Consider the following 115,343-nt stretch of genomic DNA (forward strand, 5'->3'; position numbering starts at 1 on the left):
CGTCCGCTCCGCCAATAAAAGAAAAGCCCTTTGGTTCTCTGAACCGAAGGGCTTTTCCCATTGTGAGGTAAGACCCTCAACACCGCCAACGTCAACCTCAAAGCTAACTTATCCTGGGGTCTGACCCCGGCTGTTAGAATCAGCGCTCCTCCTGACTCTGCAGCTACTGCCTGATGCGCCTGCCCCGCAGTCTTTCCCCCTACCTCGCCCTGCGCCTGCGCCTGGCCCATCACGCTTTGCTGCAATTTGCCGCCAGCCTGGCCAGTTCCATGGAAATCCTCGTCTTCCTGGCCGGTCCTGTCTTGTTGGGCTTGCTCAGCGTCATCGCCCTGCCCGGCTTTCTCGCCGTGCGCCTGCCCTGGCCTGCCGCTTTGGGTCTGCTGGGCGCGCAAGCTTTGCTGACCTGCCTGCCCGCCTGGCTGCTGCGCAAGCGCCTGCTGCCGGCCCCCATCGCCGCCTGGCTGCGCCAGTTGCCCTTGCCGCCGCGCTTGCGCTGGCAAGCCGACGTGGCCGTGGCCGGCCTGCTGATGCTGCCGCTGGGCCTCGCCTATGCCGTCTCGGCCACCATCTGGCTGCTGCAGTCGCCAACCTGGCTGCGCCCGATTGTCGCGCCCGGCATCGCCACCACCATCGCCGCCTGGCTACTGGCCTGGCTGCTGACGACGCTCATCGTGGCGCAGCGCCTGCGCGCGCCACGCCCCGCACAAAGGGCGCGCCCGCCAACGATGAGTGCGTATGTAGCGCAACGGCCCCGCTGGCGCACCGTGTTCATGTGGCGCCAGCTGTTCTGGCTGCCGTTCTGGCGCAACGAGAATGTGATCGGCCTCCAGCAAAGCGTGCTGCTGGCCACCGCTGGCGCCAGCATGCTGGCCTGGCTGCTGCGCGCGCCACTGCTGCCCGCACCGCTGCTCGGCTTACTGGCCAGCGCCAGCCTGGTCATCGTGACGGACCGGGGCGACAAGGCCGTGCGCGAGCAGCTCGCCGTGCTGGGCCCCACGCTAAACGCCTGGCCCCTGGCCAGCTCGGCCTTGACGCGCCTGGCCTGCGCGGCCAGCCTGCTGCCACCGTTTGCCGTGCTGCTGGCAGGCGCTGTCTTGCTGTACACCATCGATCCCGCCACCTTGCAACAGCGCGTAAGCAAGGTGTACGCCCTCACCGCCAGTGCGGCCCTGCTGGCCATCGTCGGCCTGCCCCGCCTGACGGCGCGCGGGCGTGTCGTCCTCGTCGTCCTATCCATCCTTGCCTTGAGCGCCATCGGAAGCGAATTATGGAATTGAATCCCCCCTCTCCTGCGCTGCACATCGAACACCTGGCTTTTCACTTTCCCACGCACAGCGTGTTCCAAGGCTACAGCCAGCAATTCGGTCCCGGTATCACCTGGCTGCGCGGCGCAAATGGCGCCGGCAAGACGACCTTGCTGAAGCTGGCGGGCGGCGCCCTGCTGCCCGCGCGCGGCACCATCCGCCTCGATGACGTCGACAGTGGCAGCATGCCGCTGGCCTACCGCGCACTCACCTTCTATTGCGGCGGCGACGCCCCCGCCCTGCCCTGGCTGCAAGTGCATGAAATGCTCGACCTGCACCTGGCCCTGTACCCGGGCAGCGACCAGTCCCTGCTGAACGACGAGCTGAGCGCGTTTGCCATGATGTCCACCTTGCAACAAAGCATCACCGCCCTCTCGCTGGGCCAGCATAAAAAGCTGCAACTGGCGCTGGCCCTGGCCTTGCCCGTGCGCCTGCTGCTGATCGACGAACCGTTCAATGGCCTCGATGCGGCCGCCATGGCGCACCTGCGCGCGCGCCTGGCCGAGCCGGCCCGCCTGGCGCGCCAGTGCATCGTGCTGACCAGCCACCTGGCGCCGGACGTGCCGCTGGCGGCAACGGTGGAAATATAGACAGGAAATACAGCTTTGCAGATCGGCCAAGGACAGCTTACGATGCCGTGTTGCAAAAACCGGCGATCCCGGTGCAGCCACGACGACTACACGGCACGCTTATTCAGCGCGCCTGGCTTATTCTTGGAGAAATTATGTTGAACACCCACCGCAGCGCCCTGGCCATCCTGTGCGCCATTTTTGCCACCTGTGCCACCTCGGCCATCGCCGCCGGCCCGACAGGCACGCCCGCCGACTATGGCAGCAGCGCACCACACGCGGCCGCCCAGCGCAGTATCGAGCTGCAAGCCGACACGCGCAACATCAACGTCACGCGCGGCGAAACCGTCACCATCGTACGCGCCGGCCAGCGTTTTACGTGGCATGTGCAAACCTTCAGCAACAAGACTGTCTTCGCCCTGAGCGACATCGCGCCCAAGGACATGGCCGTCGATGGCGTGCAAGTGTATGTGACAGCCAATCCCCTGTACGCAGGCAGCTGACTTCCTGCGCCCATAAAAAAACCGGAACCACCTTGCGGCGTTCCGGTTTTTTTTCGGCGGGACAGCTTAGGCCGTCAATGCTTCTTTCGCGGCGGCTTCATCGACCACTTCCTCGTCATCCGAGCGTATCAGGTGGTCAAAGGCGGACAGGGCTGCCTTGGCACCTTCGCCGGTAGCGATGATGATCTGCTTGTATGGCACCGTGGTGACGTCGCCGGCCGCAAACACGCCCGGTATCGAGGTCTGGCCACGAGCGTCGACTTCGATTTCGCCGTGGCGCGACAACGCGACCGTGCCTTTCAGCCATTCCGTGTTCGGCACCAGGCCGATTTGCACGAAGACGCCTTCCAGTTCGACCTTCTTCGACTCCCCGCTGACCCGGTCCGTGTAGCTGAGGCCGTTGACGATCTTGCCGTCACCGTGGATTTCGGTGGTTTGCGCCGAAGTAATCACGGTCACGTTAGGCAGGCTATGCAGCTTGCGTTGCAGCACCGCATCGGCACGCAGTTCCGCGCCGAACTCGATCAGGGTCACGTGTTTTACCAGGCCGGCCAGGTCGATCGCCGCTTCCACGCCCGAGTTGCCGCCGCCGATCACGGCCACGCGCTTGCCCTTGAACAAAGGACCATCGCAGTGCGGGCAGTAGGCGACACCGTGGTTGCGGTATTCCTTCTCGCCGGGCACATTGATTTCGCGCCAGCGGGCACCGGTGGCCAGGATCACGGTCTTGGCTTTCAAGACGGCGCCATTCGCCGTTTCAATCTCGATCAACTTGCCTGGCGTCAATTTCGCGGCGCGCTGGGTGTTCATGATGTCGACGTCATAGGTCTTGACGTGCTGTTCCAGCGCCATGGCAAACTTCGGACCATCGGTTTCCTTGACGGAAATAAAATTCTCGATGGCCATGGTGTCGAGGGTCTGCCCGCCGAAACGCTCGGCCAGCACGCCCGTGTTGATGCCTTTGCGGGCCGCATAGATGGCCGCTGCCGCACCGGCAGGGCCGCCGCCGACGATCAGCACGTCAAACACGTCCTTCTTGCTCAACGCTGCTGCCTGGCGGGCACCGGCGTTGGTGTCGAGCTTGGCGAGGATTTCCTCGACATTCGTGCGTCCCTGGCCAAAGTGTTCGCCATTCAGGAACATCATCGGCACGGCCATGATCTGGCGCGCTTCCACTTCTTTCGGGAACACGCCGCCATCGATGGTGGTGACCTTGATGCGCGGATTGATCACCGCCATGGCGTTCAAGGCTTGCACCACTTCCGGGCAGTTATGGCAGGAGAGCGAAATAAACGTTTCAAATTCGTAATCGCCGTCGAGGTTGCGGATCTGCTCGATCACGGCCTCGTCGAACTTGATGGTGTGGCCGCCCACTTGCAGCAGCGCCAGCACCAGCGAGGTAAATTCGTGGCCCAGCGGCACGCCGGCGAAACGCACGCCGATGTCGGAGCCTGCACGGTTGATGCTGAACGACGGGGCCCGTACGCCAGCGTCAAGGCGCTCGACCAGCGTGATCTTGTCGCTCAACAGGACTATCTCCTGGAGCAATTCCTTCATCTCGCGGGCTTTTGCGCTGTCATCGAGAGAAGCGACCAGCTCAAGCGGATACACCACTTTTTCCAGGTAGGATTTCAGTTGGGTTTTGAGGGTTGCATCTAACATGATTTTTTCTTCCTTTACAAATATTTAGGCGTATGCCGGGCCGGACGCCCGGTCCGGCATCGCGGTAACTACTTGTTTGCTACGTGCTGCATCGAGACTTAGATCTTGCCAACCAGGTCCAGCGATGGGGTCAGGGTTGCTGCGCCTTCCGTCCATTTGGCTGGGCAAACTTCACCTGGGTGAGCGGCAACGTATTGAGCTGCCTTAACTTTGCGCAACAGTTCCGCTGCGTCACGGCCGATGCCGTTGTCATGCACTTCCAGCACTTTGATGAAGCCGTCCGGATTGATGACGAAGGTACCGCGCAGTGCCATGCCTTCTTCTTCGATCATGACTTCGAAATTGCGCGACAGGGTACCGGTTGGGTCACCGATCAGTGCGTATTGCACTTTCTTGATCGCGTCCGAGGTGTCGTGCCATGCTTTGTGCGCGAAGTGCGAATCGGTCGAGATGCCGTACACATCGACGCCCAGCTTCTGGAACTCGGCGTGGTGATCGGCCAGGTCTTCCAGTTCGGTTGGGCAAACGAAGGTGAAGTCGGCTGGGTAGAACACGAATACCGACCACTTGCCTTTCAGCGACGCTTCCGTCAGGTCGACGAATTTGCCATTGTGGAATGCGGTTGCCTTGAATGGTTTAACTTGGGTATTGATGAGCGACATAGTCATTTCCTCTCGTGTGGTGAATCAGTAAGACTCTAGTGTAAGGGGTTTTAACCCATAAGCAAAATTGATTGTCACAATAGTTTCAATTGATTTTAGCTATCATGACGCTATGGGAACTCCATGATAGGCAGTTCCCCCAGGCTTGGATAGCGGTGACAGTGGATACCCCTGTCGCCGCCAGATGTTTAGTTTTTCAGTTCTTCCGGTACCTTGCCGCCGTTTTCCGCCAGCTTGATCATCACCTGGCGGTGCAGCCAGATATTCATGCTGGCCGAATCATTGGTGTCACCCGTGAAATGCAGCTCTTGCGCCAATTCCTTGCGCGAGGCCAGGCTGCTGTCGAGCTGCAGCAGTTTCATCAGGTCGACGATGGACGTGCGCCAATTGAGTTTTTCCGCGTTTTTGCTGGCCAGGTCGACCAGCACCACTTCGACGTCCACCACTGGCATGGCAGCCGCAGGTGCTGGTGCTGGTGCTGGTGCTGGCGCCGGTGCTGCCGCCGCTGGCGCGTCGGTAGCGGCAGCTGGCGTGGCTGCCGGAGCAGCGTCGGACGAATGGTGGAAGATTTTGTTGTAGATATTGCTGAAAATGCCCATGAGGTCACCTCGAGTTGAGTGAATGGAAGAAAGTTTGCCTGCGCACTAGGTCCAGGACCCATGACAGCAACGCCGGGCGCAGGCGCCAGCCCGCCGAGTATACGCCCGTTCGGGCCGGGAGCCCTGTCCCGCAGAGTCACCTGAAATCTGGTGGCAGGGCACGCCTGTTTCAAGGGTGCCAGGGCTGCTGCGCGCGCAGCAGCGCGTCGAACGCGTCGATGGCTAATGGCGGCGAAAACCAATCACCCTGGGCAAAATCGCAGCCGATCTCCAACAGCCGCGCGCGCTGTTCCGGTGTCTCCACCCCTTCGGCGATGACTTGCAAGCCCAGCTTGTGAGCCATGGTGACGATGGCTTCGCACAGCGCCAGTTCGCTGGCGCCGGGCGCCAGCTTGCGCACCAGCACGCCATCGAGCTTCAAGTAATCGATGCCACATTGCTGCAATTGCGTCAGCGAGGCCTGGCCACTGCCGAAGTCGTCGAGGGCGATCTGCAGGCCCGCTGCGCGCAAGTGTTGCAGGCGTGGCGCCAGGCCAGTGCCGCTGGGGAAAAGTACATCTTCGCGCATGTCGAGCACGATGGCCGAAGGCGGCACATCGAGCGCCATCAGCTGTCGCAGCCAGGTGCCGGGCGCCTCGACTTCGCGCTGCAGCTCCAGCGGCGACTGGTTCAGGCACAGCTGCAGCCCCGGCAAGCCGATGGCCTGGCCCTGCGCGCGCCAGCGCCGCAGTTGCGCGGCCGCCGTGCACAGCACCCAGTCGCCGATCTCCACGATCAGCCCGCTGCTTTCCGCCAGCGCCAGGAAGTCGGGCGGGCACACGATGCCCCGCTGCGGATGCTGCCAGCGCAACAAGGCTTCGGCCTTGGCAAGTTTGCCGCCATGCAACTCGAAGATAGGCTGGTAATACAGCTGCATCTGCTGTTCGCGCAGGGCCGTGCGCAGGTCCGCGCCCAGGCGCATGCGCTTGACGGCAGCTACCTGCATGGCGGGCGTAAAGTAGCTGTAGCGGTTGCGCCCCGCGCCTTTCGAGACATACATGGCCTGGTCCGCATGCTTGAGCAAGTCCTCAATATTGCCCGCGTCGTCAGGATACAGGGTGATGCCGATCGAGGCCGAGACGAACGCCTGTTCCTGTCCCAGCAAGAACGGCGCCAGCAAGCCATCGAGTATCTGCCGCGCGATGCGGTCCACTTGCTGCAGATCATCGAGGTCGGACAGGATCACCGTGAATTCATCACCGCCAAGGCGCGCCACCGTGTCCGTCTCGCGCACGCCCACGCGGATGCGCCGCGCCGCTTCGATCAGCAAGATATCGCCCTGGTGATGTCCCAGGGTGTCGTTGACTTCCTTGAAATGATCGAGGTCGATAAACAGGATGGCCACGCGGCTCGTATCGCGCCGGCCCTGGGCCAGCGCCAGGCGCAAGCGTTCATGGAACATGCGCCGGTTCGGCAATTGCGTCAGGGTATCGAAATTGGCTTGCTGCCAGATCAGCGCTTCCGTTTGCCGCTTGTCCGTCACGTCTTCCAGCATGCACAGGTGGTGCGGGCCGCCATGGCGCGCCGTGGCGATGGCCGTCACCGAGGCATCGACCCACACCACACCGCCATCGGGTCGCACGATGCGCTTGGCGTGGCGAAAGCCCTGCATGCGCCGCGCCAGCAGCTGCGCCACCTGCTCTTTCTCGCCGGCCACATCGTCGGGATGGCTGATCTCCATCCAGCTCGACCGCTTCATGTGTTCCAGGGTGCGCCCGCTGATGGCGAGGTAGCGCGGATTGATGTCGAGAAACTGTCCGCTCACGGTATCGATCAGGGCGATGCCCATGGGCGCCTGTTCGAACATGGTGCGAAAGCGCAATTCTCCCTGGCGTATGGTTTCCTCGCTGCGGCGGCGCTCGCGCGCCAGGTTGTTGAAGTGAAAGGCGGCCGACACGGCCAGCAGGCTGCCCGCCACGCCCAGCGACAGGTACAGCCAGCCCAGGTCGGTACCTGGCACGGGGTGATACAAGAAACCCTGGTAGGCGCGACTATCCGTGGCATTCGGCGGCAGTACGCCCATGGCCGCATACGTGTCGGCGATGTGCTGCCAGCGCTGGGGATTCATGTAGCCGAGCTCCACCAGTATGGGCTGCAGCAGCAATTCCATCTGCTGCGCCTCGTACAGCAGGTGCGCGCGGTCATGGCGCTGGCTGTATTTGGCATGGATCACGCGCGCCATCTCTTCGCGATGCCCCATGGCGTATTGCCAGCCGCGCAGGCTGGCCGCGCGGAATGCTTTGACACGCTCGGGATGACGGCGCAGTTCCTGCTCGCTGGTAAACAGGTTGTCGCCGTAGAAATCGATACCGGCCGAGCGCGGCGTAAACTGGTAATAGGGAAAGCCCGCCCGGTCCAGGTAGTCCGGTTCGTTGGTGGAATACGCGGCAATCGCCTCAACCGTGCCATCGATCAAATCCTTGATCCGGTAGCTGGGCGGCAAGTGGCGCATCTGCTGCGGCGCGACGCCCATTTTCCCCAGGAACAGCGATACTTCATCGGAGGCAAGCGCCACATCGCCGACCGAGCCTATCATCACGGGCGCCCCCACCAGCTTGCGCACGTCAGGCGCGCCGCCCTGCTGGCGCATCAACAGCACGCTGGGCGAATGCTGGAATACCACGGCCAGCACCACCACGGGCTTGCCCGCCAGGCGGCTGAGCAACAAGGTGCTGTTGCCCACGCCATACTCGGCCTGGCCCGCCAGCACAGCCGCCTCGGCAGGCGGCACGCCGCTGCCTTCCACCAGCGTCACCGCCAGCCCCGCCTCGCGGTAATAGCCTTGCTCGATGGCCGCGTAATAGCCGGCAAACTGGAACTGGTGCGTGAAATTGAGTTGCAGGGAGACCGCTTCCAGTGCCCCGGCGGGCGTGGCGCAGCCATACAGCAGAGCCAGCCAGGCCAGCCAGCCGAACACACGCCGGCCTGTGCTCGGCGGCAAGGGGCAGCGGAAAGCGCGAGATGCTTCCATCGGCATGGCGGGACACCACAGGAAACTGCCGAGCTGGCAGGAATACGGCTATTGTAGCCGCCCCTTTTGCCACTGGATAATTATTTCAGTGAGAACAATAGCGTTGATGCTTTTGACAAACACTCTGACGATTCTTTGCGCTAGAACACGACGCCTGCCACCAGAATGACATTGGCATACGGACTGCACTCGCCCGTCCGTACGATGGCGCGCGCGCCCTTCGACAGTTGCTTGAACTCGTCGTGCGTCACCTGGCGCGCATCGGGCAAGGCCAGGGCCGCCACCTGCGCCGCCATGCCAGGATTATGCTGCGGCAATTCGCTGGCCAGCAAGTGATACTCGACCTGCATTTCGCTGAGCACGGTGTTTACGGTATCGATGAAGCCGGGTATGCCACGTGTCAGGGCCAGGTCGATCAGGGGCACGCCCGGCTGCGACGGCAAGCCAGCGTCGCCGATGACGAGCATGTCGCCATGGCCCAGCGACGCGATCATTTGCGACAGCGCAATATTGAGCAGCGGTGATTTTTTCATGGTCTCAGAACAGCTCGTGCAAGTGGGGAATCGAGGTTTGCGCGCCCGGCTTGGTGACGCTCCAGGCGGCCGCGCGCTGGCCTTGGCTGATAGCTTCCGCCTCGTCCATGCCGGACGCCAGGCCGGCGACAAAGCCGCCGATGAAGGTGTCGCCGGCGGCCGTCGTGTCGACCGCCTTGACGGCTTCGGCCGGAAAATCATAATCGCCGCCATACAGGGCCGCATGCACGCCCTTGGCGCCGAGGGTAATGATGACATTGTCGCTGCCCAGCTTTTGCAGGGCAGCCGCCAGCGCCTTGGCATCGGCCCTTTCCGGGCTGACGCCGGCCAGCATGGCAGCTTCGATTTCATTCGGAATCAGGTAATCGACCAGTTCCAGCACGCCGTCCGGCAAGCTGGCCGCCGGGGCCGGGTTCAGCACCACGGTCTTGCCCAGGGAACGGGCCAGCTTGATGGCGTGCACGACGGTGGCCATCGGCGTTTCCAGCTGCAGCACGACGATATCGGCCTGTTCGATCAAGCCTTGCGCCGCGTCAATGTGCGCGGGGCTGAGCAAATCGTTGGCGCCACCGGCGATCACGATGCTGTTCTGGCCATTGTCATCGACCAGGATGGAGGCGATGCCGGACGCGACGCCCGGCAAGGTCGTGATGTGACTGTCGATGATGCCGTCACCCACCAGCGCGGCGCGCAACGTCGCGCCAAAGGCGTCATCGCCCACGCAGCCGATCATGGCCACTTGCTGGGCGCCGGCCACTTTGCCGCTCAGGCGAGCGCAGGCAACGGCCTGGTTGGCGCCCTTGCCGCCAGAAATGGTGCGAAAAGCGCCGCCCGTCAGGGTTTCGCCGGGGAGGGGCATGCGCGGCACGCGCAAGACCAGATCCATATTGATGCTGCCGATAACCACGATCATGATGTCATTCCCATCAGTTCAGTTGCAGGTGAAGAAGTAGGTGCGCAAGAAGTTACAGTAGCGGCCACGCTGGAGCCGCGCACGTGCAGTGCGGGCGCGATGCTGCGCTGCTGGCGCGGCAAGGCCGGGTCGGCGATGCGCGCCAGCAGGCAGGCGGCCGTGATGTGGCCCAGCTCGCGCGTGTTTTGCGCCACGCTGCTCAAAGCCGGATGCACGAAGCTGGCCAGGTCGATATCGTCGAAGCCGACGACGGCCAGTTCACCCGGCACGGCAATGCCGCGCTCGGCGGCGGCGCGCAGGGCGCCAAAGGCCATCAAGTCATTGCAGCAAAACAAGGCGTCGGGGCGCTGCGCCTTGGGCAGCGCCAGCAAGTCCAGCGCGGCCGCATAGCCGCCCGCGCTGGTAAAATCGCTATGGCGGCACAGGGCGTCGGCCAGGACCACGCCCGCGTCCGCCATGGCACGGCGCGCGCCGTCGATGCGCTCGTTGGAAATGCTCACTTCGCGGGGACCGGCGATGCAGGCGAGGCGCCGGCGTCCCAGTCCCAATAAGTGGCGCGCGGCCAGCACGCCACCGGCGCGGTTGTCGACGGCCACGGCATCGATGGACAGGTCGCAGGGCGCGCGGTCGAGCAGCACGGCCGGCACCTTCATCTTGCGCAGCAATTCGCCATCGCTGTCGGCCAGCGCAGACAGAATCAGGCCGTCGCAGCGCTTGGTCAAGAGCACGTTCAGGTACTCGCGCTGCTTGACGGGGTCGTCATCGGAATTGCACAAGATGACGCTGTAGCCGGCCGCGTAGCAACTATCCTCGATGCCGCGCGCCACTTCCGAGAAATACGGATTCGTATTATTCGGAATGATCAGGCCGATAGTACCCGTGCTGCGGCTGCGCAGGGAACGCGCCAGCGCGCTGGGCACGTAATGCAATTGTTCCGCCGCCGCCAGCACGGCGCGGCGCGCCTCGTCGCTGACGGGACGAGTATTGTTGAGGACGTGCGATACGGTGGTATACGACACCCCCGCCGCCTGCGCCACTTGCTTGATGGTTGCCATGGACGGTGCCTTCTGTTGCGATCAGGCGCGTTCGCCGCGGCGGCGGTAAGTGTCGAGCACCACGGCGGCGACGATCACCAGGCCCGTGACGATGCGTTTCACGGGTTCCGACACGCCCACTTGCGCCAGGCCCGCTTCCAGCACGGAAATGATCAATACACCAATGAAGGTGCTGATGACGGAGCCGCGCCCGCCCATCAGGCTCGTGCCACCGATCACGACGGCGGCGATCACCTGCAATTCCATGCCCACGCCGCCGTTCGGATCGGCCGCTTCCAGGCGCGAGACCTGGAATAGCGCGCCCACGCCGGCGAGCAAACCCATCAAGGCAAACACCAGCACCTTCGACGGCTTCGTATTGATGCCGGACAAACGCACGGCTTCTTCATTCGTGCCGATGCCGATCCAGTGGCGTCCCAGCACCGTGCGCGTGAGCACCAGGTGACCGATGACAACGATGACGATCGAGGCGATGAAGGCGGGTGACAGGCCGAAGGCGATTGGCGAGCTGATGCCTTCCACGGCGCTGCCGATATATTCCGTGCGCGAATTCGTCACTTGATACGCCAGGCCCCGCGCCATTTCCAGCACGCCCAGGGAGACGATGAACGAGGGTATGCGCCAGCCGACGGAAATCAGGCCCGTGGTGGCACCGCACATGGCGGCGACGAGCATGCCCAGAAGGGCCGCGCTCCACACGGGCCAGCCCCAGTGCACGACGGCCAGCGACAGCACGGAGGCGGCCAGCGCCATCACGGAACCGACGGACAAATCAATGCCGCCGATGATCAGCACGAAGGTCATGCCGACAGCCATCACCACCAGGGCCGGGATGTTGTTCGACAGCGTACTCAAGGTGGCCAGGGTAAAGAAGTTTTCACTGGCAAACGAAAACAGCACGCACATGGCCAGGAGGGCGCCGATCAGGCCCGCATAGTTTTTCAGGTCGGCCAGGCTGCGCTGCAGATACGTAGGAGAGGAGTGGGTGGTCATGGGAATCTTTCCGGCGGATCAAGCCGCAGCTGGAGTGGAAGTAGAAGTCAAATAGCCGGAGAAGGCGGCCGACAGCAGCGCGTCCTGGCTCCAGGCGCCGCGCTCGAAAGTCTCGACGATGCTACCCGCGCTCATGACGGCGATGCGGTCGCAGATCAGCATCAGTTCGCGCAAATCGCTCGAGACGATGACGAGGCCCTTGCCCTGGCGCGCCTGTTCGGCCAGCACCTGATAAATATCAAACTTGGCGCCGATATCGATGCCGCGCGTGGGCTCGTCGAACAGCATCACGGGGCAGTCGCGGTACAGCCAGCGCGCGATCACCACCTTTTGCTGGTTGCCGCCGGACAGTTCGGCCACCGTTTGCGCGCTGTTGCGCGAACGGATGCCCAGGCGTTGGATATAGTCGTCGGCCACCGACGCTTCGGCTGCGTCGTTGAGCCAGCCCAGACCAGCGTGGCTGACGGTGTCGAGCGAGGCCAGGGTGGTGTTGACGGCGATGGACTGGCGCAACAGCAAACCTTGTCCCTTGCGGTCTTCCGTGATCATGGCGATGCCCGCTTTCACTGCTGCCTGCGGCGACGTCAAGGCGGCGGGCGTTGTGCTGTCACCGAGGAACACTTCACCGGCGTCGGCACGGTCGGCACCGAAGATCAGGCGCAGCAATTCCGTGCGGCCAGAACCGATCAAGCCGGCGATGCCGAGGATTTCACCGGCGCGCAAGTCGAAGGACGTCGGGTGGACCACCTTGCCGCGCGCCAGGCCGCGCACGCGCAGCAGCGGTGCGCCGATGGTGCGCCCGCTCAGGTCGACGGCATCGTCGGCCGAGCGCCCCACCATCAGGCTGACCAGGTCGGCGGCGGAGTGGCCGGCGATAGCGTCGTCGCACACGAGTTGCCCATCGCGCAGCACGGCGATGCGGTCGGCCACGCGCTTGAGTTCTTCCAGGCGGTGGGAAATATAGATGATGCACACGCCTTCGGCTTTCAGGCGCTCGATTTGCAGGAACAGCAATTCCACTTCGCGGTGCGTCAGCATGGCCGTCGGCTCGTCGAGCACCAGCAAACGGCAGGCACCGATCAGATTGCGCGCGATCTCGATCATTTGCTGGTGGCCGATGCCCAGCTCGCCCACGAGGGTCCACGGGTCGAGGCCGCCCAAGCCCACTTTTTCCATTTGCTCGCGCGCGTCGCGTTCGAGACGCGCACGGTCGATGAAGCCGAAGCGCTGCGGCAGGTTTTTCAGGTACAGGTTTTCCGCGATCGACAGCGTGGGAATCAAATTGAGTTCCTGCATCACCATGCGGATACCCAGCGCCTCGGCGGCGCCGCGCGAGGCAGGCTGGTAAGGCTTGCCATCGAGCAACATGGTGCCCGTGCTGGCTTGCTCCAGGCCGCAGATGATCTTCGACAGGGTACTCTTGCCCGCGCCGTTCTCGCCCGTCAGCGCCAGCACCTGGCCAGGGGCGAAGCGCAAGCCCACGCCGCCCAGCACGGGGCCGACATAAGACTTGCCGATGTTATCCAGGGTCAATAGAGGGATGGCGGCTGATGGCGCCGGGGGGATGTCGGTTGGCATGATAAAACTCCGCGGTAGTGGCGGCGGGGCCGGTACCGCCTACTCGTGAGTACGCTGGCACCGGCCCCGGCGGGATCAAACGATCAGGACTTGGCGCCCTTGGCGACCAGTTCGACCTTGGTTTCGATGACGCCACCGAGCTCGGCCTGTTTCTTCTTCTGCGCCAGGGCTTTCAGCACGGTCTCGATGCCGAACACGGCTTGCTGCGAACCGAACTGGTCGGCAGTAGCCAGCACGCGGCCATCGGCCAGCATCGGCTTGATGGCGTTGATGTTGTCGTAACCGACGACCAGCACTTTGCCCGCCTTGCCGGCCGCCTTGATGGCGGAAATGGCGCCGATGGCCATGTTGTCGTTACCGCACAGCAAAGCCTTGATATTCGGATTGGCGTTCAGCATGGCGGCCGCCACCGTGTTGGCGGGGGCGATTTCCCACTGGCCCGACTGCACGCTGACGACTTTCGCACCGGCCGCGTTCATGGCATCCTGGAAACCCAGGGTGCGCTGCTGCGCGTTATAGGTGGTGGACACGCCTTCGATGATGCCAACCTGATCGCCCTTCTTGATCTGCTTGGCCAGGTAATCGCCGACCACCTTGGCGCCCTTGCGGTTGTCCGGACCGACGAAGGGCACGCTGATGCCCTTCTCTTTCAGCGCGCCCTCGTCGAGCTTATTGTCGATATTGACGACGATGATGCCCGCATCGATGGCTTTCTTCAGCACCGGTACCAGCGCCTTCGAGTCGGCCGGGGCGATCACCAGCGCGTTGACGCGCGAGACGATCATCTGCTCGACCAGCTTGATCTGGCTCGACGTATCCGTTTCATCCTTGATGCCATTCGACAGCAAGTCGTACTTGGCGGCATTCGCCTTCTGATGCGCCTTGGCGCCATTTTCCATGGTCAGGAAAAATTCATTGGCAAGCGACTTCATCACCAGCGCCACCTTCGGTTTGGCAGGTGTCTGCGCCATCGCCGGCACGGCGGGCAAGGCACACACCAGGACAGCGGCGGCAATCATTTTCAGGCGAATACGGGATGTCATGAGCGTCTCCAGAGTTATTGGTCAAGCACGTATAGAGCATGCTTTTATGGAATTTCATTACGCGCAAACGTTTGCGCGAAGCGAATAGTGCCTCAATGCCCTAGATCAGTGCAAGCAAAACTGTATGTGCGGTGCAGCAAAAAGGGGGACCGGCGGCTAGGAAGGCAGGCGCAGACGGTTCACCAGCACCAGGGAAACACAGATGAATATGGCCCCCAGACCCTGCCACCACGTCAGCCGCGTATCGAGGATGAAATACGACAAGAGCACCGTGAACAGGGGCGCGAGAAACAGGAAGCTGCTGGTGCGGCTGGCGCCGCCCCGCTTCAGGGCCAGGAACCACAGGCCGAAAGAACCCGTCGAGGCGGGAATGGCCAGCCACAGAAACCAGGCCCACTGACTGGCGCTGGTGTGCGCGGGCCAGCGCTGGCCCAGGCCATAGGCGATGGCCAGCAAGGCCAGCGCGCCCGTCAGCATTTGCGCAAAGCTCAGCGACCAGCTGGCCAGGGGCAGATTCGCCCGCTTGTTGATGATGGTGGCCGCGGCCCAGCAGAAGGCCGACAGCAGGCCGATCGCCTCGCCCTGCCATTGCCCGCCGCCACCGTCAGCATGGCTGTGCCAGCCCACGGACAAGGCCACGCCCGCGATGCCGAGGATCAAGCCCGCGATGCGCGCGCCGTGCAGCTGTTCATTGAGAAAAAGGCGGCCCAGCACAGCCACCCACAGGGGATTGGTGAAGAGCAGGATGGCGGCGGTGGCGGCCGACACCGTGCGCATGGCCAGAAACAGCAGGCCCATCACGGCAGCCGTCTGCATCAGGCCGATCAACATGACGGTGGCCACGCCGCGGACATCGAGGTCGCGCAAGCGCAACACGCCCGGCATGGGTTTTTTTTGCAGCCAGACCAGGGGCAAGGTAGCCAGCGCGGCCAGCAGGAAGCGCCAGCCCACCAGCAACATGGCCGGATAACCGTCGGCCAGCAGGATCTTGCCCGCGATAAAACTCGACCCCATCAAAAAAGTGGCCAGCACAAGGATGGCAAACAGGCCACCCCGTTGCGCGGCAGCCCGGTGGTAGCTGTTCGTCATGCTGCATCCCCCAATTCTGTGGGACATTATTGCCTGAAAAATCAGCGCATGCCCATGCCAGGGCGCGGAAACAACAGATTAGGGCACAGGCTTCGCGCTGGCCCACTGCACCGCCAGCACACTGACCAGCACCAGCAGCAAGCCCAGCATCGACCAGCCCGTCATGGCCTGGCCCAGCAAGGCCCAGCCCAGTATCACGGCCATCAAGGGGCTGAGCAGTCCCAGCGAGGACACGGCCACGGGCGACAGGCGGGCAATGCCGCGAAACCACAAGGCGTACGCCAGCAGGGCGCCGGCCAGGCACAGGTAGGCGTAGGCCAGCACTTGCTGCACGGATAGCGCCGGCAAGGGCGCATCGGCCAGCCAGGCGACGGGCGCCAGCATCAGGCCGCCGAGCAGCAATTGCCAGCCCGTCAGCGCCAGCACGGGCAAGTCCGGCTTCCAGCGCCGCGTCAGATAAGTGCCGGCCGCCATGCAGGCCGTGCCGCCCAGCGCGGCGGCGATGCCGATAGGCTCCCACACCGTGCGCGGCGACAACAAGAGTACGCCCATGCCCGCCACCCCCAGCACGCTGGCCCCCAACGCCAGGCGGGCCGGGCGGCGCCCTTCCACGCCCCAGGCCAGGCCCATCACCAGCAGCGGCTGGATGGCGCCCACCACGGCCGCCAAGCCGCCTGGCAAGCGGTAGGCGGCGACGAACAGCAGCGCCTGGAATACGCCGATATTCAGCGCGGAGAGTATCAACACACGCCCCCAGTCGCGCCGCGCGGGCAGGCGCCGCATCAGGAGCAGCAACAGCAAGCCGGCCGGCAACACGCGGATCAGGGCGGCAGTAAAGGGGCGGTTCGGCGGCAGCAGTTCAGACGTGACGATATACGTGGAACCCCAGATCAGGGGCGCCAGCGCCGTGAGCACGATATCGCCCCAGGCGGGGCGGGCAGCGGAGGCAGACATTAACTATCTCGACGTTAAGATAAAAACCCAGTGTGGGCGCAGACTATCTTGATGTCAAGATAAATTTGCCACTGCGGCGCTGGCCAAGGGACGTAAAAAAGCCCGGCATGCCGGGCTGTTGGGGACTGTGCCACGGCCAGGCGGCACACTGCGCCGCCTGGCCGATGCTTAATGATGCTTAATGATGCTTAATCGCGCATGCGCTGCAGCACCGCGACCGGCATGCCGCCCACGGCGAGCGTGGCCGTATTGTTATCGTTGCTCAGGCTAATCTGCATGGCGATGCCGCCTGCGTCTTCCGGCGTGAGCGTCACGACATTGCCTTCCGTGCTAAACGTGCCCTTGCTTACCTTGTCACCTTCGATGATGCTGTCACGCGTAAATTCCAGCACACCACCCATGGGCGACTTCCACTTGCCCACCAGCGGGTGGCCGCCAAAGCGGAATACGCTTTTCAGCTTGTCCAGCATGCCCGCTCCTTGCGCGCCAGACGCCTGGCGCATGGCACCGGCCATAAGCATGGCGGCCTGCTGCAGTTGCGCGCGGTCGGTAACTTGCCATCGCTTGTCGACCAGGGCCAAGGGCAGTTGCACTTCCAGGTCGCCATGCGGCAAGCGTTGCAGGATCTGCGCGCGGTCCGCCGATGTGGCGAGCCAGGCCGCCTCATCAGTCAACGCCAGCGTGGCAGTGGCCATCGCCACCTGCTGACCGCCCATCTCGCGCACTTGCTCGTAGCCGCTGACCTTGGCCACTTTCACGCCCTTGGCCACGCACAGCTTGTCGCCGCGCAAGGCCGCCTTGCCCGGCGCTGCCAGCGCATAGACAAATTGCGATTGCGCCAGCCAGCCACCGCTGCCTTGCTCGACGGGAGCGTTGTACAGGCCGTTACGCACGAGGATATCGAGCCACTGCCGCGTGGAACTGTCGTACGAGGCCACCCGGATCTCTTCCTTCTGGTACGGCAAGTTGCTGAGGCACAGCAACTTGTCGCGCGCCGCCTCGTCGCTTGTCAGATGGGCGTCGATGGCGCGGCTGAAACTGCTGGCCGAGGCCGCTTCGGGCGCCAGCAACCACGCCAGGGCGCCACCGGCCACGATGACCACCGCCAGCACGCCGCCGGCAATCATGACGTGGCGCCGCTTCACGCCAGCCCCGACCGGACTGGCCGGCGCCGGCGCTGCCGCAGCAGCAGGCAAGGTATTGCCGCATTCATCGCAAAATCGCGCGCCCGGGGCATAGGCCGTGCCGCATTTGGTACAGAAGTGAGCCATGGCGTACCTTACTTGAGTTTATGCGCGCATTCGCCGCAGAACGCATCGTCGGATGCGACCGGTGCCTTGCAGTTCGGGCATTGCAGGCTCTCAGCCGGCGCAGCGGCTGGCGCTGCTGGCGCGGCTGGGCTAGCCGCCTGCTCGGCCAGGGCGCGCGCGCGTTCACGCGCTTCCTCGGCCTTTTTCTTGACCGTGGCCAGGCCGTCGTTGAGGCTCGCTTCCGAGGCGCTGAAATCGACGTTGCGCGTGGCATCCAGGTAAATGATGCACACGCCCTTGGTGAAGATCAAACCAGGCACCACGGCTGCGGCCGCCATCAGCAAGCCGCCGCCAAGGCCGGCAGCGATGATATAGCCGGAACCGCTGCCGCCACCCAGGCCCGAAGCCAGCGCATAGATATTCATCTGGCCACCCAGGCCCAGGATGCCGGCCGACATGCCCGTGGTCAGCGACACGCCCGTACCCAATACACCAAAGATCAGCAGTGCCACGAACGAGGTGATCAGGAACAGCAGCACTTCCAGCAAGATCACGGACACCAGCTTGGTGCGCACGATCTGGTTCAGGCGGGCAATGATCTGGAACACGCTGGCACCCGACCAGGCGGCAGGGCCGGCCAGCGGCAGCATCACGTAGAACAGCGCGAACACCAGCACCCCCAGCACGATGGCCGATAGCGGGAAGACCACCGTGTACAGCACAGGACCGAGCACGGGGATTTTGCAGACGAACAAGATGATGGCGATGGCAATCATGGCCGCCAGCACGATCAAGAATTCCAGGAAGACGACCGCGATCAGGCGGTGGCTCGTGTACAGCGAGACGAGCATGGCATCAACCAGGCTCAAGCCAGGCTGGCCCTGCGCATCGCGCATCAGCAGGATGCCCACGGCGTTGGAGCCGTAAAACATCACGAGGAAAGCCATCAGGCCGCCCAGGAAGGCCAGTACGACACTGCTCATGCTGCCGGCAAGCATCGTCAGTACACCACCGACGAGGACGGCGCCGATGAAGGTCAGGGCCAGCAGGGCAATTGCGCGGAAATTCTTGATGGCGTCGGTCGCTTCGATCAGCGAGCCCACGGCGGAGGAAAAGGGAAGAGGTTTATGTGCTTCTGTGGAAATGGTCATGTCTAGCCTGGAAGGGGAAAATCGGAAGGGGACGGCCTGCCTGGCCGTCCCGTGGTCATGCTATGTCAGTAGGCCAGCGCCAGTTGCAGGTCGGACGCGGGCGATGGGCGCTGGACGATCTGCAGCTTGACGTCCTGGCCACCGACGCGCTTGCTATTCAGGTACAGGGCCGTGCGTACCGGGTAAATCCCCTGCGGCACGCCTTCAGGCATGGGAATCGAGAAGCCGCCCTTGTAGGCGCCACTACCGTTATTGCTGCTGACCACCTTGCGCACGGTTTTGATCAAGTCGCCATTTGGCTTGTACAAGCTCAATTCCTCTTCCACCAGCGGGTTCGGATCGCGCGTGCCGGCCGCTACTTCGATATACGAATTGGTCTGCGCTTTCTGGCCCGGACGCACGGAGGATGGCGTAAAGCCCGTCTCGTACTTCACCAGGGTCGATTGCTCGGGCAACTTGCCCTTGTTGGCCACCTTGTAATCGCTCTGCACCTGTTGCGCCGTCTTGACTTGCTGGCTTTGATAATTCAAGGCCACGCAGGCGAGTGCGCCCAGGCTGGCGCCCAGGGCCGCGCCGCGCACGGTATTGTTGCCACCGCCCAGCAAGCCGCCCACGACGGCGCCGATGCCGGCCAGCATGGCCGTATTGCATTCGCCGCTGGCCGCTTCCGTGCCTGCGGTGGTGGTGCCGGTGGCGCCAGGGCCGCCTGGCGCGGCGCAACCGGCCAGCATCGAGGACACGACCAGCAAGGCCACCATGGGCTTGGCAATTTGTTTCAAGTTTTTCACGTTATTCTCCGGGAAGATCAAAATAGGAAGGGCAGGCGAGCAGCGGCTTACTCGATCTGGATTTGCGACAAGGCCTTGTCTTGCGCTTCTTTCGCCTTGCGCTTGATGTCTAGCGCGTAGCGGTTGCCCGTGTCCATGCGCAGCACGGCATTCGCATTGGCAATGGCACAGTCGTATTTGCGTTGGCTCATGCAATGGCTCGCTTCCGACAAGCTCTCCGTGATCACGCTTTCGAGACCGGAAGGCTTGCTGACAGGCGCAGTTGGCGGTGCCATTTTGGCGGGCTTGGCCGGCTTTTCCACGACCGGGGCTGGCGCCGGCGCCGGCGCGGGAACTGGCGCGGCGACAGGTGCCGGGGACGGCGCGGCTGGCGTCACGGCAGGCTCGGTCGCCGTGGCACCATCGAGCACGGGATCGCTGATGGCCAGCGGCGTTTCGGCGGCAGGTGGCGCTGCGGCGGCAGGCGCAGTTTCCGCCGGCAAGGCCGGAGCGGGTTCCGGCGCCGACGCCGACGCTGGCGGCTTGCTTGAGAGGAAATAATATCCACCCGCAGCACCAAGCAGCACGACCGCCGCGACGGCGGCGGCGATCAGCTTGATGCGCCCGCTACCAGTCGCGCTGTCAGGCACGCAAGCTGGTGCTGGCGCTGCTTCTGGTGCAGGCGCGGGTTCCGGTTCGGCACGGCGCTTTTCCAGCACGGGCGGTGGCACTGGGGCGGCTTCCGGCACGGGTTCAATGACGGACGCAATGACCGGCTCAATGGCAGCTTCAATGACGGGCGCAATGACCGGCTCAGGCTGCGGCGCCGCTGCGGCCAGGGGCGCCACGCCAAAGCTGAACGCACACTTGGGGCAAAACTTGGCATCGGGCTTGCAATCATGGCCGCACTGGCCACAGGATTTTCCCGGCACCGGGGCGGCGGCGGCGGGAGCTACGGCAAACGTCGTGCCGCAAGAGGAACAGAATTTTGCGCCCGATTTATTCTCGGCCTGGCAGGAAAGGCATTTCACTGGCATCTCTTTTCATATCAACGCTGACGCCGCACGCCTGTATCGCTTGCCAGAATGGCAGCTTTGTTGCCGTACGGCTAAATATTCAAGGAGTATATTTTCAAACACCAAGTTGCCACAAGGGAAAATTGCCTTTTGCTCTATTCAATTCTTAAATATTGCTAAAAATCCTGTCGCCCCCACATTTTTCGCCCCATCTTGGTGCGCAGATGACAAAAAACCCGGCAACGCAGTCCGCGTTGCCGGGTTTTCAGTCGCTGTCCGAGAGACGAAGACTGCTTATTTGCGCCCGCCCCGTGCCGGCGCGCCATGGCCGCCCTTGGCCGGCGGCTTGCTGCCACGACCCATCGGCACGGCGGCCGGCTTGGCCTTCGTCTTGATGGTCGACAGGATCGATGGGCGCACTTTCGACTCGGCGGCCGATGCTTTCGGCGCCGCTGCCGTGCCGCCCAGGGCGATACGGCTCTTGCCTGGCGCCACCTTGAACTTGTCCGGCGTGCCCGTGCCATGCGTCTGACGGCTTCGTTCGCCTGCGGCCAGGCCGCCCGATTCCGACGACGTCCAGGCAGGAATCAAGTGCTTGTCGCCATTGCCGATCAAGTCGCCACGGCCCATATTGACCAGCGCTTCGCGCAAAATCGGCCAGTTGGCCGGGTCCTGGTAGCGCAGGAAAGCCTTGTGCGTGCGGCGGATCTTGCCGCTGCGCGCCGTTTCCACCACTTCCGAATCCTCTGTTACCTTGCGCAAGGGATTCTTGCGCGTGTGGTACATCGTCGTGGCCATGGCCATCGGCGTGGGCATGAAGGTTTGTACCTGGTCCAGCTTGAAATTGTTTTTCTTCAGCCACAGGGCCAGGTTGAGCATGTCCAGGTCCGTCGTGCCCGGATGGGCGGCGATGAAATACGGGATCAAATACTGTTTCTTGCCCGCTTCCAGCGAGAAACGGTCGAACATTTCCTTGAACTCGTCATACGCGCCAATGCCGGGCTTCATCATCTTCGACAAGGTGCCCTCTTCTGTGTGCTCGGGCGCGATCTTCAGCAAGCCGCCGACGTGGTGCGTCACCAGTTCCTTCACGTATTCGGGCGAACGCACGGCCAGGTCGTAGCGCAAGCCCGAGCTGATCAGCACTTTCTTGATACCGGGAATGGCGCGCGCCTTGCGGTACAGGGAAATGAGCTTGCTGTGGTCCGTCCCGAGGTTGACGCAGATGGACGGATACACGCAGGACAGGCGGCGGCACGAGACTTCGATCTCTTTTTCCTTGCAAGCGAGGCGGTACATATTCGCCGTGGGGCCACCCATATCGGAAATGGTACCCGTAAAGCCTTTGGTCTTATCGCGGATATGCTCAATTTCGCGCAGGATCGACGGCTCCGAACGGCTCTGGATGATGCGCCCTTCATGTTCCGTGATCGAACAGAAGGTGCAGCCGCCGAAGCAGCCGCGCATGATATTGACGGAAAAGCGGATCATTTCCCAGGCGGGAATATGCGCCTTGCCATAGCTCGGGTGCGGGGCGCGCGCGTAATTCATGTCGTACACGCCATCCATCTCGTCCATGGCCAGCGGCAGCGGCGGCGGATTGAGCCACACGTCTCGTTCGCCGTGCGCCTGCACCATGGCACGCGCATTGCCGGGATTCGACTCCAGGTGGAACACGCGCGACGCGTGCGCGTACATGACGGGGTCATCCTTGACGACATCGTAGGCGGGCAGGCGCACCACCGTCTTGTCGTGCTTTTCCTTGGCCATGGCCAGGCGCTCTTCGCGGCTCATGATGCGGATCGGCTTGATGACTTCGGCCGATTTCGAGGCATTTTCCGTGGCGCAGGCGGTCTTGTCTTCCTGCACCATCTCGTACGGGCTGTAGTGCGGGTCGATCTTGCCGGGCACGTCGACGCGGGTGGAATTGTGCACGCCCCAGTCGTCGCCGGGCAGCCAGCCGGACGGCACCATGAAGGCCGTGCCGCGCAAGTCGCGGATATCCTTGATGTGTTCGCCAGCGGCCAGGCGGTGGGTCAGGTCGACCAGCGCCCGCTCGGCATTACCGAAGATCAACAAATCAGCCTTGGAATCGGGCAAGACGGAACGGCGGACTTTGTCCGACCAGTAATCGTAATGGGCGATGCGGCGCAGGGACGCTTCGATGCTGCCGATCACCACCGGCACGTCGGGATACGCTTCGCGCGCGCGCTGGGCGTATACGGTGACGGCGCGGTCCGGGCGCTTATTCGGTTCCGCATTCGCCGTGTAGGCATCGTCGGAACGGATCTTGCGGTCGGCCGTGTACTGGTTGACCATGGAATCCATGTTGCCGGCCGTAATGCCGTAGTACAAACGCGGCTTGCCGAGAATGCGGAAGGCGTCGGCCGACAGCCAGTCGGGCTGGCTGATGATGCCGACGCGGTAACCCTGGGCTTCGAGCAGGCGGCCGACGAGGGCCATGCCGAAACTCGGATGGTCGATGTAGGCGTCGCCCGTGACGAGGATGACGTCGCACTGGTCCCAGCCCAGCGCGTCCATCTCGGCACGCGACATCGGCAGGAAAGGCGCCACGGCAGCGCGGGCAGACCGCTTGGGAACGGTCGCAAATAAATTGGTAGGGGAGCTCATAGGGTACGGATTGTACCGGAATTGGCCATTTCCAACCTGACGGCCTGCTTTTTACTGTTGGATTTTCGTATAAAAAACGTTTATTTTTCAATCACTTGGGGAAATGTGGCCCTTTCCCGCAGGAACGGGCCCAGCATTTCTCAATACTTGCTTAAATACCCATATTAGCTAAAATCTCACCCAATTCCCGCAGCGCCGGTTCCAGTTTCGGATGCTTGACGGCAAACTTGGCCGACAATTCCTGGCTGCGTTCGGCCAGGCCATAGGTGGTCGACTCTTCATCCTGTGCCTGCGCGGCGCGCTTTTCCATCAGCAGTTTGATGTCGACATCGAGCTTTTGCAGCAAACCCTGCAGTTCTTCATCGACGGGGCCGCTGCTTGCCAGTGTTGAATGCAGCTGTTGCAGCGATTCCTTGAGTTTGCTATCCATGTTTTTTCCTGTCAGTCAGTAAATTGCGTGTCCAGGAACAACTGTTCCACCTTGCTCCTGGCCCACGGGGTCTTGCGCAAAAACTTCAGGCTCGACTTGATGCTGGGATCGCTGATGAAGCAATTGATATCGATGTGCTTGGCCAAACCGTCCCAACCGTAGTGGGCATGCAGGCGCGTCACGATACCTTCCAGGGTAATGCCATTCAAATCTTGCTGACTCATATACTCTTTCAACTGCCTTCTTATTGACATCTTACTCAATTCTACGCCGCCGGCACGGAAAGCTTGCGTGCGCCAGGTCAACGCAACGCAAGCTTCAGTTGAGGACGGCTTACTTGGCGTTCAAGCCACGGCGTTCCAGCAATGGTTCCACGGTGGCGTCGCGGCCACGGAAGTCACGGAACAATTGCAAGGCATCGACACTGCCACCACGCGACAGCAATTTGCTGCGGAACCAGTCGCCATTCTTGCGCGTCAGGCCGCCGTTTTCCTTGAACCAGTTGACCGATTCGGCGTCCAGTTTTTCCGACCACAGGTAGGCGTAATAGGCTGCCGAATAGCCGCCCGAGAAGCTGTGCGAGAAGTATGTCGTGCGGTAGCGCGGCGGCACGGGCGCGTAGTCGACGCCCGCATCGCTCAAGGCCGCTTTTTCAAAGGCCAGCACGTCCGTCGGAATCTGCGCTGGCGCCAGCTGGTGCCAGCGCTGATCCAGCAAGGCGGCCGACAGGTATTCCGTGGTCATGAAACCCTGGTTGAATTTCTTCGCCGCCATGACTTTATCGAGCAATTCCTGCGGCATGGCCGCACCGCTCTGGTAGTGCTTGGCATAGTTTTGCAGTACTTCCGGCCACACGGCCCACATTTCATTGACTTGCGACGGATATTCGACGAAGTCGCTCGGCACGCTGGTGCCGGCAAAGCGCGGGTATTTCACGTTCGAGAACATGCCGTGCAAGGCATGGCCGAATTCGTGGAACATGGTCGTCACTTCATCGAACGTCAGCAGGGTCGGCTGGCCGGCGGGCGGCTTCGGAATGTTCAATTGATTGGCGACGACGGGATGCGTCCCCATCAGCGACGATTGCGACACATATTCATTCATCCACGCGCCGCCATGCTTGTTGCCGCGCGCATAGAAGTCGGCGATGAACAGGGCCAGCGGCTTGCCGTTGGCATCGAGCACGTCGTACACGCGCACGTCCGGGTTGTACACCGGTAGATCCGTGCGCTGCTTGAAGCTGATGCCGTAGAGTTTATTGGCGGCAAAGAAAACACCGTTGTTCAGCACACTGTTCAATTCCAGGTACGGTTTCAGCTCGTTTTCATCAAAGTTAAAGCGTTGCTTGCGCAGCTTGTCGGTATAGATGGCCCAGTCGGCGGCCGCCACCTGAAAGCCGCCCTTTTCCGCATCGACCACTTGCTGCAGGTCGGCCGCTTCGCGGCGCGCATTGGCGACGGCCGGTTTCGCCAGTTCCGACAGCAGGGTGTTGACGGCCGTGGTGGTCTTGGCCGTCTGGTCTTCCAGCGAATACGCGGCGTAGTTGGCGTAACCAAGCAGGGTGGCCCGTTCGGCGCGCAGTTTTGCCAGCTTCAGCACGATGGCGCGGTTGTCGAACTCGCCGCCCTGGCTGCCCCGGTTCAGGGAGGCATCCATCAGGCGCTGGCGCGTGGTGCGATTGCTCAGCACGGCCAATGGCGGCTGGCCGCTGGTATTCACCAGGGCGATGAGGAACTTGCCCGTCAAACCGCGTTCCTTGGCGGCGGCGGCGGCCGTATCGATATCGCTGTCCGTCATGCCGGCCAGCTCGGCACGCGTGTCGACGACGAGACCCTTGGCATTCGTTTCCTTCAGCACGTTTTGCGCGAAGGCCGTTTCCAGGCCTGCCTGCTCGGCGTTGTAGGCTTTCAATTTTTCCTTGTCCGCATCGGACAGCTTGGCACCGGCGCGCACGAAATCGGTGTGATAGCGGGCCAAGAGGCGCAAGGATTCGGCATCGAGGCCCAGCTTGTCGCGCTTGGCGTACAGGGTGTCGATGCGGGCAAACAGTTTCGGGTTCAGGGTGATCGCGTCGGCATGCGCGGCCAGCTTGGGCGATACGTCCACTTCCACCGCTTCGAGCACGCTATTCGTGTTGGTCGAGGTCATGTTGCTGAAGATGCTCTGCACGCGGTGCAGCAACTGCCCCGTGCGCTCGAGGGCCACGATGGTGTTTTCAAACGTGGGCGCCTGGCGATTGTTGGCAATCGCATTGACTTCGGCCAGCTGGCGTTTCATGCCTTCGGCAAACGCCGGCGCGTAGTGAGCATCCTTGATCAGGCCGAACTGCGGCATCTGAAATGGCAGCGGACTGGCTTTGAGCAAAGGATTCTGGGCGCTGATGGCGGCGGCGGGTGCAGCGGCGGCGGCCAGGGCGGAAGGAGCGGCGTGGGCCAGCATGACGCTGGCGGCGATGACGAGCAGTTGTGGACGGATCATGACATCTTTCAGGAAGCGCGGGGAAGAACCGCGATCGCGTCGCGGGCCAGTGGCAGATCATAGCAGCCTGTCACACAGGCGTCATCCGACATGGGCGATCCTGTGGTGCAGCACGCCAAATGTGCGGTTTACCACGGTTTATCATCAACATCGCCAAATAAAAATGGCCGCCAATTGCTTGGCAGCCACTTCACTGACCCGGCCTTGACGCCGGAATCACACGACTTACTTGCCGGCTTATTTCACGCTCAGGCCACGGCGTTCCAGCAGCGGTTCGATCTTCGCATCACGGCCGCGGAAGTTGCGGTAGATGTCGAGCGCATCGGCGCTGCCGCCGCGCGACAGCAGCTTGGCGCGGAACCAGTCGCCGTTCTTGCGCGTCAGGCCGCCGTTTTCCTTGAACCACTCGACCGTGTCGGCGTCGAGTTTTTCCGACCACAGATACGCGTAATAACCGGCCGAATAGCCGCCCGCAAACGCGTGCGAAAAATACGTGGTGCGGTAGCGCGGCGGCGCCGGGGCGAAATCGATGCCCGCGTCCGTCAACGCGGCCTTTTCAAAGGCCAGCACGTCGGTGGGGATTTGCGCCGGAGTCAGCTGATGCCAGCGCTGGTCCAGCAGGGCCGACGCCAGGTATTCCGTGGTTTTATAGCCCTGGTTGAAATTGTCGGCCGCCGTCACTTTCGCCAGCAGTTCGGCCGGGATGGCCGCGCCCGTCTGATAGTGCTTGGCGTAGTTTTGCAGCACTTCCGGCCACAGCGCCCACATTTCATTGACTTGCGACGGGTATTCGACGAAGTCGCGCGGCACGCTGGTGCCGGCGAAGCGCGGGTATTTCACGTTCGAGAACATGCCGTGCAGCGCATGGCCGAATTCGTGGAACATGGTGTTGACTTCGTCAAACGTCATCAGGGTCGGCTGGCCTGCTTCCGGCTTCGGAATGTTGAGGTTATTCGCGATGACGGGCTTGCGGTTCAGCAAGCTCGACTGGCCCACGTAAGCATTCGCCCAGGCGCCGCCGCGTTTGTTGCTGCGCGCGTAAGGGTCGAGCGTGAAGATGGCCAGCTGCGTGCCGTCTTCATTGTAGACGTCGTACACCAGCATGTCGGCCGTATAGACGGGCAAGTCGGTGCGCTGCTTGAAGGTGAGACCGTACAATTTCCCTGCAGCAAAGAAAACGCCCTTGGTCAACACACTGTGCATTTCAAAGTACGGTTTTAATTGGGTCTCATCAAAGTTGTAGCGTTCGGCGCGCACCTTGTCGCTATAGAAGGCCCAGTCGGCGGCGCCCACCTTGAAGCCGCCTTTGCCCGCATCGATGACCTTCTGGATATCGTCCGCCTCACGGCGCGCATTGACGACGGCCGGCTTCGCCAACTCGCCCAGCAGGGCGTTCACGGCGGTGGTGTCGTGCGCCGTCTGGTCTTCCAGCGAATACGCTGCGTAGTTCGGGTAGCCCATCAAGGCGGCACGTTCGGCGCGCAGTTTCGCCAATTCCAGCACTTCCTGGGTGTTGTCGAACTCGCCGCCATGGCTGCCGCGCGCTTGCGAGGCAGCCATGATGCGTTCGCGCAAGGCGCGATTGGTCAGCAGCGACAGCGGCGCCTGGCCCGTCGTGTTGACGAGGGCGATCACATATTTTCCATCCAGGCCGCGCTTCTTGGCCAGGCCCGCAGCCACTTCGATGGCCGCAGGCGACAGACCGTCCAGCTCTTCGCGCGTGTCGACGACGACAGCCGAGGCGTTCAATTCTTTCAGCACATTTTGCGCGAACTTGGTCGACAGGGCCGCCAGCTTGCCGTTGTAGGCGCGCAGCTTTTCTTTGTCGGCCGCCGCCAGCTTGGCGCCGGCGCGCACGAAGTCCGTGTGATAGCGGGCCAAGAGGCGTTTCGATTCGGCATCGAGGCCCAGCTTGTCGCGCTTGGCGTACAGGGTATCGATGCGCTTGAACAATTTGTCGTTGAGCATGATCGCGTCGCTGTGGGCTGCCATCTTCGGCGCCAGCTCACGTTCCAGGCCCTGGATCGTGTCATTCGTGTTGGAGCCGGACATCACGGAAAACACGGTGCGCACGCGGCTCAGCAACTGGCCCGAGCGCTCCATGGCGACGATGGTGTTGTCGAAGGTGGCCGCTTTCGGGTTATTCGCAATCGCATTGATTTCCGCCAGGTTGGCGGCCATCCCTGCCGTAAAGGCGGGCGCGTAGTCGGCGTCCTGCACTTTGTCGAACGGTGGATAGTTGAATGGCAAGCTGCTGGCTTGCGCGAACGGGTTCGAAGCGGGCAAGGCTGCCGAGGTAGCGGCATTGGTTGGCGCGGCGGCAGCGGTGGCGGTGGCGGTGGCGGTGGCGGTGGCGGTGGCGGCAAAAGCGGCGGCGGCAAAAGCGGCGGCGGCTGGCGCCAGCATCAGGCTGGCGGCGATGACGAGCATTGTTGGACGGGTCATGTCTTCTTTCAGGAAACGCAAGAGAGCCGCGATTGTGTCGCGGGCCAGCCTGAAATAATAACAGCCTGACACACTTGCGTCACCAGCAACTACCGATGGTAGCGATACGCCCCTACATGAAAGGTTTTCATGCCTGGCTCTACGGACATGCACACCGATACGGCAGCGCCCGTGACCGGACCAATAGAAAAATATCAATGCTCAGCTGACCTGTATGGCATATAGTATTCATTCGGCAACAATAGACGGAGAATCCATGAGCTTTGAACACCGCAAGGCACGCGCCCTGGAACTGTTGAGCAGCACGGGCATGGCCCGGAGCCACTATGCGCCGCCGCTGATACGCCTGTTGTGGAAGGCCGGCGTGCCAGTACCGCCGCCGCATTTCCAGTCCTTCCTGCGTGCCGCGCTCGGCATGGGGCTCTGGTTCGGCATGTTCTGGGGCCTGATCATGTGGATTTTTTTCTGGTCGCGGCCCGATGCCGCCACCCCCTTATCGCCCCTGGCGGCGCTGGTGGCGGCCTGTGCGGCAGGCAGCCTGTTTGGCATCGCCATGGCCAGCGTCTATGCGCGCGACCGGCGCAAGCACCAGTTGCCGGCATGGACAGCGCTGGACGAGCAGCGGTAGCCAAGCAATTTCCTTGCTTAATAGTGCGGCGGGCGCTCGCTCACCAGTCCGCCATTTGCCTGCTGCGCCCCGTCGCGCACGTGCTCGCCCAGCTTGTGCAGCATCGCTTCCAGCTGGTCGATGCGCTTGCCCTGCTGGTACACCATCTGGTTTAGCGACTCGACCAGGTCTTCCTGCTGCGCCAGCTTGATTTCGATATCGACGAAACGTATTTCCATCTGTTCTGCATTGTCCATGGTGCTCTCGGTGATTCCTGACTAAAAGCGGCATTCTACCGCCGCAGCCGCGTGAGCCAGGACAAACTCCCTCCATTCGTCAGCAGGCGGGCCACGATTTCTGTTTATTCTCCCTGTATGGGCTCAAACCGCTTGACGAATGAGAACAAACGATTACAATGAACCTATCCACTTTGCCTGTCCTGATCGACACCCGCAAGACGGCAGAATTCCGGCGCTGGGAAAATGGCTTGCACGACGTGGCAGCCGCCGCCATCGATGCGCGCATCAAGCATTTGCAGCATGGAAAAAGGGGCGACTGGCGGCCAGTAGGCGAAGGTGTGTGCGAGTTGCGCTTCTTGCAGACGGGGCCCGGCTGGCGCGTGTATTTTCACGAGACCAATCTGGGCACCCTGATCTTGCTGCTGCTGGGCGGCACCAAGTCCAGCCAGCGACGCGACATCAAGCAGGCGCAAGCGATCCTCAGGGACTTGAAAGTCCGGCAGGCTGCCATCAGGCAAGCAGCGGCAAGCCCATCGACAGGAGCACGAAAGAAATGAACCAACACCCAGACACCTTCGACCTCGACGACCTGGAAGCATTAGGCCTGAGCACATTTGACCCAACGCAACACCTGACCAGCAAGGCCGCCGTGGCCGCCTACATGAGCGAAATCATCGCCACCGGCAACGCGGAACTGTTCCAGTCGGCCATGAATGACGTGGTGCGCGCCTACGGCATGGGCAAGGTGGCGGCCAGGGCCGACATCACGCGCGAAGGCGCGTATAAAGCCTTGCGCGAAGGCAGCAAACCGCGCTTCGAAACCATTTTAAAGATGCTCGATGCACTGGGCATGCAGCTGGCCATCGTGCCAAAAACCACGCCGGACGGCGCCGTGGAAGCGTGAACGTTTTTTAATTAAACTTTCGGCGCGGCCAAGAGCGCCTTCATGCGCGCCAGACGTTCTTTCGGCGAAATGATTTCCGACTCCGTCGGCACGGCGTCGCCCACATCGAGTTGCATTTCCTTGATGAACCGTGAGGGGTCGCAATGGACTTGCTCGCCGGCCCGCTTGCGCTTCTTGCACCAGGTGACGTGCAAGGTGCGCTGGGCCCGCGTGATGCCCACATACATCAGCCGTCGCTCTTCCTGGATGCGCGCGGCGATGGTTTCGGCCGGCGCGTCAGGGTCGCCCTTGTGCGGCAAAATCCCCTCTTCCACGCCCACCAGAAACACGTGCGGGAACTCCAGCCCTTTCGACGCGTGCAGGGTGGACATGCGCACGGCGTCCTGTTCTTCGTCCTTGCCTTCTAGCATGGTCATCAGGGCCACCATCTGCGTCAGTTCCAGCACGTTCTTTTCTTCGCCGTCGCGGTCCTTGCCGCCCCGGCCACGTTCCTTCAGCCAGTTGACGAATTCCAGCACGTTCTGCCACTTGCTTTGCGCTTGCCGCTCCTCGAAGGCATCGTACAGATACGATTCGTAGTGGATTTCCTTCATCATGTCGTCCAGCACTTCAGCTGCGTTGTCGCCGCTGCCAGCCGCACCCGGACGGCTGGCGCGCGATTCGAGGTCATTGATGAAGTTGCAAAAGTCGCGCAGCGGCCCCAACTGCCGGTCCGTCAGCTTGGCCTCGATGCCGCCCTTGAACACGGCCTGGAACAGCGAACACTGCCATTGGCCGGAAAACGCGCCCAGCACTTCCAACGTCGATTGCCCCACGCCACGCCGCGGCGTCGTCACGGCGCGGATGAAGGCCGGGTCATCGTCCTCGTTGGCCAGCAAACGCAGGTAGCTGATGATGTCCTTGATTTCGGCCTTGTCAAAGAAGCTCTGGCCGCCCGAAATCGTGTATGGAATGCGTTCCTTGCGCAGACACTGCTCGATGATGCGCGCCTGGTGGTTGCCCCGGTACAGAATGGCGTAATCGGAAAATTTATTCTTGCGCTCGAAATGGTCGGCCGAGATCATGATGGCCACTTGCTCCGCCTCCTGCTCATCCGTTTGCATGCCCAGCACCTTGATCGGTTCGCCCAGGCCGTGCTCGGACCACAGCGACTTTTCAAACAGCTTCGGGTTGTTGCCGATGACGGCATTGGCCGCGTTCAGCACGCGCATGGTGGAACGGTAATTCTGCTCGAGCTTGATCACGCGCAAATCGGGGAAATCCGTTTCCAAGGTCTTCAGGTTTTCCACCGTGGCACCGCGCCAGGCATAAATGGCCTGGTCGTCATCGCCCACGGCCGTAAACATCGGCTTCTTGCCGATACCCGTCACCATCAGTTTCACCAGTTCGTACTGGCAAGTGTTCGTATCCTGGTATTCGTCGACCAGCAGGTAGCGCAGGCGGCGCTGCCACTTGTCGCGCACGGGGCCGTTGTTGCGGAACAGTTCCACGGGCAGGCGGATCAGATCGTCGAAATCGACGGCCTGGTAGGCAGACAGGGTGGCAACATAGCTGCGGTAGATGCGCGCCGCGTTCGCCTCGTCCTCGTCCTTGGCTTGCGCCAGCGCCATGTCCGGGTCGATCAAGCCATTTTTCCAAAGCGACATGGCGCTCTGGATGCCGCGTATCACCTGTTTATCGGTGGTAATGGCAAGGTCTTGCACGAGCGAAAAACAATCGTCGCTATCCATGATGGAAAAGCGGTCCTTCAAGCCCACGCCATTGGCTTCCTGACGCAGGATTTTCACGCCCAGCGAGTGGAAGGTCGACACCGTCAATTGCTTGGCCTGGCGCGGCTGCTTGAGCAGCTTGGCGATACGTTCCTGCATTTCCAGCGCCGCCTTGTTGGTAAAGGTCAGCGCGGCGATGGTGCGCGGGTCATAGCCCCGGTCTTCGATCAGATGGGCGATCTTTTGCGTGATCACGCGCGTCTTGCCCGAGCCGGCGCCCGCCAGCACCAGGCAAGGGCCGTCGAGGTAGGTAACCGCTTCGCTTTGGGGCGCATTCAGACCGAACTGTGGTGCTTTGGACATCAGGGTATTTCCGCAGGGAACAGCAGCCCATTGTAACAGTCTCGCGCCCGCCATTTGCAGGGCAAGACCTGCGTGAAAAACAGGCATTGACATTGATATCTCGCCAATTGCCGCCATCTTGGCCCATGCAATGCGTGCGGCGATGTCAGCGCTGGGGTACCATTCCGCCTATATCGCCCGTGCGCGCCCACTTACCGAATGGCAGTCCCATGAAATTTGAACACTTGATTGAAATCAACGATCCTTTGAACCCCCTGATCGACACCTTGAGCCTGGAACAGGTCTGGCGCGGCCTGGTCTTGCGCGCCGAATCGCCCAGGCTGTTCGTGCCGCACCTCGATGAATGCCAGATCAGCCAGCGCAGCGATGCCGGTTTCGCGCGCAGCCTGCGCTATGGCGAGCTGGTCATCAACGACAGGGTGCTGCTGCTGCCGCAATTGCAGGTGCGCTATGAAGTGCCGGCGCAACAGGATATCAGCGCCTCTTCGCTGGTGATGACCATCGAGATGCCCGACGAGGCCAGCCTGTGGGTGCGCTTCCAATATGACGACGGCCACGACGCGGCCACCGATGCGGCCAACGCCCTGTACGACGACTTCCGCCGCTCCGCCTACAAGGAGTCCGACATCGACACCGTGCGCATCATGCGCGAGCTGGCGCTCGAGGGACGGCTGGATGCGGGCTTGCTGAATTAAGCGCGCGCGCTGCGGCCCCACAACTGGTCAGGGCGAAACTGCAAGCCCGCCTGCTCCGCGCTGAGCACTTCGCGGATGGCGTGCAAGTCCACGCGCGTATCGCGCCGCAACGGCACGTCCAGGCGCGCGCCGCGCGGACCGATCAGCGACTGCACATGCGGCGTGGTGGCATTCAAGCCCTTGCGCGTGACGACGCCGATTTCCCCATTCAACAGTTTGACGAAGGTGCCGACCGGGTAGATGCCCAGCTCACGCACCAGCAGCGAGGCCAGCGGCGCATCCAGGGTGGCCTTGTCGGCCATCAGCATTTCGCGCAGTGCCACGTTCGGCAGCAAGGGCTGGCGGTAGCTGCGTTTCGACACGCGGGCGCAATAGCGGTCGGCCAGCATGATTAGGCGGGCGCCGATGCCGATCGCCTCGCCTTGCGTGCCCAGCGGATAGCCGCTGCCATCGATATTTTCATGGTGCTGCAGCACGGCCTGCAGCCAGACGGCGTCCGTCACGCCCGTCGCGCGCAGCAAATCGACACCCGCTTGCGGATGCGCACGCAAATAGGCGCGCTCATCCGCGTCCAGCGGCCCCGCCTTGTGCTGGAAGTCCGCATGGCGTTCCAGCATGCCCACATTCATGCTCAGCGCGGCCTGCACCACGCTGCGTACGACGCCATCATCGAGTTTCAGGGCGCGCGCCAGCAGGGCCGTAATGACGGCCGTGTCGACGCTGTGGCGCACGGCAAAGTCACCCGCGCCCTGGTTGTGCAGGATGCAGGCCAGCGCCACGTCGGCGTCCAGTGCAACGGCCTCTTCCACCAGTTGCGCCAGCGGCGCCAGCGAGGCTTGGCTGCCCGCCTGCCCGGCGGCAATGGCCGGCAAGACGAGGGCCAGGCCTGCCGTGACGCAATTCAGCATGCGCAGGGCCGAAGGCGCTTCCGTGGCCGTGCGCGGCAGGTCGGCACTGGTATCGGCGATGACGCCGCGTGCCAGCAGCAGTTCGATCTGGTTCTCGCTGCTGATGACATGGCCCAGCCTGGCCAGCAAGCCGCCCGTCTCGCCATGCACGTCCCAGGGCAGGGCCACGCCCAGGGCGAGTTCTCCCGCGTAAATGCGCCGAATTTTCACATCGTCTCCGTCATCGCTAGCCGCCACCCTTTTTACCATCGGGTGATCGTGGGGCATGAATCAATTGAAATGTTTTTTGCTTTTAATCAATGTTTCAATGTGGCAGCGATGATCGCGCAATCATGTGCGCTTGTCTACAAAATTGTTTAAATACAAAAATTGCATCACACGCCAGGCGAGCAATCGGCGCAGCCGGGCGCATGTTCCGGGTCTTTTTCCAGATGCAGCGCCAGTTCGCGCAAGGCCGTGCGCACGCCTTCCTCGATGACGGGGTGGTAAAACGGCATGTCGAGCATGGCCGGCACCGTCAGCTGGGCCTGGCATGCCCAGGCAAGCAGATGACCCAGGTGCTCCGCCCTTGGACCGATCAACTCGGCGCCAAGAAAGCGCTTGCTGCCAAATTCCCCATACACGCGCAGCAAGCCCTGGTTTTGCAGCATCACGCGGCTGCGGCCCTGGTTGCCGAAGGACACGGCGCCGACGGCGAAGCGTCCCGCGTGGCTCACGCAGAGTTGCTGGTAGGTGGCGCCCAGGGTGGCGATCTGCGGCTCCGTGAAGGCGATGCTCAACGGCGTGCGGCGCAAGCCCGGTTTGACGTCAGGAAAGCGCGCCGCGTTGTCGCCCGCGATGCGGCCCTCATCGGCCGCCTCGGGCAACAGCGGCAAGGCATTGTCGGCATCGCCCGCGATGAAGATGGCGCTCTTGCCGCATTGCATGGTGTGCGAGTCATGCAGGGGAATGCCGTGGAGGTCGAGCGCGATTTGCGTCGTCTCCAGGCCGATAGCATGCACGTTCGGCGCGCGGCCGATGGCGGCCAGCACATACTCGAACTGCTCGGTTTTTTCCACGCCCGTGCCATCGCGGCTGGTCAGCGCGACGCCGCTGCCATCCGGGCTTTTCGCCATGTGCGCCACGCTGGTCTGGAAGCGGATATCGAGTTCGCGCGCCAGCACGGCGTCCGCCTCACGCAGCACCAGCGGGTCCGTCAGCTGCGCGACTTTATTGCCGCGCGCAAACAACGTCACGCGCACGCCCAGCCGCGCCAGCGCCTGGCCCAGCTCCAGGCCGATGACGCCGCTGCCGACCACGGCCACGGAGCTTGGCAAATCCGTCCACTCGAACACGGCGTCGCTGGTGATGACCCTGTCGCCGGCCGCCTGCCACTCGGGCGGCACGATGGGCGTGGAACCGGTGGCAATCACCACGCTGGTGGCTTCGACGAGGGTATGCTCATCCACCTGCAGCTTGCCCGGCGCGATGAAGCGCGCATGGCCGCGCAGTTTTTCTTCCTCGGGGATGGCGTTGACTCCGTCGAGCACGAAGCCGACAAAGCGGTCGCGCTCGCTGCGCACCCTGGCCATCACTTGCCGGCCATCGATGCGCACGGGGCCAGGATATACGCCAAAAGCGGGCGCCGCAGCCACCGCATGGGCCGCCTCGGCGGCGGCGATCAAGAGTTTGCTGGGCATGCAGCCCACGCGCGCGCACGTCGTGCCGTAGGGCCCGCTTTCTATCATCAGCACGCGCTTGCCCTGCATGCGCGCCGCCTTGTGCGCCGTCATGCCGGCCGTGCCGCTGCCAATCACGGCCACATCCACTTGTATTGTCTTCATGGTGCTGTCCATCCCACTGAGGTTGCTCATAGCGTTCGATACTACCCGTTTGCCGAAAATAAGGTTTTACTTTGCTGCAATATATGTATTAGTATAACTAATCATTTTTAGAATTTATAAGCTGAGCTAATGGGATCACTCGATTATCGCGCGCTGGCGGTGCTGGACGCCGTGGCCAGCCACGGCAGTTTCGACAAGGCCGCCCTGGCGCTGGGCATCACGCAGTCGGCCGTCTCGCAGCGCATCAAGGCGCTGGAAGACGCCAGCGGGCGCCTGCTGATCATCCGTGGCCAGCCAGCCGTGCCGACGGGCCTGGGCCAGCGCCTGATCGTGCATCACCGCAACGTCAAGCTGATGGAAGCGTCGCTCGACATCGACCTGGGCAACAGCGTCAGCATGCCGGAAATCGCCATCGCCATCGATGCCGACAGCCTGGCCACCTGGTTCCCCGATACCTTGCCTGCCCTGCTGGCGCCGCCGCGCTGCCAGCTCGACGTGCGCCTGGCCGACAGCGACAGCGCCTTGCAGATGGTGCGTGACGGCTCCGTGTTTGGCTGCGTGTCGGCAGAGTCCGGTACAGCGATCGACGCGGCGGCCGCCACCAGCGTCACGCCGCTGGGCACTTTGCGCTATGTCTGCGTGGCCACGCCCGTGTTTGCCGGGCACTGGTTCGGCGATGGTTTTATTGCCGAGGCGGTACAACTGGCACCCGCCGTCGTGGGCCAGCATGGCTTGCTGGCGCGTTTCCTCGCTGAACAATTAAGCATGCGTGAACCGTTTCCGCACCACACCCTGCCCGTGGAGGCGGCGCGCCGCAGCTGCGTGCTCGATGGCCTGGCCTACGGCCTGATGCCGCAACGCCTGGCCGCGCAGGCGCTGGCGACGGATCGCCTCGTCGATTTGATGCCGGGTAACACCCTGGACGTGCCGCTGAGCTGGCATGCGTGGACTCTGGACACGCCGTTTACCAAGTTGCTGTCCGAGCAGATCGTCAAGTCGGCGCGTGATTACCTGAACTAATCAGATATCCAGCGGGTCCACTTCCAGCGACCATTTCACGCGCGTCTTCATGGCGCGCAATGCACCTAACCACTGCTTCAGGAAAGCCTGCAGCGCGGGCCGCGAGGGGGACTCGAGCAGCAGCTGGGCACGGTCCACGTTGTACACGCGCGTCATGCTCATGGGTATCGGATCATTGATGGTCACCTGCGGGTGCGCCATGCATTCCTTGGCCGCCTGCAGGAATTCGATGGCCGTGGCCAGCTCGGGGGCTTCCGCGCGCAGCAGGGCCTGGAACAGATACGGCGGCAGCGCCGCTTGCGCCCGCTCTTCCAGCAAGGTGGTGGCGAAATGGTCGTAATCGTGGTTGACGACGGCATCGTACAGCGGATGGCGCGCATAGCGCGTCTGGATCAGCACCTCACTGACGCTGCCCCCTTCCGTCTGCGCAGCCCGCCCAGCCCGGCCCGCCACCTGCATCAGCTGGGCAAACAGGCGTTCGCTGGCGCGGTAATCCTGGGAAAACAGGGCCGTGTCCGGGTTCAAAATGCCCACTAAAGTCAGCTTTTTGAAATCGTGCCCCTTGGCCACCATCTGCGTGCCGATCAGAATATCCACTTCGCCCCGGTGCACGGTGTCGAACGCTTCCTGCGCGCTGCCCTTCTTGCGCGTGGAGTCGGCATCGATGCGCAAAATGCGCGCCTCGGGAAACAATTGCTGCAAACCCTCTTCCACCCGCTGCGTGCCGCGTCCCAGCGGTTGCAGATCGACGTTGCCGCAGGTGGGGCAATGGCGGGGAATGCGCAATTCCAGGCTGCAATGGTGGCAGCGCAGCCGGTGTTCGGGCTTGTGCAGCACCATGAACGAGGTGCAGCGCGTGCAATTGCTGATCCAGCCGCACGATTCGCAGCAGATCACGGGGGAATAGCCGCGCCGATTCAAGAACAGCAGCGACTGCTCACCGCGCTCCATGCGTAGCTTCAAGGCGGCGACCAGATGCGAAGTCAGTCCATCCTTCGGCTTGTCGCGCTCCATGTCCAAAATCTTGACGCGCGGCAGCACCGCATTCTTGACGGCCCGTTCGCGCAACTCCAGCTTGCGGTAGCGCCCCGTCTGCGCATGGTGCCAGCTTTCCAGCGAGGGCGTGGCCGAACCGAGCACGATGGGAATCTGCAATTGCCAGGCCCGCCACACGGCCAGGTCGCGCGCCGAATAGCGCAAGCCTTCCTGCTGCTTGTAGGACGGATCGTGTTCCTCGTCGATGACGATCAGTTTGAGCTTGGGCAGCGAGGCCAGGATAGCCAGCCGCGTGCCGAGCACGATACGCGCCTGGCCCTGGTGGGCGGCCAGCCAGTGCAGCATGCGCTCGCCTTCGGACAGGCTGCTGTGCAAGGTGGCCAGCATGACGCCGGGAAAGCGCGCGCGGATATTGCCTTCCAGCTGGGGCGTGAGGTTGATTTCCGGCACCAGGATGAGGATTTGCGCATCGTCCTCGCGCGCCAGCACCTGGGCGCAGGCTTGCAGATACACTTCCGTCTTGCCGCTGCCCGTCACGCCGTACAGCAGGGTCGGCTTGAAACCCTGCGCCCCGCCGATGGCCTCGGCCGCTTCCTGCTGGGCGGCATTGAGCGCCGGCATGTTCAGCGGCGTGCCGTCATGCGCGTCAGCCAGCTTGCCCAGCTTCTTGATGGCGCGGTCCAGCGCCACGGTGGTCAGCACACGCAAGTTCTTCGGTAAACCCGGCAGCGCCACCTCGCCCAGCGGGCGCTGGTAGTAATCGGCGGCAAAGGCGGCCAGCGCCAGCCACTGTTCCGACAGGGGCGCCAGTTGGCTGCGCACGGCCAGCACATCCTTCAATTTCGCGGCGGGCACGTCGGTGCTGTCGCTTACGCCGATGATCAAGCCCATCACGTCACGCCGGCCGAACGGCACCAGCGCCAGCTGTCCCACTTGCGGCAACGGCCCCTCATCGCCGTTCCAGCGATAGTCGAACAGGACGTTCAGGGGGGTGTCGAGCGCGATTTTCAGGATGCACTGCGCCATGGGTGGGATTGCCTATCTAAATAATGGTGAAGCCATGCGAGCCGGCCGGCCATGATACTTGGTCTGTTCGGCAAACACCTAACAGCAAGCCGGGAGTTGTCTGAATTATCACCAAAAATAACAGTGTTATGCGCGAGCCAGCGGGGCTGCGGCCCCTGGTACAGATGTCCTGTGCAGGCCAGGCAAAAAGGGGCCGATTGTACCAAGCCGAAAGTGACCTTTGTGTGATGCCTGTCCAGACGGCCGAGACTATAGTGAGCGCTTCGGCAATTTTGTAGCAATAAAAGCAATGCCAGCCTGCCGAAACCGCTCGCGCACGCAGTCCGCCTGCCCTGCGTTTTGGCTGGCAACGACGACCTACCCCACCACCTCAACAAGGGAAACATCATGCAAGCTATCAAAAATTTCATTCGTAACGAAGACGGTGTCACGGCTATTGAATATGCGCTGATCGCCGCGCTGATCGCCACCGCGCTGGTCGTCGGCGTCACCGCTCTCGGCAAGGATATCCAGAAGGCCTTCACCACTATCGGCACCAACCTGACGACGCCGCCGAAGCCTTGATTTCCGTCATTTTCCAAGCCTAGTCATCGCGCTCGATGCCGGCCCGTCCACGGCTGGCATCAACCCGCTGCACTTTCACTGCCGGCACGATGGCCACGCCATCTTGCCATTCTCACTCGGCCCACGTACATCGATGACTGCCTTTCTTTCGATCACCCTCCCCACCTTGCTGCTGTGCGCCCTGCTGGCCTGCGCCGTCTGGCATGACGTGCGCAGCCGCCGCATCCCGAATGGCCTGGTCTTTGGCGGCGCGCTGGCGGCCCTGCTGCTGCATGCCGTGCTGACGCCGGCCGGCGGTGGCCTGGGCGTGCCGGCCGCGCTGGCCGGACTGGCGCTGGGACTGGCCCTGCTGCTGCCCATGTACATGCTGCGCGCGCTGGGCGCCGGCGACGTCAAGCTGATGGCCATGGTGGGTGCCTTCATGGGGCCGCAGCAACTGATGTCGGCCACCTTGCTGACCCTGCTGGCGGGTGGCGTGCTGTCCCTGCTGGTGGCCGCCTGCACGGGCGTGCTGCGCCAGGTCCTCGGAAATAGCTACCGCATGCTGTTCTACAGCCTGCTGCGCGGCGTCAGCGGCGGCAATGCCCGGCTCGATGCGCCCCAGGCCGCCAGCGGCAGGCTGCCGTATGCGATCGCCATTGCCGCCGGCACCCTGCTGTCCTTTTTCTGGAGCTTTTCATGAGACATACCCGCGCCATCGCGCTCATCGTGCTGGCCTTCGTGGTGGCCCTGGCCGCCGTCCTGGTAGCGTTGCGCTGGATCAACGCACAAACGGCGCCCAACAGCAGCAAGGTAGCCGTCGCCAGCGCCGACATCAACCTGGGCGCGCGCCTGGCGCCCGAGATGATCACGCTGGTGGACTGGCCAGCCAGCGCCTTGCCGCCGGGCGCCATCAGCGACGCCAAGCTGCTGGAGGCCAGGGTTGCGCGCAGCAATATCGGCCGCGGCGAACCTGTTTTGGAAAGCAAGCTCGCGCCCGTCGGTACGGTGGGTGGCCTGTCCGCCGCCCTGGGCGACGGCAAGCGCGCCATGACGGTACGCGTCAACGACGTGGTGGGCGTGGCCGGCTTCGCCCTGCCCGGCAACTTTGTCGATGTGCTGGTCAATACCCAGGACGAAGCGGAAAAGAAACGCACGCAAGCCAACGATGCGGCCATTTCCAAGATCGTGCTCGAACGCATACTCGTGCTGGCCATCGCCCAGGAATCGAGCCGCGACGATACCAAGCCCAAGGTGGTCAACGCGGTGACCCTGGAACTGACGCCGGAGCAGGCGGAAAAGCTGGACCTGGCGCGCAGCGTGGGCACCTTGTCGCTGGTACTGCGCAACCAGATCGAAGACCAGCCCGTCAATACGGACGGCGCCACCCGCGCCAGCCTGCTCGACCTCAAAGCGCCCGCCAAGCCAGCCGTGGCCGTCGTCAGGCGCGCCGTCGCGCCGCCGGCGCGCGCGGCCAGCGAGCGCATCGAAGTCATCAAGGGCCTGGAGCGTAGCGCACAGCAATTCTGATGGCCATTCCAAGAACGATTTCAAGCACTGATTGGGGAAGCAATTGACACATCCATTGAAACGCCCGGCCTTGCTGCTGGTCCTGGCGGCCAGCCTGTTGCCGGGCCAGGCGGCTACGGCCGCCAAGGCGGCCAAGACGACGGCCAAGGTACAGCACGCGGCAGCCCCCTCGGCCACGCCCGCGCCGGCCGCCACGCTGCCGCGCCTGATCAACCTGTCGGCCGGCAAATCGCAACTGCTGCACCTGCCATTCGCGGCCAGCCGCCTGGCCGTCGGCGATACCGCCATCGCCGACGTCATCCTGCTCAATGCCAATGAAGTCTACCTGCTGGGCAAGCGTCCCGGCGCCACCAATCTGATCCTGTGGGACCGGGCCAAACAAGCCTCCATCATCGACCTCGGCGTCGCCATCGACACGGGTGCGCTGCGCCAGCAGCTGCAACAATTGTTCCCCGACGAGACGCAGATCGCCATCCACGGCGCGGCCGACACCCTGCTCTTGTCGGGCACCGTGGCCGACACCGTCAAGGCCAGCCAGATCGTGGCGCTGGCGCAATCGTATGCCGAGCGCGCCAGCGGCGGCAGCGCTGCCGCCAGCCCCGTGGCCGGCATCAAGGTGATCAATATGCTAGCCATCGCCGCGCCCCAGCAAGTGATGCTGGAAGTGAAGATCGCCGAAGTGTCGAAGAGCCTGGTCGACCAACTGGGCGCCAGCCTGGGCGTCAATGTGCAAGTCGGCAACTGGACGCACTCCCTGCTGTCGAACCTGCTCAGCGGCAACCGCAGCCTGATCGAGGCGTTCAACAAGAAGAATGGCAACTTCGTCAGCATCGACGCGCAAAAGCGCGACGGCCTCGTGAAGATCCTGGCCGAACCGACCATCATGGCCATCAGCGGCCAGGAAGCCAGTTTCCTGGCCGGCGGCAAGGTCTTCATTCCCGTCAGCCAGAGCAACAATGGCGGCACGCCCACCATCACCCTGGAAGAAAAAGAATATGGCGTGGCCGTCAAATTCACGCCCACCGTGCTAGATGGCGGACGCATCAATCTGAGGGTAGCACCCGAAGTTTCCGAACTGAACAAGGACGGCATCGGCCTGAGCGCGGGCGGCACGAATGCCACCGCCTTGCTGCCCTCGTTCACCACGCGGCGCGCAGCGACCACGGTGCAGTTGTTCGATGGCCAGAGCTTCGCCATCGGCGGCTTGATCAAGAACAATGTAACGACGAATATCAAGGCCCTGCCCATGCTGGGCGAGATCCCCGTGCTGGGCGCGCTGTTCCGCAGCAGCGACTTTCAGAGCGACCGCAGCGAGTTGGTCTTCATCGTCACGCCGCACCTGGTCAAACCGCTGCCGGCCGTACCGCCCCTGCCCACGGATGGCTACGTGGAACCCTCGCGCGCGGAATTTTTCATACGCGGAAAAATGGAAGGAACACCGCCGCCCGCCACGGCAGCAGCGGCAACACAACCGGAGCAGCAACATGATTGATTTTCCCCGCCTTCTTTTCGTGCTGACCGCCATCGCGGCGCTGGGCGGCTGCGTGCAGCAGACACCGCGGCTCGACAGCCAGTTCGGCCATAGCGTGCGGCAGACGCAGGCGCAGCAAGTGCTGCAGCCCGACGCCGCCGCGCGTCAGCAAGCCCGCCTGGCCGCCGGCGGCGGCATCGATGGCCGCGCCGGCGTGGCTGCCTACCAGCACTACCAGGAATCGTTCCAGACCCCACCGGCATCGACGCAGGCCCTGACCATCGGCGTCAGCAAGCGCTAGGGAGGGCTTACCGTGCAAATCACCGTCAACTCAAGAGATGAAAAAAGCCTGGCCGGCATCGTCGCGCTTTTGCGCAGCCGCAATCCCGCGCACCAGGTCGACACCCTGGCCGGCCCCCTGAAAAGATTGCCCGTGGCCAGCTCGCCGGACGTGGTGATCGTCGACCAGCCGAGTATCGAAGCCGGCGACCTCGATAACCTGGAACGGCTGGGCAACCAGCACCCGCGCATCGCCTTCATCCTGCTGTGCCGCCATCACACGCCGGACTTCCTGCTGCAAGCCATGCGCGCCGGCGTGCGCGAGGTGATCGATTATCCGGCCCCGCCAGGCTGCCTGTACCAGGCCATCGAACGCATCGAGGAAAAGCTGCAGCGGCGCAGCGACGCCAACGGCAAGCTGCTGGCCTTTATCTCGTGCAAGGGCGGCAGCGGCGCCACGTTCCTGGCCACTAACCTGGCCTATGCGCTGGCAGCGCAGGGCGACAGCCGCGTGGTGCTGATCGACATGAATCTGCAGTTCGGCGACGCCTCGCTGTTTGTATCCGACCAGAAACCGCTGGCCACCTTGGCCGACGTGGCGCAGCAGATCCACCGCCTCGATCCCTCCTTTTTGGCGTCGAGCATGCTCAACATACTGCCCAACTATGGCGTGCTGGCCGCGCCGGACGACCCCACGCTGGCCAACGACGTGAAACCGGAGCACGTGGAGGCCATCCTCAGGCTGGCGCGCCAGCACTATGACTTCATCGTGCTCGACATCGGCCGCAGCCTGGACGCGATCAGCATCCGCGCGCTGGACCAAGCCGACATGATTTTCCCCGTGCTGCAAACCACCTTGCCGTATATCCGCGACGGCAAGCGCCTGCTCGATGTCTTTCACTCGCTCGACTATCCGATGGAAAAAATTCACCTGCTCGTCAACCGTCACGACAAGGGCAGTGAGATCAGCGTGTACGACCTGGTGACGGCCTACGGCAGCGATGTCTACATGACCGTGCCCAACCACTATGAAGCGGCGGCGGCCTCCGTCAACCAGGGCATCCCCGTGCTGCAGCTGGCCCCCACCAGTCCCATCACGCGGGCACTGCAGGAATTCGCCCGGCGCCTGAGCGGCGCGGCCCCCATCGCCGCGCAGGATGGCTGGCTGGGCCGCCTGCTGCGCCGCGCCTGAGCAAGGACGACACCATGAACGCAGTCACCATCCCGATCCGCGAACGCCTGGGCCAGTTGCACACGCACTTGCGCGCGGGCACCATCGACAACCGCGCCTACCAGTTGCTCAAGCAGCGCATCCACGCCATACTGCTCGACCGGGTCGACCTGGAAAACCTGCAGCGCATCTCGCCCGAGCAGGTGCGCGAACAGCTGCGCCTGCTGGTCGAACGCCTGCTGGAAGAAGAAGCCGTGGTCATCAACGACCTCGAACGCAAGAACCTGACGCGCGACATCCAGCATGAAATGCTGGGCTTCGGCCCGCTGGAATTGCTGCTGGCCGACCCCACTGTGTCCGACATCCTCGTCAACACCCACAAACGCGTGTACGTGGAGCGGCGCGGCAAGCTGGAACTGACGGACGTGTGCTTCAGCGACGACGCGCATTTGATGAAGATCATCGACAAGATCGTCTCGCGCGTGGGCCGCCGCATCGACGAATCGAGCCCCATGGTCGATGCGCGCCTGCCGGATGGCTCGCGCGTGAACGCCATCATCCCGCCGCTGGCCATCGACGGCCCCGTGATGTCGATCCGGCGCTTCTCGGCCGACCCGCTGCGCCTGGCCGACCTGGTGGCCTACGACAGCATGACGGCGGGCATGGCGGAAATCCTGCAAGGCCTGGGCAAGGCGAAGATCAACATCCTGATCTCGGGCGGCACGGGCAGCGGCAAGACCACCATGCTCAACGTCATTTCCGGCTTCATCGGCGCCACCGAGCGCATCGTCACGGTGGAAGACGCGGCCGAACTGCAACTGCAGCAGCCGCACGTGGTGCGCCTGGAAACGCGCCCGCCGAATATCGAGGGCAAGGACGAGGTGACGCAGCGCGCGCTGGTGCGCAACGCGCTGCGCATGCGCCCCGACCGTATCATCCTGGGCGAGGTGCGCGGCGGCGAGGCGCTCGACATGCTCGGTGCCATGAACACGGGCCACGAGGGGTCGATGGCCACCATCCACGCCAATACCCCGCGCGATGCCATCACGCGGCTGGAAAACATGATCAGCATGGCGGCCGCCAGCCTGCCCAGCAAGGCCATGCGCCAGCAGATCAGCTCGGCCGTCAGCGTCGTGGTTCAAGTGTCGCGCCTGACCGACGGCAAGCGCAAGGTCACCTCTATCCAGGAAATCACGGGCATGGAAGGCGACATGATCACCATGCAGGAAATCTTCAGCTTCCGCCAGACGGGCATAGGCGATGGCGGCACCGTGCTCGGCCATTTTTCCTCGACGGGCATACGGCCGCGCTTCCTCGAACGCCTGCATACCTTCGGCATCACGGTGCCGGCCCAGCTGTTCGAACCGACCCGGCAGGGACTTTAAGATGGCTTCCCTGCTCCTTTTCGCCGCCCTGGTCTTCAGCGCCGCGCTGCTGCTGGCCAGCGGCGCCTACCTGATCTGGCACGGCATGCGCAACCGCGCTCCCGGGCGCGTGGCCCAGCGCGTGCGCAATGCCAGCATAGGTAGCGCCGACCACCGTCCCGCCCTGTCGATCAGCAAGCAGCGCCTGCTGGCCCGCCACCCCCTGTTGCAGCGCCTGCTGCAGGCGCTGCCGCCGGCGGCTGTGCTGGACCGCCTGCTATTGCAGGCGGGACGCCAGCAAACGGTGGCCCAGCTGCTGGGCTGGTGCCTGACCGCCCTGCTGGGCGGCCAGCTGCTGGCCGCGCTAATGGGACTGCCCCTGTCCTTGCTGGCGGGCCTGGGGGCGCTGGCAGGCGCGCTGCCCCTGCTGCACTTGCGCCGCGCGCAGCAGCAGCGGCTCAAACGCATCGAACAGCAATTGCCTGACGCGCTGGACCTGATGGGCCGCGCCATGCGCGCCGGCCATGCCTTTCCCACGGCCCTGAAAATGGTTGGCGATGAAATGCCGGCACCGCTGGGCAGCGAATTTCGCGCCGTCTTCGATGAAGTCAATTTTGGCGTGGCCATGAGCGACGCTTTAGGCAACCTGGCCAGCCGCGTGCCCAGCACCGACTTGCGCTACTTTGTCGTGGCCGTGCTGATCCAGCGCGAGACGGGCGGGAACCTGGCCGAGTTGCTGGGCAGCATCAGTGCCATCATCCGCGACCGCCTGAAACTGCTGGGACAAATCCGCGTACTGTCGGCCGAGGGCCGCATGTCAGCCTGGATCCTGGGACTGATGCCGTTTGCCGTGGCGCTGATGATGCAGCTGAGCAGTCCCGATTTCCTCAGCCTGCTGTACCTCGACAGCGCCGGCCGCAAGATGCTGCTCACATCCGGCGTGATGATGGCACTGGGCATTTTGGTGATCCGCAAGGTAACGCACATCCGCATCTGAGTTTTTTCCCGAAAGGTTGCTCATGAGTTTTCTGCAATTACTGTTTCTGGCGCTGACCTTTTGCGCCGCCTTCGGCGCCATGCTGTTGCTGCTGCGCCCATTCGCCTCGTCTACTCTGCAATCGCGCCTGGCCGCGCTGGCCGACCAGCAGGCGCCAGGCCGCAAGGCAGGCGGCAGGCGCTGGCTGGCGCGCCTGCTGCGCCTGGCCGTACCGCTGGGCAAATTGTCCTTGCCCGCCGAGAACTGGGAAGGCTCGCCGCTGCGCAGCCGCTTCATGCATGCGGGCCTGCGCTCGAACGCCGCGCCGCTGCTGTTCTTCGCCGCCAAGACGACCCTGGCGCTAGCCCTGCCGGCCGCGGTTTTCTTCCTGCTGCATCAATCCTTCCCCAGACTCGGCGGCAGCACGCTGGTGCTGTGCCTGCTCATCGCCATGGCCCTCGGCTACTACCTGCCCAACGTGGTGCTGTCACACATGGTCAAGCAGCGCCAGCGCGACATTTTCGAGAACTTTCCCGATGCGCTGGACCTGATGACGGTGTGCGTCGAAGCGGGCCTCGGCATGGATGCGGCACTGGCCCGCGTGGCGGCGGAAATCGTGCTAAAAAGCGCCGTGCTGAGCGAAGAGCTCACCCTCGTCACGCTGGAACTGCGGGCCGGCAGCAACAAGGAAAGAGCCTTGCGCAATCTGGCCTTGCGCACGGGCGTGGAAGACGTCGACGCCTTGGTCACCATGCTGATCCAGGCCGAACGCTTCGGCACTGGCATCGGCGCGGCGCTGCGCGTGCAGTCCGCGCAATTGCGCACCAAGCGGCGCCAGGGGGCGGAAGAACAGGCGGCGAAGATCGCCCTGAAACTGCTGTTTCCCCTGATTTTCTTTATCTTTCCTGCGCTGCTGGTGGTGCTGATGGGTCCAGCCTTCCTGCAAATCTACCGCCTGTTGCTGCCGGCCCTGCGCAATGCCAGCTAAGGCCCGCACACCGGCCCGACAGGAGGGCGTGGCGGCCGTCGAACTGGCCCTGCTGATGCCCGTGCTGTTGCTGATTTTCCTCGGCATCGCGGGCATGAGCCGGCTGTACTACCTGCAGATGGCCCTGGTCAGCGCGGCGCGCGCCGGCGTGCAGTTCGCGCAGGCCAGCCAGACGCAGGACACGGCGCGTATCGCCGCCGCCGCGCACCACGACGCCCTGCACGACGCGCCCGGCATGGCTATGCCCGAAGTGACGATACGCCAGCGCTGCGCCGACGGCAGCCCGTATGCCGGCAACGGCAAGTGTCCCGGCTATGCCAGCGCACCGTGGACCTATGTTGAAGTGCGCACCAGCTACGTGCTGGCCGATGCCGTCTCGCCCCTGCTGCCCGCATTCGCGGCGCCGCTGCGGCTGCAGCAGAGCGCCACGGCGCGCCTGCGCTAGGCGCCCTCCAGAAAGAAACGATCACGCCATGCATCCCATCCGCCAGCGCGGCTCCTTCGCCGTCGAATTTGCCCTCACTCTGTCAATATTGTTGTTGCTCACGTTTGCCATCGTCAACCTGGCGCTGGCGGTATGGAACTACAACACCCTGTCGCAGGCCAGCCGCGAAGGCGCGCGCTATGGCAGCGTGCTGGGCAATACCGATGGCCGCTATAGCCGCGCGCGCGCGCGCGACCTGATACAGCAGCGGGTGGAAGCCTACGCCGTCGGCCTGCGCTTCGACGCCATCGAAGTCAGCTGGGACAACGGCGACAACGCCCCCGGCAGCATCGTCACCGTCAGCGCCAGCTACCGCTTCCATCCCGTCAGCGCCATGGTCGGCTCGCTCAGCATTCCGCTGCGCAGTTCCGCCAGCATGATGATTTCCCAATGACATTCCCCACTCCGCCGAACCGAGGTATTTCATGCGCCTGTCCCCATCCCTGCGTTACCGCCACCGCCAGCGCGGCAGCATTCCTGTCGCCACGGCACTGCTGCTGCCTCTGCTGATCGGCTTTGCCGGCCTGGCCGGCGACAGCGGCAATCTATATCTCGTCAAGCGGCGCATGCAGACGGCGGCCGATGCGGGCGCCATCTCGGCCGCGCTGGAAGTGCAGCGCCAGGCCAGCCTGGCCGACATCGTCGCTGCGGGCAAGCAGGATGCGGCCCTGAACGGCTTCGCTGCCAGCGCCACCAGCGTCCACTTGCCGCCCCTTGCCGGCGCCCATGCGGCGCGCCCCGGCTATGTGGAGGTGCAGCTGGCGCAAGCCGTGCCTACGCATTTCATGGGCTTGTTCGGCTTCCGTACGGTCGAGGTGCAGGCCCGCGCGGTGGCCGGCGCGCGGCCCGACGCCACCTGTTTCCTGGCCCTCAACAGCAAGAACGTCAGCGACGCGATGACAGTCACGGGGGCCGGCGAAATCACCGGCGAACACTGCTCGATTTTCGTCAACGGCAGCGCGGCCAATACTCTGACGGCCAGCGGCGCCATGACCATCCGGGCCGACAGCATCGGCGTGCAGGCGCCCAGCTACCGGCACGATGGCGGCAGCGCCTTCCTGCCCACGCCGCAGGTCGGCCAGGCGGCGCGCCTGGACCCGCTGGCGCGCCTGAAGCCGCCTACGGGCGGCGCCACGCAAGCGAACGGCAAGCTGACGGGCACGGGCACGCACACCTTGCAGCCAGGCCTGTATCCTGGCGGCATCAACCTGTCCGGTGGCATGACCATCAATTTTGCGCCGGGTATCTATGTGCTCAAGGGTGGCTTCACGGTTGACGGCGCCGTCAACCTGCATGGCGACGGCGTGGCCTTCTATACGCAAGGCCCCGTGAACATCCGCGGCAGCGGCGTGCTCAAGCTAGCGGCGCCCGAGACGGGCCCCATGGCTGGCATCCTCTTCTATGGCGACCGCGACAAGGTCACGGGCAAGAACGAGATCACGGGCGGCGTCAGCGGCGAACTGGCCGGCACCCTGTATTTCCCGTCGTCGGCGCTGGACCTGGTGGGTAGCGGCGGCCTCAAGGGCAAGCCCTACCTGATGCTGATCGCCGATACGATGTCGTTTACGGGCGGCATGTTGTCGGAATTTATCAAGCCCGTGTATAACGACGCCTACCAGGGCTCGCGGGTGGCCATCGCGGAGTAGCGGTCACCCCAGTTTGTGGCGCGTGGCATACACATACAGCTCCAGTCGGTTGCTGACGCCCAGCTTGTGATAGATCGAACTGAGGTGGTTGCGCAAGGTGTGTTCGGCGATGAAGGCGCGCTGCGCCAGGTCTTTGTTCAACGCGCCATTGCCGTCGACGACCATACCGACGATCTTGCGCTCCTTGGCCGTCAGGCTGGCGATGCGCGCCTCTTCGGGATTGCTCGGCGGCGGTGCCCTGGGCGCCAGCAACTCGCCGAGCAGGGAGCCGAGCAGGGTCTGCTCGATCCACAGTTCGCCCAGGTGCACCTTGCGGATCACATGCAGCAGCAGCTCGGCCGGCGCTTCCTTGCCCAGTACGCCTCGCGCACCGGCACGCACGGCCTTGCCCAGCAATTCCTGGCTGCGCGTGCCGCTCAGCACCAGCGCCCGCGTGCCGCCACCGGCCAGCAGCTGAGGCAGAATATCGGTGGAACACGAGCCACCCAGATCCAGGTCCAGCACGATCACATGCGGCTGCTGCGAGGCGGCCATCGCCAGCGCCGTCTCGGCATCGCCCGCCGAGCCCACCAGCGACATTTCCGGCGTGCCTTCGATCAGCTTTTCCAGTCCCCACAACATGGTCTTGTGGTCGTCGACCAGCATCACGCGTATCGCCTGCCGCGCGTACGCGGGCACGCTCGCTGCCGGCATCACAGGGGAATCGCAATCTGCAGCGAGGTGCCGCCATCACCGGGGCGCTTGACCAGCAAGCGCCCGCCCAACGCCGTCGTGCGCGTGGCGATCGACGATGGCGTGAAAGTCGGGGCCGGCATGCCGTCGCCCTCGTTTTCAATCAGGATCTGCAGCCAGCCATTGCTGCAATCGACGTCGATCGTGCCATGCCGCGCGCGCGTATGCTTGCGGATATTGCTGATGCCTTCGCTGACGATCTGGAACACTTCGGCCGCCAGGCGGTCGCTCACTTCGATGGCGGGCGAGACGCGCAGGGTGATATCGATGTCGTAAAACTGGCGTACCTGTTCCGCCTGGCGCCGCAAGGCCAACAGCAATTCGGGTTCCTTGCGCAACTGCCCGCTGTTAAGGTTCTTGACGAAGTGGCGCATGTCGCCCACCACTTCGGTGGCCATCGCCAGCAGTTTGTCGAGGTCGTCGATGAGGGGATTGTCGGGCGCGGCCGCCTGGCGCACGGCACTGATGCCGTGGCGCAAGCCGATATAGGGTTGCAAGGTACTGTCATGCAAGTCGCAGGCGATTTTCTGCCTTTCGCGCTGCCCCGCTTCGGATGCCAGCCGGTCCAGCAATTCGATGTTTTCCATCATGGGAAACACTTGCGCCACGATATGCTTGAGAAAGAGCGCATCGGCCTTGCTGAAGCCGTGCCGCGCCGACATCAGGTACACGCGTCCCTGCCCCTTGCGCAAGCGCAAGGAGGCGCTGACGAAGGCGCGCGCTTCGAGCAGCTCCACCAGGCGCTCACCCGCATCGCCGCCGAAACGCCGCCACTTGCGGCAACCGCGTCCCAGCACGCGCGTGCCACCCATCCACAGCCACCACTTCAGGCGCGGGCGCACGTGCAGCACGCTGTGCTCCGGGGCGAAGGCCAGCAGGGCCGGCATGGCGCTCGCGCACAGGCGCACCGGTTCGATCGAGGTACCCGCATTGGCCGCAGTCGCCGTGCGCAGCAGCCATTTTTCGGAGTCGCCATCCTGCAGCACCAGAATACAGCTGCTGGCGCGAAAGAAGACGCGGGTTTTTTCCAGGACGGACGAGAGCGAATGGTTGATGCCGAAACGGGGATTCGAGAGGCGGCTGACGTCGCGCAACAGGGCCAGGCGGCGTTTCTGCTGCAGGCCCATGCCGCCCCAGTAGGCGATCAGGTGGCCCAGCGCCAGCAGGAAGCTGGTACACCACAGCAAATGCCAGCGCTGCTCGGGCGTTTCCGCCAGCATAGCCACCAGCATCAAGGCGGCGGCCGACATCAGGGTCACGCGCGAGCCTTCGCGAAAGCCGAATTGAAACGAGGCGGCCAGGATGGCGAAAAAGAACAGCAGGAACACATAGCCATTGCTGCTGCCGCTGTAGTAGACGATCAGGCCGAACCAGCCCACGTCATACCAGTAGATGGCCTTGCCCGGCATGCTGGACAGGCGAATTTGCATGAGGGCAAATAATGCCGCGCTGTGCAGCGCATATGCGCCACACACCACCGTGCCCACGTCGCTCAGATGCACATTGCCGCCCGGATTGACAGCGCAGATGACGACGGCAAACACGGCCAGCAAGAGGCGGATGCCGCACACCATGGCAGCATCGGCGGTATCGCTCGTCAACTGCACGCTGAATGCGTTTTCGTCCTTCACCGCACCTCCGTACCAAGGGATTTCATCAAGGCAGGGCACAGCGTTACGCTTGCCACTGTGCACAAATATACAAAATTGCTTTCTTTGCAATCAACAAGTGTACGCAGGGAACTAGTGTTTGTCTACCGGAAAATCTGCACTCCTTTACCCAGGCAAAGAAACAGCACCCAGCTTGAGAATGTCTGTGGATAACTTTGTGGACAAAGCAAAATTAACTTTCAGAAAAATCTGGATAGAAAATTTTGATCGCCGTCAAGAGGGCTATGCAATAAAAATTAAGTATTTAAAATCAATGACTTAAAAATTGATGCCCGGGAAGCCGCAAATCTGCGGGGCGTTTCCGCCGCTGTGCATAACTGAAGCATTTGTATTTTTTTTATACAGAAATCAGCACCATTTTGAGGCGCCATATGCGGAAAAACACCAACGACATACAGCCAAGCTGTCAATTACCGGGCAGGCGTTCGCTTTTGCCTGGCGAACGGCGAAACATTGTTCAATGTTCATGCACTGCAACATACACTTCAGGTAAAACCTGAACATTTGCGCTAAGTATCGGTTAACTAATTACTTTTCAATTTTATCCACAGAATCTGTTGATAACTTTGTGGACAATGAAGGAATAAGGCTGGCAAACGGAAGAATAACCTTATCAATTGCAACAAAGTCCGACGAGCGAGGCATTTTTTACTTCTTAATAATCAAGCACTTGCACAACATCCCCGGGCATGGCTTTTCGACTGCCTCTTATTTCCGCAGCAAAAAAAATTGTGCATAAGTCGGTATTTTCTTGCTACGGTGCAGCAAAGAAAAAGGCAGGCTTCCGCTGGAGAGCCTGCCTTTTCTGCCCCTGTGCCAGGGGGATGCGCTTGCTTACTGGCCGCTGCGCATGGCGCGGCTCATGCTGTGCACGGCTTCCACCATGGCTGCCACCGATTCCGGCGGCGTGAACTGGGAAATACCATGGCCCAGGTTGAATACGTGGCCCGTGCCTGCCGACGGCGCGCCGAAAGCATTCAGGACCTTGGCCACTTCGGCGCGGATCTGTTCCGGGCTGGCGAACAGGATGGCAGGGTCGAGATTGCCCTGCAAGCCCACTTTATGTCCTACCAGCTGGCGCGCGCGCGTCAGGTTGACGGTCCAGTCCAGGCCCACGGCATCGGCGCCGATGTCGGCGATCTGCTCGATCCACTGGCCGCCGCCCTTGGTAAACACGATGGCGGGAATCTTGACGCCATCCTTGTCGCGCTTCAGCTGCGCCACCACTTGCTGCATGTAGGCCAGCGAGAATTCCTGGTAGGCGCCATCGGCCAGCGCACCGCCCCAGGAATCAAAAATCATCACGGCTTGCGCGCCGGCATCGATCTGCGCATTCAGGTACTGCGCCACCGAGGTAGCGTTGATGGCCAGAATGTGGTGCATCAGGTCAGGGCGGTTGTACAGCATCTTCTTGATGGTATGGAACTCTTTCGAGCCGCCGCCTTCCACCATGTAACACGCCAGCGTCCACGGGCTGCCGGAAAAACCGATCAGCGGCACACGGCCGTTGAGTTCCGTGCGGATTTGCGTGACAGCCTTGAAGACGTAGTCGAGCGACTCCAGGTCCGGCACTTGCAGTGCCTTGACATCCTGCTCGGTGCGCAGCGGGCGCTCGAACTTCGGGCCTTCGCCATCGGCGAAATACAGGCCCAGGCCCATGGCGTCAGGCACAGTCAGGATGTCGGAAAACAGGATGGCCGCGTCGAGCGGGAAACGCTCCAGAGGCTGCAAGGTCACTTCCGTGGCGTAATCGGGATTCTTTGCCAGGCCGAGGAAAGAGCCGGCCCGCTCGCGCGTGGCGCGGTATTCGGGCAGGTAGCGGCCCGCCTGGCGCATCAGCCAGACGGGCGTGTGCTCGGTCGGCTGGCGCAGCAGGGCGCGCAGGAAAGTATCATTCTGGAGCGGAGCAAATTGTGGCATGGCAGGCAATCGAGCTTGGAGAAGCGGTATTATCGCACCCAATGGCCGCCATTTCATTGATTCAGGTGCCGCTTTGCAGCATTTGCCACGCACAGCGATGACTTTCGTTGTGCCTGCCCTTCCATTATGATGATGCACGTCGCCGCGCGCCCTGACCCTGCCTGGCGGCCCTTGATCCCCTCACTACACGGAGCCCGCATGACCTCGACCGCATCCAGCACCCCTTATGGCATCTGGCCATCGCCGATCAGCGCGGCCGTCGTCGCCGCTGGCGCCTCGCCACTGACGCAGCTGGCCCTGGGCGGTGCGGATGGGAACGATGTGCTCTGGCTGGCCGGGCGCGCCAGCGAAGCGGGCCGCAATACCCTGCTGCGCCAGCGCGGCGCGCGTGTCGATGAACTGACGCCGGCTCCCTTCAATGTGCGCACCCGCGTGCATGAATACGGCGGCGGCGCGTATGCCGTCGCCGGCGATACCGTGTATTTCTCGCATTTCGCCGACAACTGCCTGTACCGCGTGAACGGCGACGGCGTGTCCGAAGCGTTCACCAAGGGCGGCAGCACGCGCCATGCGGACTTCGTCGTCGATGCGGCCCGTTCCCGCCTGATCGCCGTGCGCGAGCAGCATCCGGAAGAAGGTCATGCCCATCCGGAAAACAGCCTGGCCGCCGTCGGCTTCGATGGGCGTGAAACGGTGCTGGCGCGCGGCCACGATTTTTATGCAGCGCCGCGCTTGTCGCCGGACGGCAGCCAGTTGGCCTGGATCAGCTGGGATCACCCACGCCTGCCGTGGCAAGGCACGGAACTGTGGCTGGCCGACGTACAGGCGGACGGTAGCCTCGGTTCGCCGCGCCTGATCGCCGGCGGCGCACGCGAGTCGATTTGCCAGCCGGAATGGTCGCCGGGCGGCTTGCTGCACTTCGTTTCCGACAGCAGCGGCTGGTGGAATCTGTACCGCCTGCACGGCGCCGACGTCGAAGCGCTATGCCCGATGGAAGCGGAATTTGCCACGCCGCACTGGACCTTCGGCGGTAGCATGTACGGTTTTATTTCCGACGATGAGATCGTCTGCACGTATATCCAGGCCGGCATCAGCTACCTGGCGCAATTGAACGTGGCGGCGGCCAAGCTCGAGCCGATTCCGCACCCGTACCAGGAAATCCGCGAACTGCGCGTGGGACCCGGCTTCGTCGCGCTGCTGGGTGGCAGTCCCACGATTGCGCTGGAACTGGCGCGCATCGATTTGTCGAACCATGAGCTGGAAGTGCTGGCGCAGTCGATCGCCCACTTGCCCGCGCTCGACTACCTGTCCGTGCCGCGCAGCTTGCGTTTTCCTAGCAGCAATGGCCGCACGGCGTACGCCTTCTTTTATCCGCCCACCAACGGCGACGTACAGGCGCCGGCAGGAACCCTGCCGCCCGTCATCGTCATCAGCCATGGCGGTCCCACCAGCATGGCCAGCAATACCTTGAAACTGGCGACGCAGTACTGGACCAGCCGCGGCATCGGCGTACTCGACGTCAACTATGGCGGCAGCAGCGGCTTCGGCCGCGAATACCGCGACGCGCTGCGCGGACAGTGGGGCATCGTCGACGTGGAAGACTGCATCGCCGGCGCGCGCTACCTGGCAAGCAATGGCCTGGCCGACCCGGAACGCCTGATCGTTCGCGGCGGCAGCGCCGGCGGCCTGACGACCCTGTGCGCGCTGACCTTCCACGACGTCTTCAAGGCGGGCGCCAGTTACTATGGCGTATCCGACCTGAAGGGCCTGGACAACGATTCGCACAAGTTCGAATCGCGTTACACCGACTACCTGATCGCCTCGCAGCCACAAGCCGAAGCGCTGTACCGTGAACGCTCGCCCATCCATCACACGGACAAATTGTCGCGCCCCATGATTTTCTTCCAGGGCCTGGACGACAAGGTGGTGCCGCCGCAGCAGTCGCAGCTGATGGTCGACGCCCTGCAGGCGCGCGGCGTACCGGTCGCTTACGTGCCGCTCGAGGGCGAAGGACACGGCTTCCGCAAGGCGGAAAACATCGTGCGTACGCTGGACGCGGAACTGTATTTCTACCAGCGCGTATTCGGCCTGCCCGTGGCGCCCGGCGAGCCTGCCGTGCATATCGCCAATTTGCCCGCATGAGTGACACGCATTCCGACCAGCAACTGCTAGACGAATTTGCCGCCCTGGAGCAGCACGACCAGATGATCCTGGCCTTGCTGGCCATCGCGGGTGAACCGGTGGGCAAGCATGCCGTGTATGAACACTTGCAGCGCGCCAATGTCGTCGAGCCGGACGGCACGCCGTTCGCCCTGCTCACCGTCACGGGCATGCTGCAGCATTTGACGCGGCGCGCGCTGGCGTCCGAAGTGGTGGGACGGGGCTACGCCTGCGAAGCCAGGCTGCGCTGGCCCGCCATGCGCGCGGCCATCGAGCACCTGGTGTTTCGCGACCTGTGCCAGGCCATCGAGCTGATCAATCCCGTGCGGCGCAACTGGGATGGCTATGTGGAATTGCGCAGCTACCGGCAAGGCGTGGCACGCTTGCGCATCGCCCTGCTGCGCAATGACGAGGTGCGCCACGTGGCTGCCATCCTGGCCGCTTGCATGGCGTGCTATGAAGCGCAGCAGCTGCATCCGCTGATCGAAATTTTCGGCCGGCCGTTCGCGCCGGAGATGCTGTCTTTCGTCATGCCGCAACTGCAGGACGACATCCTCGCCGTGCTGCTGGGCAACGCGCCGCGCGAGCCGGCCACGGCGCTCGCCATCCGCGCCTACGCGCGCGACCACCACGCGCGCCAGGCGGCGGCCGGCGACCATCTCGGCGCTAACCTGCCGCTGGCCCTGGCCGAAGACGCGCTGCTGTGCGGCGAACTCGACGCGGCCGCGCGCTACCTGGCGGGCCAGCAGGGGCCGCAGGCGCTGTTTGTCGACAGCAGCATCGCCCTGTTGCGCGGCGAACATGCACACGCCGTGGCAGGCTTTGAAACGGCCCTGAAAGGATTGCGCAAGGAAGCGGGCAAGCGCAAGCTGTGCTTCACGGGCATCGGCGGCCACCTGTACGTGCTGGCCCTGCTGCGCGGCAATGACGCCAAGCTGCTGAAAAACGCGGAGAGCTACCTCGATATCGCCCTGCACGCGCAGCCGAACCACGACAGCATCGTCTACCAGCAGCTCAACACCTTGCGCCTGGTGCGCGCCGGCGTGCAGCTGGCCGAAAGCATCCCCACGCGCAGCTGGGAAACGGGACTGCAGGCACAGCTGTTCCAGGCCTTGCTGTACTACTGGCTGGCGCTACCGCAATTGAGCGAACGCAAGGAGCAGCTGCGAGCGCTGGTGCAGCAAGCCGATGCGGCCGGCTACGATCTGATCGCGGCGCAGGCGGCCGGCTTGCTGGGCTTGATGGGCGAGCCGCAGCAGGAGCGCTATGCGACGGCCAAGCGGGCGCAACACGGCTTGACGGACATGGCACCGTGGTTCGAGCGCCAGGAAGCGTGGCAGCGCCAGCTGAGCGCGCTCATCAACCTGCAGCAGGGCGCCCCGGCCGAAGCCTTGGGCAGCGTCTCGCGGCTGGTGTGGCTGGTGGCATTCGACCCGCGCTTTGGCTTGACGGCCGTGGAAGTACGGGAACAGAAGCGCGACGCGCGCGGCGGCTGGAGCAAGGGCCGCGCCATGGGCTTGAAGCGCCTGGCCGAAGAGGCGGGCGACATCGATTTTCTCACGCCGCAAGACGCCCGCGCGGCGGGCAGCATCGCGCCATTCAAACAGTACTATTCGTCGGCACCACGCTATGAAATCGAGCTGGACAAGGCCGCCGTCTTGCTGGTGGGTCACCCGCTGGTGTTCTGGCTCGACCATCCGGACACGCGCGTGGAACTGATCGCCGGCGCGCCGGAACTGCTGATCAAGTCGCACGAGGGGCAGCTGTGGCTGGGCATGCAGCCGCCTCTGCCCGACAACGGCAGCAATGTGGTGGTGCAGCGCGAGACGCCGACGCGCTTGCGCGTGGTGCACATCCTCGACGAGCACCGGCGCATCGGCGCCATCGTGGGCCTGGGTCTGTCCGTGCCCCTGCACGCGGAAAAACAGGTGATGCAGGCAATAGGCGCCATCTCGTCGATGGTCACCGTGCAATCCGACATCGGTGGCGGCACCGGCGACGCCGAAGTGATCACGGCCGACCACCGCCTGCACGTGCATTTGCTACCCTATCAGCAGGGCTTGAAAATGCAGATTTTAGTCCGCCCGCTGCTCGACAACGGTGCCTATTACGCACCGGGCAGCGGCGCCGAAAGCGTGTTTGCCGATGTGGCGGGCCGGGCCGTGCAAGCGCGGCGCGACCTCAACGCAGAACGCGAAGCGCAGCGCCAGCTCATCGGTCGTTGCCTGGTGCTGGAAGAAGCGCAAGAAGAGCATGGCGAGTGGCTGCTGGGCCAGCCTGCCCTGGGCCTGCAACTGCTGGTGGAATTGCAGGCGCTGGCGCCAAACGGCATCGTGCTGGCCTGGCCCGAAGGCGAAACCATGCGCGTGTCGAAACGCATCGACAGCGGCCAGATGCGCTTGAACATCAAGAGTGAAAAGGACTGGTTTGCCGCCAGCGGCGAAGTGCAGATCGATGAAGACAAGGTGATGGATTTGCGCGCCCTGCTCGATTTGATGCAAAACAATAAGAGCCGCTTCGTGGCCCTGGGGGACAATCAGTTCCTGGCCCTCAGCGACGAATTGCACCGGCGCCTGTCCGAGCTGGCCGCGTATGGCGAGGCGCATGCCGATGGCGTGCACATCCACCCGCTGGCCGCGTTTGCGCTGGAAGAGCTGGCCAACGAAGCAGGCGGCGTGAAGGCCGACAAATTGTGGCGCGAACACTTGCTGCGCCTGCGCGCCCTCGACGACTATCAACCGCAACTGCCCAGCACCCTGCAGGCGGACTTGCGCGACTACCAGCTGGCCGGCTACCAGTGGCTGGCGCGCTTGGCGCACTGGGGCGTCGGCGCCTGCCTGGCCGACGACATGGGTTTAGGTAAAACCTTGCAGGCGCTGGCACTGATCCTGGCGCGCGCGCCGAACGGCCCCACTCTCGTCGTCGCGCCCACGTCCGTGTGCATGAACTGGATCAGCGAAGCGCAGCGCTTCGCGCCCACCTTGAAGGTCAAACTGTTCGGCAGCGGCGACCGCGCCGACATGCTGGAAAAATTGCAGCCCTTCGACGTAGTGGTGGCCAGCTATGGCTTGCTGCAGCAGGAAGCGAGCCTGTTTGCCGGCGTGCGCTGGCATACGATCGTGCTCGACGAAGCGCAAGCGATCAAGAATGGCGCCACCAAGCGCTCGCAAGCCGTGATGGCCTTGCAAGGGGATTTCCGCATGGTGGCCAGCGGCACGCCGCTGGAAAACCACCTGGGTGAATTATGGAACCTGTTCCGCTTCATCAACCCGGGTTTGCTGGGCACCCTAGACCAGTTCAACCTGCGCTTTGCCGGGCCCATCGAAAAGGATCAGGACAAACGGGCGGCGGCAGGCGCGCGTCTGCGTTTGCGCCGCCTGATCGCGCCCTTCATCTTGCGCCGCACGAAGACGCAAGTGCTGTCGGAATTGCCGTCGCGCACGGAAATCGTGCTGGAAGTGGAACTGTCGCCGCAAGAAACGGCGCTGTACGAATCCCTGCGCCGTGAAGCGCTGGAAAAGCTGGCCATGGTGGAAGGGCCGGCGTCCAAGAAAGCCATCCAGATCCTGGCGGAAATCATGAAACTGCGCCGCGCCTGCTGCAATCCGCAACTGGTGGCGCCAGAACTGGGCCTGGCCAGCAGCAAGCTGGCGGCCTTCGCCCAACTGCTGTCGGGCTTGCTGGAAAACCGCCACAAGGTGCTCGTCTTCAGCCAGTTCGTCGACCATTTGACCCTCATCCGCCAGCACCTGGAGCAGCATGGCGTCAGCTACCAGTACCTCGACGGCAGTACTAGCATGCAGGAGCGCAAGCGCCGGGTCGACGCCTTCCAGGCGGGCCAAGGCGATGTCTTCCTGATCAGCCTGAAGGCGGGCGGCATGGGCATCAACCTGACGGCGGCCGATTACGTGATCCACATGGACCCGTGGTGGAACCCGGCCGTGGAAGACCAGGCCTCGGATCGCGCCCACCGCATGGGGCAATTGCGCCCCGTCACCATTTACCGCCTGGTGGCGAAGCACACGATCGAGGAAGGCATCGTCGAATTGCACCAGCACAAGCGCGACCTGGCCGACAGTTTATTGGAAGGCAGCGATGCTGCCGCGCGCATGTCGGCCAATGACATGCTGGGCATGCTGCAGGAAGGGTTGAAGAAATGAGCTTGAAAAAATGAACGGGAGTCCAGGTTCCATGCGATGATCGTTTTTCCCTGTTTCTCTCCCATGCCATGACCGACTATATCGCCACCAGCGCCGGCCAGCGCGCCACCTTTTTGTGCGGCAAATCCTGGACCGCCTACGTCAGCACCTTCCTCATTGCCGTGCTGCTGTTCTTTGCGGCCCTGCCGCTGGCCTTCAAGTACAACGCGCGCGCCGCTTTCGTCGTGCTGATCGGCTCGGCCCTGATCGTCGGCTACCGCCTGCTGACGATACGCAGCTATCAGCTGTACATTGATGAGGCGGGCGTGTGGCTGGCATCCGGCATCTTGCCATGGAAAAAGAAACTCACGGGCGTCAAATGGCGCGACATGGACGAAGCCGTGTATGAAACCAACTTCTGGAGCTGGCTGTTCCAGTCCTATACGGTGCGCGTCAGCCAGCGCTACACGCAAGACATCGAAATCCACGCCACCGGCATGGCGCGCGGCAAGGATGCCGTGGCGGCCATCAATGCGCGCCATCAGGAAATGCTGCGCGGCAGCGCCATCGTCGTCTAGCCCGGCGGACGGGCGGCAAAAAACTGCGCAAGCGCGGCAATTAATGCTAATCTTTGGCCGCCCTGGCAAGCAAAGCCAACCTTTCAATAGTTGTTTGTTACCTATATTATCAGTTTATTATTTTAAGATAATAGCAAACAACAAAATATTCAAGAGATAAACTATGCTGATAAGAAATAAAGTTGCGCTCGCCGCATTGATGATGGCCTTTACCCTGACACCGGCCAGCGCCGCCAAGAAGCCGCAGAAGCATGGCAAGGCTACGAGCAGCAGCAAGAAAAAAACCGTCGCCAGGAAGGCGACCGTCGTCAGCGCCGCCACGGCAGCCACGGTCGCCGCCGTCGCCAGCGAGAACAGCAGCGACCGTTCCATGAATAACCTCAGCGGCCAGTTCCTCATGGCCCTGTGGCGCCTGGATCCGGAAAGCGCGATTTCGGTCGGCAAGTATGACCGTGCCGCCTACCTGAGCATTCCCGACGCGGCCAGTCGCCAGAAGCAGTTGGCCTTCATCGACGAATGGCTGGGCAAGTTCGACAAGCTCAATGCCGGCAAAATGTCGGACAAGCAACGCACCGACCTGGCCTTGCTGACGAATAAACTGCAATCGGACCGCTGGTACCTGACCACCTTCCGCGAATTCGAATGGAATCCCGCCCTGTACAACGTGGCCGGTTCCATCGACTTCATTCTGAACACGGAATACGCGTCCCAGCCGCAGCGCCTGCGCACCTTGCTCAAGCGTATCGCCACCGTGCCGCAATACTATGCGGCCGCGCGTGCCAGTATCAATCATCCCACGCGCGAACACACGCAGCTGGCCATCGCCCAGAGCGCCGGCGTGCTCAGCGTGCTTGACGACCTGAACAAGACGGCACAGGGCTCCATACTGACGCCGACGGAAAAACAGCTGTACAACGCGCGCATCGCTGCAGCCCGCACAGCCGTGCAAGGCTACGCGGCCTGGCTGACGGAACAGGATGCCGCGCTGGCGCAGAACGGCAATGCGCGTTCCTTCCGCATCGGCAAGGATTTATATGAGCAGAAATTCGCCTACGATATCCAGGCCAGCGTAAGCGCCGAGCAGATGTACCAGAAAGCCCTGGCGGCGCGCGAAAAGCTGCTCGAGCACATGGATAGCCTGTCCGACGAACTGTGGCTGAAAACCATGGGCGCCACGGCCAAGCCGGCGGATCGCACGGCGAAGATCGGCATGGTAATCGACAAGCTGTCCAGCAATCACGTGGCGGCCGCCGACTTCGTGCCGGAAATCCGCCGCCAGATCCCAGAATTGCAGGAATGGGTGAGCAGCCACAATCTGCTGACGATGGATCCGAAAAAGCCCCTGGTCGTGCGTGAAACGCCCGCTTACCAGCGCGGCGTGGCCGGCGCCAGCATCGAGGCGCCCGGCCCGTACCGCCCGCATGACCGCACTTATTACAACGTGACGCCACTCGATGGCGAAACGCCGGAACAGGCGGAAAGCAGCTTGCGCGAGTACAACCACTGGATCTTGCAGATCCTGAACATCCACGAAGCCATCCCCGGCCACTACACGCAGCTGGTGTATGCCAACAAGTCGCCGTCGCTGGTCAAGTCCATCTTCGGCAATGGCGCCATGATCGAAGGCTGGGCCGTGTATGGCGAACGCATGATGCTCGAATCGGGCTATGGCAATAACGCGCCGGAAATGTGGCTGATGTATTCGAAGTGGAATTTGCGCAGCGTCACCAACACCATCCTCGACTACAGCGTGCATGTGCTGGGCATGACGCAAGAGCAAGCACTCGACCTGCTGACGCGCCAAGCCTTCCAGACCAAGCGTGAAGCGACGGAAAAATGGCGCCGCGTGCAGCTAAGCTCGGTGCAACTGACCAGCTATTTCAGCGGCTACAGCGAAATCATGGACTTGCGCGAACAGCGCAAGCAAGCGCTGGGCAGCAAGTTCGTGCTGAAGGATTTCCACGAACAATTCCTCAGCTACGGCAGCGCGCCCGTGAAAGTCATCAAGGAATTGATGAATTAAGCGGCGCTCGCCCTCCGCTTGCAAAGGGCGCTGCGGCGCCCTTTTTTGCAGCCGTTTGCGGCGCCGCAAAGCACCAGCGTCCCAATCCATTACGCTCTTGGGAAGGCAGGCGCCACCGTACTCCTCACTGGCAATTGCCGATTTTTCTGCCAGGTTGGGAGTGGGGAGCATCCATGCATATGCCGAACATGAAACACGTGTACTGGATGATGAGCACCTTGGTTTTGCTCAACCTTGGCATCCTCAGAAAGCAGATGCGGCAGTAAGCACTCACCAAGCGACTGCGCAATAAAAAAGCCGCTGCTCCCGGGGGGAGGTCAGCGGCTTTTGCCAGTGTGCTTGCGCGTCTAGGACGCTTCTTCCGGCGCCTGGGTTGCCCTGACAAAGACGGGCGCCACCAGCAGGCCCAGCTCGAACAGCAGCCACATGGGGACGGCCAGCGAGAACTGGCTGACCACGTCCGGCGGCGTAACGATGGCGGCGATGACGAAGGCGCCAACGATGACGTAGGGGCGTACTTCCTTGAGCTTGGCAACAGAAACCAGTCCCATGCGCACCAGGATCACCACCACCACGGGCACTTCGAACGTGGCGCCAAAGGCCAGGCACATCGACATGACGAAATCGAGGTAGTTTTCGATATCGGGCGTGACGGCGATCGAGGAGGGCGCGAAATTGCTAATGAAGTGAAACACGCGGCCAAAGACGAAGAAATAGCAGAAAGCCACGCCGGCGATGAACAGCAGCGACGACGAAATCACCAGCGGCGCGATCAGCCGCTTTTCATGCGTGTACAGGCCGGGAGCGATAAACGCCCACATCTGATACAGCACCCACGGCAGCGAGACGATGAAGCCAAGCAGCAAGGTCACCTTCATGGGAATCAGGAACGGCGACACCACGCCGGTAGCGATCAGTTTCGAGCCGGCCGGCAGCGAAGCGAGCATGGGCGCGGCGATGAAGTCATAAATGTGCGAAGCACCCGGCCAGTAAAACAGGATGCCGCAGACGATGGCAAAGCCAATCGAGGCCTTGACCAGGCGATTGCGCAGCTCGACCAGATGCGAGATAAAGGTTTCTTCCACCGGGGCTTTGCTACTCATGAGTAAAAGGAAGACGAACTGGCGCGCGGACGAAAGCGCGCCACGCGGGCGGCCGCCGACTGCACGTGCAGCTTGCCGCCGTGGCGCTGCTTGTACCAGCCAGGGATGGCGGAATTGCGCACCAGCTTTTTGCGGCGGAATTCGCGTGCCTTGCGGGCCAGGTCATCATTGGTGGCGTGCAGCATGGCTTCATGGGCATCGTGATGCCCATCATAGGAGCTGGAATCGCCGCGCCAGGCATTTTCCACCTCGGCCAGGTTGCCGGAGATCGAGTTTTCCACGCCATGCATGGATTTCTCCACGCTTTGTTTGACGGAATGGGCCGCATCCTGCACTTCTTTCTGCAGGTTTTTCAGCTCTTCCAGTTCAATTTCACGCGTGACTTCGGATTTCACCTGGTTCAGGTAGCGTTGCGCGCGGCCATACAAGGTACCGGCCATGCGCGCTACTCTCGGCAACTTTTCAGGGCCGATGACTATCAACGCAACCACGCCGATGATGGCGATTTTAGAGAGACCGAGATCGATCATAAGCGGACAAGGGCTGTTACCGGGCGAGGCAAGCGCCCCGCCACGCTATCAGAACTTGCTTTTCTCTTTCGTCTCGACGTCGATGGTGCTTTTGTCGGCCACTTGCGATGGCGCAGCAGGAGGGGTATTGGCTGCCGGAGCATCGTCGTCGCCCTTGACGCCATCCTTGAAGCCTTTGACGGCCTTGCCGATATCACCGCCGATATTGCCCAGTTTCTTGGTGCCGAAGACCAGCATCACAATGACCAGAACGATCAGCCAGTGCCAAATACTCAATGAACCCATCACATTCTCCTTGCGGGCCGGTGCCCGAATAGCGTCAACCAATGCCGGTAGTATACACGCGAACCCGGCGCACGGCGAAATCAGTGCTGGCCGCGCCAGGGGCGGGGACCGCCGTACACATGCATGTGCAGGTGATACACCTCTTGCCCGCCATTCGGGCCGCTGTTGATCATGGTCTTGAAGCCGCCGGCTGGCGTGCCATCGGCTTCATACGTGACGGCGCAGCCGAACTCGGCAGCGAGCTTCGGCGCCAGGCGCAGCAGCTTGCCCAGCATCTCCGTATGGCTGTCGTCGCAGTCCGACAGGCTGGCCACGTGGCGCTTCGGAATCAACAGCAGATGCACGGGGGCGGCCGGGTTGATGTCCTTGAAGGCCAGCAAGTCGTCGTCTTCATACACGATGGAAGAAGGAATTTGTTTTGCGGCAATCTTGCAAAAAATACAGTTATCCACGCACGCTCCAGTAGGTCAGTGTTTGTCGGTTTCGCCGGCGTCGCGCAGCTCATCCTTGCGTGCCGCCTTTTCTTCGAGGCCGGACAAGCCTTCGCGGCGCGCCAGCTCGTCGAGCACCTGCTGCGGCGTCAGGTCGAACTGCGCCAGCATCACCAGCGAATGAAACCACAGGTCGGCGCATTCATACAAGACCTTCGAGGGATCATTGTCGCGCCGCGCATCCTTGGCCGCCATCACCGTTTCCGTCGCTTCTTCGCCGATTTTTTTCAAGATGGCATCATCACCCTTGGCAAACAGGCGCGCGACATAGGAAGTGGCAGGGTCGCCGCCGTTGGCCAGCTTGCGCGATTCGATCACGGCCGCCAGGCGCTTCAAGGTTTCACTCATTTGCTCTTGCTTTCAGCGTAAATCGTGTCAGGGTCTTTCAGGACGGGCTCGGTGATGTGCCATTCGCCCGTTTTTTCGTCGCCTTCGAATTTCTGGAAGAAGCACGAATGGCGGCCCGTATGGCAGGCGATGCCGCCGGCTTGCTCGATTTTCAGCAAGACCACGTCTTCGTCGCAATCGAGGCGGATTTCCAGTACCTTTTGCGTGTGGCCCGATTCTTCGCCCTTGTGCCAGAGCTTCTTGCGCGAACGGCTCCAGTACACGGCCTCGCCCAGCTCCACCGTGCGCGCCAGCGCGTCGCGGTTCATCCAGGCGAACATCAGCACGTCATTGCTGCCCGCTTCCTGCGCGATCACGGGCACCAGGCCGTGCTCGTCCCATTTGACCTTTTTCAGCCATTTGGCATTGCTTGCTACGATGGTTCCGTTTTGCATGTTCTTCTATCCTGCTTGTATTTACTTTACGCCAGGCGCATAGGAATGCCCTGCTGCGCCATGAAACGCTTGGCTTCCTGTACCGTGTGCTGGCCATAATGGAAGATGCTGGCGGCCAGCACGGCATCCGCGCGGCCCACCTTGATGCCGTCGACCAGGTCTTGCAAGCCGCCCACGCCGCCCGAGGCGATCACGGGAATGCTGACGGCGTCCGACACGCCGCGCGTCAAGCCCAGGTCGAAGCCGACCTTGGTGCCGTCGCGGTCCATGCTGGTGAGCAAGATTTCTCCGGCGCCCAGACTCTCCATTTTACGCGCCCACTCGAACGCATCGAGACCGGTGGCAGTACGCCCGCCATGGGTAAACACTTCCCACTTGCCGGGCGACACCTGCTTGGCGTCGATGGCCACGACGATGCATTGCGAGCCGTGCTTTTGCGATGCCTCAAACACCAGTTGCGGGTTCGTCACGGCCGAGGTGTTGATGCTGACCTTGTCGGCGCCCGCGTTGAGCAGCCGGCGCACGTCTTCCACCACGCGCACGCCGCCGCCCACGGTCAGCGGAATGAACACTTGCGACGCCACGGCTTCGATGATGTCGAAGATCAGGCCGCGGTTGTCGCTGGACGCGGTAATGTCGAGGAAAGTGATTTCATCGGCGCCCTGCTCGTCATAACGGCGGGCAATTTCCACCGGGTCGCCGGCGTCGCGCAATTCCGTGAAATTGACGCCTTTGACGACGCGGCCATTGGTCACGTCGAGGCAGGGGATGATACGTTTTGCAAGCATGATGGTATCCAGATTGTCGCCAGGCCAGGGCACGCGCAGGCGCGCCCCGGCCGGCAGGCTTAAACGGCGGCGTCGGTCAGTTCGTCGGCGCGTTCTTGCGCCTGCGCCAGGTCGATCGTGCCTTCATAGATGGAACGGCCGCAGATCACGCCTTCGATGCCTTCGGCCTGGACCGCGCACAGCGCTTCCACGTCGCCGATATTGTGCAGGCCGCCCGAGGCGATGACGGGGATCTTGACGGCTTGCGCCAGCTTGACGGTGGCTTCGATGTTGATGCCGCCCATCATGCCGTCGCGGCCGATGTCCGTGTAGATGATGGATTCGACGCCGTAGGCTTCGAATTTTTTCGCCAGGTCGATCACTTCGTGGCCCGACATCTTGCTCCAGCCATCCGTTGCCACTTTGCCATCCTTGGCATCGAGGCCGACGATGATGTGGCCCGGGAAGGCGCCGCAGGCATCGTGCAGGAAGCCGGGGCTTTTCACGGCCGCCGTGCCGATGATGATGTAGGTGATGCCGGCGTCGAGGTAGCGCTCGATGGTGTCGAGATCACGGATGCCGCCGCCCAGCTGCACGGGGATTTCCTCGATGTCGTTTTCCACGGCGAAATCCTGCACTGCCTTCAGGATGGCCTTCACGGCGCCTTCGTTCTTCGGCTTGCCGGCAAAGGCGCCGTTCAGGTCGACCAGGTGCAGCCGGCGCGCGCCTTGCATCAGCCAATGGCGGGCCATGTCGGCCGGGTCTTCGGAAAATACGGTGGCAAGTTCCATATCACCTTGTTTCAGGCGTACGCAGTGACCGTCTTTCAGGTCGATGGCGGGAATAAGCAGCATGGTCAGTGTGGTTTAAAAGTGAGTGGGAGGCGGAAAAAGCCGGAGAGCTAACGTTAAGGTTGCCAGTGAACGAAGTTCTTGTACAGCTGCAAGCCAGCGGCAGCACTTTTTTCAGGGTGAAACTGTGTCGCGAAAATATTATCACGGGCGACGGCGCAAGCGAACGGCGCGCCATAGACAGTCTCGCCCACCGTGTGCGCCGCCTCTTGAGGTTGAGCAAAATAGCTGTGCACAAAGTAAAAATATGCGTTGTCGGCGATGCCATCCCACATCACATGGGGTGCCGTTTGCCGCACTTGGTTCCAGCCCATTTGCGGCACCTTGAAGCGCGAGCCGTCTTCCTGCACCTGGCCGTCGAGCTGGAAGCGCACGACTTTGCCTGGCAACAAGCCCAGGCCGGCCGCATCGCCCTCTTCGCTGCCATCGAACAGCATTTGCTCGCCGATGCACACGCCCAGCACGGGCTTGCTGTCGGCGGCGCGCAGCAGCGCTTCGAGCACGCCCGATTCGCGCAGGCTGCGCATGCAGTCCGGCATGGCACCCTGGCCCGGCAAGACGATGCGGTCGGCGCTGTCGATGTCTTCTACCGTGCCGGAAATGCGCACGTCGGCTTCCGGCGCCACGGCACGCAGCGCTTGCGCCACCGAGCGCAGGTTGCCCATGCCGTAATCCACCACCACAATTTTATTCATGTTTGATCTCGGAATCTACAGTGGTTCGCGGGCGCTTACAGGCTGCCCTTGGTCGATGGAATGATGCCGGCCGCACGCTCGTCGAGCTCGGCAGCCATGCGCAGCGCGCGGCCAAAGGCCTTGAACACGGTTTCGCACTGGTGGTGGGCATTCGTGCCGCGCAGGTTGTCGATATGTAATGTCACGCCCGCATGGTTGACGAAGCCGCGGAAAAATTCCAGCGTCAGGTCGACGTCGAAGCCGGCGATCATGGCACGCGTAAACGGAATGTGGTATTCGATGCCAGGACGGCCCGAGAAATCGAGCACCACGCGCGACAGCGCCTCGTCCAGCGGCACATACGCATGGCCGTAGCGGCGGATGCCCTTCTTGTCGCCGATGGCCTTGGCCACGGCCATGCCCAGGGTGATGCCGACGTCTTCCACCGTATGGTGGTTGTCGATATGCACGTCGCCCGTCGCTTCGATATCCAGGTCGATCAAGCCGTGGCGGGCGATCTGGTCCAGCATATGGTCGAGGAAGGGCACGCCGGTGTTCAGCTTTTGCTGGCCGGTGCCGTCCAGGTTGAGGGCGACGCGAACTTGCGTCTCATTGGTGTTGCGCGTGATTTCTGCGGTGCGGTTCATGGGAGGCTCTGGCGATAGGCTAAACGAGGGATGCCTTGAAGGCATCGTAAAAAAGGGAATTCTCTTCCGGGGTGCTGACGCTGATGCGCAGGCAATTGGCCAGCGCAGCATGCATTTTACTCATATTTTTAATTAAAACCCTGCGGGCAAGCAGTTTTGCACAAACATCGTCGGAATCAGCCACACGAATCAGAAGAAAATTTGCCTTCGAGGGAAATACGGTCACGCCGGGCAATTCCGCCAGGCGCAGCGCCAGCTCGTCGCGCGCGCTGTTGAGCAGATCCGCCTGCGCATTCAACACGTCGAGATGCGCGAGCGCGAATTCGGCCGCCGCCTGCGTCAGCACATTCACATTGTAGGGCGGGCGCACTTTTTCAAATTGCGCCAGCAGGGCCGGCGCGGCGGACATATAGCCGAGGCGGATGCCGGCCAGGCCCAGTTTCGACACGGTGCGCATCACCACCAGGTTCTCGAACTCGGGCAGGCGGCCCATGAAGCTGTGCTGCGCGAACGGCTCGTAGGCTTCGTCGACGACGGCGATGCCCGTGTCGCCGAGGGCGGCCAGGATGCGCTCGATGTCGGCGCTGGCAAACAGGTTGCCCGTCGGGTTGTTCGGATACGCGAGAAACACCAGCGCCGGGCGGTGCTCTTCGATGGCCGCCAGCATGGCCGGCATATCCAGGCTGAAGTCGGCCTGCAGGGGCACGCCGACGAAATCCATGCCGGCAAACTGCGCCGAGCGCGCATACATGACGAAGGCCGGCACGGGCGCCAGCAGCACGGCGCGCTTGCCCACTTCCTGGTGGGCGCAAGCCATCGCCAGGATGGAAATGAGTTCATCGGAGCCGTTGCCCAGCATGACGTCATAGCCGGCGGGCACGCCGAGTTTCTCGCAGATGGCTGCCTGCAGGCTGGCATAGGATGGCGGATAGCGGTTCAGCGCCACGCCGGCCAGGCGCGCGCCCAGTTCCTCGCGCAAATGCTGCGGCAGCGGATACGGGTTTTCCATCGCATCGAGCTTGATGTAGCCGCTGGCATCGGCCACCTGGTAGCTTTTGACGGCCCGCACATCGGAGCGCACGGTGTTGCTGATTAACTGATCGAGGAAAGACATGCTGCAAACACTCCTGATGAAATTAAATGGAGACTAAATGACGACGTCTTCCGGCACGGCGCTACTGCGCGCCTTGCGCGCCGGCGCTTTTTTGACGGCAGGCGGCTTCTTCACGGCGGCCGGCTTCTTGACAGCCGCCGGCTTCTTCGCAGCCGCCTTGGCGGGCTTCGGCGCGGCCGGTGTCGCCAGTTCCTGCGCCAATGCGGCCAGCCGCTGCTCGATGATGGCGCAGTAATCGGGGTTCAGCTCAAAGCCGACGAAATCGCGCCCACAGCGCTTCGCCGCCAGTGCCGTGGTGCCGCTGCCCATGAACAGGTCGAGCACCACGCCGCCGGGCGGGCACGAAGCCTTGAGCATGCGCTCGATGATTTCGAGCGGCTTTTGCGTCGGGTGGTCGGCCCGCTCCGGGTGTTCCTTGTGCAGGCGCGACACGCTCCACAAGTCTTTCGGGTTGTAACCCACTTCCAGCCATTTCGCGCCGATGAAGATCGAACGCGAACGGGCTTTCTTGGTGGCCGCGTCGTAGGCGATGCGCACCGCGTCAAGGTCGAAGTAGTAATCCTTGCGCTTGACGAAGAAGCCGATGGTGTCGTGCACCGATGAAAAGCTGCGCACGCTGCCGCCCATGGACGGCACGCGGCGGTCCCAGATGATTTCATTCATCATCGCCATGCGCTGCTTCAGCATGACGAAGATCTCCGGCGAGTAACGCCAGGTCAAAAAGATATACAGGCTGCCGTTGGCTTTCAGCTTGGGCAGCGCCGCATCGATCCACTCCTCCGTCCAGCGCAGGTAGTCGGCCACCGACTGCTGGTCCGAGGCATTGCCGTAATCCTTGCCCAGGTTGTACGGCGGATCGGTCAGGATCAGGTCCACGGAAGCATCGGGAATGCGCGCCAGCCCCGCCAGCGCGTCCTCGCAATACACCCGGTTGACCCAGTCCGGCCGCTCCGCCATATTCGTCATGGCTGCGGCTTCAAACGCAGTTCGGCGCTGCGCGCGTGCGCTTGCAAGCCTTCGCCATACGCCAGCGTGGCGGCGACACGGCCCAGGGTTTGCGCACCCGCTTCGCTCACGTGAATGATGGACGAACGCTTCTGGAAGTCGTACACGCCCAGCGGCGATGAGAAACGCGCCGTGCGCGAGGTCGGCAGCACGTGATTGGGGCCGCAGCAATAATCGCCCAGCGATTCGGACGAAAAGCGGCCCAGGAACATGGCGCCCGCGTGGCGGATCTGCTCGGCCCACTGCTGCGGGTTTTCCGCCGAGATTTCCAGGTGTTCCGCCGCGATGGCATTGGCGATTTCACACGCTTCTTGCATGCTGCGCACCTTGATCAGCGCGCCCCTGTCCTGCAGCGAAGTGCTGATGGTGGCCTGGCGCGGCATCGTCGACAGCAGCTTGGCGATGCTCTCTTCGACTTGGGCGATGTAGTCAGCGTCCGGGCACAGCAGAATCGCCTGCGCCAGCTCGTCGTGCTCGGCCTGCGAAAACAGGTCCATCGCGACCCAGTCCGGGTCCGTCGTGCCATCGCACAGCACCAGGATTTCGGACGGCCCGGCGATCATGTCGATGCCGACGATGCCGAACACGCGGCGCTTGGCGGCGGCCACATAGGCGTTGCCGGGGCCGACGATTTTATCGACGGCGGCAATCGTCTGCGTGCCGTAAGCCAGCGCGCCGACCGCTTGCGCGCCACCGATGGTGATCACGCGCGTCACGCCGGCAATCGCGGCGGCGGCCAGCACCATCTGGTTTTTCACGCCATCGGGCGTCGGCACCACCATGATGATTTCGCCTACGCCCGCCACATGCGCGGGAATGGCATTCATCAGCACGGACGACGGATACGCTGCCTTGCCGCCCGGGACGTAGATGCCGACCCGGTCCAGCGGCGTGATCTTCTGCCCCAGCACCGTGCCATCGGGCTCGGTGTAGCTAAACCCGCGCAATTCCTCGCGCTGGCGTTCGTGGAAGGCGCGGATGCGCTGCGCGGCGATCTGCAGCGCCTCGCGCTGGGCCGATGGCAAACCGTTCAGGGCCGCCTGCAATTCGGCCTGCGAAATATCAAAGGCCGCCATTTCTGCCGCGCCGCCATGCGGGATGCGGTCGAAACGGTTGGTGTATTCCAGTACAGCGGCGTCGCCGCGCGTTTTCACATCGGCCAGGATGCTGGCAACCGACGTTTCAATCGCCGCATCGGTGCCCGCCTCGAACGCCAGCAGCGTATCGAGCGATTGTTGGAAACCATCCTGGCTGGAATCGAGCTTGCGTATCTGTATCGGCATAATCGGCTTTCTGCTACTGAAGGTGTCTAGGCTTGCGAGGCGCGTTCAAACGCCTCGATAATCGGCTGCAAGCGCTCGCGCTTGAGCTTGAGCGCAGCCTGGTTGACCACCAGGCGCGACGAAATTTCCATGATGTGCTCGACCTCGACGAGATTGTTCGCGCGCAGAGTGCTGCCCGTGCTGACCAGGTCGACGATGGCGTCGGACAGGCCGACCAGCGGCGCCAGCTCCATCGAACCATACAGCTTGATCAGGTCGACGTGCACGCCCTTGGCGGCGAAATGCTCGCGCGCCGTGTGCACGAACTTGGTGGCCACGCGCAGACGCGCGCCCTGGTGCACGGCCTTTTCGTAGTCAAAACCGGCCTGCACCGCCACCGACATGCGGCAGGACGCAATATTCAGGTCGATCGGCTGGTACAGCCCTTCACCGCCGTGCTCGAGCAAGACATCCTTTCCCGCCACGCCGAAATCGGCCGCGCCGTACTGCACATACGTCGGCACGTCGCTGGCGCGCACGATGATGACGCGCACGTTCGGATCGTTGGTGGCCAAAATCAGCTTGCGCGAGGTCTCCGGGTTTTCCAGCACCTTGATGCCGGCCGCTTCCAGCAGCGGCATGGTGTCCTCAAAAATGCGGCCTTTCGAGAGCGCCAGGATCAGCTGGGAGCTGTCACCGTTGTTCGATCCGTTCATGCTCATTCCTTGTTATTTAATACGTACGATGTTGGCACCTACGGCGGACAGCTTCACTTCCATGCGGTCGTAGCCGCGATCGAGGTGATAGATGCGGTCGATCAGCGTTTCGCCGTCGGCCGCCAGGGCGGCGATCACCAGCGAGGCCGAGGCACGCAGGTCGGTCGCCATCACGGGTGCGCCGCGCAACTGCTTGACGCCGGCGATGATGGCCGTGTTGCCCTCGATGGTAATGTCGGCGCCCAGGCGGTTCATTTCCTGCACGTGCATGTAGCGGTTCTCGAAGATCGTCTCGGTGACGCGGCTGGCGCCGTTGGCAATCGTGTTCACGGCCATGAACTGTGCCTGCATGTCGGTCGGGAAGCCCGGGTATTCCGTGGTACGGAAGCTGACGGGGTTCGGACGGGCCGACATCTCGGCGCGGATCCAGTCGGCGCCGAAGGTCATCGTCAGGCCCATGGCGCGCAGCTTGTCGAGCGCCGCGTCGAGGATATCGGTGCGCACATTGCGCAGGGTGATATCGCCGCCGGTGGCCGCCACGGCGCACAGGAAGGTGCCCGTTTCGATGCGGTCGGCGATGACCGCGTGCGAGGCACCGTGCAAGGATTCCACACCCTGTATCACCAGGCGGCTGGTACCGATGCCGTCGATCTTCGCGCCCATGGCCACCAGCAGGTGGGCCAAATCGGTCACTTCCGGTTCGCAGGCGGCGTTTTCCAGGATGGTCTCGCCTTCGGCCAGGGTCGCGGCCATCAGCAGGTTCTCGGTGCCGGTGACAGTGATCATGTCGGTGACGATGCGCGCGCCTTTCAGCTTGGCGCACTTGGCGTAGATGTAGCCCGCCTCGATGCGGATCTCGGCGCCCAGCGCTTCCAGGCCCTTGATGTGCTGGTCGACAGGACGCGAACCGATGGCGCAGCCGCCCGGCAGCGAGACCTTGGCTTCGCCGAAGCGCGCCAGCATGGGGCCCAGCACGAGGATCGAGGCGCGCATGGTTTTCACCAGTTCATACGGCGCTTCCAGGGTGGTGATGGCGCTGCCGTTCAACACCACGCGATCGCCGTCCTGCTGCACTTTCAGGCCCGTCTGGCCCAGCAGCTTCAACATGGTGGCCACGTCGTGCAAATGCGGCACGTTCGTCAGGTCCAGGTCGCCCGCAGTCAGCAAGCCGGCGCACAGGATGGGCAGGGCGGCGTTTTTCGCGCCGGAGATGGCGATGTCGCCGTTCAGGCGGTTGCCGCCGTTGATGAGGAGCTTGTCCATGTGCTTATCCTTGGAATTCTTCGGGTGTCAGGGTTTTCATCGACAGCGCGTGGATTTCCTCGCGCATGCGGTCGCCCAGCGCCGCGTAGACGATCTGGTGGCGGGCGATCAAACGCTTGCCGGCAAACGCTGGCGAGACGATCACGGCCTGGAAGTGCTGGCCATCGCCCTCCACTTCGAGGTGCGTGCATTCGAGGCCGGCCGACAGATAGCCGTGGATCAGTTCTGGAGTGGTGGTCACGATAAGTCCTTGATATTGAATATTGTAGTAATGGGATGTGCCGCAATCAATGGCGCCGCAATTAGTGTCGCAATCTGTAACCGCTTTTCAGCAGGCGGATCGACGCCAGCGCCAGGATCACGAGGAAGCCGGCGACGATGGAAAGACTGAGCCACGGGCTGACGTCGGATACGCCGAAGAAGCCGTAGCGGAAGCCGTCGATCATGTAAAAGAAGGGGTTCAGGTGCGACACCGTCTGCCAGAACGGCGGCAGCGAATGGATCGAATAGAACACGCCCGACAAAAAGGTGGCCGGCATGATCAGGAAGTTCTGGAAGGCGGCCAACTGGTCGAATTTCTCGGCCCAGATGCCGGCGATCAGGCCCATGGTGCCCAGCATGGCGGCGCCCAGGAAGGCGAAGACGACGATCCACAGCGGCGCGACAAACGACAGGTCGGCGAACCAGCAAGTGATGGCAAACACGCCAAAGCCAACGGCCAGGCCACGCGCAACGGAAGCGAGTACATACGCCGAGAAGATTTCCCAGTGCGACAGGGGCGTCAGCAGCACGAATACCAGGTTGCCCGTGATCTTGGACTGGATCAGCGAGGACGAGGAATTGGCAAACGCGTTTTGCAGCACGCTCATCATCACCAGGCCGGGAATCAAAAAGGCCGTGTAGCTGACGCCGGGGCTAGGCTCCACGCGGCCGTCGAGCACGTGGCCGAAGACCAGCAGGTAGAGCATCGACGTGAGCACGGGCGCAGCCACGGTTTGCGTCGCCACTTTCCAGAAGCGCAGTGTCTCTTTATAGACGAGGGTGCGAAATCCTGTCGAAATCATACGGTACCTTTATCCATGATCTGCAAGAAGATATCTTCCAGGTCGGCTTGTTGCAATTGCATTTCATCGATCTCGGCACCCGATTCGCGCAGGCGGGCGAGGATGTTCTCGACTTCGCTGTATTCGTTGACGCGCAGGCTGAACTTGTTCGACGCCTGCTGTTCTTCCGGGTGCAGCACCAGATGCTGCAGGTCGGCCGGCAAGGCGCCGTGTTTCAGATGCACCTGCAGCTGCGAGCCGGCGATGCGGCGAATCAGGGCCGACATGGTGTCGAGCGCCACCACCTTGCCGGTTTTCAGCATGGCCACGCGCTGGCACATGGCTTGCGCCTCTTCCAGGTAGTGGGTGGTCAGCACGACCGTGTGGCCGCCTTCGCGGTTCAGCCGCGAGATGAACTTCCACAGGGTCTGGCGCAGTTCCACGTCAACGCCGGCGGTCGGCTCATCGAGCACGATAACGGGCGGCTTGTGCACCAGGGCCTGGGCCACGAGCACGCGGCGCTTCATGCCGCCGGACAGCGCGCGCATATTCGTGTCGGCCTTGCCGGTGAGGTCGAGGTTTTCCATGACCTCGTCGATCCACTTGTCGTTGTTCGGCAGGCCAAAGTAACCGGATTGCAGACGCAGAGTTTCGCGCACGGTGAAAAACGGATCGAACACCAGCTCCTGCGGCACCACGCCCAGGTTACGACGCGCATTGCGGAAGTCCTTGACCACATCGTGGCCGTGGATCTTGACGCTGCCCGCATCGGGGCGTATCAGGCCGGCGATGATGGAAATGAGGGTCGTCTTGCCGGCGCCATTGGGGCCGAGCAGGCCGAAAAACTCGCCTTCCTCGATGGCCAGCGACACGCCGTCCAGCGCCTTCAGCGATTTATAGCTCTTTTCTACATTCGTGATTTGAATTGCGGTCATGTGCTTGTTTCAAGTGTAATGCGTCTGGTGTGATGCGCCAGTTGCCGGAGACATCCAGGCCGGCAGGCCGGTGCAGGGTGCCACCTTCAGGCGAGGATGGCGCAACAGTCAATTATAGTTGGAAAATTCGTGGAACACTTGGGGATCAATCCGGCGGCGCTGCTGGCCTGCCGGCTTGAAAGCTACTGCTGATGCGGGGAGTGGGACAGGATCAATGATGATGCAGGTCGGACGGGCTGCGTTCGGCATGGCCATCGGTACTGGCGCAGTCGTCGGCGCTCAAAGTGCTCGAAACGAGCGAGCAGACGCCATACAGCTTGGTGAGGTTTTGCAGGTTGTTCGGCAGGTTTTTCAGCTCCAGCACGGCGCCGGCATCCTGCGCGGCGCGCTGCCACGTCAGCATGACGGAGACGGCGGCCGAATCGACGGTCTTGACGTTGCGCAAGTCAAACTTCGTCTGGCCCGAGCGGATGGCGTCCAGACCCTGCTCCAATGCCAAGGTGGCATTGTGCACGGTCAGGGAAGTCAGGGACTGCAAGGTGTCGAGAGAGTCGGGCATGGCGTCGGGCTGCGCTGGTCTGGAGCTGGGTCAGGAGCTATATGATAGCCGATTATTTGGCTTTGACGGCGGGACGACTGGCCAGGGACTTGTTTTTCGCGACCAGGGTCTTGATCAGGCCATCGATGCCACCCTTGCTGATCTCGCTGGCGAAGCTGCTTTTATACGTTTCCACCAGCCACGCGCCGAGCACGTTGATGTCATAGATCTTCCACCCGGACGGGGTTTTCGCCACGCGGTAGTTCAGGGGCACGGGTTCACCGCGCGCCATATTTACTTGCGAGCGCACTTCCACTTCCGTATCGCCAGGGTCGGCGCGCAGTGGCTTGAATTCCACGGTTTCATTCTTGATCTGCGACAGGGCGCCCGAATACGTGTAGATCAGCAAGGTACGAAATTCCGCAGCCAGCTGCTTTTGCTGATCCGGCGTGGCATCGCGCCAGAAGCGGCCGGCGGCCAGGGCCGTCATGCGCTGGAAATCCACGTACGGCAAGATCTTGCTTTCCACCAATTCAGTGACGCGCTTGATATCGCCAGCCTGGATGGCCTTGTCAGCCTTGGCCGTGTCGATCACGTCCTGGCTGATACGCTTGACCAATACGTCCGGCGCTTCCACGGCGGGGGCAGCCTGCGCGGCGGTGGCAAAGGCGATGGTCGCCATCGCCAGCAATTGTTTCATCAATTTCATGGTTTTACCTTTCATGGTCTTGCTATGCACCGGCTGGCGTTGATCGCAGCCGTGGTGTTCTTTTACCGCAGTTTACTCCTGCGGCTTGGCCTCGGAAGCAACGGTATTGCTACCAGATGTTACGAGGTCCGCCGGTGCCACAACGGCGACGGCCGTGGCCGCCGGGGCGTCGCTGGCCGCTTGCGGTTTCGCCTCGTACTCCGGCGCATAATCGCTACTGTCGTTTTTTGGCACTTTGCGGTCGCGGCGGTCCGTATCGCCATCGAAAACCTTGCTTTCTCGCGCCTGCAGGTAGCCGTCGCGGATGAATTCATAGCGGTCCAGCGCGGCCGCTTCCATCAGGTTGGTCGCGTCGAGCAGTGCTGCGCGCTTGTCGACCACGCGCGTCACCGTGCCGATATTGCGCACCGAGGCAGGATCCTTGTAGCGCCATGGGTCGCCCGTGATATCGAGCGGCAGGGCCACCGTGTCGCGCATGGTCGATGGGCCCAGCAGCGGCAGCATCACGTACGGACCTGGCTGGACGCCATACCAGCCCAGGGTCTGGCCAAAGTCTTCACTATGCTTCGGAATGCCCGCCTGCGAGGCGATGTCGATCAAGCCGAGGATGCCGAAGGTCGAGTTCATGCTGACGCGCACGACATCTTGCAAGCCCGCTTCGCCCTTGCCTTGCAGCAAATTGTTCACGGCGCTCCACACGTCGGACAAGTTGCCGAAGAAGTTACCCACGCCCGTTTGCACGAACGACGGCGTGACCTTCTTGTAAGCGGTGGCGACCGGCTTCAGGGCTACCTGGTCGACGGTGTCGTTGAACTTGAACATGGCGCGGTTATACCCTTCCAGCGGGTCGCGCGGATTGGTGCCGGTGGCGCAAGCGCTCACGCTGGCGGCGATGGCCAGGGCCAGGCCGATACGCGCCAGGCTGCCTTGGGATTTCTTGGTCGACTCGCTCATTTGCTGTCCTTTCCTTCCGCTGCCTTGCTGTAGATGAACTGATTGATCAGGTCTTCCAGCACTGTGGCCGATTGAGTACGGGCGATCTTGTCGCCCTCTGCCAGGTTCACCAGATCGCCACCTGCTTCCAGGCCGATATATTGCTCACCCAGCAAACCGGCCGTCAAAATCTTGGCCGAGCTGTCTTTCGGAAATTTGTAGCCATCTTCGATGTCGAGTTTCACCAGCGCCTGGTACGTCTTGTCGTCAAAGCGGATCTCCGCCACGCGCCCCACCACCACGCCAGCGCCCTTGACGGGCGCCTGCGGCTTGAGACCGCCAATATTGTCGAACTTGGCAGTAATGGTATACGTCTTGCTGAAAGACAGCGAGCTCATATTGCCGGCCTTGAGCGCCAGAAACATCAATGCCGCCACTCCCAGCAAGACGAACAAGCCGACCCAGACATCCAAAGATTTACGTTGCATAAACAATCCTAAATAATTTTTACTTGCTGCCGCCTGCGCAACATCTTGCCCAGGCCCGCTGTTTGTCGCTGATCGGCAATTACTTGCTAAACATCAACGCCGTCATCATGAAATCGAGCCACCACACCATCAACGAGGAAATGACCACCGTGCGCGTAGTAGCACCGGAAACGTCTTCCGGCGTCGGTTGCGCCTGGTAACCCTGGAACAGCGCGATGAAGGTCACCGCGATGCCGAAGACCATGCTTTTGACATACGTGCCGTTGGCGATATCTTTCCAGACATTCACGCCACCTTGCATCTGTGACCAGAACGAGCCTTCATCGACGCCAATCAGCACCACGCCCACCAGGTAGCTGCCGATGACGCCGACGGCCGTGAAGATGCCACCCAGGATAGGCATGGCGATCACGCCGGCCCAGAATCGGGGCGCCAGCACGCGCTGGATAGGATTGACGGCCATCATTTCCATGGCCGACAATTGCTCGCCCGCCTTCATCAGGCCGATTTCCGCCGTCAGCGAGGTGCCGGCGCGGCCCGCGAACAGCAGCGCCGTGACGACCGGACCCAGTTCACGCATCAGTGACAACGCCACCAACTGCCCCAGCGACTGCGTCGCGCCAAAGGTGCTCAGTGTGTAATAGCCTTGCAAACCCAACACCATGCCGACGAACAGGCCGGAGACGGCGATGATCACTACCGAGCGGCTGCCGATGTAAAACAATTGCTCGATGAGCAAGTGCGGACGGCGCCACAGCCCACCCGAGGAGGCGACAATGATAAAAAACGAACGCACGGCAAAGCCGAGGTCTTGTAGCGACCGCCGCAACCATGCGCCGATCGCCGCCAGGAAACGCGCGATCATCGGCCCGCTCCCGCGTGCAGACCCAGGTCGTCGGCCAGCGACTTGCCCGGATAATGGAACGGCACGGGGCCATCGGCCTCGGCATTGACGAACTGCTTGACGTACGGATGCGTCGACACGGCCATTTCGGCCGGCGTGCCGTGCGCCACGATCTTGCCCGATGACAGAAAATAGACATAATCAGCGATGGCGAAACACTCCTTCACGTCGTGCGATACCAGGATAGACGTGGAGCCCAGCGCATCGTTCAGATTACGGATCAAATTAGCCGTCACGCCCATGGAAATCGGGTCCAGGCCGGCGAACGGCTCGTCATACATGATCAGTTCCGGGTCGAGCGCGATGGCACGCGCCAGCGCTACGCGGCGGCCCATGCCGCCTGAAATCTCGGCCGGCTTCAATTGCGCCGCATTGCGCAAACCCACGGCGTGCAGCTTCATCAGCACCAGGGTGCGGATCAGCTCTTCATTTAAATCCGTGTGCTCGCGCAGGGGAAACGCCACGTTCTCGAACGCCGTCAAGTCCGTAAACAAGGCGCCGTGCTGGAACAGCATGCCCATCTTGCGGCGCAACTGGTATAACTCGTCCGTCTTGAGCGTATGCACGATCTGGCCGTCGACATTCACGGAACCTGAACTGGGACGCAACTGCCCGCCGATCAGGCGCAGTACGGTCGTCTTGCCACTGCCGGAGCCACCCATGACGGCCACAACTTTTCCACGTGGGAAATCCATTTGAAGGCCCGATAAAATCGAACGTTCTCCATAGGCAAAGTGTAAATCACGGATCTCAACAAGATTTGGCACGACGAAGCTCACTATTTTAATGGCGTATTGTAGTGCAGAAACGCCAACCTCTGCTGAGACACCCCTGGGGATAGCCCCGTAAAGGGGGAGAATACAACACTAATGAATCGAAAGTCAGATATTGTAGTGGAAATTTGACCGCCGCATCGCGTCCCTGCCCGATGGCATTCACCGTTGTTGACTTGACAGGTAAAAATAACAAAGGCCACGTCGCAATCCGCGCCGTGGCCCTGGCAAAAAACGACCAATTGCTCGTTTTTTAACGCGGCAGCAGGGATGCCCCCATCAGGAACTCATCAACGGCACGCGCGCACTGGCGTCCTTCGCGTATGGCCCATACCACCAGCGACTGGCCACGGCGCATGTCGCCGGCAGCAAACACCTTGGCGACCGAAGTCTGGTAGCAGCCGGCGCCATCCGTTGTCGCCTTGACGTTGCCGCGCGCATCCGTATCGACGCCGAACGCTTGCAATACCTGTTGTACAGGGGAAACAAATCCCATGGCCAGGAAGACCAGGTCCGCTTTCATCTCGAATTCCGAGTTGGGCACTTCGCTCATCTTGCCGTCTTTCCACTCCACGCGGCAGGCGATCAGCTTTTCCACCTTGCCGCCCTTGCCTTCGAAACGCTTGGTGGCCACGGCCCAGTCGCGCTCGCAGCCTTCCTCGTGCGAGGACGAGGTGCGCAGCTTGGTCGGCCAGTACGGCCAGACCAAGGGCTTGTTTTCCTGTTCCGGCGGCTGCGGCATCAGTTCGAACTGGGCCACCGAAGCGGCGCCATGACGGTTCGAGGTGCCCACGCAATCGGAACCCGTGTCGCCGCCGCCGATCACCACCACGTGCTTGCCCGTGGCCTTGATCTGGTCCTTGAGCTTGTCGCCCGCGTTGACCTTGTTTTGCAGCGGCAGGAAATCCATGGCGAAGTGCACGCCTTTCAATTCGCGGCCCGGCACGGGCAAGTCGCGCGGCTGCTCGGCGCCGCCGGCCATGATGACGGCGTCAAATTCTTTTTCCAGGTCTTCCGGGAAAATGGTCTCCTTGGCCCAGTTGTTGACATGGGCGGGAAAATCCTTGCCGACCAGCACGCTGGTGCGGAAGACCACGCCTTCGGCTTCCATCTGTTTTACGCGCAAGTCGATGTGCGACTTTTCCATCTTGAAGTCAGGGATGCCATAACGCAACAAACCACCGACCCGGTCGCTCTTTTCAAACACGGTGACGGCATGGCCGGCGCGCGCCAGCTGCTGCGCCGCCGCCAGGCCGGCGGGGCCGGAACCGACGATGGCCACTTTCTTGCCGGTACTAAAACTGGCAGGCTGCGGCGTGACCCAGCCGTGTTCCCAGCCCATGTCGATGATTTTATGTTCAATCGACTTGATGCCGACCGGATCTTCGTGTATGCCCAGGGTACAGGCCGATTCGCACGGCGCCGGGCAGATGCGGCCCGTAAATTCCGGGAAATTATTCGTCGAATGCAAGGTATCGAGCGCTTCGCGGTAGGCGCCACGGTACACCAGGTCATTCCAGTCGGGAATGATGTTATTCACGGGGCAACCCGTGGTGCAGAAGGGAATGCCGCAATCCATGCAGCGCGCGCCCTGCACGGTCGCTTGCGCGTCGGACAGGTGCAGCACGAATTCCTTGTAGTTCTTCAGGCGCGCGGCAGGCTCCAGATAGTGTTCGTCCTGGCGCTTGAATTCCATGAAGCCGGTAATTTTACCCACGATGTTTCCTTTGTATTAGGCTGGCAGGGAGCGGCTGGGCCGCTCCCTGGTCATTCATTTGGCAATGAGCTTGGCTGGCTCAGGCGGCGACGGCTTGTACTTCCATGGCGGCATCGGCAGCCATTTCAATCAGCGCGCGCTTGTATTCGTTCGGGAAGACTTTCACGAACTTGCCGCGCGCCACAGCCCAGTCGTCGAGCAAGACGCGGGCGCGCGTGCTGCCCGTGTGCTTGAAGTGACGCTCGATCAGGCGCTTGAGGATGACTTCGTCCGCTTCCGGCACGCCATCGCGGTGCTGGGTATGCCAAGCGTCGCGGTCGAGATGCTGTTCCGCCGCAGACACGACCTTGTCCAGGCTGACCATGGCCGTGTTGCACTTGCTGGCAAAGTCGCCAGCCGGGTCATACACATAGGCGATGCCGCCCGACATGCCGGCCGCAAAGTTGCGTCCCGTGTTGCCCAGCACCACCACCGTACCGCCCGTCATGTATTCGCAGCCATGGTCGCCCAGGCCTTCGACCACCGTGGTGGCGCCCGAGTTACGCACGGCAAAGCGCTCGCCGGCCACGCCATTGAAGAAAGCTTCGCCGGCAATGGCGCCGTACAGCACCGTGTTGCCAATGATGATGTTGTCCACGGCCCAGCCGCGGAACTCCGTATTCGGCCGCACGATGATGCGCCCGCCCGACAGACCTTTACCCACGTAATCGTTGCCCTCGCCCACCAGGTCGATCGTGATGCCATGCGCCAGGAAGGCGCAGGCCGACTGGCCCGCAGTGCCTTGCAACTGGATGTGGATGGTGTCGTCCGGCAAGCCGGCGTGGCCATATTTCTTCGCCACTTCGCCCGACAGCATGGTGCCCACCGTGCGGTTCAGGTTACGCACGGGTGAAATGAAGGAAACGCGCTCGCCCTTTTCCAGTGCCGCGCGCGCTTGCGCGATCAGCTTGTGGTCGAGTGCCTTTTCCAGCGCATGGTCCTGGAATTCCACGTGGCGACAAGCTTGGCCATCCGGCGTTTCCGGCTTGTAGAAGATGGCCGAGAAATCCAGGCCCTGCGCCTTCCAGTGCGAAATCGCCTTGGATTTGTCCAGCAAGTCGACGCGGCCGATCAGTTCATCGTAGGTGCGGATACCCAGCTGCGCCATCAGTTGACGGGCTTCCTCGGCAACGAAGAAGAAGTAATTGACGACATATTCCGGCTTGCCGGAGAACTTCGCGCGCAGGACGGGGTCTTGCGTGGCCACGCCCACGGGGCAGGTATTCAAGTGGCATTTGCGCATCATGATGCAGCCTTCGACCACCAGCGGCGCCGTGGCGAAACCGATTTCGTCGGCGCCCAACAGGGCGGCGATGACCACGTCGCGGCCCGTCTTCATCTGGCCATCGGCTTGCACGCGGATACGGCTGCGCAAGCCATTCAAGACCAGGGTTTGTTGCGTTTCCGCCAGACCCAGCTCCCACGGCGTGCCCGCATGTTTCACGGACGACAGGGGCGAGGCGCCCGTGCCGCCGTCATGGCCGGCGACGACCACGTGGTCGGCTTTCGCCTTGGTCACGCCGGCGGCCACCGTGCCGATACCCACTTCCGACACCAGTTTTACGGAAATCGAGGCGCGCGGATTGGCATTCTTCAAGTCATGGATCAGCTGCGCCAGGTCTTCGATCGAATAGATATCGTGGTGCGGCGGCGGCGAAATCAGGCCCACGCCCGGCACGGAGAAGCGCAGGCTGGCAATATATTCCGACACCTTATGGCCCGGCAACTGGCCGCCTTCGCCCGGCTTCGCGCCCTGCGCCATCTTGATCTGGATCTGGTCGGCCGAGTTCAGGTAGGCGGCCGTGACGCCGAAACGCCCCGACGCCACCTGCTTGATGCGCGAGCGCATGGAATCGCCTTCCTGCAGCGGGATATCGACGACGATCTGTTCGGCGCCAACGATGGAAGCCATGGTGTCGCCCTGGCGGATCGGGATGCCCTTCAATTCCTGCGTGTAGCGGTTCGGATCTTCGCCGCCCTCGCCCGTATTCGACTTGCCGCCGATGCGGTTCATGGCGACAGCCAGGGTGGCATGCGCTTCCGTGCTGATCGAACCGAGCGACATGGCGCCCGTGGCGAAACGCTTGACGATTTCCTTGGCCGGTTCCACTTCATCGAGCGGTATCGCCTTGGTCGGGTCGAGCTTGAACTCGAACAGGCCGCGCAAGGTCAGGTGGCGACGGCTCTGGTCGTTGATGATTTGCGCGTACTCCTTATAGCTGGAGAAATTGTTGCTGCGCGTGGAGTGCTGCAGCTTTGCAATCGCATCCGGCGTCCACATGTGGTCTTCGCCGCGCACGCGGAACGCATATTCGCCACCCGCGTCGAGCTTATCCATCAGCACGGGATCGTTGCCGAAGGCCAGCGCGTGCAGGCGCAGCGCTTCTTCCGCCACTTCAAACACGCCGATGCCTTCCACGTTCGAGGCCGTGCCCTTGAAGTATTTGTCCACCAGCGACTTGTTCAAGCCGATGGCTTCGAAGATTTGCGCGCCGCAGTAAGACATGTAGGTCGAAATGCCCATCTTCGACATGACCTTCATCAAGCCCTTGCCGACCGCCTTGGTGTAGTTGTAGATGGCTTTGTCGCCCGACAAGTCACCGGGCAAGCTGTGCGCCATCTCGGCCAGGGTTTCCATGGCCAGATACGGGTGGACGGCTTCCGCGCCATAGCCTGCGAGCAAGGCGAAATGGTGGGTTTCGCGGGCCGAACCCGTTTCCACGACGAGGCCGGTGGAGGCGCGCAAGCCCTTGCTCACCAGGTGCTGGTGCACGGTGGAGGTGGCCAGTAGCGCAGGGATCGCTACCTGGTCGGCGCACACGGCCCGGTCCGAGACGATCAGGATGTTGTGGCCGGATTTGACGGCATCGACGGCTTCCGCGCACAGCGAGGCCAGGCAGGCTTCCACGCCTTCCTTGCCCCAGGCCAGCGGGTAGCAGATATCGAGTTCATACGACTTGAACTTGCCGCCCGTGTGGGCGCTGATGTTGCGCAGACGCGCCATGTCGTCAAAGCCCAGCACGGGCTGCGCCACTTCCAGGCGCATCGGCGGATTGACGTTGTTGGTATCTAACAAGTTCGGTTTCGGGCCGATGAAGGACACCAGCGACATCACCATCGCTTCGCGGATCGGGTCGATCGGCGGATTCGTCACTTGCGCGAACAATTGCTTGAAGTAGTTATACAAAGGCTTGAGTTTGTTCGACATGACGGCCAGCGGCGAGTCATTGCCCATCGAACCCGTCGCCTCTTCGCCGGCCACGGCCATCGGCGCCATGAGGAATTTCAAGTCTTCCTGCGTGTAGCCGAACGCCTGCTGGCGGTCCAGCAAGGATGGCTGCGCTTTTTCGCCCTGGGCGCGGTCCTGTTTCGCTTGTCCTTCGGCCATCTTGATCTCGTCGAGCTTGATGCGCACCGAGTTGATCCACGCCTTGTACGGCTTGGCGTTGGCGTAGGTATTTTTCAGCTCCTGGTCGTCGATGATGCGGCCCGCTTCCAGGTCGATCAGGAACATCTTGCCAGGCTGCAAGCGCCATTTCTGGATGATTTTCGACTCGGGAATCGGCAGCACGCCCGATTCCGACGCCATCACCACCAGGTCATCGTCCGTGACGATGTAGCGCGCCGGACGCAAGCCGTTGCGGTCCAGGGTGCCGCCGATGTGGCGGCCATCCGTAAACGCCATGGCGGCGGGGCCGTCCCACGGCTCCATCATGGCCGCGTGGTATTCATAGAAGGCGCGGCGGTTGTCATCCATCGTCGTGTGGTTTTCCCACGCTTCAGGAATCATCATCATCATCGCCTGGGCGATCGGGTAGCCAGCCATCAGCAGCAGTTCCAGCGCATTGTCGAAGCACGCCGTGTCGGACTGGCCTTCGTAGATCAGCGGAAAGAGTTTCTGCAAATCGTCGCCCAGCACGGCCGACTTCATGACGCCTTCACGCGCGCGCATCCAGTTGAAGTTGCCTTTCACCGTGTTGATCTCGCCGTTATGGGCGATCAGGCGGTAGGGGTGGGCCAGCGGCCATTCGGGGAAGGTATTCGTCGAGAAACGCTGGTGCACCAGGGCCAGGGCCGAGATGCAGCGCGCATCCTGCAAGTCCTTGTAGTACACACCCACCTGGTCGGCCAGCAGCAAGCCCTTATAGACGATGGTACGGGCCGACATCGACGGCACGAAGAATTCCTTGCCGTGCAGCAGTTTCAAGGCCTGGATGGCGTGGCCCGACGATTTACGGATCACATACAGTTTGCGTTCGAGCGCGTCGGTGACCATGATGTCCGGGCCGCGGCCGATGAAAATCTGGCGGATGACCGGTTCCTTGGCGCGCACGGTGGGCGACATCGGCATGTCCGTATCGATGGGCACGTTGCGCCAGCCCAGCACGACCTGGCCTTCGATGCGCACGGCGCGTTCGATTTCCTGCTCGCAGGCGATGCGCGACGCGTGTTCCTTCGGCAGGAAGACCATGCCTACGCCGTATTCGCCAGGCGGCGGCAATTCCACGCCCTGCTTGGCCATTTCTTCGCGGTAGTACTGGTCGGGAATCTGGATCAGGATGCCGGCGCCATCGCCCATCAACGCATCGGCGCCCACGGCGCCCCGGTGATCGAGGTTCTTCAGAATCAGCAAACCCTGTTCGACGATCGAATGGGTCTTGTTGCCCTTGATATGGGCGACGAAACCGACGCCGCAGGCATCGTGTTCATTGGCTGGGTCGTACAGGCCTTGCGCTTTCATGGGCTTCTCCGCTGCATATGACTATCGAAAAACTAGAGTAGTGCAACGCAACAAAAAACTCAACTAGAATAAATAGGGTCGGAGTCGAATTAAATTCTATTCCGTCGCTCTAAAAATTTAATGGGGACATAGTGAAGGCGATTTCAATAAAACGTCAGAACGGAAGCATTTTTTGTTTTAAACGCGAATATGCTTCAACTGGCGTCCGCGTCGGACACGATTTTGCGGGGACGGCCTCGCTTGGCCGGCAGTACTTGCCGTTGCATTTTCTGCTCCAGCGCCTGCTTGAATGGCTCGGAACCCAGCGGCCAACCCTTCAATACAGCCTCTTCCACCAGCTTGACCTGGCTGCTGCCCAGTCCCTGCTCGAACAAGTGCAGATAGGCTGCCTCGCGGTCGAAGGGCGTGTTGCCCAGCGCCCAATACAGCGCGTGGTCGGTGATGACGGCATCGGGACGCACGCCGGCATGGTGGGCATAACTGGACCAAGCATGGTCCAGTGCCTGGCCCACCAAGCCCGTTTGCACGGGCACGCATTCCAGGTAGCGGCAGCAAGTGAGGAAGAAATTATCGGGATCGATGACCGAGGTTTTGTAGCGTCCCTGCCACAAGGCGCCTTCGCGGCCGTATTTTTGGTTGAAATACGGCACGTAATAACGCCCCAGCCACTGCATCAGCTGCCCCAGCCCCGTCGCATCGCTGGGCGTGGCCAATAAGTGTAGCTGATCAGGCAATAAAACATAGGCGTGGATGGCCACCTTGAACATTTTCGCGCCCGTTTTCAGCCAGGACAAAAATTGCGCGTAGTCGGCCGCGTCCTGGAACACGGGCTGGCGGTTGCTGCCGCGCTGGATCACATAATGGGGCAGTGCTGGGATGATGAGGCGGGGCAAACGGGCCATGGCAGTGTCAGTAAAGATAGGCTAAGGCCTTGATTTTACACACTTGAGCGCACAAGACGCGACTCTGACCCTGTTTTATTTGAATGACTGAAAAAAGCGGCCGACTCTGTCCCTCTATTGCGCCAGCCACTGTCGGGCGGCTGGCGTCCCGTATCAGGACAGGTTGAAACTGGCCGACAGACTGTAGCCCTCGCCATACGCACTACGCAGTGGCAAGTCCTGGCCCAGTCCCGTCTTGGCTTTCTTGCGCAGGCGGTACACCAGCATGTCGACCCTGCGGCCCGCATCGGGATCTTCGCCGCCCATGCCAGCCACGATGACGTCGCGCGGCACGGGGCGGGTATTGATGGTCAAGAGGTGCAGGAAGTTGAATTCCTTCTCCGTCAAGGCAATGACGGCGCCCATCAGCTCAAGTTGGCGTGCGCTCACTTTCAAGGTCCACTTGCCCGGCTCGGGCACGGGATCTTGCGGCCCGACGCGGCGGTCGAGCGCCTCGATGTGCGCGGCCAGTTCGGGGAATTTGATCGGCTTGGTCAGATAGTGGTCGGCGCCCAGGCGCAAGCCCAGGATGCGACTGTCGAAAGCGACTCGCCCCGTCAGCACCAGCACGCCGATTTGCGGATACAGCTGGCGCATGCGGGGGATAACGTTGAAGCCATCCTCATCGGGCAAGCCCAGGTCCAGCACGACCACGCCGACATTGCCATGGCTGAGCGCCGTCCACATCCCGCCAGCAGAGCTGGTGATATGGACTTCGTGTTCGAGCTCAACGAGGAACTCCGCCATGTCTTCGGCGTAGTCGAGATTGTCTTCGACGATCAGTATTTTCGTCATTGCTACGCCATTCTTCCGTTAGTGAGCTACCGTGGGCAAACCATGCGATGCACTTCTGCACCATGATGGACGGCACAATAGGTTTACGTCAAGGAATTATCACGGTTGCCTTCAGCGGAAGCAAGGCTTTTCCTTGTCTAGACAGGAAGCGGCAGCCAAATGCGGAATACCGCGCCGCCTTCGGGCAGATTATGCCCCTGCAAACTCCCGCCATGCACATCCACCACGGCGCGCGCCATGTACAGGCCCAGGCCAGCGCCCGGATGTGTCGCAGCGCTTCCACGGCTTCCTTTCTCGAACAACTGCGCCAGTTCCTCTTCCCGCAAGCCAGCTCCCGCATCGCGCACGCACAGCGCCACACCGCCTTCGGGCACCAGCCTGGCCGAGAGGGTGATCGCACTGCCCGGCGGGCTGAACTTGACGGCGTTGTCCAGCAAGATTTTCAGGCACAGGGCCATGCCGGGCACGTCGCAGCGCAGCCTGGCCGGCAAGTCCTCGTCGAGTTCCAGTTGCACTGTGTGGCTGGCTGGGACGGTGGCGGCCGCCTGCTGCAGCAAGGCCAGCGGCGCGATGCCGTCGGCGGCCCGCTCGCGGCCGATGGCCGCCATGCGTTCGGGTGACAAATAATCGTCGATCATGCCCAGCAGGCGGTCGACGGCCGTCTGGATTTTCACGTAGCGCTTGCGCGTGGCCTCGTCGGCGTCTTGCGATGTCGAGACCAGGCGCTGGATGGCGCCGTCGATGGTGGCCAGCGGCGTGCGAAATTCATGCGAGAGCATCGAGGCGAAGCGCTTTTGCTCCTTTTCCCGCTCGGCTTCCTGCGCCTGGACGGCGCTGACGTCGCGCAGCGTGCCCGCCACGGTGACACCCCGCCCCATCGCCGCTGCGGCCGGCACGATGGTCGAACTGATTTCCAGCGCCAGCAGGTGGCCGTCGGCATGCGGCAGTTCCACTTCGCGCAGCAAGGTCAAACGGCTGGCGTCGCCATCACGCCAGCGCTGCAAGCGGGCCGGCAGATCCGTCGCCAGGCGCGCCGCATGCGCGCGCAAGGCAGGCAAATCGTGGCCCGTCAGGCGCTGCGCGGCAGGGCTGATGTAGAGTAAATCGAGGGTGGTGGCGTCGAGCAGGAAGGTCGCGTCGCGGCCATGTTCGGCCAGCAGGCGAAATTGCATTTCGCCCGCCCGCGCGCGCAACAGGGCGCGGCGCAACTGGACAAAACGCAGCGCCATGAGGATGGCGCCGGCAAGCAGCAGGAAGAAAATGGGCAGCATGCTTTATACCTGGCAAGTAAGAATCGCCAAGTATAAGCGTGCGGCGCCCTTAATCTTCCAGCGGGGCGAAAATCTGCTGCAAGTCTTCCTGCGTGAGCGCCATCTTTTGCGCTTCGCCTTCGGCCAGGATCGATTGCGCCAGCTCCGATTTCTTTTGCTGCAGCAACTGGATTTTTTCTTCCAGGGTGCCCTTCGCAATCAGCTTGTAGACGAACACGGGCTTGTCCTGGCCGATACGCCAGGCGCGGTCCGTGGCCTGGTTTTCCGCCGCCGGATTCCACCACGGGTCGTAGTGGATGACCGTGTCGGCCGCCGTCAGGTTCAGGCCCACGCCGCCCGCTTTCAGGCTGATCAGGAAGATCGGCACGGCGCCCTGCTGGAAGGCCGCCACTTGCGCACCCCGGTCTTTCGTTTCGCCCGTCAGCAAGGCATACGGAATATCGCGCGATTCCAGCTCTTCCTCGATCAATTCCAGCATGCTGGTAAATTGCGAAAAGACGAGGATCTTGCGCCCTTCGTCGAGCAAGTCTTCCACCATCTGCATCAGGTCGAGCAGCTTGGCCGAACCGGCCGATTGCTTCTTCGCCGGCAAGGACTTCACCAGACGCGGGTCGCAACAGACCTGGCGCAGTTTCAACAGCGCTTCGAGAATGACGATCTGGCTGCGCGCCACGCCCTTCTTGTCGATCTCTTCGCGCACTTTTTGATCCATCGCAAGACGCACGGTTTCATACAGGTCGCGCTGCGGCCCCGTCAATTCCACCTTGCGCACCATTTCCGTCTTCGGCGGCAACTCCTTGGCCACATTGTCTTTCGTGCGGCGCAGCAGGAAGGGCTTGATGCGACGGTTCAACAGCATGCGGCGCAGCGGGTCATCCTGGCGCTCGATCGGGTGGCGGAACTGGGTATTGAACGTCTTTTCGTCGCCCAGCAAGCCCGGCAACAGGAAGTGGAATTGCGACCACAGTTCGCCCAAATGATTTTCCAGCGGCGTGCCGGACAAACACAGGCGGTGGCGCGCGCGCAGCAGGCCCGCGCTTTGCGCCGCCTTGCTGCGCGTATTCTTGATGTAGTGCGATTCGTCGAGAATGACCAGGTGGAAATCGTGCTCGCGCAAGGTTTCCTCGTCGCGCGGCAACAGCGCATAGGTGGTCAGCACCAAATCGCATTGGTCGATCTGGTCGAATTGCTGGGCGCGGTCTTTGCCTTGCAGCAGCAACACTTTCAGGCTGGGCGCGAACTTGGCCGCCTCGTCCTGCCAGTTGCCCATCAAACTCGTCGGCGCGATCACCAGCGCCGGATGCGTCAAACGGCCCGCTTCCTTTTCTACCAGGATATGCGCCAAGGTCTGCACGGTTTTTCCCAAACCCATGTCATCGGCCAGGATGCCGGCCAGGTCATGGTCGCGCAGGAATTGCATCCACGCCAGGCCGTCGGCCTGGTAATCGCGCAGGGTCGCCTGCAAGCCGGCCGGTGCCGCCACTTTTTGCACGGAACCGAACTGGCTCAGCTTGCGGCCCATGGCGCGCAGCTGCTCGCCGCCCGTCCAGCGCAGTTCCAGGCCCCGCGCCAGTTCTTCCAGGCGCGCCGCGTCCAGGGTCGACATGCGCACGGCATGCTTGATCTTGTCGCTGAAATACAGTTCGCCCAGGGTGTTCAGGATCGGGCGCACTCTGCCCCACGGCAGGGCCACGCGCGTGCCGTCCGGCAAGGTCGCCAGCATCTGGTCATCATCCGCATGCGCTTCGATGACTTTCGGATTGAAATCGTTGGGTGCATTGCGGATCATCTGCACCAGCACGGGCAGCAGGGGCACGCGCGCATGGTTGACGACGATGCCCAGTTCCAGCTCGAACCAGGCGTTGCCGCTGTCCGGGTCCTGGTCATCGATTTCCGCGTACCAGTCGCCCACCTCGCTCACGTCGTAGCGGTACTTGGCCGTTTTTTCCACGATCCAGCCCTGCTCCAGCAAGGTGTCGATGCCGGACTCGGCAAAACGCAGCCATTCCGCCTGGGACGGCAGTTGCAAGGCGCCCTTCAAGCCGCTCAAGGGGGCCGAGCCCGGCTTCTTGAATTGCAGTTCGGCCAGGGTGGCCAGGGCGCGCGCTTCATCGCCCGTGTTTCTCTGGATAATTTCCGTCACCTCGCCCACTTGCCGCACCACGCGCTGCGACGGGTCGAACGCGACGCGCTCGCCATCGTAGTCGTAGGACAGCACGGCGAAATCGCTCCAGCGCTGCACGCTGCCATCGGCCAGCATGGCACTATCCATCAGCAAGACCGGTTGCGCCGGCACGTCCTTGCGCAAGCGCTGCGGCAACGGTTGCGGCAGCGGCATCAAATGCTGCAAGCCCTGCGCCAGCAGCAGCTGCGACACGCGTACCTTGTCGTTCGCGTTCAGCGGTGGCGCCTGCGCCACCAGCGCCTGCAAGTCGGCCAGGGAAATGTCGGAGCCGCCCTGGTTCAATTCCAGTACGCCGCAGGACAGGTTGTCGATGTACCACGGTGGATCGGTGGGCAGCATGTAGTCGATCTGGTCGGCGCCATGGTGCTTCACGCCTTCCGGCGGGTCCACTTGCCAGCCCAGGCGCATGGTCTTGCCTTCGTCGCGCCAGAACAGGCGCGCGGGACGCACGGGGCCTTCCTTCAACGGGTACACGAGGCCATTGCCGACATCGGCCCAGGAATTGGCCCACAACAGTTTATCTTGCTCGGCCAGCATTTTCAGCAGGGCCGCGCCCACCTTGCCCTTCGGCTCCGTGGCGCTACCCGTCTGCGAATTTTGCCCGCTGCGCATGGCCACGAAGAAACGCACGAGGTCTTCATCGGCTGGCGTCAAGAACGTGGGCGGCGCCGACAGCAGGGAAAAGATTTCACTGATGGGACTCGCCGCCGCCACGTCGCCATTCGGCCGCAGCCGCGCCTTGTACAGGCACAGGGCCACGTGGCGGCCACCGCTGGTGGGCGCCAGCACGTAGATCAGCCGATGCTGGTTGAGTTTGGGGTCCGGCTCGGCAATCGTCAGCACGGCCTTCGGATGGGCGGCAGCCTCCACCCGCTGCAGCCAGGTGGCGACGGCATACGGCAAAGGCGCTCCCGGCAAGCTGGCCGGGGCAACTGGGGTTTCACTGGTTTCGTCGCGGGTAAAATCCATGGGGCGCATTTTTGTGTAAAGGACGTATCCAAATCGGCAACAGGCAATATTATCCGCCATACAGGCGTTGCTGGCTTGATTCACACACGCTCTTTGAACAGTTTTAATGCGCGATGCCTAAAAAATAAGTATTTAATACGACACTTGGGACCCGCCAGCGGCCAAAAAGGCCAGTCTCCGGCCATTTTCGCCGCTGGCGGACGCGACTTATCAGGCCGGCATGGTTTCTTCTTCTGCCACGCTGGCGGCCTCGACTACCGGTGCAGTGCTCGTATCGGCCGGCGTAAAGTTGCGCAAAAACAAGAAGAACTGGCCCATCATCTGCGTCCACAGTTGCAGATTGATATACAGGTGCTCCTTGCTGACGCCACCGGCGACCAGCACATCCATTTCCAGCACGACAAAATCGCCATGCTGGGCCACGCGGGCAAAACGCTTGCTGCGGTGCCATTCGGCCAGCAAGCCGGCCGGCAAGTCGCCGCCCTGCACGCGCAGCGGGCAGCTCAGGGTCAGGTCCGCGTACTGGCCAGGCGATGCTTCATTGCCCCACAGCACCTGAAAGCCGATGCCATGGCTGGCGCTATGCAAGCGCACGACGCCGTCGTGTTCGATGCTGGTCACGGCGCAGCCGGCCGCCTTGATGGCTTCGGCCATTTGTTCCGCATTCAGGGTGGTCAGCAAGTTGGTGTTGGTGTGTTCCATCGTCATTCCATTTCAGCAAATAAAATTATTGGGGTGCCGGCGCGGGAGCGGCCGGCGTTTCTGTTTGACGCGCATCAAAGCGGCCCTGGTACAACTGGTCGCCATACTGCTGCGCAATTTGCTCGAGCTTGACCCGGCTTTGCGCGGCGAACGGCTGGCGCGCTTGCATGACGTCCAGCACGCCGAGGCCCTCATACGCTTGCAAGATTTCCTGCCCGGCCGCATACAGCTGGGCATTCTTGCTTGCACAACGCGCCAGGGCGCCCCGCTGCGCAGTCACTTCACCGTCGAGGCGCGCGCGCTGCGCTTCGAGCTGCTTGCCCGTGGCGGCCAGCTGTTCGCTGGCCTGGCGGTACTGCGCCAGGTTGGCGGCCGCCTCTTGCGCGGCGGCAGCGCTGCGCTGTTGCTGCTCGCCCAGTTTTTCCCGTTGCGCGCGCTCCTGCGCCAGCAGCGACTGGCTGCGTGCCAGCTCCTTTTTCAAGCCATCGCTGGCGGGAGCGGCCACGGGCGCCGCCTTGGCGGCAGATGTGCCCTTCGCTTTGAGCACTTCCAGCTCGCCGCGTGTCTGCTGCAATTGCGCCGTAACATTGCGCAACTCGGCCCGCAGGCGCTCTTCCATGCTTTGCTGCGCCTGCGCCGTGCTGGCAGCCAGCAAACTCAGCAGCAGGAGCGGCACGCGCATTGTGTTGGATGTCAACATCGTGGCTCCTTAAAAACGCGCGTTCAGTTCGATTTGCAGGGTGTCGATCGAGAGTGCCGAACCGAACACTTCGCGGCTCGACGTCCAGCGGCCGTTCAACCAGGTATTCTTGTCGAGCGCATACGCGCCGCCCAGGTAGTAGCCGCGCGCATTCGTGCCGCCCAGGTGGAAGGTGGAATCGTTGTAGGCATCAGGCAAGGCATCCGGTTCGATGCGCTTGTAGCCGAGCAGCACGTTCCAGTCGCCGCGTGCCGCAGGGCTGGCCTTGCCCAGCGTCGCCTGCAGCATGTAGGCATTGCCGCCGCTCCTGAAATCGGCTTGCGAGACGCCGCCCGTGCCGCCAAAGTTATTCATGATGCCGCCCTTGGCGCGCGCCCACATGGCGTTCTTATCGTAGGCCATGTTGCGCACAAAATCGCCCTCGATGCGCAAGTCCTTGCCGCCGGCCACCTTGCTATCCCAGCGCGCATTCAGATTGGCCAGGCGGAACTTCGACGCCAGGCCGACGAATTGCGGCTGCGGCGTATTCGCCGGGTCCAGCGGGTTCAAGGCGATATTGCGCAACAGCATCAAGCTATTGCCCTTTTGCATGCTCGACGGACGCGACCAGTCCGTGCTGCAGCCATCGGCCCCCGCGTACAGCGCGCACGGCTGCGAGTACTCGCCGCTGATGTTGCGGAAGTTGTAGTAAGCCAGCGCACCGCGCAATTGATGGTCGCGATTGATCTTCCACGAAGCGCCCACCTGTGCGCCCAGCAGCCACTTGTTTTCGCTGGACATTTTTGCCTGGCTGCGGCTAGGCGCATTGTCGGACGAATACTCGAGCGGAATCAGGCCCAATGTGCCGAACACGGTAACGTCCTTGGCGGCGCCGATCGGTTGCTGCACCTTGGCGGCGATGCCGTCGAAATTGAGTTCGCTGGAAAACAGTTCATCGCCGGAGACGAACGGGTTATCAAAGCGGCCTGCCGTCAGTTTCAGCCAGGACGCGGGCTGGTAGGACAGCCAGGCCTGGTCCAGCCAGATGTTTTTCTTGCCCAGGCCGCCGCCCAGGGTTTGCGTGGTGGACACCGGGCTGTCGTCATTGCCGCTGGCCAGGCGGATGCCGGCTTGCGTGCTGTCGGAAATGTCGGCCAGGATGCCCAGGCGGGCACGGGCGCGCAGCAGGTGCTTGCGGTCTTCGCGCGTGTTCAGCAGCACCGGCAGGGCCAGGTTGGTGTTCGAATTGACGTCGTAGCCGCTACCGCTGTTGAGCGCGCGCCAGTCGATCTCGATATTGCTGTTGGCCATGTCGTAATAGCGCGATTCATAGCGTGCACGCACATCGCCTTCCAGGCGGATGCGCTTGGTCCAGGCCGGCGTTTCATTTGGCGCCGCCCAGCCGCCCGCTTTGGCCTCGGCCAGTACCTGGCCCTTGATCTCGTCGCGGATCTGCTCGCGCACGGTTTGCGAAATATACGGCACGCGCACATCGCCCGGCTGCACCTGTGCCAGGGCGGCCGGCGCGGCGGCGGGACGGGCTTGCGCCGCGGCCAGCGCTTCGCTCTGTGCCTGTGCCAGCAGCGCTTCGCCGGCATCCTTGTTCAGGGCGCCGCTCTGGATCAGGCCGCGGATCAATTTGACCATGGTGCTGTCGGCCGGTGCTTGCGCTTGTACTGCGCCTGCCGCCATGCTCAGGGCCAGGGCAGCCAGCGCCAGCGGAAGGCGGCGCATGCGCTGTGAGGGAGAAAATAAGGAATTCATCGCTTCTTTCGGTAAATGAGGAATTAGTTCATGCGCTTACGGCCGGCGGCCCTTGATCGAAACGCGGGCAGGGAAACGCAGGGAAGCCGGTGGCCGCTCATCGGCGCGGAAATCGCGCACCATGGCCAGCACCTGCTCATCCGTCTGCGCATTGCCCGTGCCCTGCACCAGCTGCACTTTCGTCGTCTTGCCTTCCGTGTCGAGCCACAGGTCGACGCGGATGTCGGCAAAGGCCAGCTGGCGCGTGCGCGGATCGCGGGCAAAGGCCAGTTGCAGCGCGTTGGCCACATAGCGGCCATACGATCCCGCGCCGAGGCCGCCGCCACCGCCACCACCCGTCATGCCGCCGCCGCGCCCGGCCTGGATGCCGAAGGCATCGCTGCCAGCCTGCGCCGCGCCGTCGATAGTGACGGGGTCACCCTTGTCCGGCGACGGGCTTTCCGGCGCATCGTCCATGGGCTTGTCGGCCGGCGTCGGTTCCGGCTCCGACACTTCCGGCACCACCTTGTCGGGCGTCGGTTCCGGCAGTTTTTCCGGTTCCGGCGGCGGCGGTGGCGGAGGGGGCAGCATCAGCATCGGCGGCGCCGCCACTTCGCGCCTGGTAGCCGCCGTGTCCGACAGCAGATACCAGACCAGCGCGACCAGCGCGCCGGCCAGCAGTGCGCCACCGGCCACGCCACCCCAGCGGCGCCACCACTGCGCCGCGCCCGATGGTTCCGAGGCGGCCATCTTCATCATGTCGTCACGCTTCACCTTGCGCTCCTCATGCCGGCTTGCCGGTCACCAGGCCCACCTGGTTCAGGTCGATGCGGCGCAACAAGTCGAGCACTTCGACCACTTTCGCGTACTGCACGGCGGCATCGCCGCGCACGATCACGGGGAAGTCGGGCGTCAAGGCCTTTTCCGTGCGCAAACGCTCTTCCAGCTCGGGCAAGGTGACGGGATAGGCATCGAGGAAGACCTGGCCCGCGTTATCGATGGTGATGGCCTTGGTCTTCGGCTTTTCCAGCGCCATGGCCGAGCTGGCCTTGGGCAGGTCAACCTTGATGCCCGGAATGCTGGCGTTGCTGGTCAAGATGAAGATCACCAGCACCACCAGCAGCACGTCGACGAAGGGCGTGATGTTGATGCCGCCGCTACGCTTGCGGGGGGTAAACTTGGCGGAGGTGGCCATGGTTATGCGCCCCTCAAGCCTGTTGCAGCACGGGACGCATCTGGCGTCCGTCGCCCTGCTCTTCAGCCAGGCGCGTGGCAAATTCGTCGACGAAGACGACCATGTCGGCGACGATGGCGTCCGAACGCGAGGACAGCCAGTTGTAGCCGAACAGGGCGGGAATCGCCACGCCCAGGCCCGCAGCCGTACACAACAGCGCTGCCGCCATGCCTGGCGCCACCGAGTTGATGTCCACGGCGCCGGCCATGGCCGCCACGACGAACACCAGCATGATGCCGATCACGGTGCCGAACAGGCCCACGTAAGGTGCCCCTTCGATGGTGGTCGAGAGCCAGATCATGCGTTTCGACATGCGCTCGCTTTCGCGCACCAGCACGCCATCCATGGCGGCGCGGATGGCGCCGATGGTCGCGTTGGAAACGGCATTCAAGTCGTAGCCGCGGTCGTGGCGGCGGCGCATTTCGTCGATGGCCACGTCATACAGACGCCACAGCGAGGAATCCGTCTTCACGGAAGCGCTCAGCTTGCCGTTGCGCGCCAGGTGGTCGAGCGGCGCGCCGGCCGCTTCGTGGAACGACTGCATGAATTGCGCATTCGCGCGCGAGATGGCGCCATAGCTGCGGCCCTTGCCGATCATGATGATCCACGACAAGACCATCATCAGGCCCAGCACGCCGACGACGATCCAGGCGTCGAGCGGCATGGCGGCGATGATGAAGCCGAAATGGCTCTTGCCCGCTTGCTGTTCATCGGCGCCAAACACGGCCAGGCGCGATTCGGAACCTTGCGAGACGGCGTCGGCCAGCAGCAGGGCATCGGGACGTGCCGTGCGCGACAGGCGCAGTTCGTCGATGGCACCCGTGAAATTGTTCAGGGTGGCGGTGCCGGTGGCGACCGGCGCCGCATCGGCACCGAGCGAGGCGGCCGTGGTGAAGGCTGGCAGCGCGGTGGCCAGCGAGACGGCCGGACGGCCACCTACGTACAGGGCCACATTGGCTTTATCGGCTTTGACGGCCAGGTGCGACCATTGCGCGGCCTGGATCGGTTGGCCGGGCTTGCTGCGCTGGCCATTCACCTGCACGAACGGCACGCCCTGGTCCACGCCGATCAGCAATTCATTGGCGCCATCGCGGCGTGCATACAGCACTTGCTGCGCGCCCAGGCTGTCCGGACGCACCCAGGCGGAAAAGGTGAACGGCGCACCGGCGGCCAGCGCCAGCGAAGGCGAGGCAGGCAGCATCAGGGGTGTCGTGCCGAGGCGGGCGCCGGCGCCGATGACGGAACCGTCCAGCGCCGGCACGGCTGTCTGGGCATGGTTGCCGTAGGCAGTGCTGTCGCGCGAAGGCACGCCAGGCTCGGTGAAGTGGTACACCAGGCTGTAGTCGGGGTCGAAAGTACGCTGGCCATTGCCGGAAGCGGGCGCCTTCGGATTGCCGTAGTACATCCACAACTGCTGCGGCGTGCCCGCCGTCAGGGCCGGCACGTCGACCCAGATCAGGGCAATGCCCAGCAGCGGGTTGAACTGTTCGATCTGGTGGTTCAGCACCGTCTTATCGTCGCCCGCCACGAAGCGCAGGTCGGCGCCGGTGTCGCTGACGCCTTCGAAGTTGAAGTTACCCGAATGCAAGCGCAGCAGCACAGGAATGCGGCCGGGATCGCCGCCCACGGCGCCCGCCTTGGGGCCGGCGTCGACGGTGACGGGTTTGCGGTAAGCCCAGTCGGGCTGCCACCAGGCATGCGCCAGGCCGGGAACGAGCGTGCCCAGGATCGTGAGCAAGAATAAGAGACGTCGAAAACGTTGCATGACAGTGATTCTCCGAAGAAAAGTCTAAAAAAGTGCAGTGCTGGTGAGCTGGCCCGTCAGTAACTGGCCGACAGGTTGAAATTGATACGGCGCACGTGTTTGTGCGTGCGCGGGCCATCGCGCAGCGGATAGGAAAAATCGATACGGCCATTCAGATAGCGCAGGAACTGGAAGCTGCTGCCCACGCCCACGGACGCCAGGCCGAACAAGTCTTTCTGCTCGATCAGCGGGTCGCGCAGGCGCAGGCGCGCACCATCGGCAAAGGCAAACAAACGCCAGTTTTCCAGGCGGCTGAAATACGTCAGCTGGGGCGTGCGCCATTCGACGGTGCCCGAGACGCCATAGTCGCCCGTCGCTTCGGCCGACAGATAGCCGCGCACGGAATTGGCACCGCCGGCGGCCATCTGCTCGCCCGACACCAGCGCCGCATCGGCCAACTGGCCAGCCAGCTTGCCATGCAGCTGCGCGCCGCTGCCCAGGGTATAAGTGGCGTTGGCGTCGCCCTTCAGGACGAGGAAGCTGGGCGAGGCCTTGTAGCGCTTGTTGTCGTAGGCGGCGCTATCGCTGGCATAGCCGAACGCGGCGCGCGTGCCGGCCACCAGCGACAGGCCCAGGCCGTAGGTCGCCGCATCCGTCTGCGCAAAGCCGTTGTAGGCCACGCTGAGCGGCACGTATTTCAAGGGAATGCTGGAACCGGCGCCATTCAATTGCAGCGCTTCCTGGTTATCCTTGAAATCGATGCCGGCAGAAAAGCTGTGCCACCAGATGCCGCTGTTGGGCACCGTGTAGTTGACTTTCATGCCCAGCGCGTGGCCCTTGCCCAGCACGCTGGTGCCGCCCGTGCTGGCCACGTTGCTGTTCGACTGGTAGCCGGTCGCTTCCACGCTCCAGCCCTGCGTGCCGATGGGCGCCACGTACGAGGCGGACCAGACGCGGGTCTGGTTCAGGTCGCCTGGCGTGCCGAAAAAGCTGAGGGTGGCGCTATGCCCCATTTGCCACAGGTTGTCGTGACCCAGCGACACGCTGCTACGCAGCTTCTTGGTATCGGCGCTGTAATCGTTGTTCAAGCCCACGTTGGCGCGCCAGGGGCTGCTGTCATCGACCTTCAAGTCCACGTCCATGGTGCCGGGCAAGCTGCCCTGCTTGACCAGCGGCATCACCTGGCGCTTGGGGCTGCGGTTCAGGGCCGTCAGTTCCACTTGCGCCTGCGTAAAGTCGGGCACCTTGCCCTCGGTCAGGGCCGGTACTTGCTGGCGCACGTCGAGCGGCGAATTGTATTGCGCACCGACCACGCGCAAGCGCCCCACTTTGGTTTCGCTCACCTGCAGCACCACCACGCCCTGCTCCACCTGCTGCTCCGGCAAGTCCACGTAGACGGACTGGTAGCCGCGCGCCTGGTAAGCGGCGACTAAAGCGTCGCGTGCCCCTTCCACATCCTTCAGGGTGCGGCCCGGCCCCAGGAAGGGCGTGACCGCCTCTTCGATGGCACGCGCATCGAGCACGGTATTGCCGCGCACCAGGTATTCCTCGATCGTCACTTGCCGTTCCGGCACGGCGGGCGCGGCAGCAACTGTTTCCTGAGCACGGCTCATGCCGGGCAGTGCCAGCATGGCCAGGCACAGCATCGTCAAGGCGGTGGCGGGTGCCGCTGCTGCTGCCCCCTTGCCCTGTTTTTTCATCTCACGCATCTTCCATTCACCTTAAAATCAAACGGTTGCCCTGTGTTGCGGCGCTGGGCCGGCGTTTTTTACTGCGGATGTCGTCCACCGAAGCTTGTCTACTGATGCCTAGACAGCCGCCGCGCGCGGCGACTGTCGAATGTCATCAAATGTTCATAAAACTCACGGTTGCATGCCGCGCCGCTCGTTCGGCGTGAGCGCCTGCAACTGCGGCGCCGTCAAGGGCCCCGCACCCAGCACTTGCACCACGCCGGCCGGCTGGTAGCTGGACGCCTGCGGTTCGCCGCCCTTGTGATTGCCGACACCGCCCTCGTCCGCCTGCTCGTTGCCAAAGCCCAGCACTTTCACCGTGAACAGCGATGGCAGCGCCTGGCGCGTGGCGGCCCGTTCGCGCTGCAGCACGTCCTGCGCCGCCGTCACGGCTTGCGTCGCGGCCGCGCTGGCATTGCTGAGCGCAGCCACGTTCACCGCAGCGGTGGCCGGCATGCCCGTCGACTTGCCCTGCACCTGGATGTTTTCCGCATTCACCACTTGCAGCGCTGCCAGGTTGACGTTGCCCGAGACGCGGATGCCCGCCTCGCCCGCGTCGATGGTGCCCAGCGGGGCGATCAGGTCGATGTCGCCAGGCGGCACCTCGGGGATCGGATTCAGGGTGGCGATGCCGGCGCCCGTGTTCGGCGTGGTCGGCGACAGGGTGACCTGGCCGATATCGTCATAGACGCGACGCTGCGGCGTAAACACCACGGTGGACTTGGAGCCGCGGCCCGCATTGATGTCGCCCTGCGCCGACCAGGCCAGGATATTGCCGCCGAAGGTGGTGAAGATGCGGCTCTGACCCAGCAGAATGCTGTCCCTGGCGTATATCTGGATTTCACCGGCACCCTGCGTCAGCACGCCCGAGCCTTCGCCCGGCACAAAGCCGCCATCGACGCCCACCAGGGTGCGCCCGCCCGGCGTCAGGATGTCGATGTTGCCGCCGAAGTCGGTGTGGATGCCTGCATCGACCTGGTCGAACACCGGCAAGTGGTTGTTGCCCGACAGTGCATATTGCTGGCGGGTCAGGTAGTTGACGCCCTTGCGCGGCCGCTTGGTACTGGTGCTCTCGGCGCCGTCCGCATAGTAGGTGGCGCCACTGAACATGGTCAGGTCGCCCGCATAGGTCACGGGTTTGCCCTGCGCATCCTTGCTCGGGAACAGCGTGGCGATGGCTTCACGGCCGCGCAGGTAGCTGCCTTCGCGCACGCCGCCGGCAGCCGTGTACTCGCGCCCGCCAGCTTTGAGTTCGGCGAAATAGACGTTGCGCAGGAAGACACGCTGCTGCTCGGCCGGCAAGGCCGCGAAAAACTTGCGCGCGTCCATGCTGCCGGCATCGAAGGTCAGCCCGGCGCCATTGCGCTGTCCGGCGCCGTAGCGGGTTTCCAGCCAGTTGACCAGGTGCAGTTGGCTCGACAGGCCGTATTCGCGCTGCAGATCGCGCCTGGCGCCGCCGCTGCTGGCCTGGAGAGTCTTGTCGAGCTCGCTTTGACGCGCGGCCAGGAAGGCGGGCGCGCCCGCCGCGTCGCCGCTGTAGCCAAATTGCGTGCGCAACCAGTCGGCCAGGCCCAGGCGGCCGCCATACACGGCCACCGCCTTGCCGGGCTGGTCGGCCAGCGACTTGCCCGGCTCGATCAGGTTGGCAGCGTCGAGATAGCGCGCGGCAAAGGCGTCGTAGTTGGGGCCATGCGCCCCGACCCCGGCCGCCACCGCGATGCTGGCGCCGCTGCTGCGGTCGCCAGACGTGCTATTCGTCACCGCACCGATACTCTTCAGCTCGGCCTTGTCGGCCATGTCAATATCGCGCCCGGCCGTCACTTCCAGCGTGCCAGGACCGCCCACGTAGAAGGTGCCGTAGCGAATGTCGCGGCCGGCACGCACGACCGACACCTCGTCCGGATTGTTGTGCAGCACCAGATTACCGCGCGCCGAACCTGCCCGGATTTCCGTCGGCCGCAGCGGCAGCGAAGGATTCGCATACGCTATCTCCGAAGTCCAGCCCAGCATTCCTTCCGGCGTCGCTTCGACCAGCCCCAGCGCCGTGCCGGAGTTGACGATGTCGCGTCCGGCACGGATATCGACCGGACCGGCGCCCTCGTACCAGGTGCTGTGGCTGGCCGCGTTGCCGCCGCCGCGCGTGATGATGGAGCCGGTGCGCAGCCCGACGATGTCGCCCGCCAGCGCGTAATAGCGCGCCGGCAACTGATCCTGCACCGCGTAGCCCGAGGCGGTGGGCGGCGTCAGCGTGAACAGCGGATAGCGCTGCGGTAGAGCGCCGGCTTCGCGCGACGCGAACAGCACGCTGGGTGCCTGTGCCAACTGGTTGACGTTATGCGTGTACATGTCGCCATAGGCGGTAGTGCCGGAGACGCCCGCGAAGCCCGGATTGAAAGGGTTGGGCAGCGCGGTCGGATCGGCGCCCGACGCCGTCACCGAATAGCCGCCGGCGTAGATCGAATCGGCGGCCAGCAGTTCAAGTTGCCCCGGCGTGCGGCGGGTGAAATGCACATCGACCGGCGATGGCGCCAGCAGCAGGCCGGTGGCCGGCCGCGCCAGCGTACCGGTGTCAGTATCCCTCGCCCCTTGGGCGGAGTTGCCGACATACAGGCTGCCGCTGGCGGCCACCGCGCGCAATTGCGACGGCATCACGAAACGCCCGCCGCTGGAAGCCTGGTTGCCGCTGGCGCGGTCGTCGCTCCAGGCCGTGGACGGCGTCAGGTTGCCGCCTGCGCTGAACAGGTCGATAGCGGTCGACGGCGTCCACAGCGAGAACCAGCTGTAGCCTTCGCCGTCTTGCGCCACGCCCTTCGCGGTGAACGGCGTGCCATTGTTGATCTGGGTGACGCGGCCGGCGTCGCCCACGCCGCCCAGCACCAGGTCGCCGCGCGCATCGATGCGCACGCCGGAGTCGCCCGGCACCACCACCGGGCCGCCGCCCGCGATGGACGAGGTGGAGGTGTAGACCTGATAGGCGCGCGACTCCTGCGTATCGCCCTTGTCGAAGCGCAGTTCGATGCCGCCCACCGCGCCCGCCTCCATGCGCAAGGCGCCGCGCAGGTTGACGAAAGTGCTATTGAGGTCGCCACGCGTGCCGGCGAAACGGGTATCGGGCGTGATCTCGCCGATCGTCTCGGCAAAGGAGCGCACTTCGGCCACCGGATTGAGGCCGCCGCCAATACGCACGTCAAGGTCGCCGCCGCCGGTCAGCGTGAGCGCGGAACCGTCGGCCGATACCCGGCCGGTGCTGGCCACCGCCAGGTTCAGGCCCTGGCTGCGCATGACGAATTTGGCGGCTTGGTCGGTACGCGGCGACAGCATGCCGGCGGCCTTGCCTGCCTCGAGCACGAGGTTGCCGCCGCCCAGCGTAGCGATGCCGGTGAAGCCGGTCATCACGGGCAGGGTCTCGTACAGGTAGTTCGCGCCGAGACCGCCAGCGACGTAACTGCCAAAGTTGATCCACCAGGCGGTGGGCACGCCATCGCCCTGGGCGACCGCGCTGCCGGTGCCCTGGCGCCACAGCCAGGTGCCGACGGCGCTGCTGTCCTGCTGCGGACGCAGGTAGCCCAGGTCGTCGGGGCGACGCTCGGTGCCGTAGCCGGCACCCACGAGGTCGCCGGTGACGTCGCCCTGCGCACGCACCAGCACGTTGCCGCCATGCTCGGGATACCAGGCCTGGTACAGGCTTTGCGCGCCACCGTCGACGTAAGGCTTGAAGGCGTCGCCATCGGGGCCGAGAATGGAACCGTTGCGATCCGCCGCGCGCGGCAGCCGGTAAGCCGCCGCCACATTGGCCGCCTGGGTACCGGCCGTATACACGCCATACGGCGAACTCTGGTTGAAGTTGCCGCCGGCCAGGAGGTCCAGGTCGCCCGTGCCGGTACGCAGTACGCTGAACAGCTGTTGCCGCGCAGGCAAGGGCACCATCGGGAAACTGCCGCCTTCGGGCAGCCAGGTCACCAGGTCACCCACGCCCAGGTTGTTGTATTCCAGCACGGCCTCGACGCCACCGTAATCGTCGACATTAATCAAGGTGCCCGGCTCAATGCCGAAATACAGAGACGAGTCGCCCATCCAGTATAAATTGCCCGCCACGCCCTCAATCGGCGGCACCGCCACTTTCGGCAGGCTGAGGCCGAGTGCCGCGCCGTAGTGGTGGTCGGTCAGCAGCAGACTGCGGTTGTCGCCCATGGGGCGCAGCGCACGGCTATCGGCCGCCTGCATATCGGCACCGGCCACCAGGCGCATCGACCACGACTGCGAACCGCTGGCCAGCATCGGCGCCAGCGCCCAGTTGCGGCCCTGGTTGCCGTCGGCATCGGCCGGACGCAGGGCCACCGAGTCGGCGCCGCCAGGCAGTCGCACCCAGGTTTCGCTCGGCACCAGCGCGCCTTTGCGCAGCGTCAGTTCGCCGGCCAGCACCACGCCATTGGCGGGCGTATCAGGCAAGCCGTCGCCATCGTAGTCGGGGCTCGGCGTATCCCTTACCGCGCCCACCGGGTACGGCAGCGGCACGCCGCCAGGCCAGGTCATGGCCGCCACGGACATCCCCACGGGCAGGCGGGTGCCGGCATCGAGCCGCGTGCCGCTGCCCAGCGTGACAGCCTTCGCCAGCACGGTGCCGGCCGCATACACGATATCGCCGGCGGCATTGCGCACGGCGCCGCCCAGCACCGTACCGGCCGGCAATTCCACCTCGGCCGTCAAGGTGGCTTGCGACGGCAGCGCCGTGCCGGCCCGCAAGCTCATGGCTTTCATCGGCAGGTCGTAGTTCAAGGTGCGGCCGGACTGGAAGAAGGTGTCGTCGGCCAGCGTGACCAGTTGGCCATGCGGCACGATGACGTCGGCGCCGAACGGCACCCGGCCCCTGGCCAGCATCCAGCCCTTCTCGTCCGGCGTGACCGGCAAGGCCTTGCCATCGAAGCCGTCATTGATGCTGCCGAAGACGTTCAGGTTGCCGCCGGCGCGCAGCACCAGCGCGCCCGCTTCGCCGGAGCCGGCCACGCCGGTCTTCTGCGTGTGCGCATTGACGCTGGCGTAGCGGTAGCCCGACAGGTCGATGTCGCCATCGACGTGCAGGTCGCCGTCCGGCGTGGCGCTGAGGATGGCCACGCCAGGACGCAGGTGGAAGGCATCCTTGTAGTTGCGCAAGCCGGACAGGCGGCCATGCATCAGCCCATCGTTGGCCAGGGCGCCCGTCATGAAAGCCACGCTATCGTCATGCTTGCGATCCAGGTAGGCCTGGTCGATGACCTGGTAAGGGCGACCGTCGGCCGTCGTTTCCGTGCCCGGGCGGGCATCCGCATACGACCAGAAACCGTTGACCGTGATGGCGTGGGCGCCGTCGATGGCCAGCGGACCGGCCGCATCGATGGCGACGTCGTTGCCAGTGGCGCCACCGAGGCGCCGGGCGCTCAGCTCCAGCGTGCCCAGCGAAGCGATGCGGTCGGCCTTGCCGGCAGTGCCGGCGCGCAAATCCATGCGCGCGCCGGTATCGAGCACCAGCCGGCCGCTGCCGGCATCGATGTCGATCACGGCGCGGTTGGGCGCCTCGATCACCTGGCCGTAGCTGTCGACCCGCAGCACGCTGCCATGGGCGTCGAGCAGCGCGCTGCCGGCCACGCTGACGCCGTCGCGCGCTGCCAGGCGGATGCTGCCCACCTGCTCGCCACTGGCGTCGACTGTGCCGTTGACGGCCAAACGGCCGCCATCCACCGATACCGTGATTTCACGCGCCTTCAATTCATTCTCCAGCACCAGGTCGCCCTGCTTGAGCTGGAAGCTGCGGCTGCCGAACACGCCGCCCTTGCTCAGGCGCTGGTTCAGTCCCTTGAAATCGGCGATATGCTGGCCGCGCACGTCGAGGCCGCCCGCCGCGAACGGCACGTCGGTGCCGCCCGCGTCGTAGTGGCCGCTGCTGCCGCCGGCGATGCTGCCTAGCAGCGCCACGCTGCCCGCCTGCGCGTCCAGCGCGGTGGCGGTGAGCTTGCCGGCGCGGTTGGAGACGGCCGAGAAATCGATGGTGGAAGCGGCCGCCTGGCGCACGTCGCCGTGGCGGCTGTCGAGCACCACGTCGCCGCCCCAGCTGTACTTGGCCACGCCATTGAAATCGATCTTGCGGCCGGCCAGGTCCAGCCGGGCACTGTCGCCCAGTACCACGTCTTGCTCGGCGGACACGCTGAGTTTGCCGCTTGGCAACAGCACGCTCGTGTCGAGCGTCACGCTGCGCCCGTCCAGCGCCACTTCGGCGCCCAGTGCGCCGGCCAATGTGGCCGCGCCCGGGGCCGTTGCGGCCGCGCCCGATGGCTTCGCGACATGGATATCGCCGCCCGCCTTGATCTTGTTGACGGAGCCGGCGGCGCCGGTGAGCAGCGCCGTGTTCAGCGCCAGGTTGCCGCCGCTGCGCAGATAGCCCTTGCTGGCCGTATCCCAGCCGCTTTGCGACTGGTACACCGACAACGATCCCGTGTGGTTGGCGGTGATGCGCTCGCTGGCGTTGATGGTGACATCGGCAAAGCCGAGGATCAGGCGGTCCATGCTGTGGATGGTGTCGGGCCGGCTGTTCGGGCCATAGCCGAACTCGACCTGGCGGGCATCGACCAGCAAGCGCCCGCTGCCGCTGCCCGCGCCGCCGGCGGAGACCAGGCCGGGCGCGGTCATGGCGCCGTTCCACACCAGCACATCGGTCTTGATGCGCGCCACGGCGTCGCTGCCGCCCGCGCCGTAGATCGCCGGGGTGCCGATCACCAGCCGTTCCAGCGACGATTTTCCCGTGCTCGCGTTGATGGTCGACAATTCGACGTTGTCGTAGAAATTGATGGCGTCGCGCGCCGTCAGCGCCAGGCTTTCCAGCGCCGGCGCACCCACGCCGGCGTCGCCGCGCAACAGGCGGTCGAGGATGTCCTGGTTCAGGGTCAGTCCGGCCGGCAGCGCATCGCGCGCGGCCATGGCGGCCAGCGACGCTGCGCTGCCCACATTGATGCCGCCCACGGCCAGCACCAGGTTGCGGGTGCCGTAGGTGGTGGCGTCGCGCAGGTTGAAGCTCTGGTCGGTGGCGGCGGCGATGCTGCCTTCCGAATACAGCGGCGTACTGCCGCTGCACACGGCGCCCGCCGCGCAGGCGCCGATATCGATGCGGCCCGGTCCGGATCGCGGATCGGTGCTCACGCCCGGCGCCAGCATGTCCAGCCGGCCATTCGATACGGCCAGCACGCTCGACGTGCCCGGCGCATACACGTAGCCGTTGCTCGAATCCCAGGCGGCGGCGCCACGGCCCAGAGTATTGATGCCACCACCCTGCTCGATGACGATGCCGCCTGCCTTGCTATTGGTCACCAGGAACACTTCGCCAGCCTTGAGTACGGCGCCGTCGCGCACCACGATGTTGTCGACGCCGCCCTGGAACTGGGCGATATTGGCTTGCTGGTTGCCGTTGCTGCTGTAGTTGACGGTGGGTAAGCCGCCGATGCCCAGGCGCGGGGCGCCGATGGCGTTCAGGGCGTCGCCCCGCACCGCGATACCTTTGAAGTCGACGGTGGGCGCGGCGCCGCCGCCTATGATTTCGTAGTTCTTGCCGAAGCCGCCCAGCAGCAGCGCGCTGCCGCCGAAACCGTCCTTGCCTGGCGTGTAGTTGGTCGTGCCGGCAAAGCGCAGCGCATCGTCGGTGCTGGCCTTGGTCTGCACCAGTTCGATGTGCAGCGCCTTGGCGTCGCGTTCGAGCAGCGGCCGCGGCACGCCGTCGCGCACCGCCTGCGCCAGCGCGAATGCGCCGTAGCTCATTTCATTGTATTGCGAATAGCTGCGCAGCACGTCGGCCGACGTCAGCACCGCCTGCGATGGCAGCGCCGTGCGCCGGTCGGTATTGCTGGTGCCCAACTGCACGGCGGTAGCAAACGAGCCGTTGCGCATGGCCGTGGCCGACCCGACGGGCAAACCACCGGCGGCCAGGCCGTTCAGCTCCACCCGGAACGCGCCGGGCAGCAGCGCAAAGCTCGACGGCAGCAAGGTATAGGTACCGGCAGCCAGGCCGGGCACGCCTGCGCCGATGGTGATCTGGCGCCCCAGCGCCGGATCGCCGGCGCCATTCTCGGCCACGATGGGCGCATAGCCCGCCTGCGCGCCAGGAACGATGGCGTAGACGGGATTGGTGGCCAGGCCGGGCAGCACGAAGCCGCCTTTGCCGGACGTCTGCACCAGCGGGTTGAGGCGGGCGTCGGTCGAGCCGCCGCGTCCGGCCAGGAAGGCCGCGCCGGTCAGGGTGCCGCCGCCTGACAGGTCGACCACGGCGCCAGCGCGCACATCGATATGTTCGCCGGTGAGCACGACGGCCGGGTCATTGCCCACGCCCTTGTATGCGACGTCGACGCCATCCATCATATAGCTCAGGCCATCGAGCGAGCCGCCGTACGGCATCACCAGGCCGCTGGCGCTGACCGATGTCACGCTGCCAGGCAGCAGATTGGTGTGGCCCGTCACCGCGCCATTCGTATTCTGGCCCAGCGTGATTTTGCCCAGCGGCGCGCGCACCACGCCGCCCTGGTTCACCGTGGCGGCACTCAGCTCCAGCGAGCCGAACACCGAGTAGGGCAGGGCCGGCAACGGCGCTGCAGGGTCGCCGCTGCGCTCGATGATCAGCTTGCGGGCGGGATCGAACTCGGTGGAGAGCAGCCCGAATTCGTTGATTACGTTGCGTTTGCCCACTTCCACCTTGCCGGTAGCACCGCTCACCGGATAGATTTGCGCGCCCGCCAGGGTCAGGTTGCCCGGCGTGTACAGCGCGGCAGCCGTACGCATGCGAATGTCGCCGCTTGAGCGCAGCGCCAGCTCGCCAAAGGCGTCGCGCTTGACCACCAGGTCGTCGGCCGCGTTGTGCGCGATCACGCCGTTGCTGCCCACATTAACGGCGTTGGCGAGGTCGATCAGCGCGGCATTCAGCGTCAGGCTGGCGTGGTCGTCCACGTTGGGTACGCCCAGTTTGCCGGCGCCGAGGCCGCCGTTGCCGGAGCCGCGCACCGGGTTGGGCATCAGGTGGTCGTCGCTCTGGGAACGGCTGGTGCCGGCCAGGCGGATGTAGGGCGCCGCAAGCTTGACTTGCGCGGTGCTAGCGGCGTCGGCATGCTCGGCCAGGGCCAATGCGCTGGCGGTCAGGCGCAGACTTTGCCCCAACGACAGGTCGAGGTTGCCATCAAAACTGAGCAAGCCATTCGACAGCAGGGCCAGGTGGTCGAAGCCGCCGGCGGCCACGCGGTCCGCACCCAGCCGGGCCACGCCGTAGCGCAGCGCCGGATCGCTGTCGCCCGCCTGCAGGTCGGTGGCCAGACCGCTGTCGCCCTGGAGGCGCGACAGCACCAGCTCGCGCGGCACGCGCACCGCGTCTTCCACGCCCAGGCCCTTCAAGTCAAGCTTGCCGACAATGCCGTAGTTCGGGGTTTCAAGGTTGAGCGCCAGCGTGCCGCCGGCCGCGCCGGCGCCACCGGCTGCCGCATGCAGGCTGCCGTCGAGCAACAAGCTGCGGAAAGAGCTCAAAGCAATGGTGCCGCCGTCACCGGCCACCTGCACGCTGCCCTGGCCAGGCAGGTCGAGCACGGCGACGGCGCCCGACGCTTCCAGGCGCGCGCCGGGGCGCACGATGACGAAGGCGTCGGCCGCCTCCACCTGGGTGGCGTCAAGATTGTGCCTGGCGCCGATCTCGATGGTGCCGCCAGCGCCCACATGGCCATACACGCCGCCCTGGGCGTCGGTGGCAGTGGCCGCGCGTCCGGCCACGTCGAGTACCGCGCGCTCGCCGATCCAGATCGACTGGGCATTGGCGCTGCCGTCTGGACGGTTGATCGCGCTACCGGTGACGAGCGTGCCCGGCAATACGGAAATACGGCCGCCGGCCGCGCTCAGCGTGCCTTCCACGGTGATCTGGCCGTTGCCAGTCAGGCTGATGCTCTTGCCGTCATCCACGCGCAGCGTGGCGCCCTGGTCCACCACCAGCGGCGCCTTGGCGTTGCGGGTGCCGGCCGACAACGCGATATCGGCGCCGGCCCGTTGCTTGAGCACGCCTTTCACGGCATTTTCCTGCCACAGCGGCGCGAGCCACGGTTGCAGGACGGCGGCTGGATCGACGCCGGTAGGCAATTGGCCCGCCAGCGCCAGGTCGGCCCGCAGCAAGGGCATGCTGACGTCGATGGTGGCGTCCTGCGCCACTTGCACGCCTTGCTGGCCATTGATGTTGTAGTGCGCAAAGCCGCGCTGGAACAGGTCATTGTCCAGCACCAGCAGCGGCTTGACCGCCAGGTCCTTCGGCGCACGGTTGCCGGCCAGCAAGCGATCGCCCGCCTGCAAGGTCACATCAAACGCGAACGCCGTACCGGCGGCCACCCTGGCGTTGAAAGCGGGCACCGGCATGCCGTTCGGGAAGGCGTCGGCCGGCACCAGGTAACCGGAACCGAGCTTGCCGCGCACGCCCGTGAGCGTGACGCCGGCCGGCACGGTCATGCCGCTGGTGTAGATGATGCCATTGCTGCCGGTGACGAAGATGAATTCATAGCTGATCGAGGCGGGCGGCACCACCCAGGCGGCCGGCAGGGTGTAGGGGCGCGCCGCGCTAAAGTCCGGCAAGTCCAGCAGCGGCTGGCCGGGATGAACCTTCGTGCTGATATAGCTGAAGTCGGTATCGAGCACGGTGCCGGCCTTGATGGTGAAGGCTGCTGCCAAGGTCAGGTGCACGGGTACGGACTGGCCTGCAGGCAACACACCATTGCCGGCCAGCATGCCGCCGCCCAGCACCACGCCCGTACCGCTGTCGATGGTCAGCGTGCCGCCGCCGTTGACGCCGTAGCCGCGCAGTTCGCCATCGAGCACCAGCGTCTCCGACTTGACGCCGTTGAGATCGTTCTGATTCGCGCGCAAGCTGATGTCGCCGCCGCGCCCACCCTTCAGCTTGCCGTCGGCCAGCACAGCCGCGCCCGAGGACGTGTCGATCGCGCTACCGGCCGCCAGGTTGACGGTACCGCTGCTGACCAGCGCCACCGCGCCGCCGTTGACATACGGCAGGCCGGAGATGTTGCCCGGATCCAGCTTGAGCTGGCTCCACAGGCCGCGCGTGTCGAGCGTCACGCCGGCTGTCACATCGATGCCCACCTTGGCTCCGGGTGCTGGCGTGGCGACCGTTGCATCGAGCCAGCCGTTCGTGCCGGTGGCCGGCTTGCTGACGATGTCGCCCAGCGCAATGCTGCCGCCGCGCGCCGTCAGCCCGGCGTTGACCTTGACCTGGGGCGCATGCAACGCGATTTCGCCGCCAGGCGTGACCTGCACTGCGGCATCGACCTCGATGGCGCTGCCGGCGTAGGCCTTGATGCCGCCCAGGTTTTGCGCGTTGAGCCAGCCGGCGTCCAGGTAGGTCTTGCCGACCAGATTCTCGGGCAGCGCGTCTTCGCGCAGGAGATTGCCGGCGCTGGCGCCGCCGGTGCCGATATGGATGGCCTGCAGCAGCGCCGCCGGATTGTCGCGCAGCTGCGCGCTGGCGGCGTCGTACACGGGCGCCAGCTGGCCCAGCACCAGCTGGCCGTTGCGGGCGGCGGCCAGTTGCGACTGACGATAACTGTCGAGGCTGGCATCGCGCGCGTCCTGCTGGCGCTCGCCCTGGAACACGCTCGATTCGATCGCGCCTTCGAGCACGGCGGATGTGGTTCCCACCACCACGCGGCCAGCGTCGCGGCCCACGGTATAGCCGTTTTCCAGCCGTTGCTGGGCGCCGATCAGGGGATTGGCGAAATTTTCCGTTACTTCTGCGCCCCAGCGCTGGTGGTGCGCGGCATAGCCTTGGTAGACGCCGGTATACAGCATGTCGCCGGGCGCCGTCGACAGCCTGTAGAGCTGCCCATCCTTGCCGCTGAGCCAGCTCTGGCGAATCATGCCTGTCTGGACATCAAAAGTTCCGCCGGATACGTTGAGCAGGGAGCCGGCCTGGGTCACCAGCTCGCCGCCCTGGAAGGCCACCGTGCCGCCCTGCGCCGCCCATTCGCCGATGCCATGGCCACTGGTGTTGAGATAGCCGCTCACTTCGAGCAAGCCGCCGCCCGTGTACCAGCGGTCGGTCGGATAGCCGTTCGTTCCGGCCGCCACCCGTACCAGGTCGCGCCGGTCGACCCACAGGTCAGTGCTGTTGAGCGCCTTGCTGTCGCGGTTGCCAGGCGCGTCGCGCTGCTCGTTGCCCTGCGCATTGATCAGCACGTTATTTGACGCCATCGCCACGTTGACGCCCACGGCGCCGGAGACGTCAATGCTGGCGCCGCGCGCCACTTGCGTGCGGCGCGCGGCCAGCGCATTGACCTGGCCGCCGGTGGCCAGGGTCAGCGAACCGCTGTCGAAGGCGATATCGCCGCCGGAGGCAATCTGGATCAGCGACAGGTCGCGGCGATTGTAGGCGCCGTCGCTCGGCAACGCCGAATCCTTGATGAGCGCGTCGCGCTGCACGTCCAGCGCGGTGGCGCCGCTGTCGTCGAGCAACACCGTAGTGAGGCTGTCCGGGGCCAGGGTCACCAGGCCTGCGCTGCCGTCGGCCTTCAGGTGCACGGTGCCGCGTGTCGTCACGCTGGTGCTGCTCAGCAGCACGCCAGCCTGCTTCACGTCGCGGCCCGTCAGGGTGACGTCGCCGGTGAGCGCCTGCACCAGGCCGGCATTCGTCACCTTGCCTGCGCCGCTTTGCGCGTTGAACTTGACGTCGACCTCGTTGCCACGGGTGCTCGAGGTCTGGTTGGCGTCCGTGCCCAGTCCCTTGCGGATGACGAAGCTGTCGCCGGCGGCCAGCGTGACCTGGCCGTTTGGCGCCGACAGGCTGCCGCCGTTATGCACTTCACGTCCGGCCAGCAGCACGTAGCCGCCGCCTTCCGTCACCGTCTGCGGCTTGCGCGTGCTGATCTGCGCGCCCGCCTGCACCACCACGTCGGCCGTGGCGTTGGCGTGCGTGGCTACGGCGCCGTTGAGCAGCAGGTCGTTGGCCAGCGTGGGCTTGAAGCCCGAGCCCAGCGTTTCGCTGTAGATGCCTTTGCGGAATTGACTGTCGCTCATACCCACGGCGGCGGCCACCAGGCTGCGCGTGTCGACCTGGCTGCTGCCGGAGAACACGATGCCGTTGCGGTTGACCAGCATCACCGTGCCGTCAGCCTTGATCTGGCCGCGCACCTGGCTGGGGCGGGCCAGCGGATCGTTGACGCGGTTGAGTACGGACCAGTTCGCCAACTGGTCGAATTGCAGGGTGGTATTCTGGCCGATATTAAACGTTTCCCAGTTGAGGATCGCCTTGTCGGCCGTCTGCTTGACGGTCACCACGGTCTTGCCGTCAGCCTGCGCCTGTGTGGGGCCATTCGCGTTGAACCAGCCTGCCGTCAGGCTGTTGCTGTCGACCTTCAAACCGCCTTCGGCCAAGCCTTCCGGCACCTTCGAGCCGGCGGCAATGGCCGCCTGGCGCGCCGCCTGCTGGGCCGCCTGCTGCACGGCGATGGCACGCGCCGCCAGTTGCAGATTGTTCAGCGAACTTTGCAGCTGTGCATTGGCTTTTTGCTGCTGCGCCTGCTTATTGTCCATCCCGATGATAGCCTGGCCATTCGGCAAGCGTCCCGTGGCGGCAGCCGTGCCCTGCTGCGCGCCCTTGCCGGCAAACCAGGCGCCGCTGAACGGCTGCTGCGCCTGCGCGCCGCCCGCCTGCAGCAGCATGGCGATGGCCAGCGCCAGCGGTTTCAATCGCACCGGGCGCCGGGCCTGACTGTCCGCCATGGCGGAGGAGGATGCGTGTTTCGTGACCGACTTGCTTCGCTGCATGGCGACATTCCCTTTTCATGTTCCGTTGCTGACCGATATCGCGAGGCGGCGCGCGGCACGCACAGGGCGGGCGGCAGGCACTGATTCGCGGCTTCCAGCAGCATTGACAGGGAATAAGGTCCGGGACTGCAAAAGGTCATGAAAATGTCATAATTGGCGACATGCTATCGACGTGCATCGCTAGCCAAACAGCACGATGCCGCCCGGCAAGCGCGTCACGCGCGCGCCATACGCATCCTGGATCAGGGCGATCACATCATCGAGGCGGTCGAGCGAAAAGCTCGCTTGCACGCGCGCCTGTTGCAAGGCCTCGCCATGGAGGATCAGCTTGCCGGGACGGTAGCGGTTCACCTCGTCCACCACCTCGGCCAGGGTGCTTTGCTTGAACACCAGCAGGCGCTGGCGCCAGGCGCTGACGTCGCCCTTCGCCACGGCACGCACGAGGCCGAAATGCTCGGGCCGATAGCGCAGCTGCTGGCCAGCTGCCAGTTCCGCATCGTTGCCGGCCTGCGCCACGCGCAAACGGCCCGCCAGGCACGTCACGCACACTTCCTGGCCGAACAGCCGGATATTGAAGCGCGCGCTGCCGGCCGACACCGTGCCATCGCCGGCCTGCACGCGCACGCGCGCCG

General features: G+C 63.4%; 95 protein-coding genes and 1 pseudogene (1 of these 96 running past the window's edge). 25 read left to right on the forward strand and 71 right to left on the reverse strand.

The window, feature by feature from the left end; translation table 11 throughout:
- The first annotated feature begins 173 nt into the window (after positions 1 to 173).
- From K0F85_RS21890 to K0F85_RS21900, 3 genes are all read left to right on the forward strand, one after another.
- Positions 174 to 1,277: a hypothetical protein gene (locus K0F85_RS21890; protein WP_257572962.1), complete on the forward strand. Its 1,104-nt coding sequence runs from the start codon at positions 174 to 176 to the stop codon at positions 1,275 to 1,277.
- Positions 1,268 to 1,894 carry an ATP-binding cassette domain-containing protein gene (locus K0F85_RS21895; RefSeq protein WP_219118038.1) on the forward strand — a complete coding sequence of 209 codons (627 nt, stop codon included), beginning with the start codon at positions 1,268 to 1,270 and terminating at the stop codon, positions 1,892 to 1,894. The genes K0F85_RS21890 and K0F85_RS21895 overlap by 10 nt, the downstream gene beginning before the upstream one ends.
- 134 nt (positions 1,895 to 2,028) lie before the next feature.
- A complete protein-coding gene (locus K0F85_RS21900) occupies positions 2,029 to 2,376 on the forward strand; it encodes a CzcE family metal-binding protein (protein ID WP_219118039.1) in 348 nt (115 codons plus the stop codon).
- A gap of 66 nt (positions 2,377 to 2,442) precedes the next feature.
- Here K0F85_RS21900 and ahpF read toward each other — a convergent pair whose 3' ends face one another.
- The 21 genes from ahpF to K0F85_RS22005 all read right to left on the reverse strand — a co-directional run bounded on the left by ahpF (position 2,443) and on the right by K0F85_RS22005 (position 28,635).
- Positions 2,443 to 4,038, reverse strand: a complete 1,596-nt coding sequence (gene ahpF, locus K0F85_RS21905) for an alkyl hydroperoxide reductase subunit F (protein ID WP_219118040.1) — start codon at positions 4,036 to 4,038, stop codon at positions 2,443 to 2,445.
- Between the two features lie 98 nt (positions 4,039 to 4,136).
- Complete coding sequence (gene ahpC / locus K0F85_RS21910) at positions 4,137 to 4,700, reverse strand: alkyl hydroperoxide reductase subunit C (protein WP_102120961.1); 564 nt, start codon at positions 4,698 to 4,700, stop codon at positions 4,137 to 4,139.
- 188 nt (positions 4,701 to 4,888) lie between these two features.
- Complete coding sequence (locus K0F85_RS21915; protein ID WP_219118041.1) at positions 4,889 to 5,299, reverse strand: DUF3597 domain-containing protein; 411 nt, start codon at positions 5,297 to 5,299, stop codon at positions 4,889 to 4,891.
- A 169-nt stretch (positions 5,300 to 5,468) separates the two neighbouring features.
- Positions 5,469 to 8,309, reverse strand: a complete 2,841-nt coding sequence (locus tag K0F85_RS21920; protein WP_219118042.1) for an EAL domain-containing protein — start codon at positions 8,307 to 8,309, stop codon at positions 5,469 to 5,471.
- A gap of 140 nt (positions 8,310 to 8,449) precedes the next feature.
- Positions 8,450 to 8,842, reverse strand: a complete 393-nt coding sequence (gene rbsD / locus K0F85_RS21925; protein WP_219118043.1) for a D-ribose pyranase — start codon at positions 8,840 to 8,842, stop codon at positions 8,450 to 8,452.
- 4 nt (positions 8,843 to 8,846) lie between these two features.
- Complete coding sequence (rbsK, locus tag K0F85_RS21930; protein WP_219118044.1) at positions 8,847 to 9,755, reverse strand: ribokinase; 909 nt, start codon at positions 9,753 to 9,755, stop codon at positions 8,847 to 8,849.
- Positions 9,752 to 10,810 (reverse strand): LacI family DNA-binding transcriptional regulator, encoded by a 1,059-nt coding sequence (locus tag K0F85_RS21935; protein ID WP_219118045.1) that lies wholly within the window; start codon positions 10,808 to 10,810, stop codon positions 9,752 to 9,754. Before K0F85_RS21935 ends, rbsK begins: the two co-directional genes overlap by 4 nt.
- 21 nt (positions 10,811 to 10,831) lie before the next feature.
- Positions 10,832 to 11,803, reverse strand: a complete 972-nt coding sequence (locus tag K0F85_RS21940; protein ID WP_219118046.1) for an ABC transporter permease — start codon at positions 11,801 to 11,803, stop codon at positions 10,832 to 10,834.
- An 18-nt stretch (positions 11,804 to 11,821) separates the two neighbouring features.
- Entirely contained in the window at positions 11,822 to 13,381 is a 1,560-nt protein-coding gene (locus tag K0F85_RS21945) for a sugar ABC transporter ATP-binding protein (RefSeq protein ID WP_219118047.1), read from the reverse strand.
- Positions 13,382 to 13,464: 83 nt separating this feature from the next.
- Entirely contained in the window at positions 13,465 to 14,424 is a 960-nt protein-coding gene (locus K0F85_RS21950; protein WP_219118048.1) for a sugar ABC transporter substrate-binding protein, read from the reverse strand.
- A gap of 156 nt (positions 14,425 to 14,580) precedes the next feature.
- The gene (locus K0F85_RS21955; protein ID WP_219118049.1) at positions 14,581 to 15,513 is read right to left on the reverse strand and encodes a DMT family transporter; all 933 of its coding nucleotides are present in this window, start codon (positions 15,511 to 15,513) and stop codon (positions 14,581 to 14,583) included.
- A gap of 78 nt (positions 15,514 to 15,591) precedes the next feature.
- Complete coding sequence (locus K0F85_RS21960; RefSeq protein WP_219118050.1) at positions 15,592 to 16,467, reverse strand: EamA family transporter; 876 nt, start codon at positions 16,465 to 16,467, stop codon at positions 15,592 to 15,594.
- A gap of 188 nt (positions 16,468 to 16,655) precedes the next feature.
- Positions 16,656 to 17,738 (reverse strand): zinc ribbon domain-containing protein, encoded by a 1,083-nt coding sequence (locus K0F85_RS21965; protein WP_219118051.1) that lies wholly within the window; start codon positions 17,736 to 17,738, stop codon positions 16,656 to 16,658.
- A gap of 8 nt (positions 17,739 to 17,746) precedes the next feature.
- On the reverse strand, positions 17,747 to 18,868 hold the full coding sequence (locus tag K0F85_RS21970) for a zinc ribbon domain-containing protein (protein WP_219118054.1): 1,122 nt from the start codon (positions 18,866 to 18,868) through the stop codon (positions 17,747 to 17,749).
- 65 nt (positions 18,869 to 18,933) lie between these two features.
- Positions 18,934 to 19,656 (reverse strand): hypothetical protein, encoded by a 723-nt coding sequence (locus tag K0F85_RS21975; protein ID WP_219118056.1) that lies wholly within the window; start codon positions 19,654 to 19,656, stop codon positions 18,934 to 18,936.
- Between the two features lie 47 nt (positions 19,657 to 19,703).
- Complete coding sequence (locus K0F85_RS21980) at positions 19,704 to 20,672, reverse strand: zinc ribbon domain-containing protein (protein WP_219118058.1); 969 nt, start codon at positions 20,670 to 20,672, stop codon at positions 19,704 to 19,706.
- A 273-nt stretch (positions 20,673 to 20,945) separates the two neighbouring features.
- Positions 20,946 to 23,207 carry a YgiQ family radical SAM protein gene (locus K0F85_RS21985; RefSeq protein WP_219118141.1) on the reverse strand — a complete coding sequence of 754 codons (2,262 nt, stop codon included), beginning with the start codon at positions 23,205 to 23,207 and terminating at the stop codon, positions 20,946 to 20,948.
- Positions 23,208 to 23,433: 226 nt separating this feature from the next.
- Positions 23,434 to 23,712, reverse strand: coding sequence for a DUF4404 family protein (locus tag K0F85_RS21990; RefSeq protein WP_219118059.1), 279 nt, complete (start codon positions 23,710 to 23,712; stop codon positions 23,434 to 23,436).
- An 11-nt stretch (positions 23,713 to 23,723) separates the two neighbouring features.
- On the reverse strand, positions 23,724 to 23,936 hold the full coding sequence (locus tag K0F85_RS21995; RefSeq protein WP_070219603.1) for a VF530 family DNA-binding protein: 213 nt from the start codon (positions 23,934 to 23,936) through the stop codon (positions 23,724 to 23,726).
- Positions 23,937 to 24,045: 109 nt separating this feature from the next.
- Positions 24,046 to 26,190, reverse strand: coding sequence for a M3 family metallopeptidase (locus tag K0F85_RS22000; protein ID WP_219118061.1), 2,145 nt, complete (start codon positions 26,188 to 26,190; stop codon positions 24,046 to 24,048).
- Between the two features lie 237 nt (positions 26,191 to 26,427).
- Positions 26,428 to 28,635, reverse strand: a complete 2,208-nt coding sequence (locus K0F85_RS22005; RefSeq protein ID WP_257572963.1) for a M3 family metallopeptidase — start codon at positions 28,633 to 28,635, stop codon at positions 26,428 to 26,430.
- Positions 28,636 to 28,891: 256 nt separating this feature from the next.
- On the opposite strand from K0F85_RS22005, the gene K0F85_RS22010 reads away from it, so the two are divergent.
- Positions 28,892 to 29,263 carry a DUF6404 family protein gene (locus K0F85_RS22010; RefSeq protein ID WP_219118063.1) on the forward strand — a complete coding sequence of 124 codons (372 nt, stop codon included), beginning with the start codon at positions 28,892 to 28,894 and terminating at the stop codon, positions 29,261 to 29,263.
- Between the two features lie 17 nt (positions 29,264 to 29,280).
- Here K0F85_RS22010 and K0F85_RS22015 read toward each other — a convergent pair whose 3' ends face one another.
- Positions 29,281 to 29,499 (reverse strand): SlyX family protein, encoded by a 219-nt coding sequence (locus K0F85_RS22015; RefSeq protein WP_219118064.1) that lies wholly within the window; start codon positions 29,497 to 29,499, stop codon positions 29,281 to 29,283.
- Between the two features lie 158 nt (positions 29,500 to 29,657).
- Between K0F85_RS22015 and K0F85_RS22020 the strand changes: the two genes are divergently transcribed.
- Positions 29,658 to 30,038 carry a type II toxin-antitoxin system RelE/ParE family toxin gene (locus K0F85_RS22020; protein ID WP_219118066.1) on the forward strand — a complete coding sequence of 127 codons (381 nt, stop codon included), beginning with the start codon at positions 29,658 to 29,660 and terminating at the stop codon, positions 30,036 to 30,038.
- Complete coding sequence (locus K0F85_RS22025) at positions 30,035 to 30,385, forward strand: addiction module antidote protein (RefSeq protein ID WP_219118068.1); 351 nt, start codon at positions 30,035 to 30,037, stop codon at positions 30,383 to 30,385. Before K0F85_RS22020 ends, K0F85_RS22025 begins: the two co-directional genes overlap by 4 nt.
- A gap of 11 nt (positions 30,386 to 30,396) precedes the next feature.
- Here K0F85_RS22025 and K0F85_RS22030 read toward each other — a convergent pair whose 3' ends face one another.
- A complete protein-coding gene (locus K0F85_RS22030) occupies positions 30,397 to 32,457 on the reverse strand; it encodes a UvrD-helicase domain-containing protein (protein WP_219118070.1) in 2,061 nt (686 codons plus the stop codon).
- 209 nt (positions 32,458 to 32,666) lie between these two features.
- Between K0F85_RS22030 and K0F85_RS22035 the strand changes: the two genes are divergently transcribed.
- The gene (locus K0F85_RS22035) at positions 32,667 to 33,152 is read left to right on the forward strand and encodes an SRPBCC family protein (protein WP_219118072.1); all 486 of its coding nucleotides are present in this window, start codon (positions 32,667 to 32,669) and stop codon (positions 33,150 to 33,152) included.
- Here the strand turns inward: K0F85_RS22035 and K0F85_RS22040 are convergent.
- Both K0F85_RS22040 and K0F85_RS22045 read right to left on the reverse strand, forming a co-directional pair.
- A complete protein-coding gene (locus tag K0F85_RS22040) occupies positions 33,149 to 34,270 on the reverse strand; it encodes an HD-GYP domain-containing protein (protein ID WP_257572964.1) in 1,122 nt (373 codons plus the stop codon). The two genes, K0F85_RS22035 and K0F85_RS22040, sit on opposite strands and share 4 nt — an antisense overlap.
- A gap of 164 nt (positions 34,271 to 34,434) precedes the next feature.
- The gene (locus tag K0F85_RS22045; protein ID WP_219118073.1) at positions 34,435 to 35,883 is read right to left on the reverse strand and encodes a dihydrolipoyl dehydrogenase; all 1,449 of its coding nucleotides are present in this window, start codon (positions 35,881 to 35,883) and stop codon (positions 34,435 to 34,437) included.
- Between the two features lie 129 nt (positions 35,884 to 36,012).
- Here K0F85_RS22045 and K0F85_RS22050 point away from each other — a divergent pair, with 129 nt between their 5' ends.
- Positions 36,013 to 36,903 (forward strand): ArgP/LysG family DNA-binding transcriptional regulator, encoded by an 891-nt coding sequence (locus tag K0F85_RS22050; protein ID WP_219118074.1) that lies wholly within the window; start codon positions 36,013 to 36,015, stop codon positions 36,901 to 36,903.
- On the opposite strand, the gene K0F85_RS22055 is transcribed toward K0F85_RS22050, so the two are convergent.
- Positions 36,904 to 38,925 (reverse strand): primosomal protein N', encoded by a 2,022-nt coding sequence (locus tag K0F85_RS22055; RefSeq protein WP_219118076.1) that lies wholly within the window; start codon positions 38,923 to 38,925, stop codon positions 36,904 to 36,906. It abuts the gene before it with no gap.
- A gap of 387 nt (positions 38,926 to 39,312) precedes the next feature.
- Between K0F85_RS22055 and K0F85_RS22060 the strand changes: the two genes are divergently transcribed.
- The 12 genes from K0F85_RS22060 (at position 39,313) to K0F85_RS22115 (ending at position 49,377) form a co-directional block, all read left to right on the forward strand.
- On the forward strand, positions 39,313 to 39,489 hold the full coding sequence (locus K0F85_RS22060; RefSeq protein ID WP_219118078.1) for a Flp family type IVb pilin: 177 nt from the start codon (positions 39,313 to 39,315) through the stop codon (positions 39,487 to 39,489).
- 133 nt (positions 39,490 to 39,622) lie between these two features.
- Positions 39,623 to 40,171, forward strand: coding sequence for a prepilin peptidase (locus tag K0F85_RS22065; protein ID WP_219118079.1), 549 nt, complete (start codon positions 39,623 to 39,625; stop codon positions 40,169 to 40,171).
- The gene (cpaB, locus tag K0F85_RS22070; RefSeq protein WP_219118080.1) at positions 40,168 to 40,998 is read left to right on the forward strand and encodes a Flp pilus assembly protein CpaB; all 831 of its coding nucleotides are present in this window, start codon (positions 40,168 to 40,170) and stop codon (positions 40,996 to 40,998) included. Before K0F85_RS22065 ends, cpaB begins: the two co-directional genes overlap by 4 nt.
- A gap of 43 nt (positions 40,999 to 41,041) precedes the next feature.
- Positions 41,042 to 42,490, forward strand: coding sequence for a type II and III secretion system protein family protein (locus K0F85_RS22075; protein WP_257572965.1), 1,449 nt, complete (start codon positions 41,042 to 41,044; stop codon positions 42,488 to 42,490).
- Positions 42,483 to 42,770, forward strand: a complete 288-nt coding sequence (locus K0F85_RS22080) for a hypothetical protein (protein ID WP_219118082.1) — start codon at positions 42,483 to 42,485, stop codon at positions 42,768 to 42,770. The genes K0F85_RS22075 and K0F85_RS22080 overlap by 8 nt, the downstream gene beginning before the upstream one ends.
- A 12-nt stretch (positions 42,771 to 42,782) precedes the next feature.
- Positions 42,783 to 43,940 carry an AAA family ATPase gene (locus K0F85_RS22085; protein ID WP_219118083.1) on the forward strand — a complete coding sequence of 386 codons (1,158 nt, stop codon included), beginning with the start codon at positions 42,783 to 42,785 and terminating at the stop codon, positions 43,938 to 43,940.
- Between the two features lie 14 nt (positions 43,941 to 43,954).
- Positions 43,955 to 45,304, forward strand: a complete 1,350-nt coding sequence (locus tag K0F85_RS22090; RefSeq protein ID WP_219118084.1) for a CpaF family protein — start codon at positions 43,955 to 43,957, stop codon at positions 45,302 to 45,304.
- A gap of 1 nt (position 45,305) precedes the next feature.
- Positions 45,306 to 46,280, forward strand: coding sequence for a type II secretion system F family protein (locus K0F85_RS22095; protein WP_219118085.1), 975 nt, complete (start codon positions 45,306 to 45,308; stop codon positions 46,278 to 46,280).
- Positions 46,281 to 46,302: 22 nt separating this feature from the next.
- Positions 46,303 to 47,247: a type II secretion system F family protein gene (locus tag K0F85_RS22100; protein WP_219118086.1), complete on the forward strand. Its 945-nt coding sequence runs from the start codon at positions 46,303 to 46,305 to the stop codon at positions 47,245 to 47,247.
- Positions 47,237 to 47,692 carry a TadE/TadG family type IV pilus assembly protein gene (locus K0F85_RS22105; RefSeq protein WP_219118087.1) on the forward strand — a complete coding sequence of 152 codons (456 nt, stop codon included), beginning with the start codon at positions 47,237 to 47,239 and terminating at the stop codon, positions 47,690 to 47,692. The genes K0F85_RS22100 and K0F85_RS22105 overlap by 11 nt, the downstream gene beginning before the upstream one ends.
- Positions 47,693 to 47,720: 28 nt before the next feature.
- Positions 47,721 to 48,125 (forward strand): TadE/TadG family type IV pilus assembly protein, encoded by a 405-nt coding sequence (locus K0F85_RS22110; protein ID WP_219118088.1) that lies wholly within the window; start codon positions 47,721 to 47,723, stop codon positions 48,123 to 48,125.
- Between the two features lie 31 nt (positions 48,126 to 48,156).
- Entirely contained in the window at positions 48,157 to 49,377 is a 1,221-nt protein-coding gene (locus tag K0F85_RS22115; protein ID WP_219118089.1) for a pilus assembly protein TadG-related protein, read from the forward strand.
- A gap of 3 nt (positions 49,378 to 49,380) precedes the next feature.
- Here the strand turns inward: K0F85_RS22115 and K0F85_RS22120 are convergent, their stop codons facing one another.
- Together K0F85_RS22120 and K0F85_RS22125 are read right to left on the reverse strand one after the other, a co-directional pair.
- The gene (locus K0F85_RS22120) at positions 49,381 to 50,070 is read right to left on the reverse strand and encodes a response regulator transcription factor (RefSeq protein ID WP_257572966.1); all 690 of its coding nucleotides are present in this window, start codon (positions 50,068 to 50,070) and stop codon (positions 49,381 to 49,383) included.
- Positions 50,070 to 51,740: a sensor histidine kinase gene (locus tag K0F85_RS22125; RefSeq protein WP_219118090.1), complete on the reverse strand. Its 1,671-nt coding sequence runs from the start codon at positions 51,738 to 51,740 to the stop codon at positions 50,070 to 50,072. The genes K0F85_RS22120 and K0F85_RS22125 overlap by 1 nt, the downstream gene beginning before the upstream one ends.
- A 118-nt stretch (positions 51,741 to 51,858) precedes the next feature.
- Here K0F85_RS22125 and K0F85_RS22130 point away from each other — a divergent pair, with 118 nt between their 5' ends.
- A complete protein-coding gene (locus K0F85_RS22130; protein ID WP_219118091.1) occupies positions 51,859 to 52,041 on the forward strand; it encodes a hypothetical protein in 183 nt (60 codons plus the stop codon).
- 572 nt (positions 52,042 to 52,613) lie between these two features.
- Here K0F85_RS22130 and hemE read toward each other — a convergent pair.
- Positions 52,614 to 53,699: a uroporphyrinogen decarboxylase gene (gene hemE, locus K0F85_RS22135; protein WP_071075009.1), complete on the reverse strand. Its 1,086-nt coding sequence runs from the start codon at positions 53,697 to 53,699 to the stop codon at positions 52,614 to 52,616.
- A gap of 198 nt (positions 53,700 to 53,897) precedes the next feature.
- Between hemE and K0F85_RS22140 the strand changes: the two genes are divergently transcribed.
- The 3 genes from K0F85_RS22140 (at position 53,898) to K0F85_RS22150 (ending at position 60,576) form a co-directional block, all read left to right on the forward strand.
- A complete protein-coding gene (locus K0F85_RS22140; protein ID WP_219118092.1) occupies positions 53,898 to 55,841 on the forward strand; it encodes a S9 family peptidase in 1,944 nt (647 codons plus the stop codon).
- Positions 55,838 to 60,019: a DEAD/DEAH box helicase gene (locus tag K0F85_RS22145; protein WP_219118093.1), complete on the forward strand. Its 4,182-nt coding sequence runs from the start codon at positions 55,838 to 55,840 to the stop codon at positions 60,017 to 60,019. The genes K0F85_RS22140 and K0F85_RS22145 overlap by 4 nt, the downstream gene beginning before the upstream one ends.
- A 68-nt stretch (positions 60,020 to 60,087) precedes the next feature.
- Positions 60,088 to 60,576, forward strand: a complete 489-nt coding sequence (locus K0F85_RS22150) for a hypothetical protein (protein WP_219118094.1) — start codon at positions 60,088 to 60,090, stop codon at positions 60,574 to 60,576.
- A 117-nt stretch (positions 60,577 to 60,693) separates the two neighbouring features.
- Here K0F85_RS22150 and K0F85_RS29150 read toward each other — a convergent pair whose 3' ends face one another.
- A complete protein-coding gene (locus tag K0F85_RS29150) occupies positions 60,694 to 60,948 on the reverse strand; it encodes a hypothetical protein (protein ID WP_306985638.1) in 255 nt (84 codons plus the stop codon).
- Here K0F85_RS29150 and K0F85_RS22155 point away from each other — a divergent pair.
- Complete coding sequence (locus K0F85_RS22155; RefSeq protein WP_306985641.1) at positions 60,947 to 62,599, forward strand: DUF885 domain-containing protein; 1,653 nt, start codon at positions 60,947 to 60,949, stop codon at positions 62,597 to 62,599. The two genes, K0F85_RS29150 and K0F85_RS22155, sit on opposite strands and share 2 nt — an antisense overlap.
- A 347-nt stretch (positions 62,600 to 62,946) precedes the next feature.
- On the opposite strand, the gene tatC is transcribed toward K0F85_RS22155, so the two are convergent.
- From tatC to K0F85_RS22350, 41 genes and pseudogenes are all read right to left on the reverse strand, one after another.
- On the reverse strand, positions 62,947 to 63,702 hold the full coding sequence (gene tatC, locus K0F85_RS22160) for a twin-arginine translocase subunit TatC (protein ID WP_219118095.1): 756 nt from the start codon (positions 63,700 to 63,702) through the stop codon (positions 62,947 to 62,949).
- Positions 63,699 to 64,232 carry a Sec-independent protein translocase protein TatB gene (gene tatB, locus K0F85_RS22165; protein WP_219118096.1) on the reverse strand — a complete coding sequence of 178 codons (534 nt, stop codon included), beginning with the start codon at positions 64,230 to 64,232 and terminating at the stop codon, positions 63,699 to 63,701. Before tatB ends, tatC begins: the two co-directional genes overlap by 4 nt.
- A gap of 48 nt (positions 64,233 to 64,280) precedes the next feature.
- Positions 64,281 to 64,517 (reverse strand): Sec-independent protein translocase subunit TatA, encoded by a 237-nt coding sequence (gene tatA, locus K0F85_RS22170; protein ID WP_219118097.1) that lies wholly within the window; start codon positions 64,515 to 64,517, stop codon positions 64,281 to 64,283.
- Between the two features lie 80 nt (positions 64,518 to 64,597).
- On the reverse strand, positions 64,598 to 64,969 hold the full coding sequence (locus K0F85_RS22175) for a histidine triad nucleotide-binding protein (RefSeq protein ID WP_219118098.1): 372 nt from the start codon (positions 64,967 to 64,969) through the stop codon (positions 64,598 to 64,600).
- Positions 64,970 to 64,984: 15 nt separating this feature from the next.
- Positions 64,985 to 65,356, reverse strand: coding sequence for a phosphoribosyl-ATP diphosphatase (locus K0F85_RS22180; RefSeq protein WP_034753849.1), 372 nt, complete (start codon positions 65,354 to 65,356; stop codon positions 64,985 to 64,987).
- Positions 65,353 to 65,790 (reverse strand): phosphoribosyl-AMP cyclohydrolase, encoded by a 438-nt coding sequence (gene hisI, locus K0F85_RS22185; protein ID WP_219118099.1) that lies wholly within the window; start codon positions 65,788 to 65,790, stop codon positions 65,353 to 65,355. Before hisI ends, K0F85_RS22180 begins: the two co-directional genes overlap by 4 nt.
- Positions 65,791 to 65,816: 26 nt before the next feature.
- A complete protein-coding gene (hisF, locus tag K0F85_RS22190; protein WP_070219637.1) occupies positions 65,817 to 66,578 on the reverse strand; it encodes an imidazole glycerol phosphate synthase subunit HisF in 762 nt (253 codons plus the stop codon).
- A gap of 59 nt (positions 66,579 to 66,637) precedes the next feature.
- Positions 66,638 to 67,411: a 1-(5-phosphoribosyl)-5-[(5-phosphoribosylamino)methylideneamino]imidazole-4-carboxamide isomerase gene (hisA, locus tag K0F85_RS22195; protein ID WP_101483221.1), complete on the reverse strand. Its 774-nt coding sequence runs from the start codon at positions 67,409 to 67,411 to the stop codon at positions 66,638 to 66,640.
- Positions 67,412 to 67,464: 53 nt separating this feature from the next.
- Positions 67,465 to 68,103, reverse strand: a complete 639-nt coding sequence (gene hisH, locus K0F85_RS22200) for an imidazole glycerol phosphate synthase subunit HisH (RefSeq protein WP_219118100.1) — start codon at positions 68,101 to 68,103, stop codon at positions 67,465 to 67,467.
- A 35-nt stretch (positions 68,104 to 68,138) separates the two neighbouring features.
- Positions 68,139 to 68,729, reverse strand: coding sequence for an imidazoleglycerol-phosphate dehydratase HisB (hisB, locus tag K0F85_RS22205; protein ID WP_010402123.1), 591 nt, complete (start codon positions 68,727 to 68,729; stop codon positions 68,139 to 68,141).
- 19 nt (positions 68,730 to 68,748) lie between these two features.
- A complete protein-coding gene (gene hisC / locus K0F85_RS22210) occupies positions 68,749 to 69,843 on the reverse strand; it encodes a histidinol-phosphate transaminase (RefSeq protein WP_219118101.1) in 1,095 nt (364 codons plus the stop codon).
- Between the two features lie 33 nt (positions 69,844 to 69,876).
- Positions 69,877 to 70,809, reverse strand: coding sequence for a site-specific DNA-methyltransferase (locus K0F85_RS22215; protein WP_374198774.1), 933 nt, complete (start codon positions 70,807 to 70,809; stop codon positions 69,877 to 69,879).
- Positions 70,806 to 72,131, reverse strand: a complete 1,326-nt coding sequence (gene hisD, locus K0F85_RS22220; protein ID WP_219118102.1) for a histidinol dehydrogenase — start codon at positions 72,129 to 72,131, stop codon at positions 70,806 to 70,808. The genes K0F85_RS22215 and hisD overlap by 4 nt, the downstream gene beginning before the upstream one ends.
- Positions 72,132 to 72,157: 26 nt before the next feature.
- The gene (gene hisG / locus K0F85_RS22225; protein ID WP_180977395.1) at positions 72,158 to 72,832 is read right to left on the reverse strand and encodes an ATP phosphoribosyltransferase; all 675 of its coding nucleotides are present in this window, start codon (positions 72,830 to 72,832) and stop codon (positions 72,158 to 72,160) included.
- A 6-nt stretch (positions 72,833 to 72,838) separates the two neighbouring features.
- Positions 72,839 to 74,089, reverse strand: a complete 1,251-nt coding sequence (gene murA / locus K0F85_RS22230; RefSeq protein ID WP_219118103.1) for a UDP-N-acetylglucosamine 1-carboxyvinyltransferase — start codon at positions 74,087 to 74,089, stop codon at positions 72,839 to 72,841.
- A 4-nt stretch (positions 74,090 to 74,093) separates the two neighbouring features.
- Positions 74,094 to 74,330: a BolA family protein gene (locus K0F85_RS22235; protein ID WP_010402134.1), complete on the reverse strand. Its 237-nt coding sequence runs from the start codon at positions 74,328 to 74,330 to the stop codon at positions 74,094 to 74,096.
- 61 nt (positions 74,331 to 74,391) lie between these two features.
- A complete protein-coding gene (locus K0F85_RS22240; protein ID WP_099379209.1) occupies positions 74,392 to 75,153 on the reverse strand; it encodes an ABC transporter permease in 762 nt (253 codons plus the stop codon).
- Complete coding sequence (locus tag K0F85_RS22245; RefSeq protein WP_219118104.1) at positions 75,150 to 76,067, reverse strand: ABC transporter ATP-binding protein; 918 nt, start codon at positions 76,065 to 76,067, stop codon at positions 75,150 to 75,152. The genes K0F85_RS22240 and K0F85_RS22245 overlap by 4 nt, the downstream gene beginning before the upstream one ends.
- Before the next feature lie 211 nt (positions 76,068 to 76,278).
- Positions 76,279 to 76,626, reverse strand: coding sequence for a lipid asymmetry maintenance protein MlaB (locus K0F85_RS22250; RefSeq protein ID WP_219118105.1), 348 nt, complete (start codon positions 76,624 to 76,626; stop codon positions 76,279 to 76,281).
- A gap of 52 nt (positions 76,627 to 76,678) precedes the next feature.
- Positions 76,679 to 77,314, reverse strand: coding sequence for a phospholipid-binding protein MlaC (locus K0F85_RS22255; protein ID WP_219118106.1), 636 nt, complete (start codon positions 77,312 to 77,314; stop codon positions 76,679 to 76,681).
- A 72-nt stretch (positions 77,315 to 77,386) separates the two neighbouring features.
- Positions 77,387 to 78,268, reverse strand: a complete 882-nt coding sequence (locus tag K0F85_RS22260) for a VacJ family lipoprotein (protein ID WP_219118107.1) — start codon at positions 78,266 to 78,268, stop codon at positions 77,387 to 77,389.
- Positions 78,265 to 78,735 carry an outer membrane lipid asymmetry maintenance protein MlaD gene (gene mlaD, locus K0F85_RS22265; RefSeq protein WP_219118108.1) on the reverse strand — a complete coding sequence of 157 codons (471 nt, stop codon included), beginning with the start codon at positions 78,733 to 78,735 and terminating at the stop codon, positions 78,265 to 78,267. The genes K0F85_RS22260 and mlaD overlap by 4 nt, the downstream gene beginning before the upstream one ends.
- A 79-nt stretch (positions 78,736 to 78,814) precedes the next feature.
- Complete coding sequence (gene mlaE / locus K0F85_RS22270) at positions 78,815 to 79,600, reverse strand: lipid asymmetry maintenance ABC transporter permease subunit MlaE (RefSeq protein ID WP_219118109.1); 786 nt, start codon at positions 79,598 to 79,600, stop codon at positions 78,815 to 78,817.
- Positions 79,597 to 80,406 (reverse strand): ABC transporter ATP-binding protein, encoded by an 810-nt coding sequence (locus tag K0F85_RS22275; RefSeq protein WP_219118110.1) that lies wholly within the window; start codon positions 80,404 to 80,406, stop codon positions 79,597 to 79,599. Before K0F85_RS22275 ends, mlaE begins: the two co-directional genes overlap by 4 nt.
- A 259-nt stretch (positions 80,407 to 80,665) precedes the next feature.
- Positions 80,666 to 82,129 carry a glutamate synthase subunit beta gene (locus tag K0F85_RS22280; protein WP_219118111.1) on the reverse strand — a complete coding sequence of 488 codons (1,464 nt, stop codon included), beginning with the start codon at positions 82,127 to 82,129 and terminating at the stop codon, positions 80,666 to 80,668.
- Between the two features lie 79 nt (positions 82,130 to 82,208).
- Complete coding sequence (locus tag K0F85_RS22285; RefSeq protein WP_219118112.1) at positions 82,209 to 86,909, reverse strand: glutamate synthase-related protein; 4,701 nt, start codon at positions 86,907 to 86,909, stop codon at positions 82,209 to 82,211.
- A 194-nt stretch (positions 86,910 to 87,103) separates the two neighbouring features.
- Positions 87,104 to 87,811 (reverse strand): transposase, encoded by a 708-nt coding sequence (locus K0F85_RS22290; RefSeq protein ID WP_219118113.1) that lies wholly within the window; start codon positions 87,809 to 87,811, stop codon positions 87,104 to 87,106.
- 153 nt (positions 87,812 to 87,964) lie between these two features.
- Positions 87,965 to 88,645, reverse strand: coding sequence for a response regulator transcription factor (locus K0F85_RS22295; protein WP_034753797.1), 681 nt, complete (start codon positions 88,643 to 88,645; stop codon positions 87,965 to 87,967).
- Between the two features lie 137 nt (positions 88,646 to 88,782).
- Positions 88,783 to 89,916, reverse strand: a complete 1,134-nt coding sequence (locus tag K0F85_RS22300; RefSeq protein WP_219118114.1) for a HAMP domain-containing sensor histidine kinase — start codon at positions 89,914 to 89,916, stop codon at positions 88,783 to 88,785.
- A 49-nt stretch (positions 89,917 to 89,965) separates the two neighbouring features.
- Positions 89,966 to 93,070 carry a DEAD/DEAH box helicase gene (locus K0F85_RS22305; RefSeq protein ID WP_219118115.1) on the reverse strand — a complete coding sequence of 1,035 codons (3,105 nt, stop codon included), beginning with the start codon at positions 93,068 to 93,070 and terminating at the stop codon, positions 89,966 to 89,968.
- 210 nt (positions 93,071 to 93,280) lie between these two features.
- Positions 93,281 to 93,772 (reverse strand): YbjN domain-containing protein, encoded by a 492-nt coding sequence (locus K0F85_RS22310; protein ID WP_257572968.1) that lies wholly within the window; start codon positions 93,770 to 93,772, stop codon positions 93,281 to 93,283.
- A gap of 25 nt (positions 93,773 to 93,797) precedes the next feature.
- Positions 93,798 to 94,472, reverse strand: coding sequence for a hypothetical protein (locus K0F85_RS22315; protein ID WP_219118117.1), 675 nt, complete (start codon positions 94,470 to 94,472; stop codon positions 93,798 to 93,800).
- Between the two features lie 9 nt (positions 94,473 to 94,481).
- Positions 94,482 to 96,185: a putative porin gene (locus K0F85_RS22320; protein WP_257572970.1), complete on the reverse strand. Its 1,704-nt coding sequence runs from the start codon at positions 96,183 to 96,185 to the stop codon at positions 94,482 to 94,484.
- A gap of 66 nt (positions 96,186 to 96,251) precedes the next feature.
- Positions 96,252 to 96,968 (reverse strand): energy transducer TonB, encoded by a 717-nt coding sequence (locus tag K0F85_RS22325; RefSeq protein WP_257572971.1) that lies wholly within the window; start codon positions 96,966 to 96,968, stop codon positions 96,252 to 96,254.
- A 10-nt stretch (positions 96,969 to 96,978) separates the two neighbouring features.
- Positions 96,979 to 97,389 (reverse strand): biopolymer transporter ExbD, encoded by a 411-nt coding sequence (locus tag K0F85_RS22330; protein WP_034753784.1) that lies wholly within the window; start codon positions 97,387 to 97,389, stop codon positions 96,979 to 96,981.
- A 13-nt stretch (positions 97,390 to 97,402) separates the two neighbouring features.
- Complete coding sequence (locus tag K0F85_RS22335; protein ID WP_219118119.1) at positions 97,403 to 99,193, reverse strand: DUF2341 domain-containing protein; 1,791 nt, start codon at positions 99,191 to 99,193, stop codon at positions 97,403 to 97,405.
- A 56-nt stretch (positions 99,194 to 99,249) separates the two neighbouring features.
- Entirely contained in the window at positions 99,250 to 100,881 is a 1,632-nt protein-coding gene (locus K0F85_RS22340) for a ShlB/FhaC/HecB family hemolysin secretion/activation protein (protein WP_219118120.1), read from the reverse strand.
- Positions 100,882 to 101,034: 153 nt separating this feature from the next.
- Positions 101,035 to 111,663 (reverse strand): filamentous haemagglutinin family protein, encoded by a 10,629-nt coding sequence (locus tag K0F85_RS22345; protein ID WP_374198777.1) that lies wholly within the window; start codon positions 111,661 to 111,663, stop codon positions 101,035 to 101,037.
- A gap of 38 nt (positions 111,664 to 111,701) precedes the next feature.
- Positions 111,702 to 111,824 carry a CGNR zinc finger domain-containing protein gene (locus tag K0F85_RS29230; RefSeq protein WP_374198779.1) on the reverse strand — a complete coding sequence of 41 codons (123 nt, stop codon included), beginning with the start codon at positions 111,822 to 111,824 and terminating at the stop codon, positions 111,702 to 111,704.
- Between the two features lie 1,651 nt (positions 111,825 to 113,475).
- Positions 113,476 to 114,711, reverse strand: a pseudogene (locus K0F85_RS29235) (filamentous hemagglutinin N-terminal domain-containing protein); the annotation flags it as partial.
- A 180-nt stretch (positions 114,712 to 114,891) separates the two neighbouring features.
- Positions 114,892 to 115,343, reverse strand: the end of a protein-coding gene (locus K0F85_RS22350; protein ID WP_219118122.1) for a FecR domain-containing protein. Its footprint extends 496 nt past the window's final position; only the last 452 of its 948 coding nucleotides appear in the window; its start codon lies beyond the right edge, outside the window — the gene reads right to left on this strand; its stop codon occupies positions 114,892 to 114,894.

This window comes from Janthinobacterium sp. UMAB-56 (genome assembly GCF_900095265.1).
In the GTDB taxonomy this organism is placed as follows: Bacteria; Pseudomonadota; Gammaproteobacteria; order Burkholderiales; family Burkholderiaceae_D; genus Janthinobacterium.

Excerpts from the sequence above, each read along its gene's own strand:
- K0F85_RS21890 (WP_257572962.1), top strand. The coding sequence starts at position 174 with ATGCGCCTGCCCCGCAGTCTTTCCCCCTACCTCGCCCTGCGCCTGCGC.
- K0F85_RS21895 (WP_219118038.1), top strand. The coding sequence starts at position 1,268 with ATGGAATTGAATCCCCCCTCTCCTGCGCTGCACATCGAACACCTGGCT.
- K0F85_RS21900 (WP_219118039.1), top strand. The coding sequence starts at position 2,029 with ATGTTGAACACCCACCGCAGCGCCCTGGCCATCCTGTGCGCCATTTTT.
- ahpF (WP_219118040.1), bottom strand. The coding sequence starts at position 4,038 with ATGTTAGATGCAACCCTCAAAACCCAACTGAAATCCTACCTGGAAAAA.
- ahpC (WP_102120961.1), bottom strand. The coding sequence starts at position 4,700 with ATGTCGCTCATCAATACCCAAGTTAAACCATTCAAGGCAACCGCATTC.
- K0F85_RS21915 (WP_219118041.1), bottom strand. The coding sequence starts at position 5,299 with ATGGGCATTTTCAGCAATATCTACAACAAAATCTTCCACCATTCGTCC.
- K0F85_RS21920 (WP_219118042.1), bottom strand. The coding sequence starts at position 8,309 with ATGGAAGCATCTCGCGCTTTCCGCTGCCCCTTGCCGCCGAGCACAGGC.
- rbsD (WP_219118043.1), bottom strand. The coding sequence starts at position 8,842 with ATGAAAAAATCACCGCTGCTCAATATTGCGCTGTCGCAAATGATCGCG.
- rbsK (WP_219118044.1), bottom strand. The coding sequence starts at position 9,755 with ATGATCGTGGTTATCGGCAGCATCAATATGGATCTGGTCTTGCGCGTG.
- K0F85_RS21935 (WP_219118045.1), bottom strand. The coding sequence starts at position 10,810 with ATGGCAACCATCAAGCAAGTGGCGCAGGCGGCGGGGGTGTCGTATACC.
- K0F85_RS21940 (WP_219118046.1), bottom strand. The coding sequence starts at position 11,803 with ATGACCACCCACTCCTCTCCTACGTATCTGCAGCGCAGCCTGGCCGAC.
- K0F85_RS21945 (WP_219118047.1), bottom strand. The coding sequence starts at position 13,381 with ATGCCAACCGACATCCCCCCGGCGCCATCAGCCGCCATCCCTCTATTG.
- K0F85_RS21950 (WP_219118048.1), bottom strand. The coding sequence starts at position 14,424 with ATGACATCCCGTATTCGCCTGAAAATGATTGCCGCCGCTGTCCTGGTG.
- K0F85_RS21955 (WP_219118049.1), bottom strand. The coding sequence starts at position 15,513 with ATGACGAACAGCTACCACCGGGCTGCCGCGCAACGGGGTGGCCTGTTT.
- K0F85_RS21960 (WP_219118050.1), bottom strand. The coding sequence starts at position 16,467 with ATGTCTGCCTCCGCTGCCCGCCCCGCCTGGGGCGATATCGTGCTCACG.
- K0F85_RS21965 (WP_219118051.1), bottom strand. The coding sequence starts at position 17,738 with ATGGCTCACTTCTGTACCAAATGCGGCACGGCCTATGCCCCGGGCGCG.
- K0F85_RS21970 (WP_219118054.1), bottom strand. The coding sequence starts at position 18,868 with ATGACCATTTCCACAGAAGCACATAAACCTCTTCCCTTTTCCTCCGCC.
- K0F85_RS21980 (WP_219118058.1), bottom strand. The coding sequence starts at position 20,672 with ATGCCAGTGAAATGCCTTTCCTGCCAGGCCGAGAATAAATCGGGCGCA.
- K0F85_RS21985 (WP_219118141.1), bottom strand. The coding sequence starts at position 23,207 with ATGTCGCGTGCCGAGATGGACGCGCTGGGCTGGGACCAGTGCGACGTC.
- K0F85_RS21990 (WP_219118059.1), bottom strand. The coding sequence starts at position 23,712 with ATGGATAGCAAACTCAAGGAATCGCTGCAACAGCTGCATTCAACACTG.
- K0F85_RS21995 (WP_070219603.1), bottom strand. The coding sequence starts at position 23,936 with ATGAGTCAGCAAGATTTGAATGGCATTACCCTGGAAGGTATCGTGACG.
- K0F85_RS22000 (WP_219118061.1), bottom strand. The coding sequence starts at position 26,190 with ATGATCCGTCCACAACTGCTCGTCATCGCCGCCAGCGTCATGCTGGCC.
- K0F85_RS22005 (WP_257572963.1), bottom strand. The coding sequence starts at position 28,635 with ATGACCCGTCCAACAATGCTCGTCATCGCCGCCAGCCTGATGCTGGCG.
- K0F85_RS22010 (WP_219118063.1), top strand. The coding sequence starts at position 28,892 with ATGAGCTTTGAACACCGCAAGGCACGCGCCCTGGAACTGTTGAGCAGC.
- K0F85_RS22015 (WP_219118064.1), bottom strand. The coding sequence starts at position 29,499 with ATGGACAATGCAGAACAGATGGAAATACGTTTCGTCGATATCGAAATC.
- K0F85_RS22020 (WP_219118066.1), top strand. The coding sequence starts at position 29,658 with ATGAACCTATCCACTTTGCCTGTCCTGATCGACACCCGCAAGACGGCA.
- K0F85_RS22025 (WP_219118068.1), top strand. The coding sequence starts at position 30,035 with ATGAACCAACACCCAGACACCTTCGACCTCGACGACCTGGAAGCATTA.
- K0F85_RS22030 (WP_219118070.1), bottom strand. The coding sequence starts at position 32,457 with ATGTCCAAAGCACCACAGTTCGGTCTGAATGCGCCCCAAAGCGAAGCG.
- K0F85_RS22035 (WP_219118072.1), top strand. The coding sequence starts at position 32,667 with ATGAAATTTGAACACTTGATTGAAATCAACGATCCTTTGAACCCCCTG.
- K0F85_RS22045 (WP_219118073.1), bottom strand. The coding sequence starts at position 35,883 with ATGAAGACAATACAAGTGGATGTGGCCGTGATTGGCAGCGGCACGGCC.
- K0F85_RS22050 (WP_219118074.1), top strand. The coding sequence starts at position 36,013 with ATGGGATCACTCGATTATCGCGCGCTGGCGGTGCTGGACGCCGTGGCC.
- K0F85_RS22055 (WP_219118076.1), bottom strand. The coding sequence starts at position 38,925 with ATGGCGCAGTGCATCCTGAAAATCGCGCTCGACACCCCCCTGAACGTC.
- K0F85_RS22060 (WP_219118078.1), top strand. The coding sequence starts at position 39,313 with ATGCAAGCTATCAAAAATTTCATTCGTAACGAAGACGGTGTCACGGCT.
- K0F85_RS22065 (WP_219118079.1), top strand. The coding sequence starts at position 39,623 with ATGACTGCCTTTCTTTCGATCACCCTCCCCACCTTGCTGCTGTGCGCC.
- cpaB (WP_219118080.1), top strand. The coding sequence starts at position 40,168 with ATGAGACATACCCGCGCCATCGCGCTCATCGTGCTGGCCTTCGTGGTG.
- K0F85_RS22080 (WP_219118082.1), top strand. The coding sequence starts at position 42,483 with ATGATTGATTTTCCCCGCCTTCTTTTCGTGCTGACCGCCATCGCGGCG.
- K0F85_RS22090 (WP_219118084.1), top strand. The coding sequence starts at position 43,955 with ATGAACGCAGTCACCATCCCGATCCGCGAACGCCTGGGCCAGTTGCAC.
- K0F85_RS22095 (WP_219118085.1), top strand. The coding sequence starts at position 45,306 with ATGGCTTCCCTGCTCCTTTTCGCCGCCCTGGTCTTCAGCGCCGCGCTG.
- K0F85_RS22100 (WP_219118086.1), top strand. The coding sequence starts at position 46,303 with ATGAGTTTTCTGCAATTACTGTTTCTGGCGCTGACCTTTTGCGCCGCC.
- K0F85_RS22105 (WP_219118087.1), top strand. The coding sequence starts at position 47,237 with ATGCCAGCTAAGGCCCGCACACCGGCCCGACAGGAGGGCGTGGCGGCC.
- K0F85_RS22110 (WP_219118088.1), top strand. The coding sequence starts at position 47,721 with ATGCATCCCATCCGCCAGCGCGGCTCCTTCGCCGTCGAATTTGCCCTC.
- K0F85_RS22115 (WP_219118089.1), top strand. The coding sequence starts at position 48,157 with ATGCGCCTGTCCCCATCCCTGCGTTACCGCCACCGCCAGCGCGGCAGC.
- K0F85_RS22120 (WP_257572966.1), bottom strand. The coding sequence starts at position 50,070 with ATGCCGGCAGCGAGCGTGCCCGCGTACGCGCGGCAGGCGATACGCGTG.
- hemE (WP_071075009.1), bottom strand. The coding sequence starts at position 53,699 with ATGCCACAATTTGCTCCGCTCCAGAATGATACTTTCCTGCGCGCCCTG.
- K0F85_RS22140 (WP_219118092.1), top strand. The coding sequence starts at position 53,898 with ATGACCTCGACCGCATCCAGCACCCCTTATGGCATCTGGCCATCGCCG.
- K0F85_RS22145 (WP_219118093.1), top strand. The coding sequence starts at position 55,838 with ATGAGTGACACGCATTCCGACCAGCAACTGCTAGACGAATTTGCCGCC.
- K0F85_RS22150 (WP_219118094.1), top strand. The coding sequence starts at position 60,088 with ATGACCGACTATATCGCCACCAGCGCCGGCCAGCGCGCCACCTTTTTG.
- K0F85_RS22155 (WP_306985641.1), top strand. The coding sequence starts at position 60,947 with ATGAATAACCTCAGCGGCCAGTTCCTCATGGCCCTGTGGCGCCTGGAT.
- K0F85_RS29150 (WP_306985638.1), bottom strand. The coding sequence starts at position 60,948 with ATGGAACGGTCGCTGCTGTTCTCGCTGGCGACGGCGGCGACCGTGGCT.
- tatC (WP_219118095.1), bottom strand. The coding sequence starts at position 63,702 with ATGAGTAGCAAAGCCCCGGTGGAAGAAACCTTTATCTCGCATCTGGTC.
- tatB (WP_219118096.1), bottom strand. The coding sequence starts at position 64,232 with ATGATCGATCTCGGTCTCTCTAAAATCGCCATCATCGGCGTGGTTGCG.
- tatA (WP_219118097.1), bottom strand. The coding sequence starts at position 64,517 with ATGGGTTCATTGAGTATTTGGCACTGGCTGATCGTTCTGGTCATTGTG.
- K0F85_RS22180 (WP_034753849.1), bottom strand. The coding sequence starts at position 65,356 with ATGAGTGAAACCTTGAAGCGCCTGGCGGCCGTGATCGAATCGCGCAAG.
- hisI (WP_219118099.1), bottom strand. The coding sequence starts at position 65,790 with ATGCAAAACGGAACCATCGTAGCAAGCAATGCCAAATGGCTGAAAAAG.
- hisF (WP_070219637.1), bottom strand. The coding sequence starts at position 66,578 with ATGCTTGCAAAACGTATCATCCCCTGCCTCGACGTGACCAATGGCCGC.
- hisA (WP_101483221.1), bottom strand. The coding sequence starts at position 67,411 with ATGCTGCTTATTCCCGCCATCGACCTGAAAGACGGTCACTGCGTACGC.
- hisH (WP_219118100.1), bottom strand. The coding sequence starts at position 68,103 with ATGAATAAAATTGTGGTGGTGGATTACGGCATGGGCAACCTGCGCTCG.
- hisB (WP_010402123.1), bottom strand. The coding sequence starts at position 68,729 with ATGAACCGCACCGCAGAAATCACGCGCAACACCAATGAGACGCAAGTT.
- hisC (WP_219118101.1), bottom strand. The coding sequence starts at position 69,843 with ATGTCTTTCCTCGATCAGTTAATCAGCAACACCGTGCGCTCCGATGTG.
- K0F85_RS22215 (WP_374198774.1), bottom strand. The coding sequence starts at position 70,809 with ATGACGAATATGGCGGAGCGGCCGGACTGGGTCAACCGGGTGTATTGC.
- hisD (WP_219118102.1), bottom strand. The coding sequence starts at position 72,131 with ATGCCGATACAGATACGCAAGCTCGATTCCAGCCAGGATGGTTTCCAA.
- hisG (WP_180977395.1), bottom strand. The coding sequence starts at position 72,832 with ATGAGCATGAACGGATCGAACAACGGTGACAGCTCCCAGCTGATCCTG.
- murA (WP_219118103.1), bottom strand. The coding sequence starts at position 74,089 with ATGGACAAGCTCCTCATCAACGGCGGCAACCGCCTGAACGGCGACATC.
- K0F85_RS22240 (WP_099379209.1), bottom strand. The coding sequence starts at position 75,153 with ATGATTTCGACAGGATTTCGCACCCTCGTCTATAAAGAGACACTGCGC.
- K0F85_RS22245 (WP_219118104.1), bottom strand. The coding sequence starts at position 76,067 with ATGACCGCAATTCAAATCACGAATGTAGAAAAGAGCTATAAATCGCTG.
- K0F85_RS22250 (WP_219118105.1), bottom strand. The coding sequence starts at position 76,626 with ATGCCCGACTCTCTCGACACCTTGCAGTCCCTGACTTCCCTGACCGTG.
- K0F85_RS22255 (WP_219118106.1), bottom strand. The coding sequence starts at position 77,314 with ATGAAATTGATGAAACAATTGCTGGCGATGGCGACCATCGCCTTTGCC.
- K0F85_RS22260 (WP_219118107.1), bottom strand. The coding sequence starts at position 78,268 with ATGAGCGAGTCGACCAAGAAATCCCAAGGCAGCCTGGCGCGTATCGGC.
- mlaD (WP_219118108.1), bottom strand. The coding sequence starts at position 78,735 with ATGCAACGTAAATCTTTGGATGTCTGGGTCGGCTTGTTCGTCTTGCTG.
- mlaE (WP_219118109.1), bottom strand. The coding sequence starts at position 79,600 with ATGATCGCGCGTTTCCTGGCGGCGATCGGCGCATGGTTGCGGCGGTCG.
- K0F85_RS22285 (WP_219118112.1), bottom strand. The coding sequence starts at position 86,909 with ATGAAAGCGCAAGGCCTGTACGACCCAGCCAATGAACACGATGCCTGC.
- K0F85_RS22290 (WP_219118113.1), bottom strand. The coding sequence starts at position 87,811 with ATGGCCCGTTTGCCCCGCCTCATCATCCCAGCACTGCCCCATTATGTG.
- K0F85_RS22295 (WP_034753797.1), bottom strand. The coding sequence starts at position 88,645 with ATGACGAAAATACTGATCGTCGAAGACAATCTCGACTACGCCGAAGAC.
- K0F85_RS22300 (WP_219118114.1), bottom strand. The coding sequence starts at position 89,916 with ATGCTGCCCATTTTCTTCCTGCTGCTTGCCGGCGCCATCCTCATGGCG.
- K0F85_RS22305 (WP_219118115.1), bottom strand. The coding sequence starts at position 93,070 with ATGGATTTTACCCGCGACGAAACCAGTGAAACCCCAGTTGCCCCGGCC.
- K0F85_RS22310 (WP_257572968.1), bottom strand. The coding sequence starts at position 93,772 with ATGGAACACACCAACACCAACTTGCTGACCACCCTGAATGCGGAACAA.
- K0F85_RS22315 (WP_219118117.1), bottom strand. The coding sequence starts at position 94,472 with ATGTTGACATCCAACACAATGCGCGTGCCGCTCCTGCTGCTGAGTTTG.
- K0F85_RS22320 (WP_257572970.1), bottom strand. The coding sequence starts at position 96,185 with ATGCGCCGCCTTCCGCTGGCGCTGGCTGCCCTGGCCCTGAGCATGGCG.
- K0F85_RS22330 (WP_034753784.1), bottom strand. The coding sequence starts at position 97,389 with ATGGCCACCTCCGCCAAGTTTACCCCCCGCAAGCGTAGCGGCGGCATC.
- K0F85_RS22335 (WP_219118119.1), bottom strand. The coding sequence starts at position 99,193 with ATGCAACGTTTTCGACGTCTCTTATTCTTGCTCACGATCCTGGGCACG.
- K0F85_RS22340 (WP_219118120.1), bottom strand. The coding sequence starts at position 100,881 with ATGCGTGAGATGAAAAAACAGGGCAAGGGGGCAGCAGCAGCGGCACCC.
- K0F85_RS22345 (WP_374198777.1), bottom strand. The coding sequence starts at position 111,663 with ATGCTGGCCGGCAATGGTGTGTTGCCTGCAGGCCAGTCCGTACCCGTG.